This window comes from Paenibacillus sp. S25 (assembly GCF_019454085.1).
In the GTDB taxonomy this organism is placed as follows: domain Bacteria; phylum Bacillota; class Bacilli; order Paenibacillales; family Paenibacillaceae; genus Paenibacillus; species Paenibacillus polymyxa_B.
Genome location: NZ_CP073683.1, coordinates 5,692,611 through 5,807,953, shown reverse-complemented (window position 1 = coordinate 5,807,953; position 115,343 = coordinate 5,692,611). Strand labels below are relative to the sequence as shown.

At 45.7% G+C, this 115,343-nt stretch carries 101 protein-coding genes and 2 riboswitches (2 of these 103 cut by a window edge); of the genes, 60 read left to right on the top strand and 41 right to left on the bottom strand.

The window, feature by feature from the left end; translation table 11 throughout:
- The 5 genes from KAI37_RS25515 to KAI37_RS25495 all read right to left on the bottom strand — a co-directional run.
- Window positions 1–220 carry the start of a hypothetical protein gene (locus tag KAI37_RS25515; protein WP_256703247.1) on the bottom strand. Its footprint begins 236 nt before the window's first position, so the window shows 220 of its 456 coding nt (coding positions 1–220); it begins with the start codon at window positions 218–220; its stop codon lies off the left edge, out of view.
- 127 nt (window positions 221–347) lie between these two features.
- A complete protein-coding gene (locus tag KAI37_RS25510; protein WP_076292839.1) occupies window positions 348–2,288 on the bottom strand; it encodes an ABC transporter permease in 1,941 nt (646 codons plus the stop codon).
- Window positions 2,278–3,039, bottom strand: coding sequence for an ABC transporter ATP-binding protein (locus KAI37_RS25505; RefSeq protein WP_220030475.1), 762 nt, complete (start codon window positions 3,037–3,039; stop codon window positions 2,278–2,280). Before KAI37_RS25505 ends, KAI37_RS25510 begins: the two co-directional genes overlap by 11 nt.
- Before the next feature lie 103 nt (window positions 3,040–3,142).
- Entirely contained in the window at window positions 3,143–4,147 is a 1,005-nt protein-coding gene (locus KAI37_RS25500; protein ID WP_076292837.1) for a sensor histidine kinase, read from the bottom strand.
- A complete protein-coding gene (locus KAI37_RS25495) occupies window positions 4,140–4,835 on the bottom strand; it encodes a response regulator transcription factor (RefSeq protein WP_220030474.1) in 696 nt (231 codons plus the stop codon). Before KAI37_RS25495 ends, KAI37_RS25500 begins: the two co-directional genes overlap by 8 nt.
- A 188-nt stretch (window positions 4,836–5,023) precedes the next feature.
- Between KAI37_RS25495 and KAI37_RS25490 the strand changes: the two genes are divergently transcribed.
- Window positions 5,024–5,653, top strand: coding sequence for a YfbR-like 5'-deoxynucleotidase (locus KAI37_RS25490; RefSeq protein ID WP_071643997.1), 630 nt, complete (start codon window positions 5,024–5,026; stop codon window positions 5,651–5,653).
- Window positions 5,654–5,819: 166 nt separating this feature from the next.
- Here the strand turns inward: KAI37_RS25490 and KAI37_RS25485 are convergent, their stop codons facing one another.
- Window positions 5,820–7,004 (bottom strand): RCC1 domain-containing protein, encoded by a 1,185-nt coding sequence (locus KAI37_RS25485; RefSeq protein ID WP_071643995.1) that lies wholly within the window; start codon window positions 7,002–7,004, stop codon window positions 5,820–5,822.
- Between the two features lie 116 nt (window positions 7,005–7,120).
- Here KAI37_RS25485 and KAI37_RS26620 point away from each other — a divergent pair, with 116 nt between their 5' ends.
- Complete coding sequence (locus tag KAI37_RS26620; protein WP_071643993.1) at window positions 7,121–7,612, top strand: hypothetical protein; 492 nt, start codon at window positions 7,121–7,123, stop codon at window positions 7,610–7,612.
- Between the two features lie 53 nt (window positions 7,613–7,665).
- On the opposite strand, the gene KAI37_RS25475 is transcribed toward KAI37_RS26620, so the two are convergent.
- Entirely contained in the window at window positions 7,666–8,373 is a 708-nt protein-coding gene (locus KAI37_RS25475) for a phosphodiester glycosidase family protein (RefSeq protein ID WP_071643991.1), read from the bottom strand.
- A 240-nt stretch (window positions 8,374–8,613) separates the two neighbouring features.
- Here KAI37_RS25475 and KAI37_RS25470 point away from each other — a divergent pair, with 240 nt between their 5' ends.
- Window positions 8,614–9,600: an aldo/keto reductase gene (locus KAI37_RS25470; protein ID WP_076292835.1), complete on the top strand. Its 987-nt coding sequence runs from the start codon at window positions 8,614–8,616 to the stop codon at window positions 9,598–9,600.
- A gap of 85 nt (window positions 9,601–9,685) precedes the next feature.
- On the opposite strand, the gene KAI37_RS25465 is transcribed toward KAI37_RS25470, so the two are convergent.
- Both KAI37_RS25465 and KAI37_RS26615 read right to left on the bottom strand, forming a co-directional pair.
- Entirely contained in the window at window positions 9,686–10,309 is a 624-nt protein-coding gene (locus KAI37_RS25465) for an acetate uptake transporter (RefSeq protein WP_013312661.1), read from the bottom strand.
- Window positions 10,310–10,576: 267 nt separating this feature from the next.
- Window positions 10,577–10,777: a glycoside hydrolase family 55 protein gene (locus tag KAI37_RS26615; protein ID WP_258383105.1), complete on the bottom strand. Its 201-nt coding sequence runs from the start codon at window positions 10,775–10,777 to the stop codon at window positions 10,577–10,579.
- Between the two features lie 315 nt (window positions 10,778–11,092).
- On the opposite strand from KAI37_RS26615, the gene KAI37_RS25455 reads away from it, so the two are divergent.
- The 8 genes from KAI37_RS25455 (at window position 11,093) to KAI37_RS25420 (ending at window position 17,946) form a co-directional block, all read left to right on the top strand.
- Window positions 11,093–11,821, top strand: a complete 729-nt coding sequence (locus tag KAI37_RS25455; protein ID WP_071643987.1) for a YheC/YheD family protein — start codon at window positions 11,093–11,095, stop codon at window positions 11,819–11,821.
- Window positions 11,822–11,863: 42 nt separating this feature from the next.
- Complete coding sequence (gene aepX / locus KAI37_RS25450; protein WP_220030473.1) at window positions 11,864–12,763, top strand: phosphoenolpyruvate mutase; 900 nt, start codon at window positions 11,864–11,866, stop codon at window positions 12,761–12,763.
- A complete protein-coding gene (gene aepY, locus KAI37_RS25445) occupies window positions 12,763–13,923 on the top strand; it encodes a phosphonopyruvate decarboxylase (RefSeq protein WP_220030472.1) in 1,161 nt (386 codons plus the stop codon). Before aepX ends, aepY begins: the two co-directional genes overlap by 1 nt.
- Window positions 13,920–15,032, top strand: a complete 1,113-nt coding sequence (locus KAI37_RS25440; RefSeq protein WP_071643981.1) for a 2-aminoethylphosphonate aminotransferase — start codon at window positions 13,920–13,922, stop codon at window positions 15,030–15,032. The genes aepY and KAI37_RS25440 overlap by 4 nt, the downstream gene beginning before the upstream one ends.
- Before the next feature lie 16 nt (window positions 15,033–15,048).
- Window positions 15,049–15,789 carry a YheC/YheD family protein gene (locus tag KAI37_RS25435; RefSeq protein ID WP_071643979.1) on the top strand — a complete coding sequence of 247 codons (741 nt, stop codon included), beginning with the start codon at window positions 15,049–15,051 and terminating at the stop codon, window positions 15,787–15,789.
- Between the two features lie 156 nt (window positions 15,790–15,945).
- Window positions 15,946–16,302, top strand: a complete 357-nt coding sequence (locus KAI37_RS25430; protein ID WP_071643977.1) for a nucleotide excision repair endonuclease — start codon at window positions 15,946–15,948, stop codon at window positions 16,300–16,302.
- Between the two features lie 111 nt (window positions 16,303–16,413).
- Complete coding sequence (locus KAI37_RS25425; RefSeq protein ID WP_076292834.1) at window positions 16,414–17,358, top strand: helix-turn-helix transcriptional regulator; 945 nt, start codon at window positions 16,414–16,416, stop codon at window positions 17,356–17,358.
- Between the two features lie 66 nt (window positions 17,359–17,424).
- Window positions 17,425–17,946, top strand: a complete 522-nt coding sequence (locus KAI37_RS25420; RefSeq protein ID WP_076292833.1) for a DinB family protein — start codon at window positions 17,425–17,427, stop codon at window positions 17,944–17,946.
- On the opposite strand, the gene KAI37_RS25415 is transcribed toward KAI37_RS25420, so the two are convergent.
- The 4 genes from KAI37_RS25415 to KAI37_RS25400 form a co-directional block, all read right to left on the bottom strand.
- Window positions 17,879–18,415: a Crp/Fnr family transcriptional regulator gene (locus tag KAI37_RS25415; protein ID WP_071643971.1), complete on the bottom strand. Its 537-nt coding sequence runs from the start codon at window positions 18,413–18,415 to the stop codon at window positions 17,879–17,881. The two genes, KAI37_RS25420 and KAI37_RS25415, sit on opposite strands and share 68 nt — an antisense overlap.
- Window positions 18,416–18,451: 36 nt before the next feature.
- Window positions 18,452–19,192, bottom strand: coding sequence for an SDR family oxidoreductase (locus KAI37_RS25410; RefSeq protein WP_076292832.1), 741 nt, complete (start codon window positions 19,190–19,192; stop codon window positions 18,452–18,454).
- 30 nt (window positions 19,193–19,222) lie between these two features.
- On the bottom strand, window positions 19,223–19,801 hold the full coding sequence (locus KAI37_RS25405) for a TetR/AcrR family transcriptional regulator (RefSeq protein ID WP_220030471.1): 579 nt from the start codon (window positions 19,799–19,801) through the stop codon (window positions 19,223–19,225).
- A 132-nt stretch (window positions 19,802–19,933) separates the two neighbouring features.
- A complete protein-coding gene (locus KAI37_RS25400; protein WP_025718654.1) occupies window positions 19,934–20,479 on the bottom strand; it encodes a glutathione peroxidase in 546 nt (181 codons plus the stop codon).
- Window positions 20,480–20,760: 281 nt separating this feature from the next.
- Between KAI37_RS25400 and KAI37_RS25395 the strand changes: the two genes are divergently transcribed.
- Window positions 20,761–21,489: a YheC/YheD family protein gene (locus KAI37_RS25395; protein WP_233901786.1), complete on the top strand. Its 729-nt coding sequence runs from the start codon at window positions 20,761–20,763 to the stop codon at window positions 21,487–21,489.
- A 114-nt stretch (window positions 21,490–21,603) separates the two neighbouring features.
- Here the strand turns inward: KAI37_RS25395 and KAI37_RS25390 are convergent, their stop codons facing one another.
- Window positions 21,604–22,314 (bottom strand): SDR family oxidoreductase, encoded by a 711-nt coding sequence (locus KAI37_RS25390; RefSeq protein ID WP_071643963.1) that lies wholly within the window; start codon window positions 22,312–22,314, stop codon window positions 21,604–21,606.
- A gap of 224 nt (window positions 22,315–22,538) precedes the next feature.
- On the opposite strand from KAI37_RS25390, the gene KAI37_RS25385 reads away from it, so the two are divergent.
- Window positions 22,539–22,889 carry a winged helix-turn-helix transcriptional regulator gene (locus KAI37_RS25385; protein WP_013312645.1) on the top strand — a complete coding sequence of 117 codons (351 nt, stop codon included), beginning with the start codon at window positions 22,539–22,541 and terminating at the stop codon, window positions 22,887–22,889.
- Between the two features lie 157 nt (window positions 22,890–23,046).
- Window positions 23,047–23,535, top strand: a complete 489-nt coding sequence (locus tag KAI37_RS25380; protein WP_076292934.1) for a DUF2798 domain-containing protein — start codon at window positions 23,047–23,049, stop codon at window positions 23,533–23,535.
- Window positions 23,536–23,630: 95 nt separating this feature from the next.
- Here KAI37_RS25380 and KAI37_RS25375 read toward each other — a convergent pair whose 3' ends face one another.
- Window positions 23,631–24,371, bottom strand: coding sequence for an SDR family NAD(P)-dependent oxidoreductase (locus tag KAI37_RS25375; protein ID WP_071643961.1), 741 nt, complete (start codon window positions 24,369–24,371; stop codon window positions 23,631–23,633).
- A 157-nt stretch (window positions 24,372–24,528) separates the two neighbouring features.
- Between KAI37_RS25375 and KAI37_RS25370 the strand changes: the two genes are divergently transcribed.
- Window positions 24,529–25,434 (top strand): LysR family transcriptional regulator, encoded by a 906-nt coding sequence (locus KAI37_RS25370; protein WP_220030470.1) that lies wholly within the window; start codon window positions 24,529–24,531, stop codon window positions 25,432–25,434.
- Between the two features lie 91 nt (window positions 25,435–25,525).
- On the opposite strand, the gene KAI37_RS25365 is transcribed toward KAI37_RS25370, so the two are convergent.
- Window positions 25,526–26,395: an AraC family transcriptional regulator gene (locus tag KAI37_RS25365; protein WP_220030469.1), complete on the bottom strand. Its 870-nt coding sequence runs from the start codon at window positions 26,393–26,395 to the stop codon at window positions 25,526–25,528.
- A gap of 316 nt (window positions 26,396–26,711) precedes the next feature.
- On the opposite strand from KAI37_RS25365, the gene rlmN reads away from it, so the two are divergent.
- The 3 genes from rlmN (at window position 26,712) to KAI37_RS25350 (ending at window position 29,563) form a co-directional block, all read left to right on the top strand.
- Window positions 26,712–27,809, top strand: a complete 1,098-nt coding sequence (gene rlmN / locus KAI37_RS25360; protein WP_071643953.1) for a dual-specificity RNA methyltransferase RlmN — start codon at window positions 26,712–26,714, stop codon at window positions 27,807–27,809.
- A 139-nt stretch (window positions 27,810–27,948) separates the two neighbouring features.
- Entirely contained in the window at window positions 27,949–28,650 is a 702-nt protein-coding gene (locus tag KAI37_RS25355) for a dihydroorotate dehydrogenase electron transfer subunit (protein ID WP_071643951.1), read from the top strand.
- Complete coding sequence (locus KAI37_RS25350) at window positions 28,631–29,563, top strand: dihydroorotate dehydrogenase (protein WP_076292829.1); 933 nt, start codon at window positions 28,631–28,633, stop codon at window positions 29,561–29,563. Before KAI37_RS25355 ends, KAI37_RS25350 begins: the two co-directional genes overlap by 20 nt.
- A 98-nt stretch (window positions 29,564–29,661) precedes the next feature.
- On the opposite strand, the gene KAI37_RS25345 is transcribed toward KAI37_RS25350, so the two are convergent.
- On the bottom strand, window positions 29,662–29,844 hold the full coding sequence (locus KAI37_RS25345) for a hypothetical protein (protein WP_013312637.1): 183 nt from the start codon (window positions 29,842–29,844) through the stop codon (window positions 29,662–29,664).
- 226 nt (window positions 29,845–30,070) lie between these two features.
- Between KAI37_RS25345 and KAI37_RS25340 the strand changes: the two genes are divergently transcribed.
- Complete coding sequence (locus tag KAI37_RS25340; RefSeq protein ID WP_258383025.1) at window positions 30,071–31,720, top strand: ATP-binding protein; 1,650 nt, start codon at window positions 30,071–30,073, stop codon at window positions 31,718–31,720.
- Window positions 31,717–32,454 (top strand): response regulator, encoded by a 738-nt coding sequence (locus KAI37_RS25335; RefSeq protein WP_071643949.1) that lies wholly within the window; start codon window positions 31,717–31,719, stop codon window positions 32,452–32,454. Before KAI37_RS25340 ends, KAI37_RS25335 begins: the two co-directional genes overlap by 4 nt.
- A 51-nt stretch (window positions 32,455–32,505) precedes the next feature.
- On the opposite strand, the gene KAI37_RS25330 is transcribed toward KAI37_RS25335, so the two are convergent.
- Both KAI37_RS25330 and KAI37_RS25325 read right to left on the bottom strand, forming a co-directional pair.
- Window positions 32,506–33,525, bottom strand: a complete 1,020-nt coding sequence (locus KAI37_RS25330) for a 2-hydroxyacid dehydrogenase (protein ID WP_220030468.1) — start codon at window positions 33,523–33,525, stop codon at window positions 32,506–32,508.
- A 17-nt stretch (window positions 33,526–33,542) separates the two neighbouring features.
- Window positions 33,543–34,598, bottom strand: coding sequence for an AEC family transporter (locus KAI37_RS25325; protein WP_220030467.1), 1,056 nt, complete (start codon window positions 34,596–34,598; stop codon window positions 33,543–33,545).
- Window positions 34,599–34,931: 333 nt separating this feature from the next.
- Between KAI37_RS25325 and mmuM the strand changes: the two genes are divergently transcribed.
- Window positions 34,932–35,879: a homocysteine S-methyltransferase gene (gene mmuM / locus KAI37_RS25320; RefSeq protein WP_220030466.1), complete on the top strand. Its 948-nt coding sequence runs from the start codon at window positions 34,932–34,934 to the stop codon at window positions 35,877–35,879.
- 148 nt (window positions 35,880–36,027) lie between these two features.
- On the opposite strand, the gene KAI37_RS25315 is transcribed toward mmuM, so the two are convergent.
- The 5 genes from KAI37_RS25315 to rhaB form a co-directional block, all read right to left on the bottom strand.
- The gene (locus KAI37_RS25315; protein WP_220031530.1) at window positions 36,028–38,346 is read right to left on the bottom strand and encodes a GDYXXLXY domain-containing protein; all 2,319 of its coding nucleotides are present in this window, start codon (window positions 38,344–38,346) and stop codon (window positions 36,028–36,030) included.
- 138 nt (window positions 38,347–38,484) lie between these two features.
- Window positions 38,485–39,378 carry an AraC family transcriptional regulator gene (locus tag KAI37_RS25310; protein ID WP_071643938.1) on the bottom strand — a complete coding sequence of 298 codons (894 nt, stop codon included), beginning with the start codon at window positions 39,376–39,378 and terminating at the stop codon, window positions 38,485–38,487.
- A 198-nt stretch (window positions 39,379–39,576) separates the two neighbouring features.
- On the bottom strand, window positions 39,577–40,422 hold the full coding sequence (gene rhaD, locus KAI37_RS25305; RefSeq protein WP_023990992.1) for a rhamnulose-1-phosphate aldolase: 846 nt from the start codon (window positions 40,420–40,422) through the stop codon (window positions 39,577–39,579).
- A 66-nt stretch (window positions 40,423–40,488) separates the two neighbouring features.
- On the bottom strand, window positions 40,489–41,745 hold the full coding sequence (gene rhaA / locus KAI37_RS25300; RefSeq protein ID WP_071643936.1) for an L-rhamnose isomerase: 1,257 nt from the start codon (window positions 41,743–41,745) through the stop codon (window positions 40,489–40,491).
- A 12-nt stretch (window positions 41,746–41,757) separates the two neighbouring features.
- Window positions 41,758–43,239 (bottom strand): rhamnulokinase, encoded by a 1,482-nt coding sequence (gene rhaB, locus KAI37_RS25295; protein ID WP_071643934.1) that lies wholly within the window; start codon window positions 43,237–43,239, stop codon window positions 41,758–41,760.
- Window positions 43,240–43,592: 353 nt separating this feature from the next.
- A riboswitch (purine riboswitch) is annotated at window positions 43,593–43,696 on the top strand.
- Between the two features lie 158 nt (window positions 43,697–43,854).
- Here rhaB and KAI37_RS25290 point away from each other — a divergent pair.
- From KAI37_RS25290 to KAI37_RS25215, 16 genes are all read left to right on the top strand, one after another.
- Window positions 43,855–44,472, top strand: coding sequence for a xanthine phosphoribosyltransferase (locus tag KAI37_RS25290; RefSeq protein ID WP_025720187.1), 618 nt, complete (start codon window positions 43,855–43,857; stop codon window positions 44,470–44,472).
- Window positions 44,466–45,773 (top strand): nucleobase:cation symporter-2 family protein, encoded by a 1,308-nt coding sequence (locus KAI37_RS25285; protein ID WP_071643932.1) that lies wholly within the window; start codon window positions 44,466–44,468, stop codon window positions 45,771–45,773. Before KAI37_RS25290 ends, KAI37_RS25285 begins: the two co-directional genes overlap by 7 nt.
- Window positions 45,774–46,653: 880 nt before the next feature.
- A riboswitch (cobalamin riboswitch) is annotated at window positions 46,654–46,857 on the top strand.
- Window positions 46,858–47,074: 217 nt separating this feature from the next.
- Window positions 47,075–48,655 carry an ABC transporter substrate-binding protein gene (locus tag KAI37_RS25280; RefSeq protein WP_220030465.1) on the top strand — a complete coding sequence of 527 codons (1,581 nt, stop codon included), beginning with the start codon at window positions 47,075–47,077 and terminating at the stop codon, window positions 48,653–48,655.
- 15 nt (window positions 48,656–48,670) lie between these two features.
- The gene (gene nikB / locus KAI37_RS25275; RefSeq protein ID WP_071643928.1) at window positions 48,671–49,600 is read left to right on the top strand and encodes a nickel ABC transporter permease; all 930 of its coding nucleotides are present in this window, start codon (window positions 48,671–48,673) and stop codon (window positions 49,598–49,600) included.
- 14 nt (window positions 49,601–49,614) lie between these two features.
- A complete protein-coding gene (gene nikC, locus KAI37_RS25270; protein ID WP_071643926.1) occupies window positions 49,615–50,430 on the top strand; it encodes a nickel transporter permease in 816 nt (271 codons plus the stop codon).
- Window positions 50,430–51,347: an ATP-binding cassette domain-containing protein gene (locus KAI37_RS25265; protein WP_220030464.1), complete on the top strand. Its 918-nt coding sequence runs from the start codon at window positions 50,430–50,432 to the stop codon at window positions 51,345–51,347. Before nikC (KAI37_RS25270) ends, KAI37_RS25265 begins: the two co-directional genes overlap by 1 nt.
- Window positions 51,344–52,120, top strand: coding sequence for an ABC transporter ATP-binding protein (locus KAI37_RS25260; protein WP_220030463.1), 777 nt, complete (start codon window positions 51,344–51,346; stop codon window positions 52,118–52,120). The genes KAI37_RS25265 and KAI37_RS25260 overlap by 4 nt, the downstream gene beginning before the upstream one ends.
- A gap of 142 nt (window positions 52,121–52,262) precedes the next feature.
- Complete coding sequence (gene nikA / locus KAI37_RS25255) at window positions 52,263–53,888, top strand: nickel ABC transporter substrate-binding protein (RefSeq protein ID WP_071643922.1); 1,626 nt, start codon at window positions 52,263–52,265, stop codon at window positions 53,886–53,888.
- A 46-nt stretch (window positions 53,889–53,934) separates the two neighbouring features.
- Window positions 53,935–54,879, top strand: coding sequence for a nickel ABC transporter permease subunit NikB (gene nikB / locus KAI37_RS25250; protein WP_220030462.1), 945 nt, complete (start codon window positions 53,935–53,937; stop codon window positions 54,877–54,879).
- Window positions 54,879–55,709, top strand: coding sequence for a nickel ABC transporter permease subunit NikC (gene nikC / locus KAI37_RS25245; protein WP_081366874.1), 831 nt, complete (start codon window positions 54,879–54,881; stop codon window positions 55,707–55,709). The genes nikB (KAI37_RS25250) and nikC (KAI37_RS25245) overlap by 1 nt, the downstream gene beginning before the upstream one ends.
- A 20-nt stretch (window positions 55,710–55,729) precedes the next feature.
- Window positions 55,730–56,554, top strand: a complete 825-nt coding sequence (locus tag KAI37_RS25240) for an ABC transporter ATP-binding protein (RefSeq protein WP_220030461.1) — start codon at window positions 55,730–55,732, stop codon at window positions 56,552–56,554.
- A 38-nt stretch (window positions 56,555–56,592) separates the two neighbouring features.
- Entirely contained in the window at window positions 56,593–57,402 is an 810-nt protein-coding gene (nikE, locus tag KAI37_RS25235) for a nickel import ATP-binding protein NikE (protein WP_076292815.1), read from the top strand.
- A gap of 142 nt (window positions 57,403–57,544) precedes the next feature.
- Window positions 57,545–58,354 (top strand): transporter substrate-binding domain-containing protein, encoded by an 810-nt coding sequence (locus tag KAI37_RS25230; RefSeq protein ID WP_076292814.1) that lies wholly within the window; start codon window positions 57,545–57,547, stop codon window positions 58,352–58,354.
- A 30-nt stretch (window positions 58,355–58,384) separates the two neighbouring features.
- Window positions 58,385–59,101 carry an amino acid ABC transporter permease gene (locus KAI37_RS25225; protein ID WP_023990975.1) on the top strand — a complete coding sequence of 239 codons (717 nt, stop codon included), beginning with the start codon at window positions 58,385–58,387 and terminating at the stop codon, window positions 59,099–59,101.
- Window positions 59,102–59,105: 4 nt separating this feature from the next.
- Window positions 59,106–59,873 (top strand): amino acid ABC transporter ATP-binding protein, encoded by a 768-nt coding sequence (locus KAI37_RS25220; RefSeq protein ID WP_071643916.1) that lies wholly within the window; start codon window positions 59,106–59,108, stop codon window positions 59,871–59,873.
- 231 nt (window positions 59,874–60,104) lie between these two features.
- On the top strand, window positions 60,105–61,121 hold the full coding sequence (locus tag KAI37_RS25215) for an asparaginase (RefSeq protein WP_220030460.1): 1,017 nt from the start codon (window positions 60,105–60,107) through the stop codon (window positions 61,119–61,121).
- 25 nt (window positions 61,122–61,146) lie between these two features.
- On the opposite strand, the gene KAI37_RS25210 is transcribed toward KAI37_RS25215, so the two are convergent.
- Window positions 61,147–62,094 carry a Gfo/Idh/MocA family protein gene (locus KAI37_RS25210; protein WP_220030459.1) on the bottom strand — a complete coding sequence of 316 codons (948 nt, stop codon included), beginning with the start codon at window positions 62,092–62,094 and terminating at the stop codon, window positions 61,147–61,149.
- A gap of 112 nt (window positions 62,095–62,206) precedes the next feature.
- Between KAI37_RS25210 and KAI37_RS25205 the strand changes: the two genes are divergently transcribed.
- Complete coding sequence (locus KAI37_RS25205; protein WP_220030458.1) at window positions 62,207–63,166, top strand: helix-turn-helix transcriptional regulator; 960 nt, start codon at window positions 62,207–62,209, stop codon at window positions 63,164–63,166.
- Between the two features lie 42 nt (window positions 63,167–63,208).
- Here KAI37_RS25205 and KAI37_RS25200 read toward each other — a convergent pair whose 3' ends face one another.
- Window positions 63,209–63,454: a DUF6953 family protein gene (locus KAI37_RS25200; RefSeq protein WP_013312611.1), complete on the bottom strand. Its 246-nt coding sequence runs from the start codon at window positions 63,452–63,454 to the stop codon at window positions 63,209–63,211.
- Window positions 63,455–63,667: 213 nt separating this feature from the next.
- Here KAI37_RS25200 and KAI37_RS25195 point away from each other — a divergent pair, with 213 nt between their 5' ends.
- On the top strand, window positions 63,668–65,068 hold the full coding sequence (locus KAI37_RS25195) for a helix-turn-helix domain-containing protein (RefSeq protein WP_025721983.1): 1,401 nt from the start codon (window positions 63,668–63,670) through the stop codon (window positions 65,066–65,068).
- A 210-nt stretch (window positions 65,069–65,278) separates the two neighbouring features.
- Here the strand turns inward: KAI37_RS25195 and KAI37_RS25190 are convergent, their stop codons facing one another.
- Window positions 65,279–67,015 (bottom strand): ABC transporter substrate-binding protein, encoded by a 1,737-nt coding sequence (locus KAI37_RS25190; protein WP_220030457.1) that lies wholly within the window; start codon window positions 67,013–67,015, stop codon window positions 65,279–65,281.
- 148 nt (window positions 67,016–67,163) lie between these two features.
- Here KAI37_RS25190 and KAI37_RS25185 point away from each other — a divergent pair, with 148 nt between their 5' ends.
- The 4 genes from KAI37_RS25185 to KAI37_RS25170 all read left to right on the top strand — a co-directional run bounded on the left by KAI37_RS25185 (window position 67,164) and on the right by KAI37_RS25170 (window position 70,089).
- Window positions 67,164–68,750, top strand: coding sequence for a DUF4153 domain-containing protein (locus tag KAI37_RS25185; RefSeq protein ID WP_220030456.1), 1,587 nt, complete (start codon window positions 67,164–67,166; stop codon window positions 68,748–68,750).
- A gap of 13 nt (window positions 68,751–68,763) precedes the next feature.
- The gene (locus KAI37_RS25180; RefSeq protein ID WP_220030455.1) at window positions 68,764–69,330 is read left to right on the top strand and encodes a hypothetical protein; all 567 of its coding nucleotides are present in this window, start codon (window positions 68,764–68,766) and stop codon (window positions 69,328–69,330) included.
- Between the two features lie 9 nt (window positions 69,331–69,339).
- Window positions 69,340–69,489, top strand: a complete 150-nt coding sequence (locus tag KAI37_RS25175; protein WP_220031536.1) for a hypothetical protein — start codon at window positions 69,340–69,342, stop codon at window positions 69,487–69,489.
- Window positions 69,490–69,651: 162 nt separating this feature from the next.
- Window positions 69,652–70,089 carry a hypothetical protein gene (locus tag KAI37_RS25170; protein ID WP_025718346.1) on the top strand — a complete coding sequence of 146 codons (438 nt, stop codon included), beginning with the start codon at window positions 69,652–69,654 and terminating at the stop codon, window positions 70,087–70,089.
- 79 nt (window positions 70,090–70,168) lie between these two features.
- On the opposite strand, the gene KAI37_RS25165 is transcribed toward KAI37_RS25170, so the two are convergent.
- On the bottom strand, window positions 70,169–71,278 hold the full coding sequence (locus KAI37_RS25165) for a WG repeat-containing protein (protein ID WP_220030454.1): 1,110 nt from the start codon (window positions 71,276–71,278) through the stop codon (window positions 70,169–70,171).
- A gap of 194 nt (window positions 71,279–71,472) precedes the next feature.
- Window positions 71,473–72,186: an SAM-dependent methyltransferase gene (locus KAI37_RS25160; protein ID WP_220030453.1), complete on the bottom strand. Its 714-nt coding sequence runs from the start codon at window positions 72,184–72,186 to the stop codon at window positions 71,473–71,475.
- Window positions 72,187–72,505: 319 nt separating this feature from the next.
- Between KAI37_RS25160 and KAI37_RS25155 the strand changes: the two genes are divergently transcribed.
- The 5 genes from KAI37_RS25155 (at window position 72,506) to KAI37_RS25135 (ending at window position 76,957) form a co-directional block, all read left to right on the top strand.
- Window positions 72,506–72,823, top strand: coding sequence for a PTS sugar transporter subunit IIB (locus KAI37_RS25155; RefSeq protein ID WP_029518773.1), 318 nt, complete (start codon window positions 72,506–72,508; stop codon window positions 72,821–72,823).
- Window positions 72,816–73,148 carry a PTS sugar transporter subunit IIA gene (locus KAI37_RS25150; protein WP_013312602.1) on the top strand — a complete coding sequence of 111 codons (333 nt, stop codon included), beginning with the start codon at window positions 72,816–72,818 and terminating at the stop codon, window positions 73,146–73,148. The genes KAI37_RS25155 and KAI37_RS25150 overlap by 8 nt, the downstream gene beginning before the upstream one ends.
- Window positions 73,149–73,232: 84 nt before the next feature.
- Window positions 73,233–74,561 carry a PTS cellobiose transporter subunit IIC gene (celB, locus tag KAI37_RS25145; RefSeq protein WP_071643900.1) on the top strand — a complete coding sequence of 443 codons (1,329 nt, stop codon included), beginning with the start codon at window positions 73,233–73,235 and terminating at the stop codon, window positions 74,559–74,561.
- A gap of 73 nt (window positions 74,562–74,634) precedes the next feature.
- Entirely contained in the window at window positions 74,635–76,044 is a 1,410-nt protein-coding gene (locus KAI37_RS25140) for a glycoside hydrolase family 1 protein (protein ID WP_220031529.1), read from the top strand.
- Between the two features lie 202 nt (window positions 76,045–76,246).
- Window positions 76,247–76,957 (top strand): GntR family transcriptional regulator, encoded by a 711-nt coding sequence (locus KAI37_RS25135; protein WP_023990962.1) that lies wholly within the window; start codon window positions 76,247–76,249, stop codon window positions 76,955–76,957.
- 94 nt (window positions 76,958–77,051) lie between these two features.
- Here the strand turns inward: KAI37_RS25135 and KAI37_RS25130 are convergent, their stop codons facing one another.
- Complete coding sequence (locus KAI37_RS25130) at window positions 77,052–78,593, bottom strand: family 43 glycosylhydrolase (RefSeq protein WP_220030452.1); 1,542 nt, start codon at window positions 78,591–78,593, stop codon at window positions 77,052–77,054.
- Between the two features lie 367 nt (window positions 78,594–78,960).
- Here KAI37_RS25130 and hmpA point away from each other — a divergent pair, with 367 nt between their 5' ends.
- Entirely contained in the window at window positions 78,961–80,190 is a 1,230-nt protein-coding gene (hmpA, locus tag KAI37_RS25125) for an NO-inducible flavohemoprotein (RefSeq protein WP_220030451.1), read from the top strand.
- 105 nt (window positions 80,191–80,295) lie between these two features.
- On the opposite strand, the gene serS is transcribed toward hmpA, so the two are convergent.
- Window positions 80,296–81,585 (bottom strand): serine--tRNA ligase, encoded by a 1,290-nt coding sequence (serS, locus tag KAI37_RS25120; RefSeq protein WP_081366873.1) that lies wholly within the window; start codon window positions 81,583–81,585, stop codon window positions 80,296–80,298.
- A gap of 812 nt (window positions 81,586–82,397) precedes the next feature.
- On the opposite strand from serS, the gene KAI37_RS25115 reads away from it, so the two are divergent.
- Window positions 82,398–82,577, top strand: a complete 180-nt coding sequence (locus KAI37_RS25115) for an aspartyl-phosphate phosphatase Spo0E family protein (RefSeq protein ID WP_071643892.1) — start codon at window positions 82,398–82,400, stop codon at window positions 82,575–82,577.
- Window positions 82,578–83,182: 605 nt separating this feature from the next.
- A complete protein-coding gene (locus KAI37_RS25110) occupies window positions 83,183–83,914 on the top strand; it encodes a hypothetical protein (RefSeq protein ID WP_071643890.1) in 732 nt (243 codons plus the stop codon).
- Window positions 83,915–83,944: 30 nt separating this feature from the next.
- On the opposite strand, the gene KAI37_RS25105 is transcribed toward KAI37_RS25110, so the two are convergent.
- Window positions 83,945–84,166: a hypothetical protein gene (locus KAI37_RS25105; protein WP_071643888.1), complete on the bottom strand. Its 222-nt coding sequence runs from the start codon at window positions 84,164–84,166 to the stop codon at window positions 83,945–83,947.
- A 961-nt stretch (window positions 84,167–85,127) separates the two neighbouring features.
- Here KAI37_RS25105 and KAI37_RS25100 point away from each other — a divergent pair.
- From KAI37_RS25100 to KAI37_RS25085, 4 genes are all read left to right on the top strand, one after another.
- A complete protein-coding gene (locus KAI37_RS25100; RefSeq protein WP_220030450.1) occupies window positions 85,128–87,680 on the top strand; it encodes a DUF2339 domain-containing protein in 2,553 nt (850 codons plus the stop codon).
- Window positions 87,681–87,842: 162 nt separating this feature from the next.
- The gene (locus tag KAI37_RS25095) at window positions 87,843–89,192 is read left to right on the top strand and encodes a sodium-dependent transporter (protein WP_013312591.1); all 1,350 of its coding nucleotides are present in this window, start codon (window positions 87,843–87,845) and stop codon (window positions 89,190–89,192) included.
- Between the two features lie 276 nt (window positions 89,193–89,468).
- Window positions 89,469–91,427 carry an acyltransferase family protein gene (locus KAI37_RS25090; RefSeq protein ID WP_258383024.1) on the top strand — a complete coding sequence of 653 codons (1,959 nt, stop codon included), beginning with the start codon at window positions 89,469–89,471 and terminating at the stop codon, window positions 91,425–91,427.
- 195 nt (window positions 91,428–91,622) lie between these two features.
- Window positions 91,623–92,555 (top strand): polysaccharide deacetylase family protein, encoded by a 933-nt coding sequence (locus KAI37_RS25085; RefSeq protein WP_220030448.1) that lies wholly within the window; start codon window positions 91,623–91,625, stop codon window positions 92,553–92,555.
- A 78-nt stretch (window positions 92,556–92,633) separates the two neighbouring features.
- On the opposite strand, the gene KAI37_RS25080 is transcribed toward KAI37_RS25085, so the two are convergent.
- From KAI37_RS25080 to KAI37_RS25070, 3 genes are all read right to left on the bottom strand, one after another.
- Window positions 92,634–93,761, bottom strand: a complete 1,128-nt coding sequence (locus KAI37_RS25080) for a glycoside hydrolase family 88/105 protein (protein WP_220030447.1) — start codon at window positions 93,759–93,761, stop codon at window positions 92,634–92,636.
- A 43-nt stretch (window positions 93,762–93,804) separates the two neighbouring features.
- Window positions 93,805–95,337: an MFS transporter gene (locus tag KAI37_RS25075; RefSeq protein ID WP_013312587.1), complete on the bottom strand. Its 1,533-nt coding sequence runs from the start codon at window positions 95,335–95,337 to the stop codon at window positions 93,805–93,807.
- Between the two features lie 112 nt (window positions 95,338–95,449).
- Window positions 95,450–96,802: a right-handed parallel beta-helix repeat-containing protein gene (locus KAI37_RS25070; protein ID WP_220030446.1), complete on the bottom strand. Its 1,353-nt coding sequence runs from the start codon at window positions 96,800–96,802 to the stop codon at window positions 95,450–95,452.
- A gap of 331 nt (window positions 96,803–97,133) precedes the next feature.
- Between KAI37_RS25070 and lepB the strand changes: the two genes are divergently transcribed.
- Window positions 97,134–97,754: a signal peptidase I gene (gene lepB / locus KAI37_RS25065; RefSeq protein ID WP_220030445.1), complete on the top strand. Its 621-nt coding sequence runs from the start codon at window positions 97,134–97,136 to the stop codon at window positions 97,752–97,754.
- 60 nt (window positions 97,755–97,814) lie between these two features.
- Here lepB and KAI37_RS25060 read toward each other — a convergent pair whose 3' ends face one another.
- From KAI37_RS25060 to KAI37_RS25050, 3 genes are all read right to left on the bottom strand, one after another.
- The gene (locus tag KAI37_RS25060) at window positions 97,815–99,017 is read right to left on the bottom strand and encodes a GTP-binding protein (protein ID WP_081366872.1); all 1,203 of its coding nucleotides are present in this window, start codon (window positions 99,015–99,017) and stop codon (window positions 97,815–97,817) included.
- Between the two features lie 323 nt (window positions 99,018–99,340).
- Window positions 99,341–100,171 carry a carbohydrate ABC transporter permease gene (locus KAI37_RS25055; protein WP_013312583.1) on the bottom strand — a complete coding sequence of 277 codons (831 nt, stop codon included), beginning with the start codon at window positions 100,169–100,171 and terminating at the stop codon, window positions 99,341–99,343.
- Complete coding sequence (locus tag KAI37_RS25050; RefSeq protein WP_013312582.1) at window positions 100,171–101,067, bottom strand: carbohydrate ABC transporter permease; 897 nt, start codon at window positions 101,065–101,067, stop codon at window positions 100,171–100,173. The genes KAI37_RS25055 and KAI37_RS25050 overlap by 1 nt, the downstream gene beginning before the upstream one ends.
- A 122-nt stretch (window positions 101,068–101,189) precedes the next feature.
- Between KAI37_RS25050 and KAI37_RS25045 the strand changes: the two genes are divergently transcribed.
- From KAI37_RS25045 to KAI37_RS25030, 4 genes are all read left to right on the top strand, one after another.
- Window positions 101,190–103,049: a cache domain-containing sensor histidine kinase gene (locus KAI37_RS25045; protein WP_220030444.1), complete on the top strand. Its 1,860-nt coding sequence runs from the start codon at window positions 101,190–101,192 to the stop codon at window positions 103,047–103,049.
- Window positions 103,042–104,688: a response regulator gene (locus tag KAI37_RS25040; protein WP_220030443.1), complete on the top strand. Its 1,647-nt coding sequence runs from the start codon at window positions 103,042–103,044 to the stop codon at window positions 104,686–104,688. Before KAI37_RS25045 ends, KAI37_RS25040 begins: the two co-directional genes overlap by 8 nt.
- A gap of 106 nt (window positions 104,689–104,794) precedes the next feature.
- Window positions 104,795–106,099, top strand: coding sequence for an ABC transporter substrate-binding protein (locus KAI37_RS25035; RefSeq protein ID WP_028540854.1), 1,305 nt, complete (start codon window positions 104,795–104,797; stop codon window positions 106,097–106,099).
- A 317-nt stretch (window positions 106,100–106,416) separates the two neighbouring features.
- Window positions 106,417–107,445, top strand: a complete 1,029-nt coding sequence (locus KAI37_RS25030; RefSeq protein ID WP_220030442.1) for an NADH:flavin oxidoreductase/NADH oxidase — start codon at window positions 106,417–106,419, stop codon at window positions 107,443–107,445.
- Between the two features lie 387 nt (window positions 107,446–107,832).
- Here the strand turns inward: KAI37_RS25030 and KAI37_RS25025 are convergent, their stop codons facing one another.
- From KAI37_RS25025 to KAI37_RS25015, 3 genes are all read right to left on the bottom strand, one after another.
- Window positions 107,833–111,426 (bottom strand): family 14 glycosylhydrolase, encoded by a 3,594-nt coding sequence (locus KAI37_RS25025; protein WP_220030441.1) that lies wholly within the window; start codon window positions 111,424–111,426, stop codon window positions 107,833–107,835.
- 323 nt (window positions 111,427–111,749) lie between these two features.
- Window positions 111,750–113,918: an alpha-glucuronidase family glycosyl hydrolase gene (locus tag KAI37_RS25020; RefSeq protein WP_071643867.1), complete on the bottom strand. Its 2,169-nt coding sequence runs from the start codon at window positions 113,916–113,918 to the stop codon at window positions 111,750–111,752.
- A 35-nt stretch (window positions 113,919–113,953) separates the two neighbouring features.
- Window positions 113,954–115,343, bottom strand: partial view of a glycoside hydrolase family 52 protein gene (locus KAI37_RS25015; RefSeq protein ID WP_220030440.1) — the 3' portion only. The gene runs 809 nt beyond the window's last position; 1,390 of the gene's 2,199 nt are visible here — the last part of the coding sequence; its start codon lies beyond the right edge, outside the window; it ends in the stop codon at window positions 113,954–113,956.

Below are 115,343 nucleotides of genomic sequence, written 5' to 3'. Positions count from 1 at the left end.
TGTGGAGATTCCAAGAAACAATAACTACGAATATAAGGAGAGTTAATAGAGTTGACATAATATAGGTGATATCTTTTTTAGCCTCTTTCGTGAGTTTCGGCGATCTTTTAAACTCAGGCAAGCCAATCAGGAAAAAGACGATTCCTACGATAATAGCCACGCCTACAGAGGAACCGAGTATGATATTGGCTACGATGCCGATGCCATTGATGATTAACAATAAAATAAGCTCTCCCCCTTTGGGGTAACGATGATAGTTATTTTATTGTACACATAGGAACGAAAATGCTCAAATATTTGGAAAAGCCCCAGCGCTTTCGCCTGGGGCTTTTTTTGCTTTTTGCCGATTACAATGCGGATTTAATGACCTTTTTATAATACAGGATGGATAGTATCCCGAAAATGGAATATAAGGCGGTGTACAGCACCATAACGATGATCATAGGCATCCAAATTTCGGTTCCAAATAGGAACCAGCCGGATTGGACGGCGAAATAGCTATGCGAAAGGCCAATCACTAATGGGATGCCGAAGTTAAAGAGTTGTTTTATTTTAATGCCTTTAAGCAGGTCGCTCTGTGTGAACCCTAACTTTCTTAACACGGTGTAATTGGCCTTTTCGTCTTCGCTCTCATCCATTTGCTTAAAGTAAAGGATGCAGCCTGATGTAATGAGAAAGGTCAATCCTAAAAAGCCAACTACAAACATGATCACTCCCATGTTCCGCTTCTGATTGCTGCTCATTTCAAGGCGTGATGTTTGTTGATCATTAAAATTCGCAGCTGTAAAGAGACGATTGGCTTCTTCCATTTGTTCTGCATTTATCATATCAATTCCGATATATAAGGATGACTTTTTTTGAATCCGAGGATTTGCATCCTTCTTTAACCGTTCAAAGATAGTTTCGTCTACAATGACAGTGGGTAGTCCCCCGGCTGTAAAATAGTAGGGAATCACGTACTCCTTTTTTAGACCCACATATTGTTGGTGTATGACTTCCTTATTTCCCTTCAAATCCAATGGACCTGAGTTTTTCAAGGACATGAATTTCTGTAACATATCATTATAGCCCGTTAAAACCGTTTGGCCTGGAGATACATCCGTACCCTCCACAGATAGGTCGCTTACGACAGGCAGCGTCATGGAATCCGTACCATCATTTAATTGCTCCATAGGAGTCTCCATAAATTGCGCTGTCTTCACACTGACTTGAATCACTTCAATTTTCTTTTCACGATACTTTATGTCATGCTCCTGAAGTAACGTTGTGAATTTCTCAGCATCCGGTACATTCGTCATGGCAAAATGGGAAGGTACATTGTCCTCAGCTGCTTGATCCGCAGAATAATAGGCGATATAGCTTAAGGAAAGTAAACCCATGGCAAGTGCTGATACAGTTGTAATAATGGTCAGCAATAAAGCATTGGATTTCATGCGGAACATAATGGACGAGAGAGACAGCACCTCATTAATGTTCAAATAGCCGCCTTTACTTTTTCTAATAATATTTGAAATAAAGCGGATAGATCCTTTATAAAAAAGGAGTGTTCCGATGATGACAGAGCCCAGGATAAACACCATAGCCATAAATAACTCATTCATGGATGTAAAGTCTCCACCAAACAATTTGGAAGAAACATAGTATCCTAAAGCGATGAATGAAACTCCAATGATCCCGATGATCATCTCATAGATAGATATTTTCTTGATTTTCCCTTCAGTGGTTGAGATTACTCTGAACAAAGACAAAATACTCTGTCTTTTGATAAATGAATAATTCATGAGCATAATCAATAGGTAGATGATACCAAAAACGATGAGTGTTTGAATCAGAGCTTGGTTAGAGAAATATAGAGTGGCAATGGCTTCGATGCCCGTCGTCTTAAATAAAATCATGATCACTAATTTGGAAAAGGAAAATCCAACCCCAATTCCGATGAATAGTGAACTGAAGTATAGAATTAAGTTTTCAGCACTCAGGATGCGGAAAATTTTATTTTTAGTCATTCCGATCAATTGAAATAGGCCAATTTCTTTGCTGCGTCTTTTTATAAAGATATTATTAGCATACAAAAGGAAGATGCAGACAATGGCGACCAGTAAAACGGAAGCTGCCCGTATGGAAGCTGCACCTTTAACAGAACCCTTCACTTCGTCCATGGAGGGATCGTATTGTAATGTGACAAAAGCGAAATAGAGCGCAACACTAAAAATGAGAGCAAAAACATACAGGTAATAATTTTTCAGGTTTTTTTTCAAATTCTTTAGAATGAGCAGATTAATGTTCATATTGGACCCCGCCTAAGACCCCTTGGGTTTTCATGATGTCCTGGAAGAAGCTTTGTCTTTCCTGCCCGCCTTTGTGAAGCTGCGTATACATTTGCCCATCTTTAATAAAAATGACTCGACTGCAATGACTGGCTGCGACAGGATCATGCGTGACCATAATAATGGTTGCCTTGCGTTTTTGGTTTAATTGGCCCAGCTTATTTAGTAAATCGGAAGCCGATTTGGAATCCAGCGCCCCCGTTGGTTCATCGGCAAAAATAATACTGGGCTCATGAATAAACGCTCTGGCCGCAGATGTACGTTGCTTCTGTCCACCCGAGATTTCATTGGGGTATTTGTCCTTGAGCTCGTAAATTCCCAGTTCTGTAGCTACTTCCTGAAATTTTTGGTTGGCTTCTTTTTTAGGCGTTTTGGTGATGGATAAGGGTAAGAGAATGTTCTCCTTCACAGTTAGCGTATCCAGCAGATTATATTCTTGAAAAATAAAACCTAAATGCTGTTTGCGAAATTCAGCCAGTTGCTTTTCTTTCATTTTCGTCATTTCGATATCATTGATTTTAATGGAGCCTTGGCTCACCTTATCAATAGAGGAAAGAACATTCAGCAGTGTGGTTTTACCTGAACCGGAGGCTCCCATAATACTGACAAATTCCCCTTCTTCAATAAGGATATCTATTCCCTTCAAAACCTCCTGCATATTTAACTTATTACCGTAGCTTTTATGAATTTTATGGGCTTCTAAAATATTCACTTCGATGCACTCCTTATTGTTCTTGTAAGCCTTATTATAAAAATAGAGCCGATGTTTTTCCTTTGATTGGGCGAACAATACATAAAAGCATGTGACATCTCTGTCACATGCTCACCATGCTCACGAAATCATTTCGTTTGGAAAAAATTAAAGTGAAGGTTGTACCCACATTCGGTTTGGAGTGCACATCTATATGTATGAGCAAGGACTGTGCTGCCTTTTTCGTTAAATATAACCCCATACCCGTTGAAGTATGATCAGAATGTTGGGTTGTGGAGGTAAAACCTTTCTCGAAAATACGGGGTATATCCTTCGGATCAATACCGCGCCCAAAGTCTTGGACCTCAAGCTGTATTCGATCCCTTTGTACATAGCTATGAATGATAATATCACTGGCATCGCTATATTTGATGGCATTGGTTAAGAGCTGTCTGATGATAAAAGCCAGCCATTTGGCATCACTCAGCACTTCCATGTGCTCCAATTGGATGTCAAAACCGATCCCTTTTTGGATGCACCATGACTGTAATGCTTTGATTTCATTAAAAACCAGAGATTTTAAATTCACTTGCTCGACATATAGATCATTTTCAATAAAGGAAATGCGTTTGTGATGGAGCTGCTGATCCAGCAGTAAGTGGATTCGTAGCCATTCATAGGTTAACTGAGCTTTTAGGGGCTTATCGTCCAACCGCTCAATCATCAAATGCATGGTGGTCAAAGGTGTTTTTACCTCATGAATCCAGGATAACAATTCATCTTTTTCATGTTCAAGTGTCAATTGATTTTGCGAGATGCTCTGTTGTAACCGTTCGGTCTGGTCAGTGATTTTTTGTTCAATGATTTGCTCAAACGGACTCCCCGGTTCGCCTATACCCGTTAGTTCGAGAGGGCTCTCCCATTCTTCTAGTGTGGTAAAAAATCTGGTTTCCTTGGGATAGCGAATGATTAAAAAAACCAAGAAAATCATCATAGATAAGAAGACGATATAAAGAATCGGCGTTAACGGAATTGCTGCATCCACATAAGCAATGAACAGGATCAGGAATTGCTGACACACAAACAGTAGAATCCAGCTCCGCCTCTCTATAAGGTATTTTTTAATCATAGGCAGGTGCCTCTTCTGTAGCCATGTAGCCTTGCCCGACTTTCGTTTCAATGAAACGGCCCAAATCCAGCTCGTCCAATTTTTTGCGCAGGCGGTTCAAGTTGACGGTCAGGGTATTGTCGCTGACAAAACGTTCATCATCCCAGAGGCTTTTAATTAATTCCTCTCGTGCGACAATTTTATTTTTTTGTTCGATCAGCAGCTTCAAAATAAAAATCTCGTTCTTGGTTAATTCGATGGAGCCAGTCTCATTGGCTACTACATTTTTTTCATAATCGACCGTCGCTCCACGCCATGTTTTCAGAGAGACAGGCTCTGTATTGTAATTATATACGCGGCGAAGTGTCGCCTGTAATTTTGCAATGAGTACATCAAAATGAAACGGTTTTTGGATAAAATCATCCGCTCCAAGCTGCATCGACATCACCATATCCGTAGGATGATCTCGTGATGATAAGAAAAGGATGGGGACGTTAGAGTGGGATCGAATCATTCGACACCAATGAAAACCATCAAATTTCGGCAATTGAATATCTATCACGACCAGTTCAGGCTTTATCACCGTGAATTCCTGAATGACTTTATTAAAGTCATGGATGCCGTACACAGTATAGTTCCACTGAGTTAACCGGTCCTTTATTTCATGGAACAAAGTTTCATCATCTTCAATTAGTAAGATTTTGAACAACGATTTCACCACTTTTTACTTTTATTGGATTTTTGCAAACCCTTCTTATATAAAGTGTATAGCAAAAATTGTATATGTGCTACATGTGTGGATTCAACTTGATATTGCGATAATCTGCTGTTAATAGTTGAGGTTTATAGTGGGGTTTATATTGACTATCTCATATATGTTAAAGGATGGATGCAATGATGGGAATTCACACGTATTTTCGGTCGCTAAATGAGCTAGAAAGAATCATCCGTTGTCCCGGTAAGTTTAAATTCGAGGAACACAGCGTATCGGCACATTCTTGGAAAGTAGTACAATACGCTAAAACGCTGGCTGATATTGAAGAGAGAAATGGTGTCAGTATTGACTGGAGAAAACTATACGAGATTACGAGCAGTCACGATTACGGGGAGATTTTTATTGGAGACATCAAAACGCCTGTTAAGCATTCCTCTAAGGAACTACGATTATTAATCCAGCAGGTCGAAGAAGGTATGATTGAGTACTTTATTGAAGAGAATATTCCCGAGGATTTCAAAGCTATTTTTCGCAAGCAGTTAAGGGAAGGCAAAGATAATTCAGTAGAAGGTTTGATCCTTGAAGTTGCTGACAAGATGGATCAGGTGTACGAAGCATTTGCCGAACTACAGCGGGGAAATACTGAAAAAGAATTTATAGTCATGTATCGTAATGCGCTTGTGAAAATCAAGAATATTCAGTTACACTGCGTTGATTATTTTTTGGAAAATATCCTGCCCGATATGGTCAAGGAAGAAACGCCTTCATCCATTGATATCAAAAAGATTACGGAAGAGGCCTTAGCTCTGTAAATGAATTTCCCTACCGTCCAGAAGCTACTGAAGCGCTTCTGTTCATACATAATCATAGTTTTATTTGTAATAAGCAGTTCCTAAGTAAAATAAAAGAGCCAAAGCAGCAGTTGATCGAACTGCTACTTTGGCTTCTTTTAGATTGAGAAGCACGGAAGAGCTATGCTTATTTGGAAAATGGATTCGGGAAATTCGATTTCGTGGCAGAATATTGTTCCTTGGTGCTACCGATTCCAAGCTCACCATTTCTATTAAATCCCCAGGACCAGACCGTCCCATCGGCTGTCAAAGCATGGGAGTGGGTTCCTGCTGCACTGAATGCTACTACATCGGTTAGTGGCGTGTTTGTGTCATCTACAACTTGGGATGGGACTTTAACAGAAAATACATCGGTCCCGTCACCTACCTGTCCCTCATTATTGGTTCCCCAGCCCCAAAGAGTTCCATCATTTTTAAGTGCAAAAGTTTGAGTTTTGCCTGCTTTCAGTCTACTTACATTGGAAACATTGATCAATACGGGTGATCTTCTAAAAGTAGAGGTTCCATCCCCAAGCTTTCCTGAAGTATTGCTACCGGAAGCGTATACTTCTCCGCTATTCGTTAATACGTAAATGCGGTCAGCTCCGGCAGTGAAATTTTTGATGTCATCAATTCGATATTGAACAGGGGTGAGCTGGTCTTCTTTATCATCCTGCCCCATTGCCCCATCATAACCACGCCCCCATACCCATAGCTGATTATCTTTGTCTAAGGCTGCCCCAAAGCTATCGCCAGCGTCAATGGCTACAATATTCTCCAAACCCTGTACCTGCACAGGCTTAACGGAAAAGGCGGAAGCTCCTTTTGTGCCAATGCCCAGTTGGCCAAAGTTGTTTTCTCCGTAGGCCCACACGGTTCCGTCATTTTTGAGGGCAAGTGTGAATTGACCACCCGCCCTCACTTCCTTCACATCATTAATATATTTGTTTTTAACAGGCTCATTTACAAAACCCTTTTTAATCCCTGTTCCTAGCTCCCCGTAACCTGCAAAGCCCCAAGACCAGATGGTTCCGTCTTTTTTGAGCAAGGTGGAATGCAGAGCACCGGCATCAATCATAGCGATATCAGATACATGAGCCTGCATCGGACTTGTTTTATTATTCCCTCCGCCAGCACCCACGCCGAGCTTGCCATTACCGTTACTTCCCGTTGCATAAAATGAAGATCCATCTTCCATGGCCAGGAAAGCGTTAGTGGTCCCTGCCGAGAGCAAATGATCGTAATTTACAGTAGAATCAGCGCTTGCCGTAATAGAGCTTCCTACTAAAAGTGTTGATGCAGCGAGGACTGCTAAACCGAGTTTTTTTAACATATAATTGCACACCTTTCAGAATGTAATAGATAAATACAGATTAAAGCAACCAAATTGTTCCTGTTTGCGTCTTAATAATGAACATATTCTTTAAACCAGATTCGGGAGGATCACTTATGAAAAATAGAGCTTCTGCTCTTGTTTTTGTCTTACTTGCGGCAGCATTACTGCCTGCATGTTCTACAACAGAATCGGCTACGCCGGTTAACAAATCTAATGGAGCGGTGGCTCAATCTATTTTTGACTTAGACCGTCTGGAAAGCACAACGGTATACACAGGGCGTGCCAAAATCGAAAGTATTGAAAGAATTGAAAAAGAAGTAGAACAACCCTTAGCAGCCCCCACCATGGACTATTTGGTCCGATTTGAACAGCCTGTTCAATTTGCCAAAGAACTACCCCAAAGTGATGATCCAACGGAAAAACCTATCCAAGCGGTCTATATATCTGTCCCAGATACACATATTTATAAGCAAATGGATGGTCAGCGGAGGCAAATAATCAATCCAGCACAATTACAAGCGGGGCAACCGATTGAAGTTTCTTATCTGTACCCTGTAACACCTGTTTTCCTGGCATTGGAAATCGTTGTGCTGGATGATTTATAGAGGAGGCCGATAAGGCCTCCTTACTCCTATACAAGCACGTTATATCATAGGGCTTAGGTGATATTAATGAGTTTTACCATGTTGTAGATATAACGTGTTTGCTCATACTTAACCATAGTGCCTGCAGAGTTTTTAACTTGAATACCGGAGGAGCCTCCACCATCAAGAAGAATGGCTTCAAAGCAATCCTGTTTAATAAAATAATTGCGAAGTTGTTTCAGTGTCGCATTTTCATGAACAACCAGGTAGACCTGCCAAACATTATTTACGACCTTGAAGCCCAGGCCAGTTCGCCCGGTGGAATCGGTGTATCGCAACGTTCCGTTCAGATCAAATTTTTCAATATCTTTTAAATCCTCAAGCCATGCTTCTTCCTCTTTCTTCAGCGACAGGCTACCGCCGCTAATAATAGACTTATACGTAATCGAAGTCCCCATTTGTTTTTTGAGATCCGTTACGCTTGAAGCACGGACAATTCCCATTTTTGTTTTGTTGCTATCTGTGTAGATAAATGCCGTACCACGGCTGTTTCCTTTGGCATTTGCCTTCGTATCATGGGTATTATTAGGCGTGACCGCGATAGACAAACATTCGGTCGGCGCCTTGGTTGTGCTGATGGGATTAAAGAAGCCTCCATTAATCCCGTAATCGGTTTGCTGTGTGATCCGGCTTCGAATATTTTTATTTTGAATATTCGAAGCTGGCGTGATGATAACATGGAAACCATCGGACGTTTTGGTGTAAGAGTAGTTTGCTGGCATGTTAAACCTCCAATTGGATTATTTTGAAACCGAACCTCGCGCGATAATTCGTTTCTCATATATATAGGAAATTTACAGCTGCCTCTTACAACCCGGAAATCAAATTTTTCTAAAAAATTTTGAAATAGCATATACAAGACAATGCTTGACTTCAAGTTAACTTTAAGTAGTAACATACGGAATGTGACGTAGTGATTAGGAAATGCGATGACTATTCTGATAATTTAGGAGTGATAAAAATTGAAAAAGAAACAACTGGGTAACAGCGACCTTCAAGTATCTGCACTGGGTCTGGGCTGCATGGGAATGTCCGAATATTACGGTGAGTCGAATGATCAGGAGTCGATCAAAACGCTTCATCGTGCGCTGGAGCTAGGGATAAACTTCTGGGATACTGCCGATGTCTACGGTGTGGGGAAAAATGAGAAACTGATCAGCCAAATCCTACGGAGCCATCGGGATGAGGTGGTGTTGGCTACCAAATTCTCCATTATGCGCGGAGAGGATGGGGGATTCCTGGGTGTTAGCGGCCGTCCTGAATATGTAAAGCAGGCATGTGATCGCAGCCTGCAAAGATTGGGTGTAGATGTGATTGATTTGTACTACCAGCACCGGGTCGATCCGAATGTGCCTATTGAAGAAACAGTAGGGGCGATGAGTGATCTGGTTCAAGCGGGAAAAGTCCGCTATCTGGGGCTATCCGAAGCGTCTCCTGCACTGATCAGACGTGCTCACAAGGTACACCCGATTACAGCGTTGCAGACAGAATACTCCTTATGGAGCCGGGAAGCGGAAGATGAAGTGATACCGACATGTAAGGAGCTGGGCATCGAATTTGTGGCCTACAGTCCACTTGGCCGCGGATTTTTGAGCGGGCAAATTCAGAAGTTTGATGATTTCGCAGAAGATGATTTCCGTCGCACGGTGCCACGTTTCCAACCTGAGAATTTCCAGAAAAATCTGGACCTCGTGCAGCATGTTAAGGACCTTGCTGCCCAAAAAGGAGTCAAACCTTCTCAACTGGCGTTGGCATGGCTGCTTGCGCAGGAGGGAATTGTACCGATTCCAGGAACCAAGCGGGTTACGTATTTAGAGGAAAATGCAGGTTCCATCGATGTTGTTTTATCCACACAGGAAATGGAAGTTATTAACGCAATCATTCCAAAAGGAATGGCAGCAGGCCTTCGTTATCCTGCAGAGCGGATGCCGAATTGGCAAGCTGAATAATGAAGATAACATATTAATCCCAAAACAAAAGCCGTCCTTTACGCGGATCGGCGCGAAAGGCGGCTTTGTGGGTTTACATATACAGCTAAGGACGTGGCTTGAAAATGCCGAAAGGACGCCCGACGGGCAGGAATGTACGGCCGAAATGAGCATTCAGAACGGCAGCTCCTGTACCGTACAGTGAGAGTAGACCAATGCCCATTTCAGCATAAGCGGCGATGGTATGGAATATCTCTGGTGCAACGCCGAATGCATCGAAGCTAAGACCGAGGAACAGAAAATCAATCAACACAAAAATAAAGAATAGAACCTTATGCGTCTCCATCGCTCCAATGGTCATGAAGAGCGTAAAGATGAGATAGCCCGCAAAGGCAAAGCCAAGCTGCTTGCCGTCTACAGCAGACGCCAGCTCTGAGCCGAATACGCCCATTTTGATCATCCAGCTACTAGCTACGGCTAACCAGAAGAAGGCGTAAGCACCAAAAGCCGTCATACCAAAGGTGTTGTTATGTTTTGCATCCTGAATGGAGGCAAACAGCTGCGCAAAGGCACCAAGGAAGATAGCCCAAGGGATGATGAAGCTTAGGCCTTCGGTGAGACCAAGCTTTTGGGATGAAGCCACAAGCGTTACAATAGCCAAGCCAAACAGGCCGATCGCACTCGGATCGGCCGTTATGATTTTTACGTTAGAATGAGATTCATTTTGCATGAAAAAATAGAAGCCTCCAATAATGTTCAAGTACGCGTCAATCTGCCGATGCCAGAATCACACTGACATATTGTAACGGAAACCGACGTACTCGCATAGTAGGTAATTCATAAAATTTCTACCGATTGCGGTTGCCTGTATTGACGTTATTACGCCCGCCTTCAATACTGACTGATTTGCCTCTAGTATCTGTGATGTTATCCTTAATTTCATTGGAGTTGGAATCGGTGACCCGTATTCCTATATTGGAGAACCCGGAGTATGTGGTCATCTCGTTACCAATAACTTTGTTGTTGTTTGCGTCAGCAAGGCGAATGACTGCCTGAAAATCGTTTTTCCCATTCCGTCACCGTTCAGGCTAACCCCGGCATATAAACGAATAGATTCGTCAACCAAGTATGTTCCTTTTGGAAAATAGACGGTTCCCTCCATTCCTCGGTCGTAGAAATACTTTAAAGCATTCTGAATTTCCTTTGACTGTGAGGAATTCGAGTTGGCTTTAACGCCAAAATAGTTGAATTAATTACATAATTACCCTTTATATTTTCGGTCAAAATGGGTTTTATTTCAAGTAAAGTGTGTGACAGCCTATTTTCTGTGGTCCGAACCCCGAGTCTGTTCAAAAGGGTGTCTCCAAGGGGGGCGTATTTATAACAGCTGGGACATGCCTTTTTGTGACATAAATCTTGGTTTCTAGCAGAGGTAGCGGCCCACGCAGAAGGGGATCTGGATGCATATGCATACTGTATGCGCAAAAACCCAAAAAGATAAGAGGGATGACTAGTGCCTATTGGAAAAATGAAAAAGCATAAAGAAATGTTGCAACATCCCGGTTTGCGTTCGCATTTACCTGAAACCCACTGGTTTACGGATTCAAGGACCTCGCGGATGCTGAATACTTATTCATCGGTCTTCATAAAACCCAATCACGGGAGTGGTGGCAGCGGGATCATCCGGGTCAAGAGATTGAAAAAAGGATATGAGGTTCGTAGCGGTTCAAGTCGAAAGTTTGTTGGATCTCGTTTTGTCTTAAAAGCAATTAAGTCATACCGGAAATCCAGACACCGGTATTTGGTACAGAAAGGACTTCGGTTGGCTAAGTACCACGGGTCGATTTTTGACACCAGGATATATTTACAGAAGCCAAGGGGGAAATGGGTTATTTCCGGCGTGGCTGCCCGTGTCGCGGCACCTCATAAATATGTTACCAATTATCTTAAAGGAGGGCATGCAGTATCTTTGCATCGAGTGCTATTCAGCCTTTTTAAGCACAACCGCGCGAAAGCAGATGCCTATTTTCGTAGAATCTCCAAACTATCCATCATTATTGCCAAAAAGATCAATGAACGGCATCCGGTTCGCGAATTGGGGGTCGATATTGCCATAGATAAAAAAGGTCATATTTGGATTATCGAGGCCAATTCACACCCAGGACATATGTTATTTACTCAATTTCCCGATCCTACTATGATCAACACCATCATGAGAAACAAGAGTCTTATTCGAAAGTAGATTCCATGCACGTTATTTTTAGAGGAGAAGGAGAAAGTTTCAATGAAAAAAACAAAGCAACTTAGAGACTTGGTCAATTCACAAAAGCCAGAGTTTATCATGGAGGCTCATAATGGTCTGTCAGCCAAAATTGTGGAGGAGGCAGGATTTAAAGGAATTTGGGCCAGTGGGTTATCCATCTCTGCAGCGATGGGAGTAAGGGACAACAATGAGGCCTCCTGGACGCAGGTTTTGGATGTTTTGGAATTCATGAGTGACGCTACCTCCATCCCGATTTTGTTGGACGGAGATACGGGGTACGGCAACTTCAACAATGCAAGGCGCTTGGTGAAGAAACTGGAGCAGCGCCATATTGCGGGGGTATGTATCGAAGATAAGCGGTTCCCCAAAACGAATTCTTTCATTAACGGTCAAGAGCAGACTTTGGCTGATATCGAAGAGTTTTCCGGGAAAATTAAAGCGATGAAAGATACGCAGACGGACACGGATTTTACGGTGGTGGCCAGAGTAGAGGCATTTATTACCGGGAGTGGGCTTAAAGTGGCGTTGCAGCGGGCGGAGGCATATCGGAAGGCAGGAGCCGATGCCGTATTTATACACAGCAAAAGATCGGATGCCGCAGAGATTGAAGCGTTCATGAAGGAATGGGCTGGAAGATTGCCAGTAGTGATCGTGCCTACCAAATACTATACGACTCCAACCATCAGGTTTCAGGAGATGGCGATTAGCCTTGTGATTTGGGCAAACCATAATTTGAGAGCATCCATTCAAGCCATGAAACAATTATCTGGCCGAATTTATCGGGATGAAAGCCTTGTTCATGTCGAAAAGGAAGTCGCAACTCTCGAAGAAGTATTCCGGCTTCAAGGGGTCGAAGAGCTGCAAGCTGCGGAAAAAAAATACCTTCCATCGTCAGAACCGGATTCGGGTGAGCGCGTATAATGGACACGAAATTGTTAGGAGAAGAGCTGAAAAAATTGGGATTTACCTTTTTCAGCGGTGTTCCATGCTCCTTCTTGAAAAGCTTGATCAATTATGCCATAAACGAATGCGATTATGTTGCAGCGGCTAACGAAGGGGATGCGGTCGCCATTGCATCCGGAGCTTATATAGGGGGGAAGAAATCGGTAGTCCTTATGCAAAATTCGGGGCTGACCAACGCTGTTTCGCCATTGACCTCCCTTACTTACCCTTTTCGTATTCCTCTGCTTGGATTTGTCAGCCTGCGCGGAGAACCGGGGATACCTGACGAGCCTCAGCATGAACTGATGGGCCAGATTACAACGCAAATGCTGGATTTGATGGATGTGGAATGGCAGTATCTCTCCAAAGATTTAGAGGAGGTAAGAAATCAATTGATCCAGGCTAATGAGCAAATTGCTCGGAATCGCCCGTTCTTTTTTGTCGTTAAGAAAGGCACGTTCGACAAAGAGCCATTGAAAAAACAGCAAACCTCCATCCATTTAAATCAGATCCGGCAGCATGGTCGTGCGAATCATCAAATGCCTACGCGCTATGATGCATTATGTGCGATTAACTCCATGAAAGACAGCCATACCGTCCAGCTCGCAACAACTGGTAAAACCGGGCGCGAACTATATGAAATTGAAGATGCAGATAACAACCTGTACATGGTAGGTTCTATGGGGTGCATCGGTTCTTTTGGACTGGGGTTAGCTCTGAGCCAACCAAGCAAAAATATTGTCGTGATTGACGGAGACGGATCTCTGTTGATGCGTATGGGGAGCCTGGCAACCAACGGGTACTACCATACGGCCAATATGATTCATATTATGCTAGATAATAATGCCCATGAATCAACAGGCGGGCAAAGTACGGTATCGCATAATATTGATTTTATAGATATTGCTGCTTCCTGTGGGTATACAAAGTCGATTCTTGTTCACAGTCTCGAGGAACTAAAATTCTTTTTACAAGAATGGAAAATGAATAGAGAACTTACGTTTTTGTGCCTGAAAATATCCAAAGATTCCAAGGATCAGCTTGCTCGTCCGCATATGAAGCCTCACGAAGTAAAAGAACGTCTGCAGCGTTTTATTCATAACGATCCTTTGAAGGGCAAGGAAGTGGGCGGTTCATGAGTTCTGTCGTCAAGAAAAACATTTTGCTTACCCCTGGGCCGGCAACGACTACAGAAAGTGTGAAATGTTCACAGGTGGTTCCGGATATTTGTCCTCGTGAAGCCGAGTTTGGCCAAATCATGGAGTATATTTCTACAGAACTGACCCGGTTGGTTGCTGACCCGGATGATTATGCGACCGTATTGTTTGGCGGATCAGGTACTGCAGCGGTGGAATCCATCATCAGTTCGGTCCCGAATCACGATGCAGTAATCATTGTCAGCAATGGGGCCTATGGAAAACGGATGTGCGAGATAGCGAAGGTTTATGGGGTAGATTATCTTGAATTCAAAAGTCCCCCCGATGATGCGATTGATTTGGCTGAATTAGAAAGGTTTATCCAATCTTCCGAACGCACTGTCTCCCATCTGGCCGTCGTACATCATGAGACGACAACTGGCCTGCTTAACAAGGTGAAGGATATCGGAGAATTGTGCAAAAGATATCAAATCGACATGATCGTGGATGCCATGAGCTCATTTGCGGCCGTTCCAATTAAATTGAAGGAAATGAACATTGCCTACCTGGCGGCAAGCTCCAACAAAAACTTACAGGGAATGGCCGGGGTTTCGTTTGTGATCGCCGAAAAAAGCAAATTGGAGAATTTGAAAGGCCAGAAACCAAGAAGCTATTATTTGAATTTGTATGCTCAATATAACTATTTTGTGGAACATGGGCAGATGCGGTTTACTCCCCCAGTCCAAACCTTATATGCGCTTAGACAAGCGATTGAGGAATTAAAGCAAGAGGGGGTGGATAAAAGGTACGAAAGGTACGCGACATCCTGGAAAACCTTAATTAACGGGTTAGCCCGGTTAGGTCTAACCTATATCATTCCCGAAGAGCATCATTCCAAGATTATTACTTCCATTCTTGAACCTCATTGTGCAGGTTATGATTTTCAATCTATGCATGATTATTTTTATAGCAAAGGCATGATGATTTATCCCGGCAAGCTTGAGAAGCTAAATACGTTCCGGATTGCCAATATAGGTGATATTACGTATAAGGAAATGGAGTTATTTTTGGAATTGCTTGAACGCTATCTCAGTAGCATAAAATGCGGATGAGAAAGGTGGAGTCCCCATGGCATCAGGAGCAAAAGATAAGTGGTACAAATATTTGTTATTGAGAAGGTATGCGTCTCTGAGGTCTTATGTCCCCGAGACGAGGCTCCTGGATAGGCATAATTTCTCGAAACTTCTCTCCAAGTATGTGCATGTTATTGTGAAACCGGTGTGGGGGAGTCGTGGACGGGGGATCTTCCAGGTCTCCTGGTTAGGAAACCATAAGTACATCGTACATTACGAGAATAAAAGAGTTTTAGTAAGGGGTAGAACCAATACGTATCATTATATTAGAAGAAAAATCGGGAACGCCAGTTATATGGTTCAACGCAGAATTACCCGTCCGACCATCAACAAACGCCCTTTTGATATGAGAGTCATCATTCAACGGAGAACTGGCTCATCTGTATGGGTAGTCACAGGAAAGGTTATCAAAGTTGCAGGCAAAGGGTATATTGTTTCCAATAATACACGGAGTAAGGGGAAATTACTCCATTTTAATTCCGGCATTCGACAATCTTCCGTTCGGCACCTGTCTGCCAGTAAATTAGAGTCCCATATTGATCGTGTTTCCATTCGCTCCGCGAAGAGACTAAGCGCTTATTTTCCGGGGCACCGGATATATGGACTGGACATTGGAATAGACCGGAAAGGACATATTGGGATTATTGAAGCTAATCTTTATCCGGCCAGGTCCCATTTCCGTAAGTTGAAGGATAAAACGATGTATTACCGCATTACGGATTACAAAAATGGATAACATAAATGAAAAGATGGCTCTGTATTCATCAGAGTCATCTTTTTCTCATACAGTTTCTAAGTCGGGAGTTTTAGTCATGGGACAAGGATTATTAAATGGTGTTACATCGGGATTTGTGATAATATTTACACCTATATAGAATGAGGAAGTGACATAGTGATTAATATAACAATTCCAACTCCGGATATCACAATTACCAAACAGGTTAACCCTGAGCTCAGCCATATTTACGGATTTACCGACTTTCACCTGATCCCTAGAGATAAGGCTGGTATCTTTATGTTCTACAACACACAGGAGGAATTGCTGTTCGTTGGTAAAGCAAGAAAGCTGAGACCAAGAATCAAAAAGCATTTTGAAGATACCGTATCGCCGATCAAGGACAAGCGGAACGAAGTAGCGATTATTGAGGTTTGTATTGTGGAAGATGCGGTAGAGCGAGAAATCTATGAAACCTACATCATCAATTCACAAAAGGCTAAATATAACGTCGAAAAAGTGTTTTTTAAGTAATGAAGTAACTTCCGTATGAAAAAAAAAGAGCAATAAGTCGCAGTGACTGTACTGCCCTTATTGCTTTTTTGTATTTCTGCATTTTAGATCCTTCCAGAGAGGGGCTGTGGTATGAACAAAACAGATCGTTTGCTAGCGATCTTGCTAGAGTTGCAGCGTAAGGATATTTTACGAGCCGAGGATTTGGCAGCCATATTCGAAACGAGTGTGAGGACCATCTATCGGGATATTCAGGCTCTAAGTGAATCGGGCGTACCGATTGTAGGAGCACCGGGCATTGGATATTCCTTGATGGAGGGGTACTTCCTGCCCCCCTTGAGCTTTACCGCAGAAGAGGCTGTGGCGTTGCTAATTGGAACGGATTTTGTCGAACAAAAATTTGATACAGACTACGGTATCAAGGCGCAAACCTCCCGCAGGAAGATTGAAGCCATATTACCGGAGAGCGTTCGCAGGGAAGTCTCCCGGGTGCGTACGACCATCAGATTGCTCGCGGTGGGTGAAGGGGCAAACCATAGCGAGAAAACCTATTTGGAAACGCTGCGTTTCGCTGTATTGGAAAAACGGAAAGTACAGTTTGGCTACTCCAAAAGAATGCCAGAGGCTGACGGGAATCGTCAAAGTGTGCGTGTGGTCGCACCTTATGGTCTTGTACTGCTCCGTGGTTCTTGGGTGTTAATTGGGCAATGCGAATTGCGGCAGCAGCTTCGCCATTTCCGTCTGTCACGTATGGACAAGCTTATCGTGCTGGAGGACAGGTTTCAGTTACCTGTCGATTTTCATTTGCAGGATTACAAGCAAACCGATGACCGTCATGTAACTGTTCGCATATTAGCACGTTCAGATATTGCAGATAAGGTGAAGGAAGCGAACAACTTTTATATGGAGGCCATAGAGGAGCGTACAGATGGACTGCATATACTCTTCCGCGTCAGACAGCCGGAGGAATTACTGCAATGGGTACTTGGATGGGGTGCGGATATGGTTGTGCTGGAGCCTGAGTCGCTTCGGGAGCGGATACGTACGGAAGTGGAAAAAATGTTGAAATGCTACTGACATAATGCTGTCAGTAGCATTTTTGTATAGTAAAGCTACTTTGATAGAGAGGAGCAATTACAATATATGAATACAAGTGAAACATTGCAGCGTTTTGAAGAAACGGCACAACACTATCTTCTTGAATTGGACAGCTTCAGCTTGGAGCAATTGCAGTACACACCGCAGGAGGACGAATGGTCACTTGGACAAATGTACCTTCATTTGGTGAACTCTGCTTTGTATATGCATCTTAAGAACATTGATGTTTGTCTACAGCCAAATGGGGAGACAGGAGTTAAAACGGAGGCAGGTACGGCCATTTTTAATCTGGGGAGCTTTCCGCCAATGCGTATCCAAGTTCCACCATCCCCACAGTACACTCCCCAACAACCCACTAGCAAAGAAGAAATTGTGGAGGGATTAAACGACGTGATCCGTAAGATGAGAGAGATTGAGCCGACCGTTGGGAAATCAACAGGGCCGTCTACCGTCTCTCATCCCAGATTCGGCGCGCTGAATGCTGGAGAGTGGTTTTCGCTCATCGAGATGCATTATCGTCATCATCTTTTGCAGAAGGAGCGCTTGAAGCACGCAATAGCCGATTAATCGTCTCCCGACGCAGCCCAATAAACTGGCCGATTTCCTCCTGCGTCAGCACGTCCGTTAACGTGGCGGGTGCGATGTAGGAGTGGAACCAGCGTTGGAGCTTCCGCAGCTTCTCGGCAGGTGACACCTCGGTGAGTTGGTCAATTCGTTGCTGCATCATGCGCAACTTGTCCTGTAGCTGCAAAGCGATAGCCCGACATTGAGCCGGATCTTGCTCCAGCGCCTGATACCATTCTTTTTGCGACAGAACCTCGACCTCAGAGGTTACCAACGCCACCGCTGTACCATAATAAGGATTGGGGCTGATCAGGGAGTGGTGCGGGATGATTTCATCGGGCACAATCACATTAACTAAAATTTGCGAGCCGTCTTCATGGACTCGGACAATTTTTAACAAGCCGCTCTTTAAGTGATATAAAGGGCCGGATTCTCCTTGTCGAAATAAGGTCTCGCCTTTGTGTAATATCATGAACGTAAACAGCCTCCATTCCATGTATTCCAGCTTTTAGATGAACCCGCCATTGACGCGGATCGTTTGCCCGGTTACCCACTGTGATTTGGCGCTGACCAGGAACTCAATTACATCAGCGATATCTTCCGGTTCGCCGAGCCGACCCATAGCATTCATTTTTTTCATGCCTTCGATTTGCTGCTCGGATTTTCCTGCTTGGAAAAGCTCGGTGTTCACAGGACCGGGAGCCACAGCGTTGATCGTAATTTGCTTGCTTCCGAACTCCTTGGCTAGCTGACGGGTAAATTGCTCCACTGCACCCTTGGTACCTGCATATACGCTATAGGCCGGGAACATTTGTCCGATCACGGATGTGGACAGGTTCACGATTCTTCCGTAGTTCTCCATATATTTCATGGCTTGCTGACAGGCAAAGAAAGTGCCCTTTACATTCAGTGCGAATTGTTGGTCAAAATCTGCTTCGGTTACCTCAGCCAGAGGTTGGGTGATCATCAGCCCAGCGTTGTTAACCAGAATATCCACTTTACCGAACTCAGCAATCGTATTTGTAAATAATGCTTCAATATCACTCATTTTGCCCAGATCAGCGTGAAGTGCTATGGCTTTGCCGCCTTTTTGAATAATGCTCTCCATGACTTCTTGGGCTTTGTCCGGACTGCTGGCATAATTGATGACTACATTAGCGCCCAGATCGGCCAGTTGCTCGGCAATGGCACGCCCAATCCCTCTGGAGGACCCAGTGATAATTGCTGTTTTTCCGTCCAAATGCTTCATATGTGCTTTGTCCTTCTTTCCATATCTATTTTAAGTGATTCCTTTTTCTAAAAGCATCCACACATCCGAAAACTCCTGATTAATCACGGGACTCTTCCATTCGTAGGCATGAGCGGGATGATGAAAACGGGCTGTGGCATAGAAAAGGGTACGCGCCAGTTGGGCTGGCTGATCCGATGTGATGTCCCCGCGTGCAATGATATCAGCGAGCTGATCCACAATGTGGGCGATATGCTGGTCGATTAAATCAGCGGCTTGCTCGGTGACCCTCGTATACATCTCAAACATTTCCTCGTCGTCGCGGGCATAATACTGCTTAAGTTCGACCAAGGTCTGTATATATCGTTTTAAATGTGGCGCTCCCAGTATAGATGAATTCTGACAGACCTCCGTTAACGGGCCAATAATCTTTTCATTCAGCCATTTTTCGGTCACGCCTTCTAGAAGCTCGGCTTTACTTTTAAAGTGTCGGTAAATGGTGCCATGACTTACTCCCAGTACTTTGGCAACATCGGTCACGGAGGTTTTGGCTACACCAAAACGTCTAAGGGTGTCTTCTGTAGCGATGAGAATCTGTTCCTTGGTTAACACATCTGAGGATTTTTCCATAGGGACACGGTCAAGTGCCGTGTGAGTCACCTCCTTGAAGTCAGGATAACACAAAGAGTATCAAATGACAAATATTCATTTTTGTCATTTGATACTCTTTTTTTTAAGAATCCAAAGAAGTGAACGAAAAAATTACAATAGCGATTCGATGACAGGATCAATGGCACAGGGCTCGGTTGTTACTTCGAACCTTCCTTTTACATGGCCATCGCGATCGACCAAGAATTTAGAAAAGTTCCACTTGATACCGTCGCCAGCGTATATTTCTGGATACTTATCCCGCAGGAAATCCTCCATCCATTGACCGTCTTTGGTCTGGGTATCGAAGCCTTGAAACGGTGCCTGTTGGGTCAGATATTGAAATAAAGGATGAGGAGATGAGCCTCTTACATCCGTCTTCTCAAATAGCGGGAAGGTTACTCCATGGTTAATTTGACAGAATCCCTGAACCTCCGAATTGCTACCCGGCTCTTTTTCATTGAATTGGTTACAAGGAAACGCAAGGATTTCAAAACCTTGTTCCCTCCGTCTTTCGTAGAGCCTCTGCAGATCAGCGAATTGACTGGAGAAGCTACACTTGCTGGCTGTGTTTACAATGAGGAGAACCTTTCCTCTGTAGTCTGAGAATTCAATCGGTTTCCCGTTAATTGAGGTTGCCTGAAAATCATAAATAGACATATTAACGTTCCTCCTCACGTTTTTTTTTAATACATCATATATCCAGAATTGTTATTGGTCTAATATATTGTTGGAATCAACTTTATAGGTATTTACAATAACTTCGTCATGCAAAGAACACATTGTCCATTTCTCTCTTGAAATCAAAGAAGACTCGCCTTAAAGAAAGTAGGAGATTTGCCTCTTTCATAGCAAACTGTGGCATTCGCCGTTACCAAGATAGAATATAGATGCATATTCATGTAATGTGTGCAAAAACCCAACAGAATCGAGGGATATTCGTGCCCATTGGAAAGATGATTCAATACAAGGAAATGCGACAACATCCCATTTTACGTTCTCACTTGCCCGAAACCCGCTGGATCAGTAATGCAAGGACTTTACGGATGCTGGATACCTATCGCACAGTCTTCATCAAGCCTAATTATGGGAGTGGAGGAACTGGCATCATACGTGCGAAAAAGCTGGGGAGGAAATATGAGGTTCGTTGTGGCTCCAGTCGCAGAGTCGTTAGATCCCACGCCGTAAGAAGAGCAGTTAGAACCTATCGGAGACCTCATCGCCGTTATTTGGTACAGCAAGGACTTAAGTTAGCCAAGTACAAAGGTTCCATTTTTGATGCCAGAGTGTATATGCAGAAGCCGGAATCGGAATGGGTCATTTCAGGAATAACCGGCCGTGTCGCTGCACCTCGAAAAGTCGTTACCAACTATCGGAAGGGAGGACATGCGGCGCCGTTGTCCAAAGTGCTTTTAAGGGTCTTTGAAAATGACAGAACAAAAATGAAAGAGATTCTGGACCAGATCACCGAGCTTTCTAGAATCATTGCCGACACGATAGATAAAAATCATCCGGTTCGCGAGCTGGGCATCGATCTTGCTATTGAAAAGAGCGGTCAAATCTGGATTATCGAGGCCAATCCGCATCCCGGACATATGTTGTTCAGGCAGCTCCCCAATCACAAGATGATTCGCAACATTTTGAGAAACAAACGTCGTATTCATCATTAGGATAAAGTTTGCGAAATCATTCATTGATAAGAAAAGAGGAGAACGCCCAAGCAAAGATGCGGGAGCGTTCTCCGTTTTTTTTGTTAAATGACTGACGGATTTAGGACGAAGCTTTTATGTTAAAATGTGTCCGCCATCCACATGAAGGACTGTTCCGGTCACAAACTGATTTTGAATCAAATAAATTACACCTCGTGCAACATCCTCCGCAAGTCCAACTCGCTTCACGGGAAGCTTATGCGCGACCGTATCATAGAATTGATTGCGCGTATTTTCAGGCATTTTGCTGCGTGAAGGTGTATCAATAATGCCGGGTGAGACGACATTCACGCGGATGGGAGAAAGCTCTAACGCCAAGGTTTGACCAAGATTCGAAACCGCTGCATTCACAGCACCGAGCGCAGAGGAGCCAATCATCGGCTTGTATGCCACCACTCCTGAAAATAAGGTAATGGAACCCTCGGTTGAAAGTTGGGAAGCTCCGTATTTAGCTGCATAATACTGGCCCCAAAATTTATTTTCGAATAGCTTGCGGGCTTGATCCGTCTCCAACTGAAGGAATGACCCACCTGAGGTTTCTGCCGCGCTAACGATAAGATGGTCATAGGGGCCGACTTTTCCGAAGAAAGATTTTACCTGCTGCTCATCTGACGTGTCCAGCACATATATTGCAGCACGAGGGCCCAGCATTTCTTTGGCTTTGTGCAATTTATCCTCCGAGCGGCTGGCGATTACCACTTCCGCTCCAAGCGAAATGACTTGCTTAGCTGTTTCTAAACCAATACCTGAGCTTCCACCAATAATGACAATCTTTTGGTTTTGCAAATGGATTCCCTCCTAGTGTTCATCTGGTTTTGTTAATCATGTAATACGGCTTGTAGCTGTACATTGTTTTCGTCCTCGTATTAGAGAAAACATGATTTGCTACAGCGATATTGTATACGTAGTAAGTTTATTTAGGGAAGTAGTGATATTTAATTCATATAGTTTCCTTAAGGGAACTATTGTGATACTATTGGATTTAACAGATGTTTTTTGGAGGAGTTCCTATGCACGCTCAAGAACCTATTGAATTGACCAAAGGAATACCAGGCAAGCCGTGTCCTATTGCCCAAACACTTGATTTGATCGGAACGAAATGGACTTTTTTAATCATTCGTGACCTTCTTATCGAAGGAACACTGAGATTCAGCCAACTTCAGAAATCCATGAAGGGGATTAGTCCCAAAACGCTTTCCCTACGCCTGAAGGAACTTGAAGATAACGGCCTGTTAGAAAGAAAGGTATATGCCGAGGTTCCCCCGCGTGTTGAATATTCGTTAACGGAAAAAGGGAAGCGACTGGAAGGTGTTTTTATTGAGCTGAAGAGATTTGGCTTGGATTTAAAAGCAGATCATTGAGGGATATGACTGCAACATTCCAAGGTATCGTTGAGATGAACGATGCCTATTTCTTATATATAAGGAAGCGTTTACTATAAAGTTCACAGAAAGTTCACTTATGTGGAGGTTTTGACTATTTATATAATTACCAAGGTACACAGAAGGGATGATGGAATTGCCAACAACGAAGAAAGAAGATTTTTATTTTGGTTTAATGATGTGCTTAGGGATGGTTGTATTCATGACATTTTATAATCTATATACAAATGACTTGATTGGCACAATATCTCTAAAAGTAATGTTTCTTCAATTTATTTTATGTTTTATCATTGCTTTCGTATTGGAATTATTTATTGTCGGCCCGCTAGCAAAGAAAATAGCCTTCTCATTACCATACGACAAATCTAAAAAGGTATTTGTGATTCTGTCCCTCTCATGCTGTATGGTCATTGGAATGGTTCTCTGTATGTCACTTTATGGATTGGGGACGGCTTACTTTTTTAATGGTCTTTCGGGAGAGTCATTATTTAAAAATTACTTGTCTTTAGTTTTTAAGAATTTTATTTTTGCTTTCCCTCTGCAGCTCTTAATTGTAGGGCCGCTTGTTCGGTACTTATTTGTTAAATTCGTGAAAGGTACACGAATTGCGGTATCTCTAAGCTAAAACGTAGTCAACGACGGTATACGATAATACGATAGCTCAAAAGCCGCCTTCTGTTTGAGAAGGCGGCTTGTTTTTACGCAGAAGTCCCAGTATCTTTACAGTGTTTGTCCGCTGTCCACCGTAATGATCTGGCCTGTCATGGCTTCCTGTTCCAAAGCAGAGCAGATCATGCTGGCAATATCCTCGGGTGTAGAAATGCGCTGTAGGAGCAAATGAGGAAACAGTTGCTTCATTTGTTCTTCCCTGCCTGCCCACCATCTTGTCGCTACGGCTCCCGGCACGATGCAATTAACGCGAATATCCGGTGCCAATGCTCGTGCTAAAGATTTGGTCAGCCCGTGGACGGCCGCTTTGGATACCGCATAGGGAAGCGAGGAACCCAGCCCTGTTTGCCCTGCTATACTTCCCAGATTGACGATAGCTCCTTGTTTACTACGCTTCATAAAAGGAGCTACGGCTCTGGCACAGTAAAACATGCCTTTTACATTTACATCAAATAGATCATCCCATACCTCTTCCGTGGCTGCCTCCAGATCATCCATAGGAATGTGATGTGTAATGCTAGCGTTATTCACGAGTATATCAATCGTACCGAATTGCTGGACAATCTGGTTTACCATAATTCGAACTTCCTGATCTCGGGAAACATCTGCCTGTAATGCGATAGCACGTCCGCCCTTTTCAAGGATCATACGTACAGTTTCCTCAGCATCGTTTTTAGAGCGGGAATAGTTTACCACTACTGTAGCTTTTCGATCTGCCAAGGCCATACATACGGCTCTCCCAATTCCTGTACCTCCACCTGTAACCAGTGCTACTTTTTGATGTAAATCCATATATATTCGCTCCTTCCCATCCAGTTCATCTTGCGTCTGAAAAATAATATGATCTGATATGTATCATTGTAGAGGATGCACTGTATTCTGTATAATTGAATTAACTGAATTTACAATTCAATAAAATTGAATTAATTGTGCATATAGGAGTTTGAGAATGGACATTAAAACACTCAAAACATTTCAAATGATTGTGAATTACGGGAGTTTTATTCGTGCAGCAGAAGAGTTGAATTATGCACAATCTACCGTGACGATGCAAATACAGAAGCTGGAGTCCGATATGGGAATTCAACTGATCGAACGGGGCAAGAAAATAAAGTTAACTGAAGCGGGCAGGATGTTTTACGAGCAAAGTCTACATATTGTAAAGGATATGGAGCAATTGCAGGAAAATATGGACAATCTGCAAAGAGGAACCGCAGGCGAACTTCGTATAGGAGTGACCGAACCGACTGCCAGTTACCGACTACCAGGAATTTTAAAACGATTCTTAACCCATTATCCGAACATTCGGGTTTCTGTTGAGTTTGGGAATACTCCTACTCTAAGCGAGCGTGTTCTCAAGGGGGATATTGATTTAGCGCTGTGCTCCGCACCGGATTTGGGCACAGAGCTATATTTTGAACCGTTATTTAGGGAGAGATTTGTAGTATTAATGCCTGAAAATCACCCGCTTGCGCAAAAAGAAAAGATTGGGCCGGAGGATTTACAGGGGGAGCGGTTGCTTATTACGTCGGCCACCTGCCCATATCGTCGCAAACTTGAAATGGTCATGAAGGAATATGGAATAACCACGTTAAACACGATGGAAATTGGCAGCATGACGGCTCTGAAATTTTATGTGGAGAGCGATTTAGGTATTGCACTTGTGCCACAAATTCTGGTCAGTTCTGTCCCGACAGGAACAGCGGTGAGGGAGTTAAGCGACAGCCTGATCGATATGACCTTCGGCCTTCTTTGCAAAGCAACAGACTATCCGCTAAAGCCGGCAGGTTCAAGGCTATATTCTGTGTTGAAGCAGGAGCTTGGGGAGTTGCATGGGAGCATTAAGCTAGAGTAGCGAGTATGCAGGGAATTGTGTTTTCTGTCACCTTATGATGTAAATGCAATACGGTATAAAACCGACTGCAATAGGCAGTCGGTTCGTTTGTTTACTTTTTCTTAATCGGAATCCAAACTTCACTTCGGTAGTCTTCAGCATGTGAATCGCCCATAGTATACACTTCCAGTTCCGGGCCGCCTGAATGCTCATAATTACTGGCAGGGAACCATTCCTGAAAAATTCTTTGCCATACTTTTTGGATCGAGTGAGGCATAGGGCCGATGGATGTAAACACTGCCCAGGTTGAAGCCGGAATGGTTCTGGATTCCAGCCCATTCGCGGTCGCTACGTCTTCGCTGCCTTCTGCGGCAATCAGGTACGTGAATTTCTCCTCTCCATGTTTGAAATCCAAACAAATACCGAGGATATCGTCGCCTGTCCCCAAGGCATGAATCCGATCCGATGTACCATCCGCATTCAGTTCGTTCCAGAATTTTGGGATTTCTCGAAGATTATCGCCGTTCTTAGTGGTGACTTGAATGGACTTGCCAATGACCGTAAAGGCCGCTTTCTCTACAATTTTGTAATCCATTTCCTGATCTCCCTTCAACGATAGATGGAAGGTGATGCGTGGAAAGGCTTTCAGGTTTACCCCAGGGCTTCTGGCCTCAGAGGGAGAAATACCGTGTACCTTTCGGAACGCTTTAGAAAAAGATTCGGGGGAATCATATCCGTATTTGAACGCTACATCCAGCACCTTGGCGGAAGAAAGACTCAATTCCTGAGCAGCCAAGGTCAATCGACGTTTGCGCACATATTCTGCAACCGTGACGCCGGTTAGCATATGAAACATACGCTGAAAATGGAAAGGAGACGAGTAGACTGCCTTTGCAATTTCATCGATATCGAGTGGATGCTGCATTCTCTCTTCCATCAGATCCAGTGCGTTCTTGATCCGAAGCAACCATTCCAACCGCATCACCTTCCTTAGTTGTAATCATATCATTAGGAGTATCTGTAATCCTGTCTTTGCGTGCTCTTGTTGAACAGGTTCTGTCGCCTAGTTTAATGTGGCTTGTACTTTGTTTCAAGATATAATTTCACGCTAAAATTTTGGAGAAACAATGTGCCTGCCCCCTTGTGTTCATAATTAAAATTTGGGACAATGGAAGAGGCGTTTAAATAGCGCAGATTACTTAAACATGCTATGATGCAATGATGGTTGAGACGAATGGTGCGTGCTTAGTTTCATATAGAGGAAGACGAATTTGAATGTTTTGAAAAGAGGATCGAACATGAAAAAAGAATCCATTTATGGATTAACGCTAGATCAATTGACAGCATGGCTCATCGAGCATGGACATAAGAAATCTCGGGCATTGCAGGTATGGGACGCATTGTACCGGAAGCGGGTTACTGATTTTGCAGCGATGGCAGAGGTTCATGAGGATTGTACTCGCCTGTTGACCGAGCACTTTTCCATAGAAACACTTGAAGAACACGTGAAGCAACAGTCAGCAGACGGGACGGTCAAGTTCTTGTTCCGGCTTCAGGATGGTAATTTGATTGAGACGGTATTGATGCGGCATAAGTTTGGCTTATCCGTATGTGTGACTACGCAGGTAGGATGTAACATTGGGTGCAGCTTCTGTGCGAGCGGATTGTTGAAGAAGAGCCGTGACCTGTCCAGCGGTGAAATTGTAGAGCAAATTATGAAGGTCCAGCTGTATCTAGATCAGGAACGTCCGGGGGACCAGGTCAGTCATGTTGTTGTGATGGGAATTGGCGAACCGTTTGATAACTTCGTGAACCTGTCCGATTTCATTCGGGTCATTAAGGATCACAAAGGGCTAGCGATTGGGCCGCGGCATATTACCGTTTCCACAAGTGGATTGGCTGATAAAATCATTGAGTTTGCAGATTCCGACCTACATGTCAATCTGGCAATCTCCCTCCACGCTCCGAATAATGAGATTCGTACTCGCATTATGAAGATCAACCGGGCGATTCCGATTGAGAAACTAATGCAGGCGATTGATTATTATTTGGACAAAACAAATCGTCGGATTACGCTGGAGTACATCTTGCTGAAGGATGTTAATGACGGTAAGGAGCATGCGCTCGAACTGGCTGAGCTGGTGGGCCATCGCCGTAATCTGGCCAATGTAAACCTGATTCCGTACAATCCGGTGGATGAGCATAGTCAATACCAGCGGAGTGAGTCGGAGTCGATTACTGGCTTCTATGATGTTCTGAAAAAACAAGGCATTAGCTGTAGTGTTCGGCTGGAGCATGGAGTCGATATTGACGCAGCCTGCGGACAGCTACGCAGCAAGCAAATCCGCAAGGATGCCAAGGGTAGCCGCAATGCGGAGCGCGAAGCCATTAGTTAAATTCACAAGCGTACTCTCTAACAGGAGTACGCTTTTTTATATCACGAGCCGCAGGGCGAAACGTTACCCGAAAATGTGAAAATAGTCACGTAATAGTTGCTGCTTTTACGTTATAGTGAGTGGTTAGTGGAGGGGTTATATGGCTAACGTAATTTCGAATGTGGCGCTCGTACCGGGCATCTATGTGATGAAAATAGAGGGAAAGTTTAAAGGGAACATGGGGCAGTTTTACATGCTGCGCAGCGGGACAGGTTACCCACTGCTGCCCAGACCCATCAGCATTTATGATATCGGGGAAGAGAGTATTTCCTTTTTGTACCGGGTTGTTGGAGAGGGGACAAATTTGTTTTCCCAATTACAGCCTGGTCAGGAGATTCATTTAGAAGGACCTTTCGGAAACGGTTTTCCGCAGGTAGAGGGTAGTTTGGCTTTGATCGGCGGTGGCATGGGTACAGCTCCGTTGTTGTTGGCTGCAAAGTATTACACGCATGCGCACGTTTATTTGGGGTTTGCACAGCAAGCCTTCGGGGTTGAAGCGTTCGAAGCTGTGGCGGCATCTGTGCAGGTCAAGGTAGGGGGAAGCATCGTCGAACAGGTCGATCCGACGCTCTATGCAAATATGTTCTCCTGCGGACCAACTCCGATGTTGCAAGCACTCGCCATGAAAACGGTGGATACGTCATCCCGTTTATATATTTCAACTGAAAGACACATGGCCTGTGGTATTGGCGCATGTTTGGGCTGTACGATGCGTACCCGTGGAGGCAATCGTAGGGTATGTAAAGAAGGGCCTGTATTCCCGGTGGAGGAGGTGGAGTTCGATGATCTCCATGGCGTGTAATATTGCGGGTGTACCGTTCAAGAACCCGATCATCATGGCTTCCGGTACGTTTGGATTCGGACGTGAGTATGCGGAATTTTATTCTCCTGAATTATTGGGTGGTATCGTCGGCAAGGGACTGACCCTGCATCCGAAGGCTGGTAATACAGGATCACGAATACATGAGACAGCATCGGGTATGCTCAATAGTGTGGGGCTGGAGAATCCGGGTATTGCCGCCTTTTTGAAGGATGAGCTGGATGACATGACTCACTGGAACACGGCTGTTATTGCCAACGTGGGTGGTTCCAATCTAGAGGAATATGTTCAGGCCGTAGCGATGATTACGGAAAACGCGCAAAAACGACGCACGATGAACCGCAGAGGCGTTGATATGCTGGAATTGAACATTTCGTGTCCCAATGTGAAGCAGGGTGGAATGCAATTTGGTATCCAGACGGAGGTAGCGCGGGAGGTTGTGCGTCAGGTGCGCAATGTGACGGCTCTTCCGTTGGTCGTCAAACTGTCTCCAAACGCAGAGAACATCACACAGATGGCGGTTATGTGCGAGGAAGAAGGCGCAGACGGAGTTTCGCTGATCAATACATTTTCTGCAATGAAAATAGATATACGCCGGCGTCGCAGTGTCTTCGCCAACACGTATGCTGGTCTTTCCGGCCCGGCAATTAAGCCGATTGCCTTGCGCATGGTTCACCAGGTGGCACAGGCGGTGTCGATTCCGGTGATCGGGATGGGCGGGATTAGCTCGGTGGAGGATATTATTGAATTCACCATGGCAGGGGCCGCTGCCATTCAGGTGGGAACGTACAATTTTGTCCATTTACATGCAGGGGCTGAGCTGGTACATGGCCTTGAACAATGGATGCAGCGGGAAAAGGTGCAGTCATTGGATGAGATACGGGGAATTTTGTGAATTTGGAACCTTTTAGCATACACTAGTTCATATAGAACCGGCTTGTCTTTAAAAGACAAGTCGGTTTTATTTATTTTACTGAAATAGCCAAGCTTCAACTAGTGGTTAATATCGCACTTGTTCAAGATGAACGAAATTTGATTTTCCAGCCGATGAATGGCTTCCTCGGACGCCTGGTCGTTTGCACCTTGTTCCTGAAGCGCAGCGAGTTCCTGCTTGAGCTGATGAAGGTCTTGTCCTGCATTAGCGCAGTTGTAATTGCTTTCGAGATTGTCAATCATCCGATATCCTCCATTTCATTAGGTATACGTCCTTATTATGGAGAATTGATCTTTCCTTATTCAGCATATCGTTTTATTTCAGATAAAGGATACGTTTGGTTGTCGGTGGAGCGCGCAGAGCTTGCAGAATAAGAAGGAAATTGTCAAATGATGTCGAATATCAAGGGAATATAGGTCAGAGATAAGCTCTTCTTCCTAATGGAGAGCTTAACAAAGAAGCTAGGTGATGGGGTTGCGATTAAAAAGTAAGTCGAAACCGAGACGACAATTCAAGGTTTCGCTACAATTCATGATTATTATTTTGGTTGTTTTAGTTATCATTATTTCTTTAATTATATCCTTGCTTCTCATTCGTAATTTCGTGATTAACAAGCATTTTGATAATACGAAGGAAAAACTTTCGGGTATTGCCAAGATGGTTGCCAGTGACAACGATGTTATTCGTAATGTTGAGCAGGGAGTTCCTGTGAAGCAGATCCAAGACTACTCGCTTGAAGTCATGCACAACGTTAATGTGGATTTCGTTGTCATTTTGAACCACGATTTAATTCGGCTATCTCATCCGAATGCCACGATGGTTGGCAAACCGTTCTCTGATTTGAATGATGCCAGAAGAGCGCTATCCGGTCAGGGACATTTTTCTGAGAATATAGGTATTTTGGGCAAAGGTTACCGATATTTTACGCCGATATTTAATCAACAGCATGAGGTCATTGGCATTGTATGTGTAGGGCTGACCATGAGAACCCTAAATCATGATTTGATGCAAGCGCAGTATACCATTTTTGGAGGACTGATGCTGGGGCTCTTCAGTGGAGTTCTGGGCGCGATCATTCTGGCTCAGAAAATCAAAACGATTTTATTTGGGCTTGAGCCGCAAGAGATAGCAACACGATTGCGTGAAAAAGAAATTATTGAAAATGAGGTCGCTGAAGGAATTATAGCCATTTCGGCTGACAAGAAAATTATGCTCATGAACAAAGAAGCTCAGGCCAAGTATCAACCGGCAAACCAAGAGATGAAAGCCCCGATTGGCGAGCAGCTAGATACCAACTTTTATAACGTGCTCTTCAAGAGAGTGTTTGATGATAAAAAGAAAATCAAGGATCGCTCATTTTATGTGAATGGTATAGAAGTCATTGCGACAGTAACCCCTATATATATTGAAAATGAGTTTTTTGGGGCAGTTGCAACGCTGCGCGACCAATCCGAGATGATCCATCTCAGCAACCAGTTAAGTGGTACAAAATATTATATTAACTCCCTTCGCGGACAGACCCATGAATTTATGAACAAAATGCACGTAATATCCGGGCTGATTGAAATGAGGAAATATGCGGAGGTCAGTCAATATATTCAGCAGCTAAATCACCGGTATCAGGATGAGGTAGGCTTTTTGACTGAGAGAATTAAAGTTCCGGCATTAGCAGGTTTTATTATGGGTAAAATCAACGAAGCACGCGAACAGAATATTTCGGTTCTTCTTGCAGAAAGCTCGGATGTCTCTAATGTGGAGATGCAGGATATCGTTCATGATGTCATACACATCCTGGGCAATTTTTTTGACAACGCCATAGATTCCATCTTACAAAAAAAAGAACCCGGCAAAATTGAACTGAAATTGAACTATGAGTGTGAGGGAAATGTATTCATTTTGAAAGTGAAAGATAATGGTATGGGGATTGATTTTGAGATGCAAAAAAGAATATTCGAGCATGGCTTTTCAACCAAAGGAGAAGACAGAGGCTACGGCTTGAATCTGGTTAAAACCATGGTGGAAAATCATCAAGGAATCATTGAGCTTGATAGCCAACCGGGTCTCGGAACAAGTATATATGTAGAGTTGCCCTGTACATTGGAGGTGACAAATGAATGAAAGTTCTAATTGTTGAGGATGATCCGATGGTTGCTGAGCTCAATCAACAGTTTATCGAGCGCATGGACAATTTGGACGTTGTATGTAAGGCAGATACCGTCAAGAAAGCACAGGATTGCCTTCAAAAATGGTCACCGGATCTGGTATTACTGGACGTTTATTTACCTGGAAAAAGCGGATTAACTTTATTATCACATATGCAGGAGCATCAGTATCATGCTTCAGTTATTTTAATTACGGCTGCAAAAGATATTCAGACGGTGAAGGAAGCCGTTTTTTATGGTGTTGCAGACTATTTAATTAAACCCTTTACATTCGAACGCTTTAGACTGGCTGTTGAGAAAATCCAGCGTCTGGCGACGGTGATGGAGGAAGGGAACGGAATTAATCAGGCTGTTATTGACCATTATTTTAATAAAGAAGAGCATGCGGGTGTGGAGAAGAAAAAACCTGTTGAACATCCATCGCATAATCTACCGAAAAACCTGTCTAAAAATTTGTCCAAACTGACCATGACCACGATACTGAAGAGTATTCAAGAGCTGGATGGACCATTCTCGGTTGAAACGTTAGCCAGAGAAGTGGACTTGTCCCGTATCACGGTAAAAAAATATATTCAGTTCCTGGTGGACGATGGCTTTCTGGTTGAATCGATAGAATACCACAAGGTTGGCAGGCCGCTAATGCTCTATCAGTTGAATCCTGATATAAAAGAACCGCTATTTCCGATGTAGTCTGGAAATAGCGGTTCTTTTTTTGTTCAACAAGAGTACCGAGCTTCCTAATTATTTCATAGAGAGAACAGGAAGTGGGACTAGGTTATCCGAAGAATGAGCTGTAACGATATCATGGAAGTTGTCATAGCTAGTTTCAATCATGTTGGATAACGCCGTAACGGTATTCGAGCCAGCATGAGGCGTTACCAAAACTCTTGGATATAGCTCGACAAGCTTCTGGATCGTTGGGTCCGGGAGCATTTGCCATGGTTCAAATGCTCTAAAGAATAATTCATCTTCTTTAGGGAAGACATCCGTAGCGAAGCCTTCCAGATGGTTACTGAGCAAAGCGTCCAAAATGGCTTGGTTATCTTGCAATTCTCCACGTGAGGTATTGATGAGAATAGATCCCTTTTTCATTTTTGCTAAAAAGCTGGCGTTAATCATTTTGTCGTTCTGTCCCGGCAGATAAGGAACGTGCACACTAACGACATCACTCTCTGCCAGTAATTCATCCAAGGTCGTGAATGGAATGACTTCCTTGGCCGCATCTGATTGGTACACATCATAACCAATAACAGAGGCTCCCAATCCTTTAAACAATTTGGCCTCCGTCAGACCAATGCGACCCACCCCGATAATCCCAACTTTACAGTTATGGATCTCTTTGCTGAATGTATGCTCATCCACAATAAAATTTTTGAACGAACTTTTGGTAGTCATATAAGCGGTGTGTCGGAACAGCATCATTGCTAAAGTTAGGGAGAGCTCGGCGATGGCATTCGGAGAGTAGGATGGCACGCGTGCCACCTTCATTCCGAATTCGCTGCAGGCATCCAAATCAATGTGGTTGATTCCGACTGTTCTGGTGAAAACATATTGAATGCCGTATTCATTGAATTTTGTGATATTTTCCCGATTGGCAGCACAGTTTCCTCTTAGCAAAACGGCATCGTGATGCTGTGCCAATTCTGCATTGCTGGTGGTTAACAACTCTTCTACCAGCGTTAGTTGGAAGTTATATTTATTGAGATTCTGGAAATAGGGTTTCTCATAAGAACGGACACCATAGCAAATGATTTTTAACATGTTGTTTTCCCCCTGATTTAGAAAATTCCAATTTTATCAATGACATTGAGCGTAATGATCCACACTGGAATCATGACGACAGAAGTGATAGTAGATAGAAGCGATGCATTAGAAGTTAATATGGCTTCCTTATCAAAACTGATGGCATAGGCTGCGGCTACGGTAGCTGTAGGAGTAGCCATCATGATGACAATAGTAGCTAAAGCGACAGAATCGACTGACAGAATATGAGATACAGTCAACAAAGCCAGCAAGACGATGTTAACAATAGGAACAAGCCAAACCTTAACTATGCTGTAATACCAAGAGGTCTTATCAGTAGCTGCCGACTTGAAGCTGATCTCCCCCAATGTCGATCCAATCGATAACCAGGCTAATGGAGAAGCTAGTCCAGCTAGGTAGGTCATGGGCTTGAACAGCCAGACAGCGGTTTGATCAATTCTTAGAAAGGCGAACTGCTGAATGGCCCCATCCTCAGTAGCTACACTCATCTGTGGCAAATAACCTTGAAACAACCAAACAAACAAGCCTAGAAACGTGGCGATAACGATGGGATTCAAAAACATGGTTTTGAGATTTTTAAGCTCCATTTTCAAGCCGCTCATTTTGATATAGCCATAGGAGTATAAGAAAATGCGGTACCCTATGTTAAAAATGGAACTGTACATCACTCCGGTAGGACCGTAAATGGCTCCGACAATTGGAATTCCGAAGAAAGTAGTAGAACCGAAAATGGTTAATACCCGCAAAACATCCTGTTTATCCTTGTTGTAGCTCAGGAAGAACGGTTTAGAAATAAAGATGAGAATAATATAAATTAAAACTCCCCATATTAAAACATTCATTCCTTGTTTTAACATTGTAGGATTAATACCCTGCATAAAAGAATTAAAGGCTAGTGCTGGTAGAGCCACGGTTAGAACAACCTTGGATAACATCTTTCCTACTGCTGCGTTAAAAATCCCCTTTTTGCGGCAAAAGAAACCAAGAAGGATAATAAAAACGGTGGAAGCGATAGAACTGAGAATTTTGTTATCTGTTAAGGTCGCTGTAATCATTTCTAGTAAAGACATAGATAAAACCCTCTCTTGTACCTTTTTTCACATAAATGACGATGCAGAATGTGACGATGCAATTCCCTGATCTTTTGGCCAAAGTGTTGGTTTGCACTTTTATAGTAAAATGACTTTGTGAAAAAAAGAACAATATCTAATTAATTTAACTTATGAAACTAATTTAAAAAATTTATACGTTACATCAGATGGCAAATGAAACGAGAGGGGACGTCTTCACGGAATGATTATTTCTTGGCTTTGTGAGTGCTCATCAACTTCCGTGCTATAATGTAAATCATTAAACCCTACTTGATTAGTGGGTTAAATAGAAAAGATAGCAGGAGGGGCCGTATGAATCCGATACAACATATACTGTACGAATTTCAGCTGATCGTGCTGGACGGCGCCATGGCGACCGAGCTGGAGCGTCATGGACATGATCTGAACGATAGCTTATGGTCAGCTAAAATCCTCCATGAGCATCCGGAGTCGATCAAGCGTGTACATAGGGATTATTTTGAAGCTGGGGCAGACTGTGCGATTACTGCGAGCTATCAGGCTACCGTTGAAGGCTATGTTAAACGAGGCCTAAGCGAAAATGAGGCGCTGGAGCTGATTCAATCATCGGTGAGGATTGCTGTGCAGGCACGCGATGAGTTTTGGGCTGACATGAAGGCTACTGCTAGTCAGCGATATCGTCCCAAGCCGCTAGTCGCGGCCTCTGTTGGCCCTTACGGGGCGTTTTTGGCAGATGGGTCAGAGTATCGCGGCGATTACAAGCTGAGCGAGGAACAGCTAGTGGAGTTTCACAGGCCACGTATGAAAGTTCTGATCGAGGCGGGAGCAGATATTTTAGCCTGTGAAACGATACCCTGTCTGGTTGAAGCCAAGGCCATTGCCCGATTGCTGAAGGAATTCCCTGGCACGTATGCCTGGATCAGCTTTAGCGCAAAGGATGGACAGCATATCAGCAATGGTGAGTCTGCCGCTGCATGTGCTGAGTGGCTGAATGGGCATGAGCAAGTGGCTGCTGTAGGAATCAATTGCACTTTGCCGAAATTCGTTCCATCGCTTATTCACGAAATACGCAGCCACACGGATAAGCCTGTGGTGGTATATCCCAATCTGGGGGAGGAATATGATCCGGTCAGCAAGACATGGCACGGCAGCACTTGTGCAGAGACGTTTGGACAAAGTGCCCGCCAATGGTATGAAGCGGGAGCTCGTCTGATTGGCGGTTGTTGCCGGACTCAGCCGCTGGATATTGAGGAAATAGCATCATGGACGAGAGATGTATAAACGAGGATAAGCGTAGCGCAGGGATAAAGGTTATCTATAAGAGATAACTCGATGGCCCGAAAAAGAACAAGCAGGCTGAACCAAGTTGTGCTCCGGCAATGGAGCAGCTTGGTTCAGCCTGCTTTGTTTACTACCTGCGCCGATCTGGTCAGCTTTCCGCTAAACGTTCCAGTAGTGCGTCTCCATTACGGCTCACCCGGATATGGGCAAAATGTGCGTTCTGTTCTACAGTACGTCCGGTTCCCTCAGGGATGAAATAATTCTCAATACCGTACAGAATACGAGAACCATACCATTGTCCATTTAAAACGACTTCATGACTGGCAAGTTTTTCACCATCTTGATATAGGCGATCCGCGACGTATACTCCTTGGCTATCTGGTGTGAGAACGACTTTGACCTTGCCTCGGCTCCATTCCTCCTCCTGAAGAGGGGTCTTGGAAGGCGGGGTAGATATGTCGTAATTCAGTGCCACATAATCGCCTTGCAGCAGGGAGCGCGGGTCTATAGGAGCCAGTTTGAGCTTAATGGAAGCCCCTGTGGCGAGCAGGGTTTCACTTCTCGACGTCTGATAGCCGATGATCCCCAGCTGTAGCACGATGACAATAGCGATGAGTAACGGGCTTAAGCGCATGAAGCTAAAGCTGCGGTGGTCGGCATCAAATGCTGCTTTGCCGCTATGGGCCATTCGCCGATCCGCCCACCAGGTCAAGCCGAGTGCAATGACCCCCAGAAGCGCCAACGTAAAAGACTTATACAGTAGCGTCCACAATAAATCATAGTATTTGAAGCCGATAAAAATAAACCAGAAGACAACGCTCATGATGGTCTCCGATTTTTGTTTCAGACGGGCAAAGGCAAAGACCATCCCGGTAACGATAACAAAATAAAAAATGTTAATGAACATATAAGAGTGTGGAATGACATCCTCGAAAAACGTCGCCCAAAACAGGAACAGCAAGCTAAAAAACAATGAGCTATTCCGCAGATGTTCTTTTAACTCCGTCTTGAATATAAAGTAACTTACCCCATATAACACGGCATTGACGATGAAAAGAGAGAAGATGATGAACTTATAGGTCCAGTTCCAACCATCCCACTCTTGATACTGCTGAAATAAAATGGTCGCCAGATTCAGGTTTACAAAGGTGTAGGCAAAAAACAACTGCCTTTTCCCTTTGGAGCGAAACCATCCAGCGATGGAAACGATCAGAAATAATACCGAAAGCAACGTCTGATCTGACCAAAGAATGGCCGCCAAGCCTGTAATATAGCTGATGGTCAGCAGTGTAAAACGTATTACCGAATCCAGCTTGGATTCCGGTATGACAATCATCGAAATCATAAGCAGCAACGACACAACCAACAGTACATATTCGGTGTGGTTTACATTCGTGCTAATCATAATCAATCCGATGAGAGAAATACTACCGATCAGCACTCCAACCACTTTGATTACACGGGATACGGTTTTGCTGATCCATTCACTGCCACGTTCCTCGGTAACGGTCGTCTCAGTCTTTGATGTACTGATGTCCGTTGTCCCTGTATCAGATTTCGCGATACTTCCCTTTTCCTCATTGGATATCTCATCTGCTTCCGGCGGTGTTTTTCCCAAATGATTCAAATAACGGAAAAACCACACGTTACCCGTCAGCAGTAGCGCCACAAAAATCAAACCAAAAACAAAAAACAGAGATGAGGAGTACGCCTCAGCCAGCTCTATAAATTTAAAGACGGCAAAAGCCGAGAGTGCCAATGCATTCAAGGTCAGTAGCGTTTTATTCAGCTGCACCTTGGTAAATATATAAAATCCTAAAGCAATCACAGCGATATGCGGTATATTCATAACCAGGCCATACCCATCAAATGCAAAAGAGTTGGTCATCGCCAACATGGCTATATGGAAAACCGTAAAGCTCATATATTGTAGTGGAGCAGAGTGTATACGATGAAGGAACGTCAATAAAAATAGCAGCAGATTGACTATTGCGAATATTCCGGCAATGGACAACGATTCCAGCTCGCTATAAGGCGCGCTTTGCATCGTAGGGTAAAAATAAAGCCACAAACCAAGATGAATTAGTACATAAGACAGCATATAAAAAGGATTGTAGCGAGTAATCCAGCTAAGCAGTAGAGCCGGCACCGACCAAATGAAAAACAATCCGTAGCTGTCCGCATGGGAATTGTAAATTTGACCGAGCAATGCCACGGAAACGCCAAAGGCTATACAGCCAGCCACCAAAAACATATTAGACAGAAAAGCTTGTTGGCCGGGAACAGCACGTATCCGTGCAAATACAAAAGACAAGCCATAGAACAGAACAATAAGCGCAGCAGCAAGTACAATCTTGGATGTCCGATCCAGTCCGCCCCAATTGGAGGCGAAAAAATAAATAATTGCGGCCAGTATCAGTGAGATGCCCAGCAGATAACCCGTACGTATCGCATTGAATCGCAGCATGGATTTCACGTACCTTTCCTGTTGGTTTGATGCCTATTATAGCGTTGAAAGGGCTCAGAACCAAGTGGAAATTAGGATCAGGTCATAAAAAGAGAGCCACCGTATACTGTGGCTCTCTTTAACGTTACTGGATTCCGACTAAGCGTTGACGGTACGAATCTCTTGCCGGGACTGATGTCGGAAGCGATACTCACGCGGTGGAATCCCTGCTGTTTTCTTAAATGCCTTGGAAAAGGTGGACATATCGGTATAGCCGATGGACTGGGCTATGATTGACAAATTGTAGGTTGTCTGCTCCAGTAATCTTTTGGCTTCGTTAATCTTGAGGTTTTGCAAATACTTGGCGGGAGAGATGAGGAAGGTGGAATGGAACTTACGTGAAAAATGCGCACGATCCACACCTACATGCTCGGCAATTTGCTCAATCGTAACACGGTCACAATAATGCATTTCAATGTAATCTTTCCCCTGCTGGAGCCAATAATCAGAGCATACAAAGTTGCGCAGCACGTCAGATGTGTTGCGGGACAACTCCAGGAAGATCTGATGCAGTGTAATCAAGCGGGCCAGATCGCTACCCTGACTGTTGTTGTCGTTTACGATGGAAAACAGGTTGGAGATAAGTTCGAGGATTTCCTCGCTCACTGCGTTAGCCATAAATGGCGTAGAGGGATTAATTCCGATCCGCTCCAGCAGTGCGAGGGACTTGGGTCCCTCAAAGGCAATCCATACCTTTTGCAACGGGTGCTCGTGATCGGTGTAATATTCATGGGCAAGATGCGGAAAAAAACAGAATAAATCAGACTTTTGGACACGGTACTTCTGTTGCTTATAAATAAACTCAGCCTGACCTTCAAGTACAAAAATCAAATAAAAATAAGGAACAGCCTTGGGACCAACATGGCAGCTTGTTTTCGAAATATCCATACCCAGTCTGACTGGCCAAATGGCGCTGGATTTCTCCAGTTCGGTAGCTGTGAAATAATGGTCTTCCACGATGTCGAAGTGATCTTCATTTTTTGCTCTTTTCATAACTTGTCACCTCTCCTTTGGTGGAGATAAGGGAATTTTGATTTTATTGTATATAAAGGAAAGCATAATTACAAGTTAATTCATTGGAATTAAGGGTTATATAATTAAAACTAGGTATGCCAAAGGCTCCATGGCCGGTTTGAGACGAGCCATGGAGCCTTTTAAGTTCTGTATTATGAGATGAAGATTAGCCTACATTTATACGTTCAGGATTCCTTCTTTTGGAGTAACGTTGAAGGCTTTGGCCAGATCGGCCAATTCCTGATCTGTAATACGTTGCTGAATATCATGGTGAGCAATGAGCATATAAATTTGCGCCGCTTTTTCAATCGTTTCAATTAGGCCAAACGCTTCATCAATGGAGCTGCCCGTTCCGAAAATGCCATGATGAGGCCATAATACAGCATGATGATCCTTCATTTTTTTAGCCGTTTCGCGGCCGATTTCGCTGGAACCCGGTACCATCCAAGGGATTACACCGATACCGTCTGGAAAGACGACAATACATTCGGTACACATTTCCCACAGTGTTTTGGTGAATTGGTTTTCGTCCAGACTATGAATGAAGGTCATGGCAATAACATGGGTGGCATGATTATGAATCACAACACGATGGTTAGGATCGACCTTCAAGCGCTCAATGTGGCCCATAAAATGGGAAGGTAACTCACTGGTAGGCACCGCCCCGTGTTTGAGGCCCCACAAGACTTCCAATTGCTCACCATCCTGGGAGACACGAAGGACTCCTAAGTTAGCTTCTGGATCTGCAATTACATTTTTGAAATATTTTCCTGATCCGGTGACGATAAAATATTTACCAGCCAGTTCATTCACCGGGAAAGCAGGTTTAATCGTCCGAATGACCTGATGAATATCTATATATTTTGCAACCTCAGCTTCATCCAGAATATAGCTTACATTACCTCCATTGCGTTCATCCCAGCCGAATTTCCACATGTTTTGTGTAATTTCCGCCATCTCGCGAACAAATGGGATATCTAGTCCCGATTTGCGTTCTTTTTGATTCTCCAGCACAGTAGTCATGGATAATCTCTCCCTTTGTATGATATGAATATAAGCATTATCAGTCATTAGTTACCGTTTCAGCAGTTATCGTTTCAAGAGTACTTGTTGTTCATAGTTTTTTACTTCGGCCAGCCATTCCTCACGAACAGGAACGCCGTTTTGAGCGCAATAGTAATCCCATATGGCACCAAACGGATACGATTTAAACTCTTCGACCAGAGCAAGACGAGTGGTAAAGTCCCGTTCCTCTTCCGCCTGCTTTAATGCTTCAATCGGTTCGAGCATAGCGCGAAGCAGCGCTTTGATCGTGTTGCGTGTTCCGATGACCCATGCTGCTACATGATTGATACTTCCATCAAAGAAATCAAGACCGATATGGGTTCGGGAGAGCAATTCACCGCGAACCAGCTCACGGGCAATGTCCAGCAATTCGTCGTCCATTGTCACGACATGATCACTGTCCCAACGAACCGGTCTGCTGACATGGAGCAATAATTGGTCGGTAAACATCAGCACAGAGGACAGTTTGTTCGAAATGACTTCCGTCGGATGGAAGTGACCAGAATCAAGACAGATAGATTTACCCCGCGTTAGGGCGTAGCCCATATAGAACTCATGGGAGCCCACGACATAGCTCTCCGAGCCGATGCCGAACAGCTTGCTTTCAACCGCATCGATGTTGTATTCCTCACTGATTTCCTCGCTGAAAATTTCGTCCAGCGCATCACGCAGACGTTCTCTTGGAGCCAACCGATCAACCGGAGTATCTTTATAGCCATCCGGCATCCAGTGGTTAGTGACACAGGGCTGACCGAGTTCTTTGCCAAAATGCTCTGCAATCCTGCGTGATTTTTTACAGTGTGTGATCCAGAAATCACGGATTTCCGAATCCTTGTGACTCAGTGTGAAGCCGTCTTCGGCTTTGGGATGAGAGAACAAAGTTGGATTAAAATCAAGCCCGAGCCCTTGCTGTTTGGCCCAGTCTACCCAGTTCTGAAAATGGCGTGGCTCCAGTTGATCCAGATCCACTTGTTCAGTGGTGTCCGCATAGATTGCATGCAAATTGACCTTGTGTTTACCCGGAATGAGTGATAGAGCTTTTTCTAAATCCTGACGCAACTCATGCGGCGTGCCTGCTCTGCCCGGGTAGCTGCCCGTTACGGCAATCCCCCCGCTAAGCTGTTTGTCTTTGAACAGAAATCCCTGAACATCATCTCCCTGCCAGCAGTGCAGTGATATTTTGATTTGTGAAAGCTTCTGTAAAATGTCGTCAACTTGAATACCGTGGCGGGCATACAGCTTTTTCGCTTCGTTATAACTGGCTTCAATAGCTTTGTTCATGGCTTTACTCCTTTATTGAGATATCTGAATAGAGGATGTTGCTTGTATCTTGAGGCGCTCCCAGCGTTCCAGAAGCTCTTGCATGCCTTCCACCGATTGCGGCTCATATAGCCTAGTCGGAAAGGAGCGGGCGATGGTTCGGCCAGCAGCTTTGAGATCCTCAAGAACACCAGAGCTGATTAATTGCACGACAATATTGCCGATGGCCGTAGATTCGGAAGGACCTGCCTGAACCTCAATTCCCAAGAGATCGGCTGTTAGCTGACATAGTAATTCGTTGTTAGCACCTCCGCCGACAATGTGCAATCTGGTAATCGTTTCGTCTGTTAAACGTTGCAGTTCGTGTAAGGCATCGCGGTAGCTTAAGGCCAGACTGTCAAAAATACAGCGGGCGAGTGAACCCGGCGTCCTGGGGATGGGCTGGCCTGTTTCTTCACAGAATCGCTGAATTTCAAGGGTCATACTATCCGGGTTTAAGAAGGATGACTGGTTACAGAGGACGAGACTGATAAACGGTGTCTCTGCTGAAGCCAGTTCGGCCAATTCAGCAAAGCTATGTGCGGAACCGCCCTCTCTCCTAATCTCCTGAATCATCCACAATCCCATAATATTTTTCAGAAAACGGTACGTACCGTAAGCACCCCACTCATTCGTGTAGTTCGCCTGCATGGCTGCCTTGGTATTTAAGGCCTCGGATCGTTCCATTCCCAGTAGTGACCACGTTCCGCTGCTAATAAAAGCCCAAGATTCTTCCCGCTGTGACGGAACACCTGCAACAGCCGATGCAGTATCGTGAGTAGGCGCAAGAATGATCTGACAGTCCGGAAGATCGTATTTTTGAACAAGCTCCGGCAAAAGAGAACCCAGAACCCGTCCAGGCTCGGAAAGCTCTGAAAACTGATTGCGTCGCAGTTGGAGCAGGGACAGCAGGTCTTCATCAAACTCTCGTGTGTTCACGTTGAGAAGCTGCATCGTGGACGCATTCGTCATTTCATTGATCATGGTGCCTGTCAGGCGATAGTACAGATAATCGGGGACCATCAATATTTTATCCGCCTGGGCAAGCTGTTCCCGATCATGGACAAACAGTTGATACAGGGTATTAAAGTTTAGTTCCTGAATGCCTGTTTTCTCATACACAGCCTCTCGACTGATGATCTGGTGCAGCCTGTCGGGCGCATGGAGGGTACGTGCATCCCGGTAAGCGTATACCTCCTGAATGCGGTTTCCTTTCTGATCAAGCAGCACGTAATCTACAGCCCATGTATCAATACCGAGCGTACAGGAATGAATCCCCGTCTGTTTAGCTTTTTGCAAGCCCTGAATAATCTCATTCAATAGTTCGTCGATATTCCAGTAATCGTGTCCGTTTTTTTCGGTAAAGGAGTTGTTGAAACGGTGAAGCTCTTGCAAGTGTAGCTGGTCACCTTGCAGAGTTGCGCTTACGAGCCTTCCGCTTGAAGCTCCAATATCAACAGCAAGATAATTATTCATACCCAATCTCCTTGCATGGATAAAATACTGGCAGCCTGAAAGTCTGCTTTTTGTTTTCTTAACTAACTCCATACTACTTCCGTTTTTCTTTGTAGTCAACAGAAACGGAAGTATAATTTGTGGTTTTATTTTTGTTTTCTAAAATTATAATTAAAATTAAATGTTGTTTTGTATGTATTTTTGTTTTTTAATCTGTTTTCTACAATCAGGATTATGCAAAGTCCTTGCAATATATATATCTTGAACAAAGGTCGATTTGATTTTACGATATTCCAATTGTGGAAGGTTCTCCAAATGCCGCTGTCTGTATGAAAAATAGTCTTGAAACCGCCCGCCAGAGGGTGTAGTATACAAGATATCAATTTCATATGACTCGTATAATATTGGGGATATGGCCCAAAAGTTTCTACCGGATGACCACTGTAATCGTCCGACTATGAGTGATAGCGCATCGGCTTTGGATGAATGCGGGCATTTATTTGTGCGCCAATCCGTCAGGGATTATAACCCCAAGGACAGGCTTCACTTGAGAAACAACTCAAGGGAGCCTGTCCTTTTTTTGGTTTTGGCAGGTTTTATACTATTTTAAAGTACAGAAGGAGCGATACTCGCATAATGAAAGCTTTGGAGGAACGTATTCGTCAAGAGGGACAGATTTTATCTGACACCGTATTAAAGGTAGATTCATTTTTGAATCATCAGGTAGATACAGCATTAGCATTGGAGATTGGTAAGGAGTTTGCACGCCTTTTCGGCAGTGCTCCTATCACCAAGGTGCTTACAATTGAAGCTAGTGGTATTCAATTTGCTATGGCTACTGCTATTGCCTTGGGAGTCCCGTTCATTTATGCGAAGAAAAAGAAGGCAATCACGCTGAATGAGCAGGTCTACTTCGCTGAGGTTCATTCATTCACTCGGCAGGAAACTTATCAGGTGAGTATTTCCCAAAAATATCTCGATGCCAGCGACCATGTGCTAATCGTAGATGATTTTTTGGCTACTGGCGCAGCATTGGTCGGACTTACGGATATTGTGAAGGAAGCAGGAGCGGAGCTGGCTGGGGTTGGCTGTGTGATTGAGAAGAGCTTCCAGGAAGGCCGTGGACTGTTGGAGCAAAGAGGCATTGCTGTGCGCTCTCTTGCGCGTATTGCTTCCATGGCACCGGGCGAGGTTCATTTTATAGAGGAAGCTGGCGCGGTGATTCCTCCCGTTAAGGAGAATGTGGGATGTTAAGTAAACAAAAGTTATTCGCGCTGGGCTTCCAGCATGTCATGGCGATGTACGCTGGAGCAATTGCTGTACCTCTAATTGTAGGGGGAGCATTGCACCTGACGCCAGCCCAGATGGCTTATTTGGTGGCTGCCGATCTGTTCACTTGCGGGATTGCTACATTATTACAGATTATGGGCACACGCTTTTTCGGTAGTAGACTGCCTGTCATTTTAGGTTGTACGTTTACGGCAGTAGGGCCCATTATCGCGATTGCTTCGACCTCAAATTTAGCGACAGCGTATGGTGCCATTATTTTGTCTGGTATATTCGTGGTGTTAGCGGCACCGTTGTATGGCAAGCTGCTACGCTTTTTCCCGACGGTGGTTACGGGTTCGGTGGTTACGATTATCGGTCTATCCCTTATTCCGGTGGCGATGAACAATGTAGCAGGGGGTCAGGGCAGTTCGGATTTTGGACAGCCACGTAATTTGCTGTTGGCCTTAGTCACACTACTGGTTATTCTGCTTGTGAATCGGTTGGCAAAAGGCTTTTTGCGCTCGATTTCCGTGCTTATTGGGTTGTTCGCGGGCACAGTGGTTGCTTATGGAATGGGAATGGTGCATTTTGCTCCCGTGGCGGAGGCTTCATGGGTGAGTGTTGCGCAGCCGTTTTATTTTGGTAAGCCAGAGTTTAGCATTATGGCAGTTTGTACGATGATTATCGTCAATATTGTCAGTATGGTTGAGTCTACAGGCGTTTATTTGGCAGTAGGCAAAGCAATTGATCAGAAGGTGGAGCAGAAGCAGATCGTCAATGGTCTGCGTTCCGAAGGACTTGCGATTATGCTTGGGGGTATTTTTAACGCGTTTCCTTATACAGCTTTCTCGCAAAATGTTGGTCTGATTTCGCTCACACGCGTCAAATCGCGGAACGTCATTTTTGCTGCCGGCGGTATCATGGTTGTTCTTGGTTTGCTTCCTAAGCTGGCTGCCTTAACGACAGTGATTCCTAACGCTGTGCTGGGCGGGGCGATGATCGTCATGTTCGGCTCGGTCGCTGCATCAGGCATGTCTATTCTGTCAGAAGTGGATCTGCGGAAGGAAAGCAATCTGCTGATCGCAGCATGCAGCATTGCCGTGGGCCTAGGCTCTGCCGTTCTGCCACAAATGTTCGACCAGCTGCCGAGCTTTGCCAAAATGCTGTTGCAAAATGGTATCGTTTCGGGCTCGGTTACAGCGATTGTCTTGAATATCGTTTTGACGAGAAAACAGGGCGAATCGGTCAAAAGCGTGACGGTTCAGGAGGTTCCACAGAAGGTTTGATGATTAGGAAAAAATAAGATAGCCGGAAAGAGGACGTATGCCTCTTTTCCGGCTTTTTGGCATGGAGTTATCCAGAACTGATTATTTATTTAGCAGCATGAAGTTATTGATGAAACCCTCTTCCTGTATAAAGATCGGGGTTTGGATTTTCGAAGTAAAGTCATAATAGTACACGCCGCGTCCTTCATCCTGATTTTTCTGAGAGGCGCTGCCTAAATAGTAGATACCCTTGCCGTCTGGGGACATATAGAGACTGTGCAGTGGCGCTAAAGTTAACTCTTAAGTTGATTTATCTACTAGAGGAATTTGCTAGAGTAGTGGGCAAGGTCGTGGTATAATTTACCTTATGGATTTTGAATAGTGGTGGATGTTTTCGGACCACGGTGCAGCTTCCCGAAAGGGGGTGAAGCCGATGGTCACACTTGTGTCGTGCTACGATGTGTTGCGTTGGATGGTTACGTTACTAAGCCTGGTGTTTAGTATTCGTAAACTTTATCGCTGGCTACGTCGGAAATTTCGGAACAAGCGAAAACCCACCGCGTAATTAGGTTGGCCCCTAACGGTGGGTTTCGTTTGCATTGACATTTAGTTATGCAGCGCGCCGTGGTGGTGATCCACAGCCTTTCAAGTCCTAAGAGTCTTTGCCGTTGGCGCGGCGAAGACTCTTTTTAGTATACGACACGGTAGTTTACTCTATACCTAATTTTAACACTTCAATTGCGTGCACGCAATTGGAGGTTACGTCTTGTTTCTACCTTATCGTTCAAATTTAAATTATTGTGCAGCATTTATTGACAAGCCTGTGACAACAAAATAAGATCGTAATGGAAAGAAATAAAGGAAGAAAACAGGTGTGAGCCGGACGACTCTGTGTACGGGGTTTTGTTGAGACCATGTAGATGGATTTTGAGCGTGTTCACTTAAAAGGGAAGTTCGGTTGATTCCGACACGGGCCCGCCACTGTATACAGGCCTTAGCAGGATACTGCTGGAGCTTTCAGAACAGCCACTGGAACTGTGAAGAACCGGGAAGGCCTGAAAGATGCGCCTGGAGTCAGGAGACCTGCCTGTTTTGACATCACTGTCAGACCCACGGGATGCTGGGGAGGTGGTTAGGCGTGCTGCATACGGAATGTCTGAAACCGATCTGATCCCTTCTATGTTTTTGGAGTTGGCTTCGAGGTGAGTTTTGACATTTTATAATGAAAGCATTTCTGACTGCTGATCAAGTGGTCCGGAATGCTTTTTTCGCGTTTTGCGTTAGGTTTATATGATTTTACAAGATAGAGGGGGATTCATTGAATGATTAGCAATCGTAGCAGGAGTTCATGGTTGATATGTACAGGGGTGATACTGTTGCTGGCAGTTATGGCTCTTTCGGGATGTGCCAGCAATAAGACGTCGGATAGCTCCGGTAAGGGTGAAAACGCGTCAGCACAACAAACAGCGACAGATAAAAAGCTGGTAATGGCGTATACATGGAAACCGTCGGGCGTTGACCCGCACGGAGATAATAGCTGGGATGTGATGCGATCCGGTGCAGGTGAGACACTTGTCCGTTTGAATGAAAAGCTGGAGCCTGTGGCTTGGCTGGCAAAGGAGTGGAAGCAGGATAGTCCTACAGTTTGGACGTTCAGCTTGCAGGATAAAGTCACTTTTCATGATGGAAAGAGTATGGATGCAGCAAGTGTAAAAGCATCTTTACTGCGCTCTATCGAGAAAAGCCATCTGGCGAAGGATTTACTGAATGTGAAGTCCATTGATGTAAGCGGCCCGCTGGCTTTGAAAATCACGACAAACCAGCCGAATGCGGCGTTGGTGTCCAATCTAGCTGATCCATCGACGATTGTACTGGATGTGGCATCGATGAAAGATGAGCAGAGCTACCCAGCGATGACAGGCGCCTTTAAAATCAAAGCGTTCAACAAGGACCAATCGTTGGTCGTAGAGCGTTATGACGGATATTGGGGCGAGAAGCCACGACTGGCTGAAGCGACGATGAAGTTCATTACGGACGGGAATTCGCGCCTGATGGCGCTGCAATCCGGCGAGGTGGACGTAGCGACCGATATTCCGGTTGATAACACAGAGGTAGTGAAAAAGAACGACAAGCTACAAGTACTGTCGGCTCCCTCCTTGCGCACCCATATGATCGTGTACAATATGGAATCGCCAGTATTCAAGGATGCGGCGAACCGTAAGGTGGTGGACAGCCTGATTCCGCGCACATCGATTGTGAGCGCCGTCATGAGAGGCTTCGGTACGGAAGCAAGCAGTCCGTTCCCGAGCATTCTTCCCTTTGGTAAAGTTGAGCGTAAAGCGCTGGGGGGAACGGCAGAGCAGCTGTTGACGAAGGATGGCTGGCAGAAGGACGCCCAAGGGACATGGACTAAGCAAGGCAAGCCGTTCGAGGTTACGCTGCTGACTTTCCCTCAGCGTCCGGAGCTCTCTGTTATGGCTGAGGTCATCCAAAGCCAATTGCTGAAAGAGGGAATCCAGGTCAAGATTCGCAAGGTGGAAAATATCGACGAGGCGTTGACCAAAAACGATTGGGATTTTGCTATGTACAGTATGCTTACTGCTCATACAGGAGAGCCGCAATATTTTATGGACATGTTTTATTCTTCGAAAAGCGAAGCCAATGTAAGCCGGTATAGTTCCAAACCGCTAGAGAGTATTCTTAACAGCTTGAAGCTGGCGAAGGATACAGCGCAGCGTAATGCTGTGACACTACAAGCGCTGGATATCATCAATGCGGATTTGCCACAGTCGTTCATTGTGCATCCTGATAATGTGTTTGGTGTGAAAAAAGGGGTGGAGGGTTTTACACCCCATCCGATCGAGTATTACTACATTACAGCGCAATCTGATATTGCGGAATAACGAGCTGCGTATCCTATGATTCGTTTTATACTGGAACGTGTGGCGCAGCTGCTCATCATTGTATTCGTTGTATCCACGCTGACTTTTGTACTGATGCGGCTGGCTCCTGGTGACCCTGCTACTATTTTGCTCACCGCGCATAATGTCCCTGCCTCTGAGGAGGCGTTGACGACGCTACGGCAGGAACTGGGCTTAAACGAGCCGCTTCATATTCAATATGTGAACTGGCTGCGAGATGTGTTCACGGGGCATTGGGGCACCTCGTATGTATCCAAGGAATCCGTGCTAGCCGAACTATGGAACAGACTGCCTGCTACTGTGGAGCTAGCTGCTGCGGGCTTTGCCGTCATGACGGTGCTTACGCTGGGGCTGGGACTGGCTGCCTCGCTAAAAATCAGCGGCCCACTGGATCGTCTGGGCAGGCTGTTTGCCCTGCTGGGATCGTCGATTCCCTCTTTTTGGCTTGGGTTTCTGTTGATCTATCTATTCTCCGTTCGCCTGGGCTGGCTCCCATCCATGGGAAGGGAGGACTGGGCGCATCTAGTGCTCCCAGCGCTGACTCTTGGCGCAGGTTTGGGAGCGGTGCAAGCCCGTGTACTGCGCGCTCAAATGCTGGAGCTGGGTGACCGGAATTTTGTGAAAGCAGCGAAGGCTCGAGGCTTTTCACGTATGCATATCCTGTTTTTTGAGATATTTAAGCATGCGGTTCTGCCTATGATTACACTGCTAGGTACCAATCTATCATTTATGTTGGCAGGTAATGTCATCGTCGAGACCATTTTTTCATGGCCGGGGTTGGGCAAGTATTTTATAGATGCGATTACCCAGCGAGATTATCCGGTGATTCAGGGGTATGTTATTTTCGCCGTATTTTTAATTGTAGGAGTTCAGTGTTTGGTGGATGTGGTCCAGACGGCGATAGATCCGAGGCTACGTTTGCGTTAAGGGGGAAGCTGAAAATGAAAAAGATACGGCTTTCCTTTCAAGGGAGCTTGCTGGCAGGAGGCATACTGTTTGGTCTGATCGTGCTGCTTGGGTTATTGGCTCCATGGGTCGCTCCTCATGATCCTCTTCAAGTGGATCTTTTGAACCGTCTGGCACCACCCAGTCGGAAATATCCTTTTGGTACGGATCATCTGGGTCGGGATGTGCTGTCACGGCTAATTTACGGGATTCGGACGAGCGTGCTAATCGCATGTGCAATTACTGCAGCTACGCTGTGCTTCAGTCTACCTATAGGGTTGCTCATTGGTTATGTGCGCGGACGCGTGGATCAGCTGATTATGCGGGGAATCGACGGCGTACTGGCTTTTCCTGATATTATTTTAACGGTGGCAATTGTGGGCATTTTGGGCCCGGGTTTTGTTAACATGACCCTTGCGATTATTGCGGTACGGTGGGCGGGCTATGTCCGGTATATCCGTAGTCTGGTTCAAAAAGCCTGTCAGGAGGACTACGTTCGGTATGCCCGTTTATCCGGCAATTCACACGCGCGTATACTGAGACGTTATGTATTGCCACAAGCGTTGCCGCAGTTGTTGGTTTATGCGGTATGGGATATCGGACGCGTGGTGCTGATGATCGCTGGGCTGTCCTTTCTTGGACTGGGTGTACAGCCGCCCAAGCCAGAGTGGGGCGTGATGCTGCATGATGCAACCTCATATTTTCAGGTGGCTCCGCATGTCATGATTTTCCCAGGCTTGGCGATTATGTTATTCGTACTTGCCTGCCAGCTTTTGGGCGACCGTTTTTCGGAAAAGGGGGCGACCAAATAGTGGAGGATCAAATAGCCCTTGGGTGCAAGGATACGATAGAACAAGTGGCAGGGCGAGAACTTTTGTTACACGTGGAACATTTAGAGATCTGCCGCACTGGCGTAGGAACAAGCGAAAGCGGAAGCAAACCGCTGCTGAGTGATGTGAGCTTTTCCATATATTCAGGGGAAATTGTGGCCCTGACCGGACCGAGCGGATGCGGCAAGAGTCTGACCGCACACGCAATCGCAGGCATGCTGGAGCCAGGTATCGGTGTTACGCAAGGGCATATCTACTATAACGGGGAAGACATTCTCCCGTTCCAGGAACGGCGCTGGCAAAGGCTGCGCCGAGACGATATTGCCCTGCTCATTCAACAATCGCTGAGCGGGTTGAACCCGATCCGGACTGTCCGCGCCCAGCTGATGGATACGCTTAGACTGCACGGGCGGCGTCGGATGCCGCACAACCAGGCAGTGCCGGAGCACGCTGATGCTGTCCCATCCCACACTGCACCGCAGCAAGTCCACCCGCTGGGCGTGCTGCCACGGATGCGGCAGATGCTGAGCCGTGCCACGGAGATAGCCAGAGGAGGTGCTACTCCAGTGCGGGAGGCCTATTTGTGCTCTCTGCTCCGCAAGGTTGGGTTTGCAGATCCTGAGCATATTTTGTCGTCATATCCTTTTGAACTAAGCGGAGGCATGTGTCAAAGGGTGCTACTGGCTGCAATGTTAAGCTCAGGTCCGCGCCTCTTTATTGCCGACGAGCCTACTACGGCGTTGGATGTTATCAACCGCGACAAGGTTCTGGCATTGCTGCAACAGTTGAGAGAAGACTTTGATCTCACCATATTGTTGATTTCACATGATCGCCAGGGGATGAGCCGCATAGCAGATCGAGTGTTGGAGATGAGCCCGGAAGGAAGGATGCACCAGTGATGCTGGAATTGAAGAATGTGACCAAAGCATACCCTGTCCGCAAACGGAGAAAAGGCTGGTTCAGCAAGCAAGATAGCGAGCAGGCCGTGAAGAAGGTGAGTCTGGAGTTACGACAGGGGGAATGTCTTGGACTGGTGGGGGAAAGTGGAAGTGGCAAAAGCACGCTGGCACAATGTATTCTAGGGCTGGAATCGTTGACCTCAGGGGAGATTTGGCTGGATCATCAGCCTATACATTTCGAAAAGATGAAGGACGTTCAGCTGTACAAGCGAATCCAATTGGTTGCACAGGATTCGTCCTCCTCATTGCATCCTCGTATGACCATTCGAGATATTTTAATGGAGCCGATCCACAACTATTTTCCTGAGCGAAAAGAGCAGGCGCTGGATATTTGTCTGTCCCTATTGGAATCAGTAGGATTGGAGGCTGACAGTCTGGAAAAATACCCAGCACAGCTGAGTGGCGGGCAAAAACAGCGGGTATGTATTGCCCGAGCGTTGGCGGTGGAGCCGGATATTATCTTGTTCGATGAATCGATCGCCAATCTGGATACGACAACGCAGTCTTCTGTACTGGACATGCTCAAAAGAATGCAGATGGAACGTCAGTTGTCCTACCTATTCATCACTCACGATCTCCAATCTACTCGTCAGTTTTGTGATCGAGTTGCCGTCATGGTTCAGGGGGAGATCGTGGAAATCTTTAAGGAATGGGATGAAGACTTGTTACAGCATGAGTACACGCGTACTCTGTTGCAAACGTTGGATAATTAAGCCATAAATTTAATATTCCACAAATTTAAAATAAATATGAGGATTGTTTGTCGAATGTTGTTGACAAAATAGAACGTGGTACCTATTCTAAATATGATTATGATAATCATTATCACATATATAGAAAAGGGGAAATACATTGATGTCCGTTCGACACCGCAAGACTGCCACCCTTATGTTGGTGGCGCTCCTCTTATTATCCGTTGTTTTGGGTTGTGCGAAGCAGGAGAACACGCCTGCATCCACCTCAACTGACGGAGTTGCCAATGAAAAGTCTATCACACTATCGTGGCCGCGTGACATTGGTACGATGAATCCTCACGTATACAATCCTTCCCAACTTTTTGCACAATCTATGATTTATGAGCCGTTAGTCAGCTACAAGCAAGGAGGTAAGCTGGAGCCTGCTTTGGCTGAATCCTGGACTATATCCAAGGACGGCAAAATATATACGTTTAAGCTACGCAAAGGTGTGAAATTTTCGGATGGAACGCTATTTAATGCGGCCATTGTCAAAAAGAACTTTGACGCTATTATGAAAAATGAGAAAACGCACAGCTGGCTTGGTATAGTAGGCGTTCTCGACAAAACTGAAGCTGTAGATGACAGCACCTTCCGAATGACGCTCAAAGAGCCATACTACCCAGTGCTTCAGGATTTGTCTGTCGTTCGCCCGTTCCGTTTTCTGGGTGAAGCTGGGTTCCCGGATGATGGAGATACGTCCAAAGGAATCAAGAAACCTGTAGGTACAGGACCTTGGATGCTGGATGAATACAAGCAAGATGAATATGCAACCTTTAAGCGTAATCCGAACTATTGGGGTACTGCACCGAAGGTGGATAAAATTACGGTAAAAATCATTCCCGATGGCGAAACCCGTGTAATGGCCTTTGAAAAAGGCGACCTGGATCTGATTTATGGAGAGGGTGTCATTAGTCTGGATGCTTTCAAACAGCTTCGCGACACGAATCAGTATGTTACCACGCTGTCCGAGCCTGTCGGTACAAGAAGCCTGTTACTCAACTCATCCAATCCCAAGCTGGCAGACCTTCGGGTACGTCTGGCACTCCAGCATGGCTTTAACAAGCAGGCAATGGTGGAAGGTGTGACCTCGGGGCTGGAGGAAAAAGCGGATACGGTTTTATCTAAAAACTATCCGTATACGAATGTAAACTTACAGCCTGTTGGCTATGATGTGGAAAAATCCAAAGCGTTGCTGGATGAGGCTGGCTGGAAGCTGCCCGCAGGCGGTACAGTACGGGAAAAAGACGGACAACAGCTGGATTTTGAGCTGATTTTTGATAAGACTGATCCGATCCAAAAGGCGATGGCTGAAACCATTCAGGCCGAATGGGGAGAACTGGGTGTCAAAGTGAACCTGACCGGACTGGAGCTGACGGTTCAAATTAAGCGCCTTAGATCCAACCAGTTTGATCTGTACTTCTGGTACAACTATGGTGCGCCTTATGATCCGCACTCCTTTATTAATGTCATTGCCAAAAAGAGCTTCGGAATTTCCGAGGTGCTGAGTGCCCTTCCGATGAAGAAAGATCTGGATCAGCAAGTACACGAAGCGCTCTCATCGACAGATGAAACCAAGCGTCAAGAGCTGTATGCTTCGATTCTGAAGACGCTTCAGGAGCAATCTGCCATTGTGCCTATTTCGTATATTAAGAAAACGGCAGTGTACCAGAAAAAGATTACAAACTTTGTATTCCCGGCTAATCGGGATGAAAATCCGTTCGAGGGAATTGAAATCGGAAAATAGCTGAAGCCGATAGGTAACGGTAGTTTACAGGATAGGAGGACAACTTATGATCAGCTATATCGGGAAGCGAATGGTAGCGGTCATTCCTATTGTTCTCTTTGCCACTCTCGTTACCTTTGCACTCATTCATATTTCACCAGTTGATCCGGCTGAGGCCTATTTGACGGCTGCTCATATTTATCCTACTCCAGAGATTCTGGAGCAGAAAAGACATGAGTTCGGGCTGGATCAGCCTTTGCTGACGCAGTATATGCATACACTTCAAAGAATCAGTCAATTGGACTTTGGTACTTCGTATCTGACCAACAAGCCAGTGTGGGATGAGGTTAAGGTTCGGCTGCCCGCCACTTTTGAATTGGCTGTGAGCAGTATGGTGCTATCTATTGTGGTGAGTATTCCGCTGGGCGTGCTGGCGGCAATGCGTAAAAATGGCTGGATCGACATGCTTAGTCGGGGAATTTCATATTTTGGCGCGTCTATACCCCAGTTCTGGCTGGGATATTTGTTAATCTTCTTTTTCTCTGTCCGATTGGATTGGCTCCCTGTAGAGGGGCGAGGAACGTGGCAGCATCTGGTGTTGCCCACGTTCACCCTGTCGCTGGTTCTGATTGCTTTATATACGCGCCTGCTGCGTTCCAGTGTGTTGGAGCAGCTTCAGGAAACGTATGTGCAGTATGCCAGAACTAGAGGAATTCGTGAGCGGGTGATCATGCTCAAGCATGTACTGAAAATTGCCATCGCTCCACTGATTACAAGTATGGGTATGAATCTGGGCAAGCTTCTGACCGGAACAATTATTGTGGAGCAAGTGTTTTCATGGCCCGGGTTTGGCCGTTATTTTGTGGAAGCGATTTTTAACCGGGATATTCCCGTCATACAATGCTATGTGTTTTTGGCGGCATGCCTGTTCATCGTATGCAATTTGCTCGTTGATCTGGTGCATTTGTATATGGACCCCCGAATTTCATCGAAGGGACGAGCAGAGCAGTGATGATAAGGTTGCGTACAATGTTCAAAGGTCAAAAGGTAATCGTGGTCTGCTCTGTCGTACTGGCTGCTCTTTTTATCATTATGGCGCTAGCTCCTTGGCTGGCTCCCCATGATCCGGTTAAAGTCAATTTACTGCACAAGCTAGAAGGACCTTCGAAAGAATACTGGCTGGGAACCGATCATTTGGGTCGGTGCAATTTATCCCGGTTGCTGTATGGAGCGAGGATTTCGCTTGGCTTTGCGACATTAATTTTCCTGTCCTCGCTTAGCATCGGCGTTGTGATCGGGTCGCTAGCAGGTTATGTGGGCGGCTGGGTCGATAGTGTGCTGATGCGGTTTTGCGAAGGTATTATGGCGTTTCCGAATTTGGTGCTTGTGCTGGGCATTGTCGGTATTTTTGGGCCGGGCCTCATGCAGGTACTGCTTGCCTTGATGATGGTGCAGTGGGTGTATTATGCCAGAATGTGCCGCAATATGGTCGTCAGTCTGAAAGAACGGAATTTTATAGCTGCTGCAAGGATTAGCGGGTCCTCCTCAGGTTCCATTATCCGGCGGCATATTATTCCGAATGTGCTGCGGCCGATTGTGGTCATTGGTACGCTGGAAATGGGCTGGGCGATCATGGATATTTCCGCGTTGTCGTTCCTTGGTCTGGGCATTCAGCCGCCGACCCCCGAATGGGGAGCCATGATTCATGAAGGAACGGGATACATCCGCAGTCATCCGGAATTAATGATATATCCGGGGGTTATGATTCTGGTGGTGGTGATGGCCTTCAATATATTGGGGGAGGCGCTGTCCGACCGATACGGAATTGCCAAACGTCAGTAAAACGGGAGTGAGTTACAACGATGGACGACAGGGCGAAGGTGCTGGAGGTCAGCGGCTTACAGGTGAAGCTCAAAACCGATGCCGGGGCGGTATCTCTGCTGGAGCCAACTCATTTTGAGCTGAAAAAGGGACAGGTACTGGGCCTTGTCGGCGAGAGTGGAAGCGGTAAAACAGTGACTTGTAAAGCGTTGCTCCAACTGCTGGATCGCCAGACGATGGACGTGGAAGGTAGTGTCCGTCTGAATGGGCGTGAGCTGAACGGAATGGCGGCCGAGGAGATGCGGCGAATTCGAGGCAAGGAAATCGCGTTTATTATGCAAAATCCGATGAGCGCCTTTACGCCAGTGTATACGATCGGAGCTCAGTTTATGGAAACGGTCCGCACGCACACCGGATTAACCAAACGACAGGCCCATGAACTTGCCATAACGGCTCTGGAAAATATGAATCTGCCCGATCCAGCCAAGCTGATGAAGCGTTATTCGTTTCAGTTGAGCGGCGGGATGCTGCAACGGGTCATGATCGCCATTTCCATGTGCCTGCGGCCAGCAGTGGTTATTGCGGATGAACCAACGACGGCGCTCGATGTGGTCAATCAGCTACAGGTGCTGAGAGAGCTGGATCGCTTGCGTACGGAATACGATACGTCCATTTTGCTGATTTCGCATGATCTGGGCGTCATTTCCCAATTGGCAGATGAAGTGGCTGTCATGCAGCAGGGCCGTATTGTTGAGCAGGCTGAGGTCCATCAGTTGTTCGATCACCCGCAGGATGAATATACGAAAATGCTGCTGCATGTCAGACCCAAGTTGTCCATTCAGGGCATAAATCAGGTAGGTGGTTAGTCGCCTGTTCGACGGTTACACTTTCAAAAGGGGAGCGAATGCGCATGCTACAAGTGAAGAAAGTAACTCATAGCTATGGAAGGCGCAAATGGCTGGACCGCTCTGAACCACGTCCTCCTGTGTTGGCTAACGTTTCGCTTACTATAGAAAGTGGGTTTTGCCTAGGCTTACTTGGTACCAGCGGAGCCGGTAAAAGCACGCTGGGCAAGGTTATTCTGGGGCTGGAAAAGCCACAGGAGGGCCAGGTGCTGTTCCAGGGACAGGACATTTATAATGCGAGCCCCCAAGTCCGCAGGGGACTGCGACGGGATATGCAGGTCGTATTTCAGGACTGCTACTCTGCTGTAAATCCCCGAATGACCGCCGGGCAGATTATTGGGGAGCCATTGGACAATTACGAACGGTTATCGGCGCAGGAACAAAAAAGAACGGTCGAAAGCCTGCTGGAACGGGTCGGCCTCAAGCCAGAGGATCGGATTAAATATCCGCATCAATTCAGCGGCGGACAATTGCAGCGGATCAATATTGCACGAGCGATTGCGCTTAAACCAAAGCTGATCGTGCTGGATGAGTCCGTCAGCAGCCTCGATATGGTTCACCAGATGCACATTTTATCCCTGCTGGGAGAACTGAAATCTTCGTTTGGATTGTCATATCTGTTCATCACGCATGATATTCGGGCGGCATATGCCGTCTGTGATGGCATTGCTGTGATGGAGCAAGGGAGATTGATTGAGCGCTGTGATGAGAAGGATCAGATTTTTGAATCTGCTCATCCGGCTGTACGACGGTTGATATCGTCCATTTTGCCGGAACATCCAGCAGAGCGTTTTCCGCTTCATGGATAAGAGTGGACCCGCAAGGGTCCTTTTTTTGTGCAACATATGGATAAATAATCGAAATGAAATTTACTTGTTGTATTATTTGAATAACCCGTTATAATATAAAATCATAGTAAATTACTTGGATATTAAAAAGGGGATGTCATATATGAAGAAATCTGCTTTGGTAGCAGCGATTGGCCTGTCTCTTGTGTTATTAACGGGTGCCTTGAGTGGATGTTCTTCGAAGGATGCGGCATCGGGGGATAAGGTAATCTATGTCGGCACACAAAATGACTACCCGCCGTTTGCTTTTACGAATGAAAAAAACGAGCTGACCGGATACGATGTGGAAGTAGTCAAAGAGATCGACAAGAAGCTGGACGGCTACAAGTTTGAGTTTGTACCTTCTGGCTGGGACGGAATTTTCATGGCGCTGGAATCGAACAAGATTCAGGTCGTAGCAGATGAAATCGCCAAAAATCCTGAGCGCGAGCAAAAATATTTGTTCTCGGATGAATCCTACTTTCAAGCACAATCCGTCATTGTTGTGAAAAAAGGCAGAACGGATATACACTCTCTCAAGGATTTGGAAGGCAAGAAGGTAGCCGCATCAGTAGGCGATTCCTACACACAATTGCTGGAACAATATAATGCGAAGAATGGGAATAAAATTATTTTGAAATACAATGATACAGGCACTTCGTCCGATAACCTTCAAGACGTGCAAAATGGCCGGGTGGACGCTTATGTGAATGATCCAGTCATGACGGCTGCTACGATCAAGAAGGAAGGTTTGCAGGTCGAAGCGATAGGTAATCCTGTGCAAACGGATGATATCAATCTGGTGTTCAAAAAGGATAAGCAGGGCGAAGAGCTGAAAGCTAAAATCGACCCGATTATTAAAGAGTTGAAAACGGACGGAACACTGAAAAAATTGTCTGAACAATGGACAGGCGGAGAATATATCCCGCAATAATAACAATGTAAAGGGTAAAGTGAGGTTCCTATGGAAAAGCTGTTTGACCTTGATTATATGCTGAAAAGCCTTCCTCGGATCGTTGAGTATCTACCCGTTACGCTATGGATTGCTTTTTTGTCCATGCTGCTGGGTACGATTATCGGGTTGGCAACGGCGTTAATACGGATATACAAGGTGCCTGTCTTGGCGCAACTGTCTACGCTGTATGTCTCCTACATCCGGGGAACGCCGCTCATTGTGCAGCTGTTTCTCGTATATTATGGAATACCCAAGTTTTTATATTATTTTCAGAGCGAATACGGTTTCTTACAGCAATTAAATATCTACGTGATTCCACCCGAGGTTTTCGCATTGTTGTCATTTTCACTAAATCTCGGGGGGTATCTGTCGGAGACGTTCCGGGCGGCGATTCATTCAGTCGACCGGGGACAATTTGAGGCTGCCAATTCCATCGGGATGAGTCAAACACAGATTATGCTCAAAATTGTGCTACCACAGGCGTTGACGGTGGCTTTGCCCAATTTGGGAAACACGCTGATCAGTACGGTGAAGGATACGTCTTTTATTTTTATGATCGGTGTCGTCGATATGATGGGACAGGCTAAAATTATGGGCGCGCGGGCGTTGGCTTTTTTTGAGGTATATGTTGCGGTGTCTCTGATTTACTGGTTGGTGTGCATTATTATTGAGCGCGGGCTTGTCGTGCTGGAGAAGCGTATTCGAATTTACGAAAGAAGTGAGTAAGGGTATGATTCAACTTCATCAAATTCATAAGCATTTTGGGCAGCATCATGTGTTGAAGGGCATAGATCTGACGGTAGGCAAGGGAGAAGTTGTAGTCATCCTGGGCCCAAGCGGATCGGGGAAGTCCACGCTGCTGCGCAGCATTAATTTTTTGGAACAGCCAAACAGCGGAGTCATTGAAATTAACGGTGTAAAGGTCGATGCCGCCAAGGCGGGAAAAAAGGACATTCTCGGACTACGGATGGCAACGGCAATGGTATTTCAGCAATATCAGTTGTTTAAAAATTTGAATGCACTCCATAATGTGATGATTGGTCTGACCAGTGTGAAAAAGCTGGATCGTAAGCAGGCGAGGGAGATCAGTGAAGGCATTTTGGAGAAGGTCGGGTTAAAGGATCGTATGACCTATTATCCTGCCCAGCTTTCGGGTGGACAGCAGCAGCGAGTTGCGATTGCTCGTGCTTTGGCACTAAATCCGCAGGTGTTGTTGTTCGATGAACCGACATCCTCACTTGATCCTGAACTGGTGGATGAAGTGCTGTCCGTGATCCAAAAGGTGGCGAGTGAAGGAAATACGATGATTATTGTCACGCATGAGCTTGGTTTTGCGAGAGATGTAGCGGATCGGGTTGTGCTGATGGAGCATGGTGTGATCGTGGAGCAGGGACCCGTGGAGCAGTTTTTCACCAATCCGAAGGAAGAACGGACACGGCAGTTTCTGGGCAAAGCGTTGGTACAGAGAGCGCCGCAGGATCAGCCTGTATCCCCATAAAAAGTACGTGGATGGGTTATAGGTATGTACAACGCTGTAGACTTATTGCACCTATAGTAAAAAGCACGTTAGACAAGTCGCAGGAGGAAGGAAAGCCCGCGCTTGTTTGTCGTGCTTTTTTGGCCCCTCTTATCCCAAATTCTTTTCCATTGCAAAGTAGCTTATCACACTTATTCATGATAAATTCTAAGAACAATACAGTGAAGATGTAATCGGGAAGGAACTTGGCATATGAAAAAGGTTTTGTTCATTAATACCGGAGGGACCATTTCTTCCTCCTATCAGGAAAACGGCCTGACACCGACCCAATCGGCTGAAAATATTTTGGCGGAAATTCCGGAACTGAAGGAGATTTGCGAGATTGATGCCCATAATCTGATGAGCATTGATAGCACAAATACACAACCAGAGGATTGGGCTTCCATCGCCGGGATGGTACATCGTTCGCTCGATCAGTACGACGGTATTGTCATTGCACACGGTACGGATACGATGGCTTATACGGCTTCAGCTTTGAGTTTCATGCTGGGAACCGTAGACAAACCCGTCGTTGTGACAGGTTCACAAGTTTCCATTTTGGCGGAGCACAGCGATTCCAAAAAAAATGTAATCGACTCATTCCTGACCGCATGTGGCGAGGTGGCCGGGGTTTTTGTCGTGTTTAACGGCAAAATTATCAATGGTAGCCGCAGCTCGAAAATCAGAACACGCAGCTATAACGCCTTTGAGAGTATTAACTATCCGTACATCGGCCTTGTGGAGAACGGTAAGGTGGTCTATACGGAGGGCGTATTTGCAAATCGCAGTACCGTTCGTCATCCATATAACGACGGGTATGCTTCCGAAGTATTTCTGCTCAGGCTGATTCCGGGTACGAACCCGGCGATTTTCGATGCCATTCAGGGCTTGGGCTATAAAGGTATCGTCATTGAGGGTTTTGGTATGGGCGGCGTCCCTTTTAAAGAAAGAAGTCTGATCAGTAAAATCGAGGAACTGATGAAGGACGGTATGAGTATTGTCGTGACTACTCAATGTCCTTATGAGGGCGGGGATTTAACGATTTACGAAGTGGGGCAAAAGGTACTGGAGAAGGGTGTTATTCCGGGGTATGACATGACAACGGAAGCGCTGGTGACGAAAATGATGTGGGCGTTGGGGCAGACGACCGATCCGGCCGGGGTAGCCAAGATTATGGCAACGAACTACGCGGACGAAGTTTCCCTGCCTGCGGATACAGCTTCCTTATAGGAAGCTGATTTCCGTAGATACCGGGTTAACGCTGGGCTTGCCCCAGTCTGCTTTTAATCTCAATAGCCACTTTCAGCGCTTGTACAGCCGATTCCAGTGGAATCAGACTTTCCGAATGTCCACCAAAACATTCAAGTGCATGATCCAAACTTTTTTCGTATGGATTGGCAGATTCGAGGTTGATTTTTTGCTGTCCTGATGCGGTATACTCATATAATGCGGTAGGTATAAGATCGTTTTCGTCGCTTTCATGAAATACTAGCTTGGCCTTTTCGAAATAGGCTTCATAGGCCACTGTGAAGGGGTAGCTTCCCGGCATGTGGGATGAGGCGATGACTTCTGTGAATGTATCCCGATGCTGAAAGTAAGCTCGAACCTGTGCTTGTTCAGGATGGGTAACTTCTGTACCCCAGACTGTACATGGATCACAGGGGCCTAATAGCCAGGTCAATAAATCCAGTTCATGAATCATGAACTGAGTAGGGATGGAGCTTAGTCCAAGATCCCCCCACAGAGGAGGCGTTTCTCTTTTCAAAGATAAGGAGATGAGCTTCCCGTATTTCTGTTGGCGGTATGCCTCATACAGATAGGTATAGGCGGGATCAAACTTAATGAACTGGTTGACCAGAATCTTTTTGCCATATTGCTCCGCAGCTTGTTGCATAAGAAGAGCGTCTTCGAGACTAAAGCAAACAGGTGTTTCACAAAATACATGCTTACCGTGCTTCAGCGCATCCACAGCATATGACCTATGCAGGTGGGAGGGCAGGCATAGATCGACGATATCCACGTCTGGATCCAGCAGAATATCCTCTATATTTTGTGTGACTTCTACGTTTAGCTCCTCTTTAAGCTTTTGCAGCTTGGTTTCGTTCCTTCCAAATACCATGATTCTGTTTACCTTGGGATGGTTGTTTAACAGTGAGGCATGATACGCGCCGAATCCCGTCCCCAATATTCCAATATTCATCATCCATTACACCCCTTTACTTCTATGATACACACCTATTACTGCCAACAGGGTGTCAACAATCTTTGCATCATCTTTTCAATTCGGGTTAACCATCTATTGTGGAGGTATGATTGTGAGACTGCATCGTTTAATCGCGATTTTATTATGTATCGAATCTAGAGGGAGAATGAAGGCCAAGGAATTGGCGTTGGCACTGGAAACCTCTGTACGCTCCATTTACAGGGATATCGACCTCCTGGCTGAAGCCGGCGTTCCGATTGTTACCGCATCCGGCCCGAAGGGCGGAATTTATTTAATGGAGGGTTATACGGCGAACCTGAAACAGTTGAATGGCGGGGATGTCATTCAGTTGTATTTAACAGGGATGGGCATTTATACAGGCGGACCCACCGAATCGGGTTTGAAGTTAAAGAATGCTCTGCTCAAACTGGAACAGACGATGCCAGACCCGTATCAGTCCGATATTAAGAAAGCCAAAGCGCGGTTTTATTTTGATGATACGCCGTGGTGGACGGAACGTATAGCAATTCCTTGTCTTGAATCCGTAAGAACTGCGGTGTGGGGGTCCCATAAAATAACCATTCAATATGAGAAAGCTGATGGAATCTGTTCTTCCCGTCATGTGCATCCCTACGGACTTGTGGTGAAAAAAGGAGATTGGTATCTCATTGCCTTCTGTGAAGTTGGGCAGGAGATTCGGACCTTTAAGTGTGAGCGAATCAAGGAGGTTCAGCCGTCTGCGGAAGTCTTTGAGGTTCCGGTGGATTTTTCGCTGGAACATCATTGGATGAGGCAAGAAACCACGTTTAAGCAGCTTTGTACAGAGAAAGAATACTATCCCGTTCTGATCCGAACGAATAAGAAGCAAGCGGGAATTATAGCGAAAAGAATGGAAATCATCCAGTCTGTACAGGAAGGCAGTCATTTCATTCTAACGGTCAACATGTATAGTTATGAAGCGGCCTGTCGCGATGCTATGGATTGGATCGGTAGGGTTGAAGTTGTGGAGCCTGTAGCACTCCGACAGTTTGTGAAGGAAGAAATTAACCGACTCCAGAGGATATATGGATAAATTATTAAAAAAACACCTGCCTAGGGCAGATGCTTTTGCTTGTTAAGTCCAGGCCCAGAGAAATCCGTCACGATCCCAGGCAATTCTACCACCATGAAGCTTGCGGAATGCTTTTTTGATTTCTTTTTCCAGAGATACATGACCATGCTCGCTTATAAACACATACTGCTCTCCATACTCAGAGCGTACATATGCAATTGCATCTTCTTGTTTCAGGGTGCCCACTTCACGGATCTGCGCGACCATCCATTGTGCAATTTCTTGTTCTGTTGTAGGGGTGTTGTCCATTTGTCGTATCCTTTCCTGCGTACCGATTGGGTGTAGCTATTCGGCTCACCTCCCCGTAGTATACGGCAATTCGGAGAATTATTGAATTTTTTGATATAAATTTACTTGAGCGGTTGGCTAAGCGGACTTTCTTTTGTATAATTAAGGGAATATTCACGGGAATTTTCTTTTTTTGTATTGTAATCATGCAAGTAATCCCTGGGGGTGCCTGATTTGAAGGAAACAACCACAATTCGCGCAGAGCTGGAGCAGTACATCAGACGAGAAGGAATTACGATTAGTAAGTTTGGGGAGAACACAGGTATTAATGCAGGAACGATCAGTGCCATTATTAACGGTAATCGTCCGATTGCGATGTTGCTGTTGGATCGGATTGCTGCAGGCATGGGGCTTGAAGAAGGAAGCCTCTATGAGTTATACATTGATGAATTTATACGGAATACGGCACCGAATTGGCGACGGGTTCGTCCCTTTTTGCATCGCTGTGCAGAGCTGAACAAACTGGATTGTATTAAGCAAGTCGTGGAGTTTATGATGGACTATCTCATATACGCCCCAGCTTTGTTTGAGACAGCAGAAGAATTATTCAGTGAAGGCAAGTTCGAGGCTGCGGCAATTATTTATAAAAATGTTTCGGAAAGTGAGAAGTACCAACATTCAGAGCGTCTGGCGCTCTGCCAATACCGTTTATTTACGATTGCCGTTGGCGATGACCAGGACGAAAATTTATGGGCAGCCACACACTTTGAAAGCTTTGTGGAACGATTGGGTGAAGCAGATCAGCTGGATGCCTTAAAAGACCTGGCGAATACCTATGCTTCCTTGCGACGTTGGGATAAAGTAGAGTGGTTAGCTGAAAAAATGGGTCACAGGGCCAAGGTACAATATGAACAAAAATACGGAAATACGAGAAAATCCGAGCGTGGCAAGGAACCCAAAGGTCCCTTGTTTATGTATATTGTATACTCTTACGTGCTGCGTGCCGGGGTGTGTGATGAGCGCGGGGATTACCAAAAAGCACTGGAATATGTATCCTTGTATTCTGATTTGAGCTGGGTACAGGAGGATACAGAAGAAGCGCGTCGTTTGAAGGATCAGTGCAGTAACTGGGCTGAGGCCAACGGATATCTATATCAGCTGATGTCCGGCAGTCTGGATGTGATTCCACAGTACGTGGACTATTTGGAAAGAAACGAAGGCGAAATTCTGGTAGGTTTGCTCAAAATTATGGTGGCAGCCAATCGTTATGATTTTAATGTGGATCATGTACTGCAACGTTTTGAAAAACAAATTGCGGCATTTGCAGATCAGCATGTCAAGGTAGGCACCTATACGGAGCAAATGTCAGCAGATCTCTATGCACGATTTTTGGCAGAGATGGCTTGTTATGATCTCAACAAACATCGTTATACCAAAGGTATGAAATTCTTGCTTGAGAGCCTTTCCTATTCCGTCGTGCTGAACGGTAATCCTGTAACGATTAAATGTGTAGGATTATTCGAAAAATATCGGCATACTGCCTCTTCTGAGGACAAAGCAGAATATAAAAATCTACTTGGAGAGGTAGAATACTTCCATGATAAAAAAGCTCGTTTTTTCTCTGCTGGTATTTAACGTTTTTATCATCCTGACTTCTTCACCTATTGCTCCCCCTGTAGAAGATCCGAGTGATGTTCACAGTCATGGGGTAGGTGGCTGGGCACTTTCAACTCCTGAACCATCGGCTTAGAGGTTCTAGATAACGGCACTCCAAAAGGTATCCTCTTCTGAAGAAGAGGATACCTTTTTTTGATGTGAAGTGCATTTGAAGGAGCACTTTTGCCGTCAAGAGTGGGGAGTTGGAAGTTGAGCAGGCGGAAACCAGACATGACGCAGATCTACCCAGCCCTGACTGTTAAAAGATACGCCACGCACAGAAGGGAGATAGGCCGTCTGAACAGGCTTTTCATATAAAATATGCAGCTGGTGCTCATCCATGAGCCGAGTTTCGATACGTTCAAATTGCTGCGCCCTAACAGTATGATCGGCCTCCCGTGCAATTTCACGCAGCAGTCTTTCGATATCCACACGGCTATGAGGCTCCACATGCCCGGATACATTGAGATACAAGTCAAACAGGCGTAATTGCTCATCACGGTCACGAAAGAGAGAAAAGATGATTAAGTCTGACTCCATACGGATAGATGAGCTTTTGAATTCATTCATAGATGCGGCCACGATGTTACAGGTATACCCACAGGATTCGAGCTGAGCCGCAACCCGGTCTGCGTCCGCTTTATACTCGGGAATGGTAGCAATTTGCAGCGCCGCCAGTGGTTCATAAGAATCGTTAGATGAATCCACTGCTGGAGGAAGGGAGCGATGGTCCAGACATGCTACAATGCGGGCACGTATTTCTGGGTTGCGCAACGGTCCATCCTTGTGTGTATTACATGTGATAAATTTGCGTACCGAAGCCGCCGAGTGAATCTGGCTCCATGCGGTATCCGTATCTCCCGCCGATACGGGATTATGGATAATGTGAAAAGAAGAAGCGGTGTCTTCCGTATCCGATGATTCTAGCTTAGTCGCCCACGGGAGTTGGACAATTTCCACTCGGTCCAGATGAGCTCGGCCTTGAAAATAAGGTGCGAAAGCCTCCAGTGTACACAGGCTTTCGTTCATTTCCGTGACCTTGAATGCTCCTGTACCGATAGGGCGGATGCCAAAGGCGGCTTCACCCACCTGATTGAGCTCACGCGGCACAATCGCAGCCCGGCTGGTACACAGGAAGGATAGAAATAGCTCGTTCGGCTCCTTTAGTACGAAGCGTACCATCGTCGGGCTTAACGCCTGGACGTGCTGAATTTGCCGGACGATAAAATGGTAAAGTCTCCTTCCCGGCGCCCGACTCAGTCGCTCAAAGGTATAGACCACATCTTCCGCGGTCAGTATTTTTCCGTTATGAAATAGCACTTCTTTACGCAGGAAAAAGGTCCACTGTGTACGAGTGGCGTCCACCTCCCAAGCGTGCGCCAATCCCGGCAAAATCTCGCCGCTTTCGTTCGCCCGGCGGGCCAGGCCATCAAAGACGTGGCTGGATACGAAGGACTCGGCCAGCCAGTTCAAGTACAACGGGTCCAGCGTATAGAGCTGCTGGCGAATAGGCAGACGCAGCGTGTCGATCTGCTGCTGATCACTTCGCACCTCCGCGTGATGCCCAAAATAATTCAGCAGCCAGCCTTGCAAATGCTCCTGCATGGTGGAGGAGCGTGAATGGACTCGGATCTCATCCAGCGCGCGTTTGATATCATGGCGGTCTATGGCTTGCATCATGGATTGAACGGCAATGTCTTCCGGCTGAATAAGGAAGCGCAGACTGGAGCGGCGACCTCTGCCTCGGCGGGGAGTCCATTGTATCCAGTCATGCTGCTCCATTTTCTGAATGATCATCAAGGCATTACGGTGAGTACAGTCAAAAATAGCCGCCAGCTCATCCAGCGTCGTCTCTATGGTATGGTTTTCGTCCTTGTCGTCAGCTGCGTGTGAGTGAAGCCGTAAAAATTGGGCATGGAGTTTCATTCAAGGTTGCTCCGTTTCCCCTATATTTGATTAAAAGGCGTAGCCGCTTTTATAAAATAGGAAATTTTGTTTGAATTAATTTCTCTTTATCTTCTTATTTTATCATCTACAATAAGGGTTATAAAGCATATTTGTGGAGGTATTTACCATGCATGACAAGATGAATGGAACGTCTTTGCCGAAACCGTCGTTTCTGTCCGCCTTTGCTGGCGCAATTGTGTTGGCGCTGGTTCATCAATATCTGTTTTACGGACATGGGCTGGGCGTGTCTATGCCAATTTTTGTTATTGTGTTTTACGCCTATATGTATGCCTTTAATCGAGATCGTTTCCAGCCCAGATCATGGATAGGGCGTTTGCTGTTTGTGATCATTTTCATGCTGGCATTGACATATGCGCTGTTCAATAATCCGGTCCTATATGTGTTAAATGCGCTGGCGATACCTGCTCTGATTAGCGTACACATGGTGCTGCTGTTTGGGGAGAAAAGGCATGGCTGGTCGGAACCCGGTATTATTGTTCAGGCGTTAAGCCATTGGTTTTATCAAAACTTTCGTCATATCGTGACCCCCTTTCGGATGGTCAAGACAGTAGCCCTTCGGAATGTGAAGGATGAGCGTAAGCGTGTATTGGGCAAAGTGATAATCGGTTTGCTTATTGCCTTGCCGCTACTGTTCATCATCATATCTTTGCTGGCTTCGGCAGATGGGATGTTCGAAAAGCTGTTGTCTGGCATACCCGATTGGATCGGCACACTGTCCTTTGGGAGTGGCATGCTGCGACTGATCTGGACCTGCTTTTTTACCTTCTGTTTCTTCTGCTACTTGTGGGGATTTGTACAGCCTGCTCCGCGTAATACGCAGAGAGAGACCCAATTAAGGAACGGGTTAGATGAGCGCACGAATGGCCAAACCACCGAGCATGATGGTCACTCTTCAGTGATGATTGACCGACCAACGGTGCCTTACCACGAGCCGATTGCGATCAAGTTTGATCCTGTAATCACCGCTACGGTGCTGATTGTCATGAATTTGGTGTATGTTGTATTCGTTGTGTTGCAGTTCGGATATCTGTTTGGTGCATGGGAAGGTGCTCTGCCCGAAGGAACCTCGTATGCTGAATATGCGAGAAGAGGATTCGGGGAGCTGGTTATGGTAACAGGTATCAACTTTGTGCTGATGATCAGTGTATTGAAGTGGACTGAATTTGGCTCAGGTATAGTGCAAAAAATGAACAGCGGCCTGCTGTACATACTCGTGGGTTGTTCGGGTGTGATGCTGTACTCGGGATATACCCGGCTGGTTATGTACGAAGAAGCATACGGCTATACGTACACCCGCTATTTGGTACACGCGTTTATGATTTTTCTGGGCTTGCTACTGCTTATTGCAGCAGTACGCATTCATTTCCGTCAACTGCCGTTGGCGAAATATTATATTATACTCGCTCTGGTTGCCTATGTCGTCGTGAACTATGTGGGCATTGATATACGGATTGCTGAAAATAATCTCGAACGGTATCGTACGACATCGGTGATAGATAAGGAATATTTGAGTGAGCTATCGGCAGACGCGATTCCGCTGCTGATTGACTTTAGCCGTAAGGAACATGGAGCGCTGGATGAGTTTTTACAAGCCCGTTTGACGAGCATGACGAGAGAAGAATCGGCTTGGCCTGAATTCAATTGGGCAAAGTATCGAGCGCAACGGGAATTGCACGACTATATTTTGGAATGAGAGGTGTTTGGGAATGATCGGAACAGATGCATTACAGGGTATGGTATTGGAGCTACAGGATGAGATGTCACAGTATCAGCATCAGTTTGGGGTAAGACGAAACCATTTTCTCGCGGAGGCTATGTCCTACGGAATGAGTGAGGAGGAATGTCAGTCTTATGCTATCCAGAGTATTGGTCCGGTCGTTCCCGTCGCCTGTATGCCTACGTTGGCCCCCGGTAAAACCCGACCACTCAGTCCAATGTTGGCAGCACGATACCGATATGCGGGGGATTGGAAGGACATCGATGAGCATCTGCTCCTGCCAGATGAAGTGCTGCGGATCGCAGGTACAGAGCAGTTCCGCAGCTGGATCAGCGATATGCGAAATTACTGGGTGGAATCGGCTCCATACCGATTCGGGGATGATCGTCTTTCGCTGCTGTCGGTTGCGAGCGAGGAAGAGGGTCACTTTTCCATGCTCGTCTGGAAGGAGCCCGGTGAAGAGCCAGAAGTATGGACGTATGCTTTGCAGCATGAATACCGATTCAGTCATCTGCTCCATTGGTTCAAGTGGCTGAACGGGCGGAGTGAAGAATGAGAGGTACAGATGATGAAAAAGAATCGTAATTGGATCGTGCTATTTATCGGCATCGCTATGATGGTGGGGGCAGCAGACTATTTAACACAAGTTAAGCCTACGACTCCTCCTGAGCTTATCGTTCCCACCGTAATCAGTGAAGAAAGCCTTCAGTTATGAGAATGAAGGTAATTTTTTATGGTATTACGTTGTTAAAGTAAGCCGGAATTCACCCTAATAGTTGAGAGGGAATTGAGGCCAACATCAATTGAATGTGGAGCCATTCAGATGTTCAAGCGACTCCGTCATTTCCTCTACAACTTATATTCAGGGGGAATTTCAATGGCTAGAAGTGCAAGTACTTACGCATCTGTAATTGACGGTTTTAAGGTAGAAACGAACAAAAAGTATTCACCAGTAGGTGGAACGAAATGTAATATTTTCGCGCAAGATGTGATGTCTGCGATGTCGGCACCCTTGCCAAGTGGTTTAGCCAATCAAATGGCTGATGCTTTACTGAATAAAAAGGCGCCGGGCTGGGACTCTGTAACCTTTCAGGATGCTCAAAAAAGAGCAAATCTAGGGTATCCTACCATCGGAATCAAAAAAGCGGATGGTCATGGTCATGTAGTCGTTGTCAGACCGAAGGGTTCATCGATTACGATTTTGAAAGAGGTACAGGTCGCTCAGGCGGGAACCAAAAATTATAACAGTAATACCATTAATTATTCGTGGGTGGCAGCAGATCTGCCTGGAGTGAAATTCTACACACACGACTAATTATATTCAATATATTGGAAATTTAATGACCCCGGAAGCAGATTCACTCGATCTGTCTCCGGGGTCGTCTTTTTTATTTTCAAAGCGGACGTTTAGATACAATGAACGCTTTGCCTGGCTTGATAAAAGCAACAGCATAGCCATTGGAGAAGGAGGAGGATTCCGCTCTGTACTCAAGTTTAGTCAGCAGTTGCCCCTGACGATTGATGTAACCGAATTTGCCGTCTGAGACGAATGATTGTGTTTGTTTACCGACTAAAGCAAGGCCTTCTTTGAACGGAGAGGTAACATCATATTTTTGTTGATATTTAATGACCAGCGTTCCGTTTTTATCAATAAATCCGACTTCGTTTTTTGCATTTTTCACACTCGCCAGGCCTTCACTAAAATCTTGGGCATCCGTAAATTTAAAGGGAATCGCGACTTTTCCCTGCTTATTGATGAATCCCCATTTCCCCTTGGTATTTTGCACCGGCGCCAATCCTTCCGAGAAGTCTCCACCGGATTTATATTGAGGAGGAATGACTTCTTTCCCTGCTGTATTGATATACCCGTATAGCCCTTTGCTATTCTGAACAATAGCTAAGCCATCCGAGAAACCACGACTGTATTTATATTTATAAGGAATTGCTAGTTGACCAGAGGCATTCACAAAACCGATCTTGCCAGTGTTGGGGGCATAGGCGAGGGCCAGACCGTCTGTAAATACATATTCTGACTCCACATTTTCTTTAAAATGAGAAAGGATTTTTCCCGTTCGATCTATAATTGCATTTTCTTTGGTGTCTGCTATGGTTACCTTGGCTTTTCCTTCAGAAAAGAAATTGGCTTCGGTATATTGGCAAGGGATGATCAGTGCCCCTTTGGTGTTAATGTATCCATAGAGATTGGTTTTTGTATTTTTCACGACGGCTCGCTGCTCATGAAAATCACCAATGGGTTTAAGCTCGGCGGGAAGTGAGAAAGCTTTCTCTCCTTTGGAATTGTAATACACGAGGTTTCCAGCGGATGTTTCAGCGGCTAATAAGCCATCATGAAAAGCACCATCGCTCAGCGGGCGAGCAACGTTGTAATCCAGAGCAGTTTTAGAAACTTCAATGGTTGTTGTACTGGATGCGGCCCAGCCTGTTCCAATAACGGAGAGGCTAGTAACCAGAATCAATGCAGCTAATCCTAACTTTTTTAACATGCATAAGCTCCTTTGTGAGTTGATTTTTTAACTTTGGGCTTCGAAAAGCCTTACCCTCATACGTAAGGTCTTCCATAATATAGACGATAAAAATGTAGGAATGTTTCTTGATATTCTAAAATTTTCTAATTATCATCTCAATAACCAGAAAGGGAGCAAGCTAATCGCTTGCTCCCTCTACACCTAAAATTGCCCTATATCTTTCGGATGCTCAACAGAGAGTTACCGTTACGCATAAACTCATACGGAACCTTGGTCTCTGTCACCCGTAAGCCTTCTGCCTCCAGCTCAAGAATCAAACGATCTAGCAGGTCGTAACGAGTTCCCGTTAAATCGGTCAGAGGAAAAATGCGGACTTCCTCTGAAGCCACTCGCAGCAGTTCGTGTACGGTATTCTTATGAAACTCATAGTCGAGTCGATCACTATACATAAACAGAAAATGGGCAGACAGCACGATATTAAACTGTTCATCTTCAAAGGGAAGCTCCGGCAGTACCGCAGCAACGTAGCGTTCCGGGTGCTTCCTCATATCCTGCGTGCAATCCTGGAGTGCTTGATGGCGCTGCTCGCTAAGCCCTTGCACATCTCCATAACAGCTCCAAGCATAATTATCTTTAGCACGCTCTAGCGTTTCCATTGCATGCTCAATATCCAATAGGCCTTTGCGTTTCAGATCATCAATCTTGTGATCGTAGGCGATATCACTTGCGGTGATATCCAGCGAGGCTTTGGTGCCCAGAGCGGTGAATGAACATGCTCCCGCAGGACAGTCCAAAATCTTTTTGCCTACAAGTTCAGGAATGTGCAAATTGAACATTTGTACGTACTCCTCAAACGTGCGGCCGATGAACACGACCCGGTCTAACTCTTGCTTGCTTTTACTTTGACTCTTCTCATCTCTACTCATCTCTTCTCACCTCAGCTATTCTTTGGCTACGGAGGGGCTATCAAGTTTACTCCGTAAGCCCATGTTAACATTTTATAGAATCGAATAACATATCATTAGGCAGGATCTCTTATAGTGAAAATCGATTATTATTGAGAGATTAAAGTTAAGAGATCATGTTCATTTTCAAGAAAAAAAGTGAAGAAGTAGTGTCATTTTAAAAAAAGTCTATACATATAAATTAAATGTATAGACAAATCAAAAGACTGGATTTATAATTACGCTGTAAACGTTTTCTAGTACTTAACATCCAATAAGACCTTGAAGGGAAGGAATAACCATGAAGAAAATTTTACTGGCGTGCAGCTCAGGTATGTCTACAAGTTTGCTGGTTACTAAGATGCAGGAATATGCTAAGTCCATTGGGGACGAGGCTGAAATTTGGGCAGTAGGTCAAGATCAGGCGGCAGAAGACATGGCTAAGGCTGACGCGGTATTGATTGGCCCGCAAATGAGTTTTCTGAAAGGACAACTGGAAAAGGAAGCAGCTCCATATGGTATTCATGTAGAAGTAATCGACATGATGGCCTACGGAATGGTTGATGGTAAGAAAGCCTATGAACAGGCCGTGAAGCTGGTGGAACGCAAAAATGGATAAAGTCAATATAGCTGAACTGACGGAAGAGCAAATTAGTTTCCAACTTATTCTTCATAGTGGAAGCGCTCGCAGTAAAGTAATTCAGGCGCTGACCGAATACCGAAATGAGAATGTAGAAGGTGCGGACGAACTGCTCAAACAAGCCAAGCAGGATTTACGTGCTGCGCATGATATCCATTTTCAAATGGTTAAGAAGGAAGCGGGAGGTACCCAAACTCCTTTCTCGCTCCTTCTGATGCATGCCGAGGATCATCTGATGTCCACGGTTACCATGAAGGATCTGGTTCTAGAATTGCTGGAGCTGTTCAAATCCAGAAATTTATAACGAAACATGTAAGTTTGTGAAATTTGGGACATGAAAAGCTTGCAACCCTATTGATGCAAGTCACTTCGCGGGGAGGAATAGGCTTTGTTTGAAAAATTAAGCCGGATACTGATACCTATTGCCGGTAAACTGAACAATAACCGCTATCTTACTGTACTGCGTGATGCATTTATGCTGTCATTTCCATTAACAGTTTTTGGATCCATTATCGTCGTTATTATCAATCTGCCGTTTCTAAAAGGGTGGATGGGCGATAGCAATTATGCGACTTTTAGCAGTCTGCTGAACATTGCGCCTAATGCCACACTGAATATCATGACCTTATTTGTAATCGTCGGGATTGGTTATTACCTATCTCGAAGTTATAAGGTCGAGCCCATATTTGGCGGCATGATTGCTTTGGCCTGTTTCTTGATGCTCACCCCGTTTGTGCTGACACAAGAAAGCGGTGCCACGATTGCTGGTGTCATTCCGGTTGATCGGATCGGCGCCAAAGGCATGTTCCTTGGTATGATCGTCGCTTTTATCGCGGCAGAGATATACCGAAAGGTGACGCAGCGGAATTTTGTCATTAAAATGCCTCCAGGCGTTCCGCCGGCAGTTGCCAAATCATTTGCCGCTTTGCTTCCGGCATGTATTACATTGGGCATATTTTTGATCATTAATGTTGTAGTTACACTGACCCTTCATAATAACCTGCATGATCTGATTTATCATGCTGTACAGGCACCTCTGGTGCATTTGGGCAGTGGCATTATACCTACATTGATTGCTATTTTCTTTGTTCAGCTTTTATGGTTCTTTGGGCTTCATGGTCAAATTATTATTAACTCGGTTATGGACCCAATCTGGAATACGCTGGCACTTGAAAACTATGAAGCGTACTCCAAAGGAGCAGAACTGCCGCATATCATTACCAAGCAGTTTGTGGATATTTACACCGTAGGTATCGGTGGTACAGGTATGACACTGGCTGTCGTGCTTTCGATTCTGATCTTCCTGAAGAGTAAGCAATTGAAGCAGGTCAGTAAGCTGGCCCTTGGACCGGGTCTGTTTAATGTCAACGAACCCGTCATATTCGGTCTGCCGATTGTGATGAATCCGCTTATTTTTGTTCCATGGGTTATTTCTCCAATGATCGTTACGCTGATTACTTACTTTGCCATGACCACCGGGATTGTGCCGCCGCCAAACGGAATTCAGGTTCCTTGGACGATGCCGTTGTTCTTTAGTGGAATGATGGCTACGGGCTCCCTGATGGGTGGCGTGCTGCAGTTGTTTAATATGGCTGTCGTCTTTGTCATCTGGTTCCCGTTCCTGAAAATTATTGATCGGATGAACGTTCGTAAAGAGCAGGAAGAGGAGCTTAGCCAAGCAGCCATTGCTGGTAAGGATCAAACTGTTGGAATGTAATGTGAATAAGCTGCTAGATTAGCAGCTTATTCATTGCAAAAGAGAGAGGAGTAGAGCTGTGAATCATACCGAAATGAAAGATATAGAGCAGCAAACCATTCAATACCGTTTTCCATCAGACTTCTGGTGGGGTTCCTCAGCTTCGGCTACCCAAACAGAAGGAACCGTAGAGGGAGACGGCAAAGGACCGAACATTTGGGATTATTGGTTTGAGCAGGAGCCGAACCGTTTCTATGATGGGGTTGGCCCTGCCGATACGTCCCGTTTCTATACCCGTTACAAAGAGGATATTGCACTCATGAAAGAGCTTGGCCACAACTCTTTCCGGTTCTCTATTTCCTGGTCACGCCTGTTTCCGGCAGGGAAAGGTGCAATAAACCAGCAGGCGGTTCAATTCTATACTTCCGTCATTGAGGAGTTGCATCAGGCGGGTATTGAGCCGTTTGTGAACTTGTATCATTTTGATTTGCCGATGGCTTTACAGGAAAATGGAGGCTGGGTGAACCGGGAGACGGTCGAAGCTTACGTGGATTACGCTAACACTTGCTTTGAGCTATTCGGGGATCGTGTAGCCAAATGGTTTACGCATAACGAGCCGATTGTCCCGGTGGAAGGCGGCTATCTATACGATTTCCACTATCCGAATGAAGTGGATTTCGGTAAAGCTGTACAGGTGGGATATCATACCCTGTTATCGAGCGCCAGTGTCATTAAGGCTTACAGAGAAGGCGGTTATAAGGGCAAAATCGGAATTATTTTGAACCTGACGCCGACTTATCCGCGTAGTCAGCATCCGGCAGACGTGCAGGCTGCTGAAATATGCGACGCGTTCTTTAACCGTTCCTTTTTAGACCCATCTGTGACGGGAGAATTCAATCCTTTGCTCGTGGAGCTGTTACGCCAAGAGGGATATGTACCAAGCATGGAAGACGGAGATCGGGAGATTATACGCCAGGGCACTGTGGACCTGCTGGGGATTAACTATTATCAGCCGCGCAGAGTCAAGGCTCGCGAAAGTCTGCCGAACCCGGATGCGCCTTTTGTGCCGGAACGTTTCTTCGATTATTACGTCATGCCTGGTCGCAAGATGAATGAGATGCGGGGCTGGGAGATTTATGAAAAAGGCATTTACGACATTCTGACTAATGTTAGAGAAAATTATGGAAACATTGAATGCTTCATTTCAGAAAACGGAATGGGTGTTCAAGGTGAAGAAAAGTTCAGAGATGAACAGGGCATGATCCGCGATGACTATCGCATTGATTTTATCCGTGAGCATCTCAAATGGGTCCAACGAGCGATCTCAGAAGGCTCCAATGTGAAGGGCTATCACTTATGGACGTTTATGGACAACTGGTCCTGGACGAATGCTTATAAGAATCGCTATGGTTTTGTGTCTGTCGATCTTCAGAACGGTGGCAAGAGATCCGTTAAACAGAGTGGGCACTGGTTCAAACAGGTGATCGAGAATAACGGATTCTAAGGTGGTCCTCCGGACCGCCTTTTTTTCTTCATCATCGTCAATGAACTGTGCTGTACGCCGCTGGTGAGAAAGTATAATGTTCGGTATACTTACTTATACCGTAATACCTTAACGTCCCGCCTGCAGAATAAAAAGAACCAGCGCTACCGATGTTTTGGTAAAATGCTGACATAAAATAATTTTTAGTACAGGTGGTAGACAGATGAACAAATACGAGCGGATTGCACAAGAGGTCAAAGAGCGGATTATGAATAAGACCTATAGCAGTGATGATCCGATTCCCGATGAGATCTCACTGGCAAAAGAGTTTCGTGTAAGTCGGATGACGATTAAGCGGGCATTGGACACTTTGGTGATGGACGGGTTGCTGAATCGTAAAAGAGGACACGGAACCTTTATCGTCAAATCAGTTCACAATGGCCCTGTTAACGTTGTCGTAAATGAAATGCTGGGGTTAACCAACGTACTGCGCGGGAAAGAGATCAAAAATAAAATCGTCGCCTTTGATGTTCAATTTCCATCCGAAGAGGTAGCGACCCATCTATTTATTGATGCCAATTCTCCTGTATATCATGTGATCCGTCTGCGTGTCGTGGAGGGTGAGCCCTACGTTATCGAGCGCACATACATGCCCACGAAGCTGATCAGCGGTATTACAGAGGAGGTGCTGTACGGCTCGGTGTACAAACATATTAAGGAGGAGCTGGGACTTAATATTGTCGGTTCACACCGTACCATCCGGGCATCCAAGTCGACGGAACTGGATCGGGAGCATTTGGACTGCGCAGCGGACGATCCAATCTTGGAAATTGAGCAGGTGGGTTATCTGGATACGGGTATACCATTTGAATACTCGTTCTCGCGGCATCGGTACGATAAATTTGTGTTTACCACAGTGAATCGGATGCGTTGAGCGAGTGAGTACGAAACGGATGGTAAAGCAAACATGGCAGAAGAAGCCTATCTTATGTGGGTGCTCTCCTGCCATGTTCTTTTAATGAAGCAAGTTAATTGCCAAGCAATCTTACTTCATGCACCGTCGGGGTATACCAGTTGTTCGGATTATTGAATAGCACTGCATTTACAAGGTTAATTCGCACGTAGCGAGCTTGAAAATTGACTTTGTCACTGGTAAAACCATATGTGGTATTACCTGTGCGATCAATCGTGGAGTAGTTAACTCCATCCGTGCTGTATTCAATTTTATATTTGTAATACGCTTCAGATCCTTTGTACATAAACCATGAAATATCCACTTCTCTGATGGTTTTGGTACTGCCTAAATCGACCTGCCACCAAGCGGGCCAGGATGCAGAAGCAGCCTTCCACGAGGTTTGGGCGCTGCCATCGTTCGCCAGTGAAGCTGGAGAACTGGATGCGGCTGAGCTAGCAGTCGCTGTTTTGCCCTGTGCGTGATTCACAAGGGACGGCAGGATTACTGTGCCTGTCGCAGCATCCAGATCCCAGCTACTGTACCAGTTCAGGGTTGCTGTTTTGTTGAAGTCATTCAGAGTTAGTGGCAACCAGATGAATTTGTGGTCGCTCAGATTGAGCGGATTCCAGCGATCGCCCATATAGATGTAGCTGGTTCCTGCGCTACCTGTAATCGTGGCGATGGAATGGATTTGCGAGCCGTAAGCTGCCGGATCACCGAAGGGTGACAGAGCAGACCAGCTTCCAGTCATGGAACTGGCGGTTGCGTAAGCCCCCTGATTCGGATACCAGCCAGATGCCTGCGAGGTGAACAGGTAGTAGGTATTGTTCTTTTTCACAACAGCAGGAGCTTCGCGATAGCCATTTTCAAAAATCCAGCCAACGAACGACTGCACGCCTGTATAATCGGCTGTCAGCTTGAAGATCGCCATCGTATCATTGGCGCCGCCATTTTTACGGGAAGCTGTAATAAGGTAGCCGCTACCGTCAGTATCCGTGAACACCGTCATATCACGAGACTCGTAATTCAGTGGGCGGAAGCTGCCTTGGTAGGCAAAATTTCCGTCGGGTGTATCGCTGGTAGCGACAGCTACACGACCTAGTGAGTAGTCCGTGCCATTTTCATAGTGCGCCCATAGTACATATTTTCCGGTGGTTTTGTTGTAGATGACTTTGGGACGCTCGATTTTGCTCGAATTCAGCTCAGGGGCGGAATCTTTGGTGAGAATACTGCTGCGGAAGGACCAATTTTTCAAATCGGTTGAGGTATATACGTTCACTTTTTCAAATTTCCAGTTTTCGGCGTGCTCGCCGTACCAATAATAAGTAGAACCTACTTTTAGGATATTACCGCTGTTCGCTTGAATTGGGCTACCTGCCGTGTCTTTCCAATCCGTTCCGTTCGTAATGGCCGTGCTTGCTGTTGCGCTCAGGGATAGTTCAGCATTGGCGACGTCCAAACCATTCAGCGCTTGGTTCACCTCGGTCCCGTAGGTTGCTTGCGTAACGCCTGTTGTATTGGCATGTGCTGCATCGGGTTGAAGACCCGCACTGGCCACTGCGAACATAATACAAAGCCATGCGGCTAACCATTTGTTGCTGTTGATCCACTTCACGATATCATCTGCCTCCTTTAACTCGGATAGGATGAGCCGGAACAGCTTGTCCGGCACCTCATCTTCGATTTTATCCTAATTGAAAGCGTTTACAAGTGGAATAAATTGAAGTCTTTAGAACCTGGCTCAGACCGAAAGGCGTTCCCTTTTTACCTACTTGGGGAAAGCTCGTCAGTTATATCGGAATTGTTTTTAAATGTGCGTTTTGTCATTGACACGTTCACATTATTTCAAATTTAAAGTGACTGGAATCACATAAACGGTTACTTTATCTGGGTATACTTGCTTTAAATTGAGGGTTACAAATGGGTGCTAATGTTGGAACACCCTTTGTTGATCTTATTTTGGAGAGAAGAGGGATACACAGATGCTAAGTGAGCAAACCATTGCAACGATCAAATCGACTGTACCTGTTTTGGAGGTACACGGAACTACAATCACCAAGCGTTTTTACCAGATGATGTTTGAGGCCCATCCCGAGCTTCTCAATATATTCAATCACGCGAATCAGAAACAAGGACGTCAACAGGGAGCGCTGGCCAATGCTGTATACGCAGCTGCGCAGCACATTGACCGTCTGGAGGAAATTCTTCCGGTGGTACGTCAGATTGCACATAAGCACCGCAGTTTGGGAATTAAGCCGGAACATTATCCTATCGTCGGAAAATATCTGCTCGCTGCGATCAAGGACGTACTGGGAGATGCGGCTACAGACGAGATCATTGCCGCATGGGCCGAGGCCTACGGTGTGATCGCTAATGTATTTATAGACGTGGAAGCTGAAATGTACAAGGAGGCTGGACAGCAGCAGGGAGGCTGGTCAGACTTTAAGAGCTTTGTTGTGCAGAAAAAGGTTAAGGAAAGCGACCAAATTACGTCCTTTTATCTGGTGCCGCAGGATGGACAGGTGTTGCCTGAATTCGAGCCTGGGCAATATATCAGCTTAAAGATGGAAATCCCGGGAGAACATAATACTCACATTCGTCAATACAGTCTTTCGGATGCACCGGGTCAACCTCACTACCGAATATCTGTAAAGCGTGAGGATGCTGTAGAGTCCCGTCCGGCAGGTAAAGTATCCGTGTATCTGCATGAGCAGGTGCAAGAGGGCGATGTGCTTCAGGTATCTGCACCGGCGGGTGATTTTACGCTGGATCGGGCAGATCGCAGACCTGTCGTGCTGATCAGCGGCGGGGTTGGGCTAACCCCGATAGTCAGTATGCTGGCTTCCTTGGTGAAATCTGCTCCGCATCGGCCTATCACCTTTGTCCACGCAGCAGTCAACGGGGACAACCATGCTCTGCGCAATGAGGTGGAAAAGCTGGTCGCCACACATACACAGTTTACAGTTCGTTGGTGTTACAGCAGACCAACGGAGCAGGATCGGCTGACACAGGCTTTTCACAAGGAAGGCCGTTTGGATCTGGACTGGTTGCAATCCGTGATACCGGAACGTAACGCACAATATTATTTTTGCGGCCCTGAGGGATTTATGCAATCGGTATACGGCTTGTTGAAGGATTGGAATATCCCTGCTTCGGATATCCACTATGAATTCTTTGGCCCTGCCAGCGCATGGGAAGCAGAAGCACAATAAGACATCAAAAAAGACGAAGGATATTTGTCCTCCGTCTTTTTTTGCGATGATTACAATGGGAAATCCTGCTCATTGGGTACTACTTTTCAAAGTGCGCTCCTGTTTTCATAACAAGGGAGTACGCAAAAATTCCATACCTCGCGGCATATATGGGCGCAAAGCCTCCGGAATACGGATCGAACCGTCCTCTTGCTGGTGATGCTCCAGCAACGGAATCAAAATCCGGGGCGAAGCGACCGCTGTATTGTTGAGCGTGTAACAATATTTCAGCTTGCCGTCCGCATTGCGGTACCGGATGTTGGAACGGCGCGCCTGAAAATCAAGTAGCTGGGACGACGAATGTGTCTCGCCGTAAGCTTGGCGGCTGGGCATCCATGTCTCAATGTCCACCTGCTTGTAGGTTTTTTGCGCCATGTCGCCTGTACAGACAGCCATCTTACGGTAGGGCAGCTCCAGCAGTTGAAGCAGGTCTTCCGCATTGCGCGTAATCTCCTGAAACATCTGTTCCGAAGCGTCCAGGCTGGCTTCGCAGATGACGACCTGCTCAACCTTGGCAAACTGGTGCACACGATACAGTCCATGCACATCCCTTCCGGCCGAGCCAACCTCATTGCGGAAGCATACGGACACGGCTGCCAGCCGAATCGGGTCTGTAACATCCACGATCTCACCGCTGTAATACGAGACCAGTGGTACTTCCGAAGTGCCTACAAGCCACTGATCCTCACCTGTGATGCGGTACGTCTGATCTAGTCCAAGCGGGAAAAAACCAGTGCTGCGCATGGCCTCTGCACGTACCATCAGCGGAACATCCAGCAACTGGAATCCGCGTTCAGTCAGCAGATCCACCGCAAGCTGCTGCACAGCCCGATGCAATGCAACCCCTGCCCCCGTCAGATAGTAGTTACGGGTACCGGCTGTCTTGACACCCCGAGGGACATCGATTAGCTTGTGAAGCTCACCGAGCGTCATATGATCCTTTGGTTCAAATCCGAAGTTCGGAACCGACCCGACCTGCTCCAGTTCAACATTATCCTCATCCGATCTTCCCCATGGCGTATCTGGCGATACGATATTAGGCATCAGAAGCAAAAGCTGTTGAAACTGTTCCTCTACTTCCTGTTGCGGGGCTTCCAGAAGATCTAGCTGTCCGTTAATTTCTTTGACCTGCTGCTTTGCCCCTTCTGCCTGTTCACTCTTGCCGGAATGGATTAGCGCGCCAATATCCTGACTACACTGATTACGCTTCTGTCGAAGCTGTTCCACTTCCTGAAGTAGCTGTTTTCTCCGATCATCCAGGGTCAACAGCTCTGCGACCGATACCTGTATTCCTTTGCCGTCTGCTGCCGTCTGAACTTGCTCTTGATGCTCTCTGATCCATTTGATATCCAACATGACACCGCACTCCTTTTCGGATAAAAATACAAAAAGCGCCCTCATCCACATGGGACGAGGAGCGCTTTGATCTCGCGGTGCCACCCAAATTGACCAGACAGCATGACAGATGTCATAACTCTCCAATCCACTTTGCTCCGCTGTAACGGGCGGCTCCGGTTTACTTAGGTACATATCGCCATATCCTACGCTAACGTATGGTCCTTGGCGTAAACGCCTCCGAGTTGGATGCTCTTCATAGGCATAATATCGTTTGCTTTTTTTTTAGTATACGGATTTTCGGCAGGGTAATCAAGCTACAACAACTTTTTGAGCTGCGATATACGGCTTTGTGACACACCAAGCCACTGTGCATATTCGCCCTGCTTGGCATGGGGATATTCATGCAGAAGTTCCCTTAGGCGTTGGATTAATTTTTCTGATGATTGGTTTACTCTCTTTCCTTTCTGTGCAGGTTTCTTAACCATTGGAGCAGAAGTGCGACTAACGAATTGTGCACGATAATGTTGTCCTTGAAACAGGAAGAAAACTTCAAAAAGTGTGGAAAGGAATCGATTAAAAAGATGGCTTTGCTCTTGGTAACTACTAGCTTTTTACTGGTATTGGTACTACCGGTTCAGGCTAAAGACTCAACTCTTGGCAAAGCCAAACTGCAAGAACACATTGGTACAGCTTGATTCAGGTTCTAATTTCATTACCACTGACCAGCCTAAACGCTGGTCTTTTTTATTATATTATGTTTGATTGCAAAAATAGCAATTCATATTTCCATATTCCAACCTAAAATGATATTAATTAGGAATAGGCGTGATATGAATACAGATGAAACGCTAAATCAACAGTTGGAAGATGCCCGGCAACGATTGCATGATCTGTACGAACAATATGGTTTCGGACATGCCTGTGTGCTTGAACAGTCTATGTTTTTGGATGAACTGATAAATCAGTACAACCGTATGTTTCAGACCAAGAAGCTGACCCAAATGATATAACTAGACATCTTCATGCTTTCAGAGCCACATCAGCTATATTGCTTTTCTTGTCTTATGCCTAGTTCCGTTTAAATAAATGAAACAGATTCGACTTATGCAAAACTATTCCTCCTCTCATCTAATCAATATAATCATTCTATATAATGGATTTTTTTAAAGTGAAATACATTAATATGCAATAAAATGTAATCAATTTTAAGGTATAGGTAAGAATTGATGCATATATTAATTTCAAAAACCAACCAATGACCATTAAAATCTATCCTTTGACCTAAAGGAAATGGAAATTCCATCTTGTTAAAAGCTTTGGAAGGTTAGCTATCTAGGAGAGGGGATTCATTTATAGGGGGTTATTGAATTTTATGGTAGGAAAATAGAAGTTTTGTGATACAATAATTATTATAAATATTTCCTTTGTTTAAAAATTATAATAATAATTCAATACTTTTGCTATATGGTTTCTCATGCAAATTTTTTCACTCTACTTTTTGCTCGATTACATAACATTACATACTCACATATTTATTAGCGTTGTTAGTCACTTTTTTTGTAAGTTTCTATGCAAAAAAAGTTTCTATAAAATAATATTATTTGGAGGGATTGCTTTGAAAAAGAAAAGTATTGCGTTGTTTGCTCTATCAGTAGCTCTATTTTCTATTCCAGTTGTATCTGTTGCAAATGCTGAGGTGACTAATTCTAATATTGCTGTTAGTGAGTCAGCTACTTCACAGCCCAAAGTAGTTAAAGCCTACATAACTACAGACAGTGGTTTGGAAGAAATTTCATTAGATGAGTATCAAAGACTTCTTTCTCAAGAACAGCCACAGACAGTTACAGCTCAAGTTTATGATACTGGAAATAGGATTAGTCCAACGGCTGATACTGGTCTTGATTTTGTTTCTAAGCGTAAATTAATTCAGTCCTCATATTCTCCTAGTCAATTACAAGTAAACCAGAAAAGCGATGTAACTGACTATATTAAAAATAAAAGCAAAACTACCACAGTAACGCAAACGGTAGGTTGGTCAAAAAGTTTTACGTGGAGTGCGAATATGACCATTTCTCTTAAATGGTCTGACGCAATAACTCAAGTTCTAGGAGGTGGCTGGTCGACTAGTGATACCTATACTTATACTAGTTCTCTAACTGTTAAGCCTGGATATCAAGCGAAACTACAATTTACCCCTTTTTATAAAGTGGTTACAGGAGACCTAGTTGGCTATAATTATGTGGATACAGTATTAGAGCGCCTCCGTAATGTTACCATCAAAACCCCTGTTAAACTTGCGGGTGGTAAAGTACAAGGTGTAATCACTGTAGTAGAAACAAAGCTATAGTAATTAATTGATAATGTAAAAGAAGAAGGACTAGTCCTTCTTCTTTTTTTTAAAATATTCATATTCACTTACAGCTAAGTAAGCTACTCCAATAATCAAAGCTATTACGGCAAAAACTTTTAGAGAATCAAACGTTACATTATAATTAGGATTTAACGTTCCGGCTCCTATAATTGATGCACTAAGAAAGTAAGAAGAATACAATATAGCAGATATAAAACAGAATATTGTTCCTGTCGCAGCCCTATTCATTGTCATCACCCTTTATAATTTTATGTAATAAATCCAAAAAATATAAACATGATTATTATAATCCAAAAGGTTGCGCACATCAACTTTTGGAGATTATCAATATTCATCACTTCTTTTACCCCTCTCAGTCATCCTGACAGAATCAAAACGAAGGATGAATTATTTGTAAAAAAACTTCAGTCAAAATGAAGTGGTTTACAATGTTTCAGAGGCTACAGATAAAACCAAAGTAATTATTGCATATGACGTACTTATGTTAAGGAAGAATAACAATCGTTAAAATTTACACTCATTACAAAAAATAAGAAAGCTAATTTTAAGTGACATGCAGAAAGCTCTAAAGTCTGTGACGACTTTCATGAAAAAGTATTAATTTTGTGTAAGGAAGAATCCTACGGGGTTCTTCTTTTTTTTGTGGAAATCTAGAACGCTTAGATAAATCTGAACTATACACTCTACTTTATTTCTTTTTATGACTTACTTTTTTCATCATGATCCTTCCAATAAAAATAAATACAAAGAAAGATTAAGATAAGTGGAAATAAGTAAAAAGCATCATTAAACCCTGAGGAATGGGTGACTCTTAAATAGTATAAAAGCCAAAACATAGACATGCTTGAGATCAAAGCTATAGTACCGCTTACTGAATACATGTAAATCTCTCCTTTATGAATTGTTAAAACTCATGCGCAAATAAGATTCATATAATATTATAGGGTAATATACGACTATAACTGGGAATTTAATTATACATTATCCATATTTCATGTTTGCGAAGGGGGAAAGGTAGGCTTTATTTCTTATGTATATACGTCCTACTTTTTCTGTGATGATGGAACTGGAAGAATATTTAAGTAAAAGCCCCAATTTGACGTTTAAAATGGGCTATAGTCTCTATAATGCCTTTTTAATTTCATGTAAAATGTAATGATTACCAAAATGGACAGCGATGGAGGAGAACATGGAGGATTTTAAAGATCGTTTACATACGATCCGCCAAGAACAGAACAAGCTGCTCAAGGAGTATCAAACATTAATCGCGGACTATGAAGCCTCAGATATTATTTTGGAGAATGAGGTTCTGCGAAAAAAGTTCGAGGATTATCAGGCTCGCTGCATTCACTTGGAAGAGCGAGTACGACATATTGAGCAGGAAAATGGAAAGCTGCGCACTGCGCTGACGGAGCAAATGCTGAGTGAAAAGGCGAATATGATTCGCATTTCGCGTGAAAAGCTGGAGACCTATTTTGCTTCCAGAACCGCAGAAGGGAAGAATCGGCTGACATCCTTTGAATATGGGGCTAAAAACCGGGTGGAACAGCTTATTCAGCAAACTACGCATGAGCTTAAAGAGGATCAGGACGAGATCGTCGCCAGATTACGACTGTTCTCAGAGGAGATTCGTGACCGAATCATGGAGCAACGCGAGCGGTTTCAGGAGGCCGAGCGTCAATTGCTTCATCAGACGGCAAGCGAGTTCCAGCAACTCGGAGAAGAAGAGATCAGCGAAGAAACGATGCAAAAGCGCATGAAGCAAAATCAGTTTGAAATGAAGCTAGGCTTGAACTGGATCAACAAGCTGGGGATTTTGCTCATTATATTGGGTGTGGGAGCCGCTTTTAAATATTCATACTCGAACTGGTTTACAGGAAATATGAAGGGCGTGGCCTTCTTTCTGCTAGGAGCGCTGATGCTGGGCGGCGGCGAATGGCTGTACCGCAAGCAGAAGCAGACCTTTGCGCTCGGTATTTTGGGCGGCGGTATTTCTGTACTGTACGGATCGATTTTTTACAGCTACTTTTTGTTAGAAATCATAGGAATGTATACAGGCATAGGCTTGTCCGTACTCGTTACGGTGACCGCTGTGCTACTGTCATTAAGGTATGAATCCCGAACGATATGCTCTTTCGGTTTAGTAGGGGGATATCTCCCGCTCTTTTCCTATATGGCAGCGAACGGGCTGGAAGGGAACGCCGTGTATATCGCCATGGGCTATTTGTTCCTGTTAAACTTGCTGATTCTGCTTGTATCCTTCCGCAAACGGTGGGTCGTCGTGCAATATATCAGCTTTTTGCTTAATACGCCCTTGATGATTGTGCTGGCATGGTTATCGGAAAGCGCCGTAGCGAGCATGCTGTATGCAGTCATTACATTTGCGATGTACCTCGGGATGACGCTGTGGGTGCCGTTCCGTTTAAAAACAAAACTGTCATGGCTGGATTTCTCCCTATTGGCTCTGAATACAGTCGTGAGCTGTTCTGTTCTGTATTCTCTGTTCGGCGATGCAGGCCTGGATGATTATAAAGGCTTGCTGGCTCTCGTCTTTTGCTTGGTGTACGGGGGTCTGGGACAATGGGTCCGTCGATATATTCCAGAGGAGAAACAAACCAAAATATTATTTTATGCGACTTCGTTGACCTTTGCCGTCCTTATGGTGCCGTTCCAGTTTGGAATTAGATGGTTATCCATGGGCTGGTTAATTGAAGCGGTTCTTCTTACCTTATATGGCCACCGTTACCGGTTGAAGGAATTGGAACGAGCTGGATGGGGCATTTTATTACTGTGTCTGGGCGCATTCTTTTTCGTCGATTTACCTATATATCTGTTGTCAGGGTTTGAGACAGACTATTTTGGACTCAAATATACGCTCATTACACTGGGAATGTTGATCGTTACCGTCTTCTATGCGATTCAATTTAGTCGTCCGAATGCTTTCAAAAACAATCGTTTGTACGAAATGCATATCATGCAAGGATTTAAATATGTAGCTTTGGTGAACGTGTATTTCTACCTTTTGTATGAAGCCGGGCATTGGTATAACATCGTTGTATCCGACGGGTTTGTCCATTACACCTTGTACAAAGTGTTATTGTACACCTGCGTATCGCTGGTGTTGGCTTATTTCCTGCCTAAAGTGAAGCTGTTGTATGATCGGGTGATTAAATACTACAGCTTGGCGTTGTACGTCATAGGCTACGCGCTGGCACTGGTAGTCACCGTAACGGTTCCAACCTTGCATGAAAATTATGTGCAAAATACGGCTGCTGATTATGTGGCGTTGATGGTACTCGCAGCCTTTAATGTGCTGGTATTCTTCAGTAGCAGGGATTTCCTGAACGCACTGATGACTCGACATTATAGAAGTAATGAGTTGTATCCGGTCATTATGGGTGTATATTTGCTGGGCATCCTGACCGCCTTTCTCGGAGTTCAGTTCCGCCTGAGGGATGCTGGTCTTGTGTTCAGTCTGGTGTATTTGCTGCTGGCCATTTTGTATATCGTATACGGCTTCCTCAAGCGAGTGGTCTACATTCGCAGATTTGGATTGGGCTTGACCTTGCTGTCGACAGGTAAGCTGCTGTTGTATGATCTGCACCTGTTAACGACGGGGAGCACGATTGTAGCCTACTTCTCTTTTGGTGTTGTACTGTTGGCGATTTCGTATATTTATCAAAAAGTATCTAATCGCATGGGAGAGACCATAATAAAGAAGGATGTTGAAGAAAATATGTAGTTTTCTGTTGTATTTTGTAGATACGGAACATTATGAAAATAAATCCGGTAATAGTGAAAAATTATGCATGACCTTACATCCTACTTACGCTATAATGAGTAAAAATTATTTATGTACGCATGCTCATGTTTATGCGTAAGTAGAGAGAATGAGGGGGATATAATGAATTTGAGCAAGGGGCAGAATAGCCTGTCTGATAAAAATGAACGCTTCTCGTCTGCTGGATTTATATTGGCGGCGATCGGGAGTGCGGCAGGACTAGGTAACATATGGAAATTTCCGTATATTACAGGACAATATGGCGGAGCTGCATTTTTCTTATTGTTTATTGTCTGCCTGTTGCTTGTTGGTTTGCCTGTGCTTTTAGCAGAGCTTGCGCTTGGTCGTGCAGGTCGAGGAAGTGCTGCTTCTGCAATGGTAAAAGTAGGCGGTCATCCGATTTGGGGCAAGATGAGCATCATGTTTGTTATCGTGCCTTTTGTTATCTTATCGTTCTATGCCATTGTAGGAGGCTGGACACTGCATTATGCCGTAGAGGCATTTAGCGGAAATCTGTTTTCAAATAATGATTTTGCTGGACAGTTCGCTTCTTTTTCCTCCGGGTATGCGCCGTTGGTTTGGCTGTTAGTTGTTTTTGCATTTACAGCAGTCGTGGTTACTCTTGGGGTATCAAACGGGATTGAAAAGTTCAATAAAATTTTGATTCCTGCCAAGGTCATCCTGTTGCTCGTGTTGATGATTAACGCTCTTATGCTGCCAGGCTCTGGTGCGGGCGTATCCTTCTTTCTGAATCCCGACTTCTCTAAGCTAAGTATAGAGTCTGCATTGGTTGCTTTGGGACATGCCTTCTTCTCACTCTCACTAGGGATGGGAATTATGATCACGTACGGTGCGTACGTGGATCGCCGTCAATCGCTGGGTGGAGCCATGCTGGCAGTTGGTGGCGGAGATTTAATCTATGCGTTTATCGCAGGTATGATTATTTTCCCTACAACCTTCTCCTTCGGAATTAACCCAGCTCAAGGACCATCGCTGGTTTTCATTGCTTTACCGGCTGCTTTCTCGGCAATGCCTTTTGGTGCATTCTTCGGTGGTTTGTTCTTCGTACTGCTGGCGGTTGCTGCATTAGGTTCTATGGTATCCTTGCTGGAGGTTCCAGTAGCCTATGTCATGGAGCGTATGCGTTGGAGCCGGGTTCGCTCCGTTATTGTCGTATCGGTCCTGTGCTTGATGCTGGGCGTCCCTTCTGCATTGTCCATGGGCCTGGTGCCGGAATTAAAAGTGGGGGATAAATCATTCTTTGATTTCGTAGACTTCACCGCGTCCAACATCTTCTTACCGTTAGGCGGTTTGTTGATTGTTATATTCACAGGTTATTACTGGAAGACTGCGGCTGAGCATGCGAACATCAAACCCTTCTGGTTCAACGTATGGTTATTCGGTCTTCGGTATGTTGCACCGATCCTGATGTTGTTGGTCTTCCTTCATACCTCAGGTATCATCAAATTTTAAGAGAATAGAATACTAATAAAAAGGCACTTTCTTCCTAAGGGAAGAGATGCCTTTTTTTGTATATCTATCAGTGGTTACCTAACTGTGGAAAGGAATGATATAATAAAAACATTGTCATTAATTTTAACTTCATTGAAATCATTACGATTATGAAGTTTTATATAATGAATGAAAAGGCTACAGGGCATCGCACAGACGATGTGCAGGAGAGGGAAAGGGCAGAAGAGCATTGAAACAGACAGGGAGCTTGAATTTGCAAGAAGGACGGCGGCTGAAATGAAGTCTAAACAATTGCCGTCACAACGTCGTTATATGCCAGGTTTGGATGGATTAAGAGCGCTGGCGGTCATCGCAGTCATTGTGTATCATCTGAATCCGGATTGGTTGCCGGGTGGTTTGTTGGGTGTAGGCGTGTTTTTTACTTTGTCGGGGTATCTGATTACAGATATTTTGGTGAGTCAGTGGGATACATATCATAGTTTTAAAATGAAAGATTTCTGCTTGCGTCGTGCCAGAAGGTTGCTGCCTGCCATGTTGACGGTTGTGGCTGTCATTGTCCTGTGCTCGTTGCTTTTCGATCCGTCACGGCTAACGGCCTTGCGCGGAGATGTACCTGCCGCATTGGTGTATATGAGCAATTGGTGGTTTATCTTCCATCAGGTTTCGTATTTTGAAAGTTTCGGCCCACCTTCTCCGCTCGGGCATCTGTGGTCGCTGGCGGTGGAGGAGCAGTTTTATATCTTGTGGCCTTTACTGCTGGCGCTTGGGCTAAAATTCATGCCCAAGCGTATTGTGCTCGCAGGCTGGGTGACTTGTCTGGCGTTAATATCTGCACTCCTGATGGCAGTGATTTACGTACCAGGAAGCGACCCGAGCCGGGTGTATTATGGCACGGATACGCGCGGATTTGCTCTGCTGATTGGTGCGGCGCTGGCCTTGGTATGGCCGAGCGGCAAGCTGAAAGAGCAAGCTTCTCCTAAGGCGCGTATGCTTTTGGACAGCATCGGTGCAATAAGCTTGCTGCTGCTTTGTCACTGGGCGTGGGCCTCGAATGAATATGACCCATCTCTGTACCGGGGCGGTCTGCTGGGCATAGCTTTGGTCACTGCTATTGTGGTCGCAGCGTTGGCACATCCGGTAAGCCACCTTGGTCGTCTCCTTGGAATCAAGCCGCTACGCTGGATTGGAGCCCGTTCCTACGGACTGTATCTGTGGCATGTTCCGGTTATTACGCTAACGACGCCTCAAGTAGATACCGATGGTGTGCATGTGATGCGTATCATTTTACAACTGCTAGCTACCGTATTGCTGGCGTCTCTCTCATTTAAATATATCGAGGAGCCGATTCGCCATGGAGGATTCCGCCACTGGATCACAGAAATCCGTTCAGCGGTTCGTATACAGGCGCGGTGGAGATGGATGCCTACAACCACAGCGGCTGTGCTTTTTGCAGGTATTCTCGTGGGTACCGCCCACCTGTACGTGGCGTCTCCTGATGCAACGATTCAGGCAGCATCAAGTGATGAGAAGCCAGTCGCAAAGGCAAAGGCGATGCCGCCGCTTCACGGAACGGTATCCGTGGCTTCCAAGGAGCCCAAAGCCATCAAGCTGCAAGGGGCCGAGGGCAGCAAGGTGCAGACCTCAGTCCCGTCTCAAGCCCAGACGCCTAAAAACACGAAGGTCCAGGCTGGTACTACGGACGATGTTACGAAACCGTCGGAACCTTCGGACAAACCCAAAGAAGCTACGCCTATTACAGGTGATGGGTCGAATGTGACCGCCATTGGAGACTCTGTCATGTTGGATGTACAGTCGTACATTCAGGATTCCTTCCCGGGAGCTGTTGTAGATGGACGGATCGGCCGTCAGATGGCGGAGGCGCCTGCCGTACTGGAGCAGCTAAGACAGAACGGACAGCTGGGTAAGACAGTTATTATTGAGCTGGGCACGAACGGCGCTTTCACCAAGGATCAGTTAGCGAATTTGCTGGCCAGTCTGAAGGATACGAAGCATATTATACTCGTGAATACCCGTGTGCCTCGGCCGTGGGAGAGTATTGTGAACAAGCATCTTGCCGATGCAGCGTCCCAGGACCCGCGAATTACAATGATTGACTGGTATGCAGCCAGCTCTGGTAAAAATTCATATTTCGAGCATGACGGAGTACATTTAAAACCTAGTGGTGCTAAAGCTTATGCGTCCTTGTTGGCTCAGGCCTTAACGAAGCAATCGTAATAAACTGCAATGATACTCATAAATTATGCAAATGCAAGACAAGAAAGCCACCGGGAGTAGGTTGTCCTCTGGTTGAAGTGCATCCCTAAATTTTCATCGGCTAAACCTAAGGGTTTTTCCCATGTCCATTCTAAGGTGTGTACATCAACCCTGATCCGGTGGTTTTTCTTATTTTAGTGGGAGGTACATAAGCTAATGGAAAAGGGCTATTCACATAGTAGGACAAGAGAACACCGCTTGAAGAGGAACAGAAAAAGACTAATTTTAATTGCTATTATATTATTTGTGGCAGGCTGTATTACTTTCATTGCGATAAAGGTCTCAGATAACAAAACACATGCGCCAACACAGGAGCTTGCAAAAAAAACAGATTCCGTATCCAAGGACTCATCAAAAGGTAAAGCAGTCTCTCCAAAAAGCGACCCCGCAGTAGAAGATGGTGCCTTTGTCGAAAAATATTTAAAACAGCAAATGCTAGGGCAGATGCCCGATGGAGCTGATGGTAAAAAAGTGGCCTACTTATCCTTTGATGATGGTCCATCCGTGACGGTCACACCTCAGATATTAGATATTCTGAAAAAGCAGAAGGTCAAGGCAACTTTTTTTATTGTAGGTAAAGAAGCCAATGAAAATGAGCATACCAGGAACCTTATCAAAAGAATTGTTAAAGAGGGTCACGCGATAGGAAACCATACGTACTCTCATAATTATAAGTATTTATATCCGAACAGACGAGTAAATACGGATCATGTTATGCAGGAGATCGAGAAGAACAATCAGGTTCTAAAAAGTATTCTGGGGCCAGAATTCTCCACTAGAATGATTCGATTCCCCGGGGGGCACATGACATGGAACAGAAGAGATCCACAGGGAATGGCTGCTTTGGATAAGGTTTTACTTCAAAAGGATTACCATCAGGTGGACTGGAATGTATTAACGAAGGATGCAGAGGGGAAATCCAAGAAGGCACCGGCACTAATTAACCAGTTTATAAGGTCAGTCAAAGGTCGAGAAAAAGCCATCATACTCATGCATGATACCTATGGTAAAGAAGAAACTGCACAAGCTTTGCCTCAAATTATAGAATATCTAAAGAAACAGGGATATGAGTTTAAGGTTATGAAGTAGGATGTGTTTATATATAAGAAAAGGACGGGGCTGATGGCCACCGTCCTTTTTTGCAATTAAGGTTTATAGTTCGCGTGTTTAGATGCGTTCTGCTTCACCCATCGCCTGAATGAAGGCTCCGATACCTTTGGGATCGTTGGTTATAATCGGCTCGCTGATATAGTAAGCGAAGGTGCCATCCCGACGATCTTTACCACCCAAACCGCTTACTTGTACCGTTTTGTTCAGATTCACGAGTCCTTCTTCAGTAATCGTGATAAATTCATCGATAATTCCCTTACGGATGATTTCTGCCTCTTGACGATATTGCTCTGGCAGATAGCCTTTGCGAACGCCCTTGGCAATAGCATAGAGAATCATGCAGGAAGCAGAGGCTTCCAGATAGTTGCCTTTCACATGGCCCAGGTTGAGCACTTGATAAAAGACTCCACTTTCTTTATCACGCACTTTCAGCAGGGCTTCCAGTGTTTCCGTCAGCATATCAATCAGGACGGGACGGTCTGCATGATCCTCTGGAATATAGTCCAGCACGTCAACGAGTGCCATAACGAACCAACCCATCGAGCGTCCCCAAAAATTCTTAGAGCAGCCTGTTTCCGGGTTACACCAATGCTGCTCCCCCTTCTCATCCCAGGCATGGTAGAGCAGGCCTGTTTTAGGATCACGTGTATGTTCGTAGCAGAGCTTGAATTGCAGGGTCACATCGTCAAACTCTGACGGATCTCCGAATTCACGGATAAATTCAGCGTAGAACGGGGCACCCATGTACAAGCCGTCGAGCCAAATTTGATACGGATAAATTTGCTTATGCCAGAATGCGCCTTCGCTTGTGCGCGGGTGTTTTTCCAGCTGACTGCGTAATTGGTAGGCTGCCTTTTTATATCGTTCATCTCCTGTAGCACGATACAGAGAGAAGAGCAGCTTACCGTTATTCACATGGTCAATATTGTACTCATCTACTTTATAGCGCTGAATAACGCCATTTTCGTCAACAAAATGATCCATATGTTTCTTTATATATTCCATATACTTAGGATCGCCTGTCAGTTCGCCAACCCATTCCAGACCTCTGTAAATGACGCCGTGGTCATATTCCCATTTTTCGTAAAATTCTGGACTCCGTTGTAGAACGGAATCGCCCATACGTACTGCCCAAGAATCCGTTTTTGTAGGACTGGTTGTTGGTTGTGATGTTGGATTTGCCATGATACAGTCACCTCTTTAGTAAATGTTTAATCTGTATTTGTTATTACATAGACGGAGTGTGTGTTTTAGGGTCAACAGGTTTGTTCTTAAAGCCCACATTATTGTTGCCCCAGCACCGATCGTAATGGAAACCTGTAAGTTCCTCGAATACCTTTCGTGCTTCCGGTTTGGCTGATTTCATGGAGCCGCCATTTTTGAGGCGGTCAATTTCGGCGATTAGCTTCTTGTGGCTGTCGATATCCAGCTTCATCACGACAGACGCAATCATACCGATGATCGCAAGAACGATGGTACCGACCACGAGTACATAAAAGATGGCGTGCTGAGCAGCGACTGGCTGACTATCGGCCCCAGATACAAAGCCAAAATGCTGTAAAACCCAGCCGAGAATGAAGACGACAACGGCCCGCACCATTTTTCCGGCAAAAGTCATCATACCCGCATAGATACCTTCCCGGCGACGGCCAGTCAACGCTTCATCCACATCGGCAAGGAATGTGTATTGATTCCAAGGGATGTAGTAGACGCCCCCTGTACCAAGTCCCATGAACAGGGTGATGACATATAGCCATACCATCGTATTAGAGGCTCCCGTTATATAGAGCAGGCCATAACCTGCTACGCTGAAGCAAACGACAACGAGTGCGGCGATGAAAGGCATACGGAACCCTTTACGCACACAGAATTGGATGAAGAAATAGGTAGAAATCAATTGAATGACAGAGTTAAAGCTGTTCAAATTGGATACCATCTCCGAGCTTTGGAACAAGGAGAAGACAATGAAATACGTAAAAGCAGAAGTAAACAGCCACTCAGCTGAAAAGCCGCCCAGGTACATCCCGAGATGATGACGGAACGTCTTGACTCGGAAGGTAGAGGAAATGTCGACAAACAACTTTTTCATCGAATCTATAAAGGAAAGCGGAGCTTCACCTTCCAGTTCCTTTTGCAGTTCCTCACTTGGACGTTCCCAGGAGTTTTTATACAAGAATGCCATCGCAATCAGCAGAATAGCTGCAAAAACGAGACCGGTATAAAAGAAAGGCAATGGAGAGTCTTTGCCATACTCAGCAATAAAACGACCAGGGATAAAAGCAGCCGCAAAATTGGCGATTTTGCCAAACATGGCCTTCCATCCGGTCAATCTGGAGCGTGCGCCGAAATCTCGGGTCATCTCTGACGCTAGTGCTTCATACGGCACCATGACAGAGGTATACACCAGTTCAAACAGCACGTACGTACTCAGGTAATACCAGAAGCCCAACCCATCTACCCAAAGCATCGGATACACGAGCATCAGCGGGATACCCATCATGATGAAAAAGCGTCGTCTGCCGAATTTACGGCCCAAGCGGGTCCGGTGAAAGTTATCGCTGATAAAGCCCATGATCGGATTGCTGACTGCATCTATGATGCTGGCAACAGAGAAAATGGCTGCGGCCTGAACGGGAGACAGTCCGCAAAAGGTTGTATAAAAGTACATTAACCATGCACCGCTAATAGCAAGTGCGCCACTTCCCAACATGTTACCGCTTCCATAGGCGAGTGTATGTTTCAATGTAATTCTTCGTTCCATGATCTGTTCACCTCATATTTTGTCTGGTTATGAGGACAATCACCGGTCGCTATATTATGCAAAATTGTCTGAGTTGGTAGATGGGCCAGGGCGTCCTGATTAGGCGGGGCTTTTAACGTGCCCCTATATTTTTTCCGCTCGGAGTACCCGAGCCGATCAGATCGCTTCCTTTGGCTAGCTTAAGGAAATCACCTAGCTGGATGGAACCGTCTGCACTTCGAGTGATAGAAGGTGTGAGACTAACAAAGTCGTCTGCACTGACTACCAGGCCTTTGGCATTCGTCGATTTTTTGTTTTTCCACCAAACGCTAGAGTTGTCTTGATCTGTACCACTTGTTTTGTCACTGGCGCTTCCCTCAAAGGAAAGATTATTAATGAACACGTGATCACCTTTGTCAAAGGCAAAATTACTTTGTCCATTGTCCCACGAGGTATTATTGGTCAACGTAATGCTGCCGGGGTTGCTATTGTAGGTGAAGCCGTGTTTTTTGTTCTGGAAAGCAATACTGTTTTTCACAATATGGTTGACTTTGATTTTGTCTCCACCCAGCTTAAAGCCGTTGCCGTCGCTGTTCGCGGTAGACGTTCCATCTGAGGTCTGCCCGTTGTGGTGGGCCACACTGTTCAAAATGGTTACTTCGCCGATGGGACCCGTTTCGGTTTTGCTATACAAATCCCAGCCATCGTCTACGTTGTACGCAGCCAAGCAGTTATCAAACACATTGCCTGATCCTACAGTTAATTTGGCCGCGAAGCCATCGGCATCCTCACCATTATCGGGATCAGCGTTATCGTGAGAGTAAGAATTCAAAATCAAATTGTTCGAAGGCCACTCACTAGTGGAAGCGTTAGGCGAGTAACGTCCAAGCTGAAGTCCAGTATCCCGGTTGTGGTGGGTTTCCACGTTTTCGATTCGGTTATTGCTGCCGCCGATATAGATACCGTTATCTCCGGCCCCCTTGACTTCAAGGCCCTTTACTAGCCAAAAGTCTCCGTTAAGCTGAAGTCCACGATTGGCTGAACCAAAGGCTTGAGCAGAGAAATCAAGTACCGGCTTTTCACTACCGTAAGCGACCAACCCTTTGAGTGAGCCGTTATTGCCGCTGTTTTCACGCTGAATTGTAATCGTTGAGGAGTAAGTGTAGTTACCACCGCGCAGATAAATGGCTTTACCAGGAGCAATTTGTGTAAGTGCTGCTTCGAGCGTGGTAGGACTGGATATTGTACCCGGATTGGACACGTTACCATTTGGCGCCACATATAAATCTCCTGCCGCTAACGTTGTAGAGACAGCTGTTGCGTCGGTTGTACTAACTGCCTCTTCTGTGAGTGCGGAAGAAGGGATGTCGTTGGATGACGTATCTGCGTAAGCGGTTCCAATAATACAAGAAGAAGCGAAAACAAAAGAAACACCGAGCCTTAGAGCGTTAAAACCGTTTTTTGGACGATCATTCCGTTTAAACATGTAAATTCCTCCTCATTTGAGTTCTTATTTTAAAAGAAGATAGCATCTATAAAAGTGGCTCATGCTGTCTTTTCAGTAAAAACAGGACACCTCCTGGGGTGACAGATTGATCTAACTTATGTCTAAAACGCTCTAAGAAGTATAAGCACAGTGTAATATATGTTAACGTTTGCATCAACAGTTTTTTACTGTTTTTTTGATATTGTGAAAAAAAGTTCACACTTTTGTTTCAACTAAAAATGCAGTTTTGCCAGACTGGGAAAATTTGATTATACTTAAACATTATACATATAATAGAAATGAAAACTGTGAGAAAAGGTGGGTTTAGCGCATGCAGAGTGGGAATCATTTGACGGAGCCAACTGTCGAACAATTGCACGAAAAGCAGCCACGAGTGAGAAATGAGATGATAGATTGGCTTAAAGCCATTATTGTAGCCATTGTGCTCGTGTTCATTATACGTTGGCTATTATTTGCGCCATTTATTGTTGAGGGAGCGTCCATGGAACCGAATTTCAAGACAGATGAACGAGTGGTCGTGAACAAGATGATTTATGATTTTCGTGATCCCAAGCCGAGTGAGGTTGTTGTATTCCATGTGAGAAAGGAACAAAAAGACTTTATTAAGCGTGTTATTGGAGTGGCTGGGGATACGATTCAGTATCAAGGCGATCATCTTTATGTGAACGGTAAGAAAGTAGAGGAGTCATACATTCAGGGAGCTATTCAGGATGCGCACGCCAAGGGAGAACTATATAACAATGTCGATTTTCCAAATGGAACCATAACCGATTCCAAGGTACCTGAGGGTTATATTTTTGTGATGGGCGACCACCGCAATAATAGTAGGGATAGTCGTGCTATTGGCTTTGTTTCTATTAAAGATATCGTTGGCCGTGCGGATGTGATTTTTTGGCCGGTGGATAGCGCGCAATGGGTTAAGCATAAATAATATAAGAGCGCCTAAGAGGGGGGGATTCCTCACTTAAGGCGCTTTTATTTTATAATCTCATTATATTTTTTTCGTAAACGGGTCAGGCAGCTTGCGCCAATCCTGCTCCATTTCTTCAGGGGTCAGCAGTGTTTCATCCAGGGTGCGCTCGATTTCTTCCCGGTTCATATCAATACCAATAAATACGAGCTTGGTCACCCGGTCACCATACTTTTCGTCCCAGTCAGGTGTCTTTTCGAAATCTTCGCCGAGATAGTATAGGCGTTCTTCTTCAGTCAAAGCAGATATCCACAGTCCTGCGCGTGCAAATTGTTTGGAGCTACCCGCCTGACTGAATGTAAAAGCAGTGCGGTTCTGCGTGGCGAGCCACACCAATCCCTTGGAACGTACAACCTCAGCAGGCCATTGAGCCAGCCATTTCAACAAACGTTCGGGATGAAATGGGATTTTGCGCTTGTACACAAACGAAGCAATTCCATATTCTTCTGTCTCCGGGACGTGCTCTTCTTTGTTCATTTCCTGTATCCAGCCTGCCGCCTGACTAGCTGTTTCAAAATCGAAGCGATGCGTGTTCAAAATCTCTTTTGGGTCCACCTTACCGTACTCGGAACGGATGATTTTGGCGTTTGGTTGAATGCCGCGTAACGCTTTTTCCAGTCGTTCCAGCTCCTCAGGGGATACCAGATCGCATTTGTTAATGATCAGCACATCACAAAATTCCACCTGCTCTATGAGCAGATCAACGATGCCGCGTGCATCCTCCTCTGCCACTTCCTGTCCGCGATCCTTGAGAGAGTCCCTGGAGTAGAAGTCCTTCCAAAATTCCGGTGCATTCACGACGGTGACCATAGTATCCAGTCGGGTCAGCTTGGTCAAATCAATTCCATTTTCCTCATCTACATAACTAAAGGTCTGTGCTACCGGAATGGGCTCACCTATACCCGTGGACTCGATAAGAATATAGTCAAACCTTTTGTCGAGTGCCAGTCGCTCTACCTCTTTTAATAAATCTTCCCGCAGGGTACAGCAGATGCAACCGTTGGACATTTCCACCAGCTTCTCATCCACACGAGATAATCCTCCGCCGTCACGAACGAGATCAGCATCAATGTTTACCTCACTCATATCATTGACAATGACGGCTACCCGCAAGCCTTCCCGGTTGTTCAGCACATAATTCAGCAGGGTAGTTTTGCCGGAGCCGAGGTACCCGCTTAGTACCGTGACCGGTATTTTCTTTTCCAATTCCATAGCGTTTGCCAACGTAATCACTCTTCCCTTCGAAAGTATCATGAAATGTCGAATGTGCTGTAGTGGTTATCATGCAAGATAGGAAAGCAGATGTGCTTTCTTTGTCTTTCTTTAATCGTAATAATTACGAATAGTAAAAATAGTAAATCATTATTAAGAGGAATTGTCAAGGAAGGTAAGGTCACCTGATAAGAAATGTATTAATTTTCAAATCAAAAATAATTAAAATTTTAGGTAATTTGTACAGAAGCCCATGATGGATATCACGAAGACAAGAGGACTTGCGCGAGCAACACGCAAGTCCTCTTTTTTGCATCTGGCTTCGAATACTTGACTCAGCCTTTGACGGCTCCAGCGACGACGCCTTTGACAATGTATTTTTGCAGAAAAATAAATACGATAATGGAAGGTAGCACTGCCATTACCATCGCGGTCATGGCATATTGCCAGTCTGACGTATACTGTCCGACGAAGGTGTAGGCGGCCAGCGTCAGCGTTTTGGTGCTAGGTGAGCCATTAACCATGAGAAGCGGAAGCAGAAAATCGTTCCAAATCCACATCACGTCGATAATAACAATGGTGGCGGTGACTGATTTCAGCAAGGGAAAAATCACGGAAAAGAAAAGCCGGAAGCCCGAGGCCCCATCGATTTTAGCGCTTTCGTCGATCTCAGCCGGAATACCTTTCACGAAGCCGTGATAGATAAACACTGCCAGCGGTGCGCCGAAGCCCCAATACAGCAAGCCAAGGCCCCAAGTGCTGTCTGCTAGATTTAAGTCTTTCGCCAGTCGCAAGACAGTGAGCATGATGGACTGAAATGGAATCAGCATCGGCATAATGCACAGCATGTAAATCACGGAGCTCCATTTGCTTTTGGTTCTTGCCAGCTTGTAGGCCGCGATGGAAGATATCAGCACGATACCTGCCAGGCCGACGACGGTAATAATGGTGTTATTCAGAAATAGGCGTGGATAGTCGATGAATTTCCATACATATACGTAATTATCCAGCGAAAGCTGCTTGGGCAGCGCAATGACGTCGGTCATGACCTCAGCGAAGCTTTTGAACGAATTGTTAATGGCGAGAAACAGCGGGTACAAAAATAACAGTGATAATACAATCATGCCCGCTTCTAGCAAAATACGTCCCGTACGGCTGCGTTGCATCAGGCTTCAACCTCCCTGCGTTTAAAAATAGACAATTGAATAATCGTAATGATCAGGACTGCAACGAATAAAATCAATGCTTTGGCTGTTCCGTAGCCATACAGATTGTTCTGGAACGTGTCCCGGTAAATATCATACGCAATGCTGTATGTCGTACCTCCCGGCCCACCGCCGGTCAGAGATAAAATGACGTCAAACACTTTGATCGAGTTGGTCAGTGCCATGAAGACTGAGATCGTAATGGAAGGTGCGAGCATCGGTAGAATAATACTGAAAAATCTCCGAATCGGCCCCGCGCCATCAACAATGGCAGCTTCTTTTAGATCCTCTGGCACAGATTGTAAGCCTGCAATATAAATGACCATGTAAAAGCCAATGGATTGCCAGATCGATACTGCCAAAATGGAAACAAACGCGAGCCCTTCCTCACCCAGCCAGCTTAGCTGGAAGATGCCCCAGCCTGTACTGTGTCCCAGTGACTCAAAGCCTTGCATGAAGATGAATTTCCATATAAAGCCGACAATCACGAGACTGAGGATGTACGGGATAAAGAAGGCCGCCCGCAGCCAAGCCGAGCTTTTCAGCTTCATATCGAGAACGAGCGCCAGCAAAATGGCCAGCACATTCACCAATACAATGTACAGGATGGCATACTTGACGGTAAACCAGGCTGCATGTGCAAAATTGGCGTCCCCAAGCAGGATTTGCTTGAAGTTATCCAGACCTACAAATTTCGGATGTTTGGATATGCCGTTCCACTTGGTCAGGGAATAGCGTATCGTCATCAAAAACGGAATATAAAATGCAATCGTAATGCACAAGATTACGGGCAGTGTGAATAAACCGAATTCCAGTTTACTACCCTTGTCGCCCCAGGTTCCCCTTTTTTTCAGCATAACGCACCTCTTTTTCTCAACATTTTCCGCTCTTTCGCTCCAAGCTGTTTAAGATATAATGAAAGTATAGGATAGCCCCTAGGGCCGGACCAATGGATTTAAGAAAACAGTTGAGGGTAAAAATGTGTACGCTTTCAAAAGGGGCGGTTATCATGATGTCAGAGCGCGTAGGAACGATTCTTCGCTCCATGTGGAGGAGGATCACGCAAAAATTAGTGAACAAGCTCATTCTTCTTTTTACCTCGGTGATTATTCTGGTGGCGGGCTCACTCACAATTATTTCCTATCAGATGATTGAAAAGGAGTCGGTTAACCATAGTATCGCTAGCACGACCAATAATCTGCTGCTGGTCAATCAGAATTTGGAGGATTACTTGGAGGGAATGCAGCAGTTGGCTCTTCCACAGCTACGTTATAACGATATCATGAACGCGATTGCCAATGAGAACCGGGACTATGCTTCGCGAATGGTCATTGAAGATTACTTGCGCAGCATGTTTTATTCGCGTAATGATCTGGAAGCAATCTATCTGTACGTGGCGGACCGACATCAATACTATGTGGTTACCAGGGAGACGTACAACATTACGGTGCGCAAAGGAATGAACACGGATATTCCCAAGCTTCCTTGGTATAAAGAGGCGATGGCTAGTACCACGAACGAATCATTTCAATCCTTTGTGGGGTCCCGCTCTGATATGGGCTATGTGGCGCCAAAGGCCAGCTTTATGGCATACCATCGAGTGCTAAGGTCGATTGCATCCCGTCACCCGCAGGCGGTGCTGTCCTTTTATTACAATACGAGCGCCGTGGATGAAATCATGCAGAACATCCCACTGGGCAAAGGGGACCAATTGATGCTAATGAGCCCTAAAGGGGTTCCCTTTTATGTGAATAGCTTTCCGCTATATGAGCGGATGCGTGATTCCGGAGTGTTGGCACAGATCGGCAAGGGAGGAAGCGGGCGAGTAACGTGGTCAGATAGCAGTGGCAATCAGGAGTATTTGGTCGTCTATGATGCTGGTGAAAAAGATGGGTGGCAGCTCATCAAGCCCATCCCATACCGCCAGATTTATGAAGCAGCTACGACAACACGGAATTGGAGCTATGCCATCGGGGCTTTATTTTTAGGTGTGTCTATTATATTAGTGACACTGACCTCGAACGCCATTACCCGACCTTTACATAAGCTGTCCACCCAGATGAAGCGGTTTAGCACCGGAGATTTTGGGGCAACAGCTCCTGTGAAGGGACATGACGAGATTGCATATTTGTCGCTGCATTTTAACGAAATGGTCGAAAGAACCGAAGAACTTATTAATGAGCGCTATCGCATGAAGCTGGTCGAAAAGAATGCCATACTCAAGGCGTTGGAGGCTGAAATTAATCCTCATTTTCTCTACAATGCCCTGCAAGCCATATCCACACAGGCATTAAAGCGGGAGATGTTCGACATGGCGGATATGGTGGATGCATTGGCCCAAACGTTGCGGTATTCCATCAACGGCAAGGATATCGTAGTTGCCCGCGAAGAGCTCAAGCACATTGAACGGTATATAGGCCTGCAAAAAGCAAGGTTCGGGGCGAGACTGCGGGTCGAAGTGGTATGGGAGGAAGCGCTGATGGAGCTGCCGATCCCGAGATTATCCGTACAGACGTTGGTGGAAAACGCTATCAAGCATGCGTTGGAAAAAGTATCAAGCGATATTCTGATCGTCATTTCAGCCGAATCGAGTTCTACAAATGCCACAATTGCAGTCAGGGACAACGGACCTGGAATTTCAGAGGACAAGCTGAGACTGGTGCTGGATTCATTCCATGAAAAATGGGAAGAACGGGAGAGCGAGCATATTGGTTTGAAAAATCTGAACACACGGTTGAAGCTTTTGTATGGAGATCAGGCAGGATTATTCATACTTACGGATGAAACGGGAACGGAAATGAGAATGCAAATTCCCCGGGGAGGAAGTAGTCATGTATAACGTATTGATTATTGACGATGAAGAGCCGTTGCGCGAAGCCATTCGTATTATCGGGGACTGGGACCGTCTGGGCATCGAACATATTTATGAGGCGACGAATGGAAGATTGGGACTGGAGCTGTTGGGTCAGCACCATATAGATGTGGTGATGGTCGATATGAAAATGCCTGAGCTGAACGGTATCGAATTTCTTCGCGCGATCGAAAAGGCATATCCCCATCTGCTGACGATTGTCATTAGCGGCTACAACGACTTTGAATTTACACGGCAGGCGATTCAATCCCGGGTGGTGGACTATCTGCTCAAACCTATCAATCGTCAGGATCTGAACCAGGCACTGCGCAAAGCAGTGGACATTCTGGAAAGCCGAGAGCAAAGCAAAAACAAGTTCATTAGCCAGAACATTACGCTGAATATGTCACTGCCGAAGCTGAAAGAGAAGCTATACTTGTCCATTTTGGACGGTAGCTTTAAAAGGCAGGCCAATACGGCGTTGCTCCCATTGATTGGAGCGGATCAGCCGGGGAATCGCTTTGGGGTGATCGTGCTGCGGCTGCTGAACAGGGATGAGATTCGCAGGACACGTTTTCATGGCGATGCCGATCTGATGGATTTTGCTGTGACCAATGTGTTAGCTCAGACGTCAGATGAACGGTTGAGTTGTTTTAGCTTCTCCCATCCGCGACGGGAGCGTGAGGTCGTTTCGATCTGTACCCTGGCCCCAGGACAAGAAGAACATATGGCCTTACTATTGGCACAAGTGACACAGAAGGCGGTGGCGAACCTGCATGGGCTGTTCAGCATGGTGGTAGCTGCCGGATTGGGTAAGCTCTGTACAGATGTATTGGAGCTAGCGTCTGCTTATATGGATGCCAAGACGCTTATCCACAGTACGGATGTGCTGAAGCTGGAAGGGGAGTCCATTCTTCATACAGTGCCACGGCAAATGGGTACGTTAGAGGAAATGTCATGGACAGAGCGACTATTGTCGATCCAAAAGGATGCTCAGACAGGTCAGGCAAACCGGGCAAAGGTACTGCTGGGCGATCTGCTGAAACAATTGGCATCAGGCCCTATTTTCCGTTTGCAGGATGCGGATCGAATGATGAAGGAGTTCCATTTTTTACTGAGAGAAGCTGCGATTGAGTTGGGTGCGTCTACGTCAGCGTTGAATCAGGATAGAGCTTTGGAAGAACCGGAGCACGGGGGTGAAGGCGATTTGTCTGCTGATTTTACGAGCTTTGTCCACTACGGTCAGAGATTGAATCGAATGCTGGAGCTTTACATTGCTGGGGTCCAACATGCTCAAGCGGGGAACCAGCCCTTTGACATAACGGATATCAAAAGGCACATCGACCGTTATTATTTTGAGGATATCAAAATTTCGTTTTTTGCTGAAACCTATTTTTTGAGTCGGGAATACCTGATGAAGCTGTTCAAGCAGCAGTTTGGTTACGGTATTCACGAATATGTACAGAAGGTTAGAATGGACAAGGCGAAGGAGCTGCTATGTGATTCTAGCCTGAAAATACAGGAAATCTCGGATATGCTCGGCTACAAAGATAAAAATTATTTCAGTAAGGCTTTTCGTAATTATTATCAGGTGTCACCGTCTGAGTATCGCGTGAGCCTGCAATAAACCACTTTTTTACCCTTAACGCTTCACTAATCTGCCTTTTTAAATTGGAGTATATTTTTTAGAATGAGCGCATGGACGTTGATCACAAACAAATGGGGGAGTATCCATGTTAAAGAAGATGATGGCGTTATCCGGCAGTTTGCTTTTGACGGTCGGTTTGTTGAGTGGATGTGGAAGCAGCGGCGGTACGGATGCGTCGAAAGAAAGTGCTGGCGGCAAAGAAGATTTGAAAACGGTTACAATAAATATGTTCACAGCCTCACCGGAGTATACCGATGCTTTTAACGCGTATATCGAGGAGTATAAGAAGGTCAAACCTAACGTGAAGATCAATCTGGAGATCATGCAGGCAGACTACAACACGATTTTGAAGTCGAAAATTGCCTCAGGTAGTACACCGGATGTATTCCAAACGACGGCAGGAGGCGACATCGACACGTATGCGGATTATAGCGCCGATCTGACCAATGAGCCGCTGGCAGCAGCCATGACGGATGCTGTTCGAGCGAATATGAGTTCCAGTGACGGCAAAGTGCTGGGATTCCCGGTGAAGGGGAACCTGTTTACGCTGATTTACAATAAGGATTTGCTTACCAAGGCTGGGGTAACCTCCCCGCCGAAGACGATTGCAGAAATGCAGGATGCGGTCACCAAGCTAGAGGCGAAGGGCATTACTCCATTTGCCAATGCATATAAAGAGTGGTGGGTATGGAAGCATATCTTCCAACACTATGTAGACGCTGCTGCGCAGGATGCAGGCGTGGAACCGAAGCAACTCGTTAGCGATTTTATCGCAGGCAAAGCAAAAATTAAGGACTACCCAGTGCTGTACAACAACTTCTTTAACTTCATTGATTTGACGGTGAAACATGGCACAGATAAGCCGCTGGAACGGGACAGCAATGCGGAAGTAAGTGATTTTGCATCCGGAAAAGCTGCGTTTATGACGGGTAAAGGTGCGTGGGATGAGGAAGCAATCAAGAAAATTAATCCTGATCTCAAGATTGGCATTATGGGGTATCCGGTGAGTGACAAAGCTGATCAATCGGTCATCATTACCGGTGCAGATCAGGCGCTACGTATCAACAAGGATTCCGAAGTATCGAAGGAAACGATTGAATTTTTCAACTGGCTGTACACTTCGGAATACGGCAAGAACTGGTTCTCCCAGGTAGCGAAGGTGATTCCTCCAATTAAGGATGCACCGCTTCCTGATCTGGAAATGCCTAAGGAAATGGAAAGCATTTTGAAAACGTCGAAGTCCGGTGATCTGTCTGTTAACTACTCGCTGGATACGTTCCACCAAAAATTTGGCGAGCTGATGCAAGCATATATCAGCGGTAACATGAACAAGGATCAGGCGGTTGCAGAGATCGAGAAGGCATGGGTACAATTAGGTTCAGCACAATAAGGTTGGTTCCGCAGAGGCGTCCGTAAGGGCGTCTTTTTGTGTTATAGCTAGGAGGTGGAGAGGCGTCGACAAAAAAATATTTAATAATAATTAAATATTTACTTGCAAAAAGTTATTGAGTTGTGGATAATAGGTTGTGTGCAATATATCTACAACATACGACATACATAATGACTGCAAGTTGCAAATGTGAGAGATCCCCCGTTTGAGGGAATCTCTTTATTCCGTTTGGGCTATGCCGATCATGTTTATAATAGACCGTGTAATTTGAAACGCATTTTCATTGATGTAGTAAAGGTAAAAAGGAGATGAACGTTTTGACGAATTCGTTGTTTACACCGTATACACTGAAAGATTTGGAATTAAAGAACCGTGTGGTAATGCCCCCGATGTGCCAATACTCGGTGACAGCCAAGGACGGGATTCCGAATGATTGGCATCATGTTCATTACCTGAGTCGGGCTATTGGAGGTACGGGCCTGATTATTATAGAAATGACGGACGTAGAACCGGATGGACGGATTACAGATTATGATCTGGGTCTTTGGTCAGATGAGCATATTCCGGCGTATAAGAAGCTGGTTGATGGCATTCATGCGCACGGGTCCAAGGTAGGCATCCAGATTGCTCACGCGGGCCGTAAAGCTGAGGATGCAGCTGAGCCAGTTGCTCCTTCGGCCATTGCATACCCGGATGCGAATTATAAACAGCCACGCGCGCTTACCACGGAGGAAGTCCGTGGCATGGTGCAAAAATTCGCAGACGCTGCCCGGCGTGCGGTTCAAGCGGGCATGGATACGATTGAACTTCACGGGGCACATGGTTACTTGATTCACCAATTCCATTCGCCAGTTACGAATAAGCGAGACGACGTGTATGGTCAGGAGCTATCCCGTTTCGGTGTTGAGGTTATTCAGGCTGTACGTAAGCAAATGCCTGCGGGTATGCCGTTAATCTTACGCATCAGCGCAGTGGAATACGTAGATGGTGGGTACGATGTGGATCATGCCATTGAGCTGAGCCGTGCATATCAGGCGGCAGGCGTAGACGTGATCCATGTTAGCTCGGGCGGGGAAGGCCCTGCTGGCGTCAGAAAGCCGGGCAACTATCCGGGCTATCAAGTGCCGTTCGCACGCCAAATTCGCGAGGCACTGAACATCCCGGTGATTGCTGTAGGCTCGTTGGATGACCCAGCCTTGGCGCAGTCCGTTATCGGCAACGAGGATGCCGATCTGGTCGCTGTGGGACGCGGATTGCTGCGCGATCCATATTGGGCGATTCATGCAGCAGTGACGCTGCGCGGTGAGAAGCCTTCCATACCTGAACAATATCAACGTGGCTACTGAGGCCTAAGTAATCCCACGTTGTTTATATATAAACAAGGCACCTGCAACGAAGTGTACGCTTCGTCAGGTGCCTGTTTTGTTTTATGGACAGATGGTACAGTATAAGCAATCTTACACGTAGTAGTGGTTATATTTTGTATATCATATAGAACGCTATTAATAGCGTTGATCGGATTAATCGTTACGATTGTATTGCGTTGAACCAAAACAAAAAGAAATAGACCGCCCTGGTGAGGGGAATACGGCCTATTTCTAATAGCTAGCCCTTATCAGCCGACCGCTCTTCAAAGCGGCTGTTGCCAAGAGTAGGGATGTTACCAGCATCCATGCTCTTTTTAGTATATCCTTCTATCATTTAGTTGAGCACAATTGAATAACCGATGTAACTCATTTGGTGAAAATTTTAACTTCCTTTGGAGCAAGAGTTACGGTGATCGAGCCATTGTTAATCTGAACGGAGTCGTTGCTTAGCTGGTTGGTCAGGCGGGTTCCGTTGGACAGATTATCGAAGTTGCCAATCGTGCGGGTTTGGCTATTCCAGGAGTTGTTGATAAAGACGATGGCCTCGTCGCCATTTTTAGAGCGCTGAAAACTGTAAAAGGAGTCGTCCACCCATTTTTCCTTTTGGTTGCCGTTTTGCAGAGCAGGGTGGTTGTTGCGCACAGAGTTCAGCTTAGCGATGTACTGATACAGGTCATGGTTGGCGTTAAACACAACGTTTTCCCGGTTGGCAGGATCATCTCCGCCACTAAAGCCTTGCTCGGTGCCTTGATAGATGATAGGAATCCCGCGTGAGGTCAAAGTAAAGCCCAAGGCGGCCTTGAGCTGAGGCCATTTGTCATAGTTAGCACCCGGCTTGCCAGAGGCGTCATTCAGGAAACGTTTTACATCATGATTGTCGATAAATACACCGTTGGTCTGGGCATCGCGATAGTAACGATCATCTGAGTAGCGCTCCTTGATTTTCCTCATAGATTGATCGTGTCCGAACACATCCTTGATTGTATAATACATCGGAAAATCCAGCGCGGCATCGAGATATCGGGTATAATCGCCCACATAGGCGGGGTCGCCATGGAAAATTTCACCCATGGTGAAGGTATTGGCGGCTTGGTCAAAATCCTTCAGGAACCCTTTGGGTACATGCTTCACAGTGTCCACCCGCAATCCGTCGACCCCCGACTCGTTCAACAGCCATTTGATCCAGTTTTTGAGCTCATTTGCTGTTGCAGGGTTGTCCTGATTCAGGTCATCTAATCCAGCCACATCACCGTTTTCGATTTTCGATTGGTTGTTGGAGCTGTAGTCTGCTCCTGTGATGTCGCCATTGTGATGATACCAGTCCGCTTTGTCAAAAGGAGCCTTGGCGATGCCGTTCCCAGGTTGAAAATCGCCGGTGTGATTGGGAACTACGTCCAGCATAACAGCGATATTTTTGTCGTGTGCCTTACCAACCAGCTCTTTGAACTTGTCCATGGTACCAAGATGTCCGTCTACCGCATAAAAATCATACGTATGATAGCCGTGATAAGCGTATTCGCTCTTTTGCATCGTTACCGGAGTAATCCAGATGGCGGTAAATCCCATATTTTTAATGTAGTCGAGCTGGTTAATAATACCTTGAAAATCGCCACCATGCCACTTGCGCTGATCGTTGTTGTTGGAATTGAAGCCACCGTAATTATCGTTGGACGGATCTCCGTTGCTAAATCGGTCTGTCATGATAAAATAAATGCTCTGTTTGCTCCAGTCTGTGTTGAGGGGAGTGGGCTTGGAGAGGGTATTCAGATCTATAGGAGTGAAGGCGCCCGAAGGCGCCTCCGTTTGAATAGTTACTTCAACTCCGTTAGAGTTGGGTACGTACGTAGAAGTGCCTACGTTTAAGGATGCACCCGAAAGTTCCACTGTTTGGATAGGTCCTACAACTTCGTTGAGGTTGGTTGTGTAGGTGGAAGTCCCTACGCTGAGGATGCTCCCCGAAGGTGCCCCCGTTCGGATAGTTCCTGCGGCTCCGTTAGAGCCGGGCGTATAGGTAGAAGTTCCCGTGCTGAAAAGGTAGTTCTTCGTGTTATTGCTGTCCCAGCTGTTATTGCCGTCATTAAAAGCGGCTTCCAGTTGGGAGGCAGACCCGATATCGACGGTAATTTTAGCATAGCCGCTAATCTCGGCATCCTGCATTTTCACACCAGGTACGGCAGTCCAGTTTCCGCCAGCCGGGCGGTAGTGAATGTAAGGCGAGTTAAAACCTTTTTTGTAGTATACCGTTACCTTGTTAGTTGTACCGCCGCCATCCCCGGGAACCGTGCCCGATGGAGCGCCTGATGTGATCGTTCCCGCATTGCCGCTGTTACCAGGCGTGTAAGTAGAAGTGCCCGTGCTGAAGGAGTAGTTTTTGGTGTTGTTGCTGTCCCAGCTGTTATTGCCGTCATTAAAAGCGGCTTCCAATTGGGAGGCAGACCCGATATCGACGGTAATTTTGGCATAGCCGCTAATCTCGGCATCCTGCATTTTCACACCAGGCGCAGCAGTCCAGCTTCCGCCAGCCGGACGGTAGTGAATGTAAGGTGAGTTGAAGCCTTTTTTGTAGTATATCGTTACTTTGTTACCTGTACCCCCGTCATTACCGCCAGGCTTGGCCTTGCTGATAATATACTGTTTGAATCCATTCATTTCACCAGTTGGTGAGCCGTCGTTGTTGACGAGATTGTTGAGGCGTAAAAGTGTAAAGCCATGATAACCGAACTTCGTGATTTTATCTTCAATTTTTTGGAATCCGCTGCCGCCAGTCGGGAGTGCATTTTCACCATTCAGGCGAACACCCTTGGCATTAGCGATCGAGGAGACGGTATCTACTAATGTGGACGGCAAGGAATAATTCGGTGCTGTACCACTGTCGTTCATCTCCAGTGCAGTAAAGGTCAAATCCAGATCCGCATCTTTGAACTTCTCGATGAGACGGTTGTAATCATAATATCCACCTGCTTGCTCTGTGCTGTGAGGCATGGCAGGATTGTTCATCTGCCAGTGCAGACCGGAAATCTTGGCTCCGATACGGACACCGAACACGGAATCGAAGTTTTTGTGTGCAGCAGCTCCGATGACGCCCAGATGCTTCTCAAGCACGCTTTGGTACCACGACAGAAAATCCTTCCCATACGTGGAATTATACCCGCCGTTCGTGTAAAATCCGTCCCCGTCAGTCGGCGGATTGATTTGGCTAAGGCTGCTCAGCTTGGTACCCCAGGCTGCATTAATCTTGTCCATTGATCCATACTTTTCATTCATGGCCGTGCGGAACGCATTTTTGGCTGTTTCAGTGTAGGCTTGGAATTTGCCCCGTGCAGGATAACTCCATCCCGCTGCCGGATAGTATGAAGGATATCGCAATTCTCCAGAGGGCCCACCGCTTAAATAAATTTTGGGAATGATGCTTTTGTAGCTAGCAAAGGTTTGAGCAAATGAGGCATATAGCTCGTCATATTGTTTACCAGTCCCGCTCCATAATGGAGAGAGGGCTTCGTTATTGGCGAAACCGTTTTCATCCTTGAACTGCATTTCATCTGCACTGCCCTTGCTAGACAGCCAGCTTGGCAGCGGGATGTTGCAATCATCCCCCACATTTCCCCCACACTTATGCGTAGAGATAATAGGAACCCACTTCAATCCCACTTCTTTTACGGCATCTGCATAGGTCTTGTAGTAGCTCCAATCGAACTGGTTGTCTCCTGCGCTCTCCACATGGCCCCACCAGACGTCGGTGGTAATGGCATATACACCGTTACTTTTCAGCGTTTGCAGTTGCTTTTTGAAGGCCCCCCAGTCATTAATTTTCGCCAACGGTCCCATGACAGAAGCTTGAAAATCATCAGCAACCGCGGCACTCGCGGTATTGGAGGGTGAGCCAATGAAGGCGGTCAGAGATAGCACAAGGCTTAGTAGAATCAGGCACCCTTTGTTCCATAGACTTCGATACAAGGTCAAACCGATCATCCTCCCCAAAGCATAGTCTAATTCGACAACATTTTGTAAACGTCTACAAAAACAGTATAAAGCAAGCGGTTGCATAAAAAGAAGAATTTATTGCACACTCAGAGTGGACAAATATGACATTTTACGTAAGCAACCGTGTGCTTAAAAGTTTCCAGGCAAAAAAAATAAGGCATAGGTCTGAGTAAGACGCATGCCTTTTAGTGATGTGCGGATAGCCAATGCCAGTATAGGAGAAAGTGAACCTAAGCGTATAAAAGCCTTGTTCCAGTCTGTATGAAAGTATTGCAGAGGTGGCTTGTTTAATAGTTGCTTACTTAATAAATAGGGCGATTCTTCTGGTCGGCAATGCCGCTTTTACGGTAGAAATACGTATTGATCCGATCCCGCCATTCTTTGGCATGTTCTGCCTGATGCTCCAGCCGCTCCAGCACCTGTTCATACATGGCAGCATTCAGTTGCCCTCGTAGACTAACCCATGTGTCTCGGAGATGGGCCGCACGTTCTGCACCTTCAAAATGGGTATCATAGATGTGCTGTATGACAGTTTGGCCGGAGTGGAGCAAGTGTGTATAAGGAACATGGTGAAAGAATAAGAGTAGCTCATCCGGGCAGGTGTCCGTAGATTCGTAGATATCGGCAGGGGGAGAAAAATATTGTCCCGCATAGCCCGTTCCGGTTGCGGTCGTGCGATCTACCCCGATCCCCCGGCAATCAGCAAAATGGTAGGTGCCCCACATGGAATATTCGTACCCGTCTACATTCGGCCCATAGTGGTGATCAGGGTTGACCATCCAGCCGACCCCGAGGGGGGCGGTGTATGATTCGTAGATATTCCATGAATCGAGCAGCATCTGCTTAATGGTAGAAACTAAATTTATTCCGCCGTCGCTTTTTCCTGGTTTGCCAAACGTCAGCCGAACCCACTCATCAGCGATTTCGTCTGCGGACAGCTCTGGGTCCCATGCTAATCGACCGTAGCCATAAAGATTGGACTGAGCGAGCAAATGTCCAGTCCAATTGGTGTCTGCACCAATACTGGATACAGCAGCTATTCCATAGCTGGTTTGCTTGGGAGATTGCAGAGCGCCACTCACGATACGCTTGATGGTGGAGCCTTTTCCTTGGGCATAGGTGTCAAAATCCAATACCTCCTTCCATTGCGGAACAAGGTAACATAGATGTTTCTGTTGCCCGGTGTACTCTTGCGCTATTTGAAATTCGAGTAGCACCTGAGTCGCTTCCAGTGCACCGAACAGGGGGGAGACAGGCTCCCGCACCTGAAAATCCATAGGACCATTTTTGATCTGTAAAATGACATTATCTCGAAACAGCCCATCCAGCGGTTTAAAATGGTCAAAGGCTGCGCGAGCCCGATCCGTTTTGCGATCGCGCCAGTCCTGCTTGCAGTTGTAGACAAAGCAGCGCCAGATTACATGTCCGCCATAGGGCTGCAACGCCTCTGCCAGCATATTGGCTCCATCAGCGTGATTTCGCCCGTAGCTGAAGGGTCCGGGCCGATTTTCGGAATCGGCTTTGACCACAAAACCACCCAGATCGGGAACGGCGGCGTAAACTTCCTGGGCTTTGACCTGCCACCATTTAGCTACAGCAGGTTCCAGAGGATCGGCTGTAGCTAAACCGCCTAGCTGAATAGGGCTGGCATAGTTAATGCTTAGGTAGATCTGTATGCCATAGGCGCGAAACACCGCAGCTACTTTAGCCACATCCGGTAGGAATTTATCTGTAATCAGCTCGGTTTCTACCTGATGAACATTTACATTATTAATGGATAGCGCCTGAATGCCTACAGAAGCGAGTAGACGGGCATAGTCTCGCAGGCGCTTCATATCTGTCGTAAAGGCATTATTATCGTAGAAAATAGATCGGCCAGCATACCCGCGTTCTACACTACCATCCATGTTATCCCAGTGATTAATCATGCGGATGGGATTTGTAGGGTTGGATAGTTGGTCTAGAATGGGTGCTTGAATTGATTCGTCAAAGGGTTTTAACTTCCCGTCAAGTCCTCCCTGCAGGTAGCGTAGCAGATGAAAGACTCCGTATAATACGCCTTTGGAGGTCTGCCCCGCGACTGTGACGAACTGCCCTTCGAACTCATCGCTACCGTGCGAAGCCGAATAGGCGGGATCTTTCATCCCTATCCCGCGAATTCGGTAGCCTTCGGCTCCTACTTCGGCCTGTTCCTCTGCGCTGAATCGTTCTGCGACCAAAGGATGCTCTGGGAACGTACCCAGCGCAATGAATGGCGTATTCACAGGAACGGAGCTGATCTTCGGCTGCTGTCCAAACATGGAGGTCAATCCGTGCTGAAGCTCACTCGCAGCCGATTGAAGCACTTCATCTGTCCCATGGACCACGATGACCTTGCACCAAGCGGGCAGCTTTTCTACCTTACTATTGCGGCTGTAATGCAGCCAAGCCGCATAGCCGCTCTCTTTTGGCATATCCATCAGCTTGCTCATATTGGAGCCTCCTTTTGGGCAGGTGAAGATGATCCTCAGACATGCTGTTTCTGATCCTGACTCATATGCTGAGGGAGAGTCAGACGGTTGCCGTTGCCTTCATACATCCACAAAATAGCGGTAACTCCGCGCGGATAATATTTACTGCCGTGAGCAATACCGGAGAGTATCTGATCGCTCCAGCACCAATAGGATTCTTCAGGGTGAAGGAGCCATGAGGCATGGGCAGCGTCTGCGGCCTGCCCAGCTTCTTCCCAAGGCAGCTCCAGCAGCTCGCGGGCAATAAACTGTGACAGATAGATTTTGCTCAGCCAGGAGTTGTTACTGGTCGAGGACAGCTTCCAGCCTCCGTCTTCAAACAGACAAACTCCCGGTACCAGTACAGTTTCCAAATGACGCCGCAGTGCTTGGATATATCCACCGAACCGTCCATCAGGCTTAAGCGCAGCCTCACATCCTGTAAAGTAAGGGAAGATCAGCCCCTCAATGGCAGGAATAATCTGCGAATCATTACCTTCCTTAATAACTGCAGGAATATAGCCCTTGTCTGTCATATGTGCTGTGATCGCTGCTGCGCATTTGTCCGCCTGTGAGCCAGCCTCCTGTGAGAGGGAGTTAAGCCCTTTTGAGGCAAATATCTTTTCCAGTGCAACATATACTGCCCAGCATTTGCTGCCTAGATAAATGTTGTTGCGGGACTGACCCAGAGATACGTCCAGACTGTCGTAGGTCGTAATTTCCGCGCCTCCCCGGGTTCTAGAGCTGTCCAAGCCCATCAAGCCGTTTCGTTGTGCCGGGTCGGGGTGATCCCGCCGCAGCATGCTTTCGAAACAGTCACACAAGACAGGCAGCATACGTGTTGTAAATGACTGATCCTGTGTCTGCTCGATATATACCGTGGCGCAGCAAAGCCAGTTCACCAGTTCCTCATGGCTCATGTAAGAGAAGCAGTCGTCAATCCCAGCCAGCTCATAACAGGAGTACCCCTGCCGGGAGAACACGTTTGCCACGCCCATATCATGCGTAAACGTGATACCACCGGTATAGGTCTGTTCCTCTCCCGGAAAGCGTACCTCATCCCGATAGCTGTACCTTTGGACAAACCACTCCAGCTCGTTGCGTACCGTCCATGGATTTAAAATCAATTCATAGTAGAGCTGATCTGCCGTCAAATCGAGTGTATTCATCATCCGATACTCGCCTTCGTTCACAACCCAGATCGGTTCTCCGTCCGCTTGGTGAATAAGCAGTTGGGTACTGCCATAGTAGCTGTGAATCGCCTGAGCGAGCATAAATTCCTGATCCGGGCTCAGGTCGGCCGACTCCATCCAGCGATTAGCCTGAACACAGGCTGCGGTCAGGTCTGAAAAATGCTTCAACGCATAGCTTCCCACGTCTTCAATATCCTTGAACAGCTGGGTATAG

What these genes read in the sequence shown, in the direction of transcription:
- KAI37_RS25105 (WP_071643888.1), bottom strand. Translation starts at nt 84,166, where the DNA reads ATGAATAGGGCTGCGACAGGAACAATATTCTGTTTTATATCTGCTATA.
- KAI37_RS25175 (WP_220031536.1), top strand. Translation starts at nt 69,340, where the DNA reads ATGATGAAAAAGAATCGTAATTGGATCGTGCTATTTATCGGCATCGCT.
- KAI37_RS25285 (WP_071643932.1), top strand. Translation starts at nt 44,466, where the DNA reads ATGTTAAGTAAACAAAAGTTATTCGCGCTGGGCTTCCAGCATGTCATG.
- KAI37_RS25500 (WP_076292837.1), bottom strand. Translation starts at nt 4,147, where the DNA reads ATGATTAAAAAATACCTTATAGAGAGGCGGAGCTGGATTCTACTGTTT.
- KAI37_RS25415 (WP_071643971.1), bottom strand. Translation starts at nt 18,415, where the DNA reads ATGATATTACACAAAGGCGAGACCTTATTTCGACAAGGAGAATCCGGC.
- KAI37_RS25050 (WP_013312582.1), bottom strand. Translation starts at nt 101,067, where the DNA reads ATGCTGAAAAAAAGGGGAACCTGGGGCGACAAGGGTAGTAAACTGGAA.
- KAI37_RS25510 (WP_076292839.1), bottom strand. Translation starts at nt 2,288, where the DNA reads ATGAACATTAATCTGCTCATTCTAAAGAATTTGAAAAAAAACCTGAAA.
- nikB (WP_071643928.1), top strand. Translation starts at nt 48,671, where the DNA reads ATGATTCGTTTTATACTGGAACGTGTGGCGCAGCTGCTCATCATTGTA.
- KAI37_RS25020 (WP_071643867.1), bottom strand. Translation starts at nt 113,918, where the DNA reads ATGAGCAAGCTGATGGATATGCCAAAAGAGAGCGGCTATGCGGCTTGG.
- KAI37_RS25345 (WP_013312637.1), bottom strand. Translation starts at nt 29,844, where the DNA reads ATGATTGACAATCTCGAAAGCAATTACAACTGCGCTAATGCAGGACAA.
- KAI37_RS25315 (WP_220031530.1), bottom strand. Translation starts at nt 38,346, where the DNA reads ATGCTGCGATTCAATGCGATACGTACGGGTTATCTGCTGGGCATCTCA.
- KAI37_RS25075 (WP_013312587.1), bottom strand. Translation starts at nt 95,337, where the DNA reads ATGGAACGAAGAATTACATTGAAACATACACTCGCCTATGGAAGCGGT.
- KAI37_RS25240 (WP_220030461.1), top strand. Translation starts at nt 55,730, where the DNA reads ATGGACGACAGGGCGAAGGTGCTGGAGGTCAGCGGCTTACAGGTGAAG.
- mmuM (WP_220030466.1), top strand. Translation starts at nt 34,932, where the DNA reads ATGAATCCGATACAACATATACTGTACGAATTTCAGCTGATCGTGCTG.
- nikA (WP_071643922.1), top strand. Translation starts at nt 52,263, where the DNA reads ATGTCCGTTCGACACCGCAAGACTGCCACCCTTATGTTGGTGGCGCTC.
- KAI37_RS25325 (WP_220030467.1), bottom strand. Translation starts at nt 34,598, where the DNA reads ATGTCTTTACTAGAAATGATTACAGCGACCTTAACAGATAACAAAATT.
- KAI37_RS25230 (WP_076292814.1), top strand. Translation starts at nt 57,545, where the DNA reads ATGAAGAAATCTGCTTTGGTAGCAGCGATTGGCCTGTCTCTTGTGTTA.
- KAI37_RS25280 (WP_220030465.1), top strand. Translation starts at nt 47,075, where the DNA reads ATGATTAGCAATCGTAGCAGGAGTTCATGGTTGATATGTACAGGGGTG.
- rhaB (WP_071643934.1), bottom strand. Translation starts at nt 43,239, where the DNA reads ATGAATAATTATCTTGCTGTTGATATTGGAGCTTCAAGCGGAAGGCTC.
- KAI37_RS25070 (WP_220030446.1), bottom strand. Translation starts at nt 96,802, where the DNA reads ATGTTTAAACGGAATGATCGTCCAAAAAACGGTTTTAACGCTCTAAGG.
- KAI37_RS25095 (WP_013312591.1), top strand. Translation starts at nt 87,843, where the DNA reads ATGAATTTGAGCAAGGGGCAGAATAGCCTGTCTGATAAAAATGAACGC.
- lepB (WP_220030445.1), top strand. Translation starts at nt 97,134, where the DNA reads ATGCAGAGTGGGAATCATTTGACGGAGCCAACTGTCGAACAATTGCAC.
- aepX (WP_220030473.1), top strand. Translation starts at nt 11,864, where the DNA reads ATGAAAAAAACAAAGCAACTTAGAGACTTGGTCAATTCACAAAAGCCA.
- KAI37_RS25220 (WP_071643916.1), top strand. Translation starts at nt 59,106, where the DNA reads ATGATTCAACTTCATCAAATTCATAAGCATTTTGGGCAGCATCATGTG.
- KAI37_RS26620 (WP_071643993.1), top strand. Translation starts at nt 7,121, where the DNA reads ATGAAAAATAGAGCTTCTGCTCTTGTTTTTGTCTTACTTGCGGCAGCA.
- KAI37_RS25140 (WP_220031529.1), top strand. Translation starts at nt 74,635, where the DNA reads ATGAAAGATATAGAGCAGCAAACCATTCAATACCGTTTTCCATCAGAC.
- KAI37_RS25370 (WP_220030470.1), top strand. Translation starts at nt 24,529, where the DNA reads ATGGACATTAAAACACTCAAAACATTTCAAATGATTGTGAATTACGGG.
- KAI37_RS25385 (WP_013312645.1), top strand. Translation starts at nt 22,539, where the DNA reads ATGCACGCTCAAGAACCTATTGAATTGACCAAAGGAATACCAGGCAAG.
- KAI37_RS25150 (WP_013312602.1), top strand. Translation starts at nt 72,816, where the DNA reads ATGGATAAAGTCAATATAGCTGAACTGACGGAAGAGCAAATTAGTTTC.
- KAI37_RS25435 (WP_071643979.1), top strand. Translation starts at nt 15,049, where the DNA reads ATGGCATCAGGAGCAAAAGATAAGTGGTACAAATATTTGTTATTGAGA.
- KAI37_RS25115 (WP_071643892.1), top strand. Translation starts at nt 82,398, where the DNA reads ATGAATACAGATGAAACGCTAAATCAACAGTTGGAAGATGCCCGGCAA.
- KAI37_RS25215 (WP_220030460.1), top strand. Translation starts at nt 60,105, where the DNA reads ATGAAAAAGGTTTTGTTCATTAATACCGGAGGGACCATTTCTTCCTCC.
- KAI37_RS25225 (WP_023990975.1), top strand. Translation starts at nt 58,385, where the DNA reads ATGGAAAAGCTGTTTGACCTTGATTATATGCTGAAAAGCCTTCCTCGG.
- aepY (WP_220030472.1), top strand. Translation starts at nt 12,763, where the DNA reads ATGGACACGAAATTGTTAGGAGAAGAGCTGAAAAAATTGGGATTTACC.
- KAI37_RS25310 (WP_071643938.1), bottom strand. Translation starts at nt 39,378, where the DNA reads ATGAAAAGAGCAAAAAATGAAGATCACTTCGACATCGTGGAAGACCAT.
- KAI37_RS25465 (WP_013312661.1), bottom strand. Translation starts at nt 10,309, where the DNA reads ATGCAAAATGAATCTCATTCTAACGTAAAAATCATAACGGCCGATCCG.
- KAI37_RS25335 (WP_071643949.1), top strand. Translation starts at nt 31,717, where the DNA reads ATGAAAGTTCTAATTGTTGAGGATGATCCGATGGTTGCTGAGCTCAAT.
- KAI37_RS25040 (WP_220030443.1), top strand. Translation starts at nt 103,042, where the DNA reads ATGTATAACGTATTGATTATTGACGATGAAGAGCCGTTGCGCGAAGCC.
- hmpA (WP_220030451.1), top strand. Translation starts at nt 78,961, where the DNA reads ATGCTAAGTGAGCAAACCATTGCAACGATCAAATCGACTGTACCTGTT.
- nikE (WP_076292815.1), top strand. Translation starts at nt 56,593, where the DNA reads ATGCGCATGCTACAAGTGAAGAAAGTAACTCATAGCTATGGAAGGCGC.
- KAI37_RS25080 (WP_220030447.1), bottom strand. Translation starts at nt 93,761, where the DNA reads ATGGCAAATCCAACATCACAACCAACAACCAGTCCTACAAAAACGGAT.
- KAI37_RS25200 (WP_013312611.1), bottom strand. Translation starts at nt 63,454, where the DNA reads ATGGACAACACCCCTACAACAGAACAAGAAATTGCACAATGGATGGTC.
- KAI37_RS25490 (WP_071643997.1), top strand. Translation starts at nt 5,024, where the DNA reads ATGGGAATTCACACGTATTTTCGGTCGCTAAATGAGCTAGAAAGAATC.
- KAI37_RS25045 (WP_220030444.1), top strand. Translation starts at nt 101,190, where the DNA reads ATGTGTACGCTTTCAAAAGGGGCGGTTATCATGATGTCAGAGCGCGTA.
- KAI37_RS25330 (WP_220030468.1), bottom strand. Translation starts at nt 33,525, where the DNA reads ATGTTAAAAATCATTTGCTATGGTGTCCGTTCTTATGAGAAACCCTAT.
- KAI37_RS25155 (WP_029518773.1), top strand. Translation starts at nt 72,506, where the DNA reads ATGAAGAAAATTTTACTGGCGTGCAGCTCAGGTATGTCTACAAGTTTG.
- KAI37_RS25410 (WP_076292832.1), bottom strand. Translation starts at nt 19,192, where the DNA reads ATGAAGCATTTGGACGGAAAAACAGCAATTATCACTGGGTCCTCCAGA.
- KAI37_RS25180 (WP_220030455.1), top strand. Translation starts at nt 68,764, where the DNA reads ATGATCGGAACAGATGCATTACAGGGTATGGTATTGGAGCTACAGGAT.
- rlmN (WP_071643953.1), top strand. Translation starts at nt 26,712, where the DNA reads ATGAAAAAAGAATCCATTTATGGATTAACGCTAGATCAATTGACAGCA.
- KAI37_RS25135 (WP_023990962.1), top strand. Translation starts at nt 76,247, where the DNA reads ATGAACAAATACGAGCGGATTGCACAAGAGGTCAAAGAGCGGATTATG.
- KAI37_RS25100 (WP_220030450.1), top strand. Translation starts at nt 85,128, where the DNA reads ATGGAGGATTTTAAAGATCGTTTACATACGATCCGCCAAGAACAGAAC.
- serS (WP_081366873.1), bottom strand. Translation starts at nt 81,585, where the DNA reads ATGTTGGATATCAAATGGATCAGAGAGCATCAAGAGCAAGTTCAGACG.
- KAI37_RS25085 (WP_220030448.1), top strand. Translation starts at nt 91,623, where the DNA reads ATGGAAAAGGGCTATTCACATAGTAGGACAAGAGAACACCGCTTGAAG.
- KAI37_RS25210 (WP_220030459.1), bottom strand. Translation starts at nt 62,094, where the DNA reads ATGATGAATATTGGAATATTGGGGACGGGATTCGGCGCGTATCATGCC.
- KAI37_RS25340 (WP_258383025.1), top strand. Translation starts at nt 30,071, where the DNA reads ATGGGGTTGCGATTAAAAAGTAAGTCGAAACCGAGACGACAATTCAAG.
- KAI37_RS25090 (WP_258383024.1), top strand. Translation starts at nt 89,469, where the DNA reads ATGAAGTCTAAACAATTGCCGTCACAACGTCGTTATATGCCAGGTTTG.
- KAI37_RS25425 (WP_076292834.1), top strand. Translation starts at nt 16,414, where the DNA reads ATGAACAAAACAGATCGTTTGCTAGCGATCTTGCTAGAGTTGCAGCGT.
- rhaD (WP_023990992.1), bottom strand. Translation starts at nt 40,422, where the DNA reads ATGACTACTGTGCTGGAGAATCAAAAAGAACGCAAATCGGGACTAGAT.
- KAI37_RS25170 (WP_025718346.1), top strand. Translation starts at nt 69,652, where the DNA reads ATGGCTAGAAGTGCAAGTACTTACGCATCTGTAATTGACGGTTTTAAG.
- KAI37_RS25400 (WP_025718654.1), bottom strand. Translation starts at nt 20,479, where the DNA reads ATGTCTATTTATGATTTTCAGGCAACCTCAATTAACGGGAAACCGATT.
- KAI37_RS25475 (WP_071643991.1), bottom strand. Translation starts at nt 8,373, where the DNA reads ATGCCAGCAAACTACTCTTACACCAAAACGTCCGATGGTTTCCATGTT.
- KAI37_RS25055 (WP_013312583.1), bottom strand. Translation starts at nt 100,171, where the DNA reads ATGCAACGCAGCCGTACGGGACGTATTTTGCTAGAAGCGGGCATGATT.
- nikC (WP_081366874.1), top strand. Translation starts at nt 54,879, where the DNA reads ATGATAAGGTTGCGTACAATGTTCAAAGGTCAAAAGGTAATCGTGGTC.
- KAI37_RS25440 (WP_071643981.1), top strand. Translation starts at nt 13,920, where the DNA reads ATGAGTTCTGTCGTCAAGAAAAACATTTTGCTTACCCCTGGGCCGGCA.
- KAI37_RS25290 (WP_025720187.1), top strand. Translation starts at nt 43,855, where the DNA reads ATGAAAGCTTTGGAGGAACGTATTCGTCAAGAGGGACAGATTTTATCT.
- nikB (WP_220030462.1), top strand. Translation starts at nt 53,935, where the DNA reads ATGATCAGCTATATCGGGAAGCGAATGGTAGCGGTCATTCCTATTGTT.
- rhaA (WP_071643936.1), bottom strand. Translation starts at nt 41,745, where the DNA reads ATGAACAAAGCTATTGAAGCCAGTTATAACGAAGCGAAAAAGCTGTAT.
- KAI37_RS25035 (WP_028540854.1), top strand. Translation starts at nt 104,795, where the DNA reads ATGTTAAAGAAGATGATGGCGTTATCCGGCAGTTTGCTTTTGACGGTC.
- KAI37_RS25190 (WP_220030457.1), bottom strand. Translation starts at nt 67,015, where the DNA reads ATGAAACTCCATGCCCAATTTTTACGGCTTCACTCACACGCAGCTGAC.
- KAI37_RS25405 (WP_220030471.1), bottom strand. Translation starts at nt 19,801, where the DNA reads ATGGAAAAATCCTCAGATGTGTTAACCAAGGAACAGATTCTCATCGCT.
- KAI37_RS25375 (WP_071643961.1), bottom strand. Translation starts at nt 24,371, where the DNA reads ATGGATTTACATCAAAAAGTAGCACTGGTTACAGGTGGAGGTACAGGA.
- KAI37_RS25485 (WP_071643995.1), bottom strand. Translation starts at nt 7,004, where the DNA reads ATGTTAAAAAAACTCGGTTTAGCAGTCCTCGCTGCATCAACACTTTTA.
- nikC (WP_071643926.1), top strand. Translation starts at nt 49,615, where the DNA reads ATGAAAAAGATACGGCTTTCCTTTCAAGGGAGCTTGCTGGCAGGAGGC.
- KAI37_RS25160 (WP_220030453.1), bottom strand. Translation starts at nt 72,186, where the DNA reads ATGAGTAGAGATGAGAAGAGTCAAAGTAAAAGCAAGCAAGAGTTAGAC.
- KAI37_RS25165 (WP_220030454.1), bottom strand. Translation starts at nt 71,278, where the DNA reads ATGTTAAAAAAGTTAGGATTAGCTGCATTGATTCTGGTTACTAGCCTC.
- KAI37_RS25420 (WP_076292833.1), top strand. Translation starts at nt 17,425, where the DNA reads ATGAATACAAGTGAAACATTGCAGCGTTTTGAAGAAACGGCACAACAC.
- KAI37_RS25365 (WP_220030469.1), bottom strand. Translation starts at nt 26,395, where the DNA reads ATGCGGTTGGAATGGTTGCTTCGGATCAAGAACGCACTGGATCTGATG.
- KAI37_RS25350 (WP_076292829.1), top strand. Translation starts at nt 28,631, where the DNA reads ATGATCTCCATGGCGTGTAATATTGCGGGTGTACCGTTCAAGAACCCG.
- KAI37_RS25355 (WP_071643951.1), top strand. Translation starts at nt 27,949, where the DNA reads ATGGCTAACGTAATTTCGAATGTGGCGCTCGTACCGGGCATCTATGTG.
- KAI37_RS25185 (WP_220030456.1), top strand. Translation starts at nt 67,164, where the DNA reads ATGCATGACAAGATGAATGGAACGTCTTTGCCGAAACCGTCGTTTCTG.